The sequence below is a fragment of the Streptomyces sp. NPDC052043 genome (assembly GCF_044548235.1).
GTDB lineage: Bacteria > Actinomycetota > Actinomycetes > Streptomycetales > Streptomycetaceae > Streptomyces.
In genome coordinates, this window is sequence record NZ_JBIUBT010000001.1 from 894,850 (window position 1) to 1,006,762 (window position 111,913).

The 111,913-nt window shown below is 72.5% G+C and carries 105 protein-coding genes and 1 riboswitch; of the genes, 53 read left to right on the plus strand and 52 right to left on the minus strand.

Annotated elements, in window-relative coordinates; all coding sequences use genetic code 11:
- Positions 1-401 precede the first annotated feature (401 nt).
- The 4 genes from ACIHCX_RS04255 (at position 402) to ACIHCX_RS04270 (ending at position 3,021) form a co-directional block, all read left to right on the plus strand.
- Positions 402-884, plus strand: coding sequence for a phage holin family protein (locus ACIHCX_RS04255; RefSeq protein WP_400026612.1), 483 nt, complete (start codon positions 402-404; stop codon positions 882-884).
- Positions 881-1,360: a DUF3618 domain-containing protein gene (locus ACIHCX_RS04260; RefSeq protein ID WP_400026364.1), complete on the plus strand. Its 480-nt coding sequence runs from the start codon at positions 881-883 to the stop codon at positions 1,358-1,360. Before ACIHCX_RS04255 ends, ACIHCX_RS04260 begins: the two co-directional genes overlap by 4 nt.
- 218 nt (positions 1,361-1,578) lie before the next feature.
- Positions 1,579-2,211 (plus strand): ArsR/SmtB family transcription factor, encoded by a 633-nt coding sequence (locus tag ACIHCX_RS04265; protein ID WP_400026365.1) that lies wholly within the window; start codon positions 1,579-1,581, stop codon positions 2,209-2,211.
- Between the two features lie 78 nt (positions 2,212-2,289).
- Complete coding sequence (locus ACIHCX_RS04270; RefSeq protein ID WP_400026367.1) at positions 2,290-3,021, plus strand: SRPBCC domain-containing protein; 732 nt, start codon at positions 2,290-2,292, stop codon at positions 3,019-3,021.
- Between the two features lie 12 nt (positions 3,022-3,033).
- On the opposite strand, the gene ACIHCX_RS04275 is transcribed toward ACIHCX_RS04270, so the two are convergent.
- Positions 3,034-4,863, minus strand: a complete 1,830-nt coding sequence (locus ACIHCX_RS04275; RefSeq protein WP_400026369.1) for an endonuclease/exonuclease/phosphatase family protein — start codon at positions 4,861-4,863, stop codon at positions 3,034-3,036.
- Positions 4,864-5,167: 304 nt separating this feature from the next.
- Between ACIHCX_RS04275 and ACIHCX_RS04280 the strand changes: the two genes are divergently transcribed.
- On the plus strand, positions 5,168-6,595 hold the full coding sequence (locus tag ACIHCX_RS04280) for a hypothetical protein (RefSeq protein ID WP_400026371.1): 1,428 nt from the start codon (positions 5,168-5,170) through the stop codon (positions 6,593-6,595).
- Between the two features lie 333 nt (positions 6,596-6,928).
- Here ACIHCX_RS04280 and ACIHCX_RS04285 read toward each other — a convergent pair whose 3' ends face one another.
- The 8 genes from ACIHCX_RS04285 to ACIHCX_RS04320 form a co-directional block, all read right to left on the minus strand.
- Entirely contained in the window at positions 6,929-7,513 is a 585-nt protein-coding gene (locus ACIHCX_RS04285) for a TerD family protein (protein ID WP_400026373.1), read from the minus strand.
- A 47-nt stretch (positions 7,514-7,560) separates the two neighbouring features.
- Positions 7,561-8,787, minus strand: coding sequence for a TerD family protein (locus ACIHCX_RS04290; protein ID WP_400026613.1), 1,227 nt, complete (start codon positions 8,785-8,787; stop codon positions 7,561-7,563).
- 98 nt (positions 8,788-8,885) lie between these two features.
- Complete coding sequence (locus tag ACIHCX_RS04295; protein ID WP_400026375.1) at positions 8,886-9,875, minus strand: zinc-dependent alcohol dehydrogenase family protein; 990 nt, start codon at positions 9,873-9,875, stop codon at positions 8,886-8,888.
- On the minus strand, positions 9,872-10,735 hold the full coding sequence (locus ACIHCX_RS04300) for a carbohydrate ABC transporter permease (protein ID WP_400026377.1): 864 nt from the start codon (positions 10,733-10,735) through the stop codon (positions 9,872-9,874). Before ACIHCX_RS04300 ends, ACIHCX_RS04295 begins: the two co-directional genes overlap by 4 nt.
- Positions 10,735-11,679, minus strand: coding sequence for a carbohydrate ABC transporter permease (locus tag ACIHCX_RS04305; RefSeq protein ID WP_400026379.1), 945 nt, complete (start codon positions 11,677-11,679; stop codon positions 10,735-10,737). Before ACIHCX_RS04305 ends, ACIHCX_RS04300 begins: the two co-directional genes overlap by 1 nt.
- A complete protein-coding gene (locus ACIHCX_RS04310; protein WP_400026381.1) occupies positions 11,676-13,043 on the minus strand; it encodes an ABC transporter substrate-binding protein in 1,368 nt (455 codons plus the stop codon). Before ACIHCX_RS04310 ends, ACIHCX_RS04305 begins: the two co-directional genes overlap by 4 nt.
- A 114-nt stretch (positions 13,044-13,157) precedes the next feature.
- The gene (locus tag ACIHCX_RS04315) at positions 13,158-13,928 is read right to left on the minus strand and encodes a DeoR/GlpR family DNA-binding transcription regulator (protein WP_400026382.1); all 771 of its coding nucleotides are present in this window, start codon (positions 13,926-13,928) and stop codon (positions 13,158-13,160) included.
- 269 nt (positions 13,929-14,197) lie between these two features.
- Complete coding sequence (locus ACIHCX_RS04320; protein WP_400026383.1) at positions 14,198-15,007, minus strand: NAD-dependent epimerase/dehydratase family protein; 810 nt, start codon at positions 15,005-15,007, stop codon at positions 14,198-14,200.
- 254 nt (positions 15,008-15,261) lie between these two features.
- Here ACIHCX_RS04320 and ACIHCX_RS04325 point away from each other — a divergent pair, with 254 nt between their 5' ends.
- On the plus strand, positions 15,262-16,425 hold the full coding sequence (locus tag ACIHCX_RS04325) for a hypothetical protein (protein WP_400026385.1): 1,164 nt from the start codon (positions 15,262-15,264) through the stop codon (positions 16,423-16,425).
- Here ACIHCX_RS04325 and ACIHCX_RS04330 read toward each other — a convergent pair.
- On the minus strand, positions 16,362-17,594 hold the full coding sequence (locus tag ACIHCX_RS04330; protein WP_400026387.1) for an MFS transporter: 1,233 nt from the start codon (positions 17,592-17,594) through the stop codon (positions 16,362-16,364). The two genes, ACIHCX_RS04325 and ACIHCX_RS04330, sit on opposite strands and share 64 nt — an antisense overlap.
- A 482-nt stretch (positions 17,595-18,076) precedes the next feature.
- Between ACIHCX_RS04330 and ACIHCX_RS04335 the strand changes: the two genes are divergently transcribed.
- From ACIHCX_RS04335 to ACIHCX_RS04380, 10 genes are all read left to right on the plus strand, one after another.
- Positions 18,077-18,745 carry a GntR family transcriptional regulator gene (locus tag ACIHCX_RS04335; RefSeq protein ID WP_400026389.1) on the plus strand — a complete coding sequence of 223 codons (669 nt, stop codon included), beginning with the start codon at positions 18,077-18,079 and terminating at the stop codon, positions 18,743-18,745.
- Positions 18,742-19,650 carry a dihydrodipicolinate synthase family protein gene (locus ACIHCX_RS04340; protein WP_400026391.1) on the plus strand — a complete coding sequence of 303 codons (909 nt, stop codon included), beginning with the start codon at positions 18,742-18,744 and terminating at the stop codon, positions 19,648-19,650. Before ACIHCX_RS04335 ends, ACIHCX_RS04340 begins: the two co-directional genes overlap by 4 nt.
- Positions 19,647-21,386: an L-arabinonate dehydratase gene (araD, locus tag ACIHCX_RS04345; protein WP_400026392.1), complete on the plus strand. Its 1,740-nt coding sequence runs from the start codon at positions 19,647-19,649 to the stop codon at positions 21,384-21,386. The genes ACIHCX_RS04340 and araD overlap by 4 nt, the downstream gene beginning before the upstream one ends.
- Before the next feature lie 124 nt (positions 21,387-21,510).
- Positions 21,511-22,443 carry a carbohydrate ABC transporter permease gene (locus tag ACIHCX_RS04350; protein WP_400026394.1) on the plus strand — a complete coding sequence of 311 codons (933 nt, stop codon included), beginning with the start codon at positions 21,511-21,513 and terminating at the stop codon, positions 22,441-22,443.
- Positions 22,440-23,324 carry a carbohydrate ABC transporter permease gene (locus ACIHCX_RS04355; RefSeq protein ID WP_400026396.1) on the plus strand — a complete coding sequence of 295 codons (885 nt, stop codon included), beginning with the start codon at positions 22,440-22,442 and terminating at the stop codon, positions 23,322-23,324. The genes ACIHCX_RS04350 and ACIHCX_RS04355 overlap by 4 nt, the downstream gene beginning before the upstream one ends.
- The gene (locus tag ACIHCX_RS04360) at positions 23,321-24,478 is read left to right on the plus strand and encodes a Gfo/Idh/MocA family protein (RefSeq protein ID WP_400026397.1); all 1,158 of its coding nucleotides are present in this window, start codon (positions 23,321-23,323) and stop codon (positions 24,476-24,478) included. The genes ACIHCX_RS04355 and ACIHCX_RS04360 overlap by 4 nt, the downstream gene beginning before the upstream one ends.
- Entirely contained in the window at positions 24,475-25,314 is an 840-nt protein-coding gene (locus ACIHCX_RS04365) for a PmoA family protein (protein WP_400026399.1), read from the plus strand. Before ACIHCX_RS04360 ends, ACIHCX_RS04365 begins: the two co-directional genes overlap by 4 nt.
- A gap of 190 nt (positions 25,315-25,504) precedes the next feature.
- Positions 25,505-26,845, plus strand: coding sequence for an ABC transporter substrate-binding protein (locus ACIHCX_RS04370; protein WP_400026402.1), 1,341 nt, complete (start codon positions 25,505-25,507; stop codon positions 26,843-26,845).
- 137 nt (positions 26,846-26,982) lie between these two features.
- Complete coding sequence (locus ACIHCX_RS04375) at positions 26,983-28,302, plus strand: polysaccharide lyase family 1 protein (protein ID WP_400026404.1); 1,320 nt, start codon at positions 26,983-26,985, stop codon at positions 28,300-28,302.
- Between the two features lie 230 nt (positions 28,303-28,532).
- Positions 28,533-29,330: an HAD family acid phosphatase gene (locus tag ACIHCX_RS04380; protein WP_400026406.1), complete on the plus strand. Its 798-nt coding sequence runs from the start codon at positions 28,533-28,535 to the stop codon at positions 29,328-29,330.
- A 107-nt stretch (positions 29,331-29,437) separates the two neighbouring features.
- Here the strand turns inward: ACIHCX_RS04380 and ACIHCX_RS04385 are convergent, their stop codons facing one another.
- Complete coding sequence (locus tag ACIHCX_RS04385; protein ID WP_400026407.1) at positions 29,438-29,908, minus strand: GNAT family N-acetyltransferase; 471 nt, start codon at positions 29,906-29,908, stop codon at positions 29,438-29,440.
- Between the two features lie 3 nt (positions 29,909-29,911).
- Complete coding sequence (locus ACIHCX_RS04390) at positions 29,912-30,685, minus strand: IclR family transcriptional regulator (RefSeq protein ID WP_400026408.1); 774 nt, start codon at positions 30,683-30,685, stop codon at positions 29,912-29,914.
- Positions 30,686-30,851: 166 nt separating this feature from the next.
- Here ACIHCX_RS04390 and ACIHCX_RS04395 point away from each other — a divergent pair, with 166 nt between their 5' ends.
- From ACIHCX_RS04395 to ACIHCX_RS04410, 4 genes are all read left to right on the plus strand, one after another.
- The gene (locus tag ACIHCX_RS04395) at positions 30,852-32,378 is read left to right on the plus strand and encodes an aldehyde dehydrogenase (NADP(+)) (protein ID WP_400026410.1); all 1,527 of its coding nucleotides are present in this window, start codon (positions 30,852-30,854) and stop codon (positions 32,376-32,378) included.
- Positions 32,379-32,428: 50 nt separating this feature from the next.
- Positions 32,429-32,935 (plus strand): GNAT family N-acetyltransferase, encoded by a 507-nt coding sequence (locus ACIHCX_RS04400; protein WP_400026411.1) that lies wholly within the window; start codon positions 32,429-32,431, stop codon positions 32,933-32,935.
- 79 nt (positions 32,936-33,014) lie between these two features.
- On the plus strand, positions 33,015-33,737 hold the full coding sequence (locus tag ACIHCX_RS04405; protein ID WP_400026413.1) for a DsbA family oxidoreductase: 723 nt from the start codon (positions 33,015-33,017) through the stop codon (positions 33,735-33,737).
- Positions 33,738-33,844: 107 nt separating this feature from the next.
- Entirely contained in the window at positions 33,845-34,894 is a 1,050-nt protein-coding gene (locus tag ACIHCX_RS04410; RefSeq protein ID WP_400026415.1) for an aminotransferase class V-fold PLP-dependent enzyme, read from the plus strand.
- A gap of 145 nt (positions 34,895-35,039) precedes the next feature.
- Here ACIHCX_RS04410 and thpD read toward each other — a convergent pair whose 3' ends face one another.
- The 5 genes from thpD to ACIHCX_RS04435 all read right to left on the minus strand — a co-directional run bounded on the left by thpD (position 35,040) and on the right by ACIHCX_RS04435 (position 39,905).
- A complete protein-coding gene (thpD, locus tag ACIHCX_RS04415) occupies positions 35,040-35,927 on the minus strand; it encodes an ectoine hydroxylase (protein ID WP_400026416.1) in 888 nt (295 codons plus the stop codon).
- 7 nt (positions 35,928-35,934) lie between these two features.
- Positions 35,935-36,339, minus strand: a complete 405-nt coding sequence (locus ACIHCX_RS04420; RefSeq protein ID WP_225074089.1) for an ectoine synthase — start codon at positions 36,337-36,339, stop codon at positions 35,935-35,937.
- A gap of 74 nt (positions 36,340-36,413) precedes the next feature.
- Complete coding sequence (ectB, locus tag ACIHCX_RS04425; protein WP_400026418.1) at positions 36,414-37,685, minus strand: diaminobutyrate--2-oxoglutarate transaminase; 1,272 nt, start codon at positions 37,683-37,685, stop codon at positions 36,414-36,416.
- A gap of 123 nt (positions 37,686-37,808) precedes the next feature.
- Positions 37,809-38,348 carry a diaminobutyrate acetyltransferase gene (ectA, locus tag ACIHCX_RS04430; protein ID WP_400026420.1) on the minus strand — a complete coding sequence of 180 codons (540 nt, stop codon included), beginning with the start codon at positions 38,346-38,348 and terminating at the stop codon, positions 37,809-37,811.
- A gap of 453 nt (positions 38,349-38,801) precedes the next feature.
- The gene (locus tag ACIHCX_RS04435) at positions 38,802-39,905 is read right to left on the minus strand and encodes a pyridoxal-phosphate-dependent aminotransferase family protein (RefSeq protein ID WP_400026422.1); all 1,104 of its coding nucleotides are present in this window, start codon (positions 39,903-39,905) and stop codon (positions 38,802-38,804) included.
- Positions 39,906-40,052: 147 nt separating this feature from the next.
- On the opposite strand from ACIHCX_RS04435, the gene ACIHCX_RS04440 reads away from it, so the two are divergent.
- Positions 40,053-41,150 (plus strand): amidohydrolase family protein, encoded by a 1,098-nt coding sequence (locus ACIHCX_RS04440; protein ID WP_400026424.1) that lies wholly within the window; start codon positions 40,053-40,055, stop codon positions 41,148-41,150.
- Positions 41,151-41,328: 178 nt separating this feature from the next.
- Here ACIHCX_RS04440 and ACIHCX_RS04445 read toward each other — a convergent pair whose 3' ends face one another.
- Positions 41,329-42,246: an MBL fold metallo-hydrolase gene (locus tag ACIHCX_RS04445; protein WP_400026425.1), complete on the minus strand. Its 918-nt coding sequence runs from the start codon at positions 42,244-42,246 to the stop codon at positions 41,329-41,331.
- Positions 42,247-42,347: 101 nt separating this feature from the next.
- Between ACIHCX_RS04445 and ACIHCX_RS04450 the strand changes: the two genes are divergently transcribed.
- Both ACIHCX_RS04450 and ACIHCX_RS04455 read left to right on the plus strand, forming a co-directional pair.
- Positions 42,348-43,283, plus strand: a complete 936-nt coding sequence (locus ACIHCX_RS04450) for an AraC family transcriptional regulator (RefSeq protein ID WP_400026427.1) — start codon at positions 42,348-42,350, stop codon at positions 43,281-43,283.
- 165 nt (positions 43,284-43,448) lie between these two features.
- Positions 43,449-44,432 (plus strand): SCO1860 family LAETG-anchored protein, encoded by a 984-nt coding sequence (locus tag ACIHCX_RS04455; RefSeq protein ID WP_400026429.1) that lies wholly within the window; start codon positions 43,449-43,451, stop codon positions 44,430-44,432.
- Between the two features lie 63 nt (positions 44,433-44,495).
- Here the strand turns inward: ACIHCX_RS04455 and cobC are convergent, their stop codons facing one another.
- Genes cobC through cobM form a run of 6 tightly spaced genes read right to left on the minus strand, consistent with a single transcriptional unit; the run spans position 44,496 to position 50,849 of the window.
- Positions 44,496-45,578, minus strand: a complete 1,083-nt coding sequence (gene cobC, locus ACIHCX_RS04460) for an Rv2231c family pyridoxal phosphate-dependent protein CobC (protein WP_400026431.1) — start codon at positions 45,576-45,578, stop codon at positions 44,496-44,498.
- Positions 45,568-46,500: a sirohydrochlorin chelatase gene (locus ACIHCX_RS04465; RefSeq protein ID WP_400026432.1), complete on the minus strand. Its 933-nt coding sequence runs from the start codon at positions 46,498-46,500 to the stop codon at positions 45,568-45,570. Before ACIHCX_RS04465 ends, cobC begins: the two co-directional genes overlap by 11 nt.
- The gene (locus ACIHCX_RS04470; RefSeq protein WP_400026433.1) at positions 46,497-47,093 is read right to left on the minus strand and encodes a precorrin-8X methylmutase; all 597 of its coding nucleotides are present in this window, start codon (positions 47,091-47,093) and stop codon (positions 46,497-46,499) included. The genes ACIHCX_RS04465 and ACIHCX_RS04470 overlap by 4 nt, the downstream gene beginning before the upstream one ends.
- Positions 47,090-48,793: a precorrin-3B C(17)-methyltransferase gene (gene cobJ, locus ACIHCX_RS04475; protein WP_400026435.1), complete on the minus strand. Its 1,704-nt coding sequence runs from the start codon at positions 48,791-48,793 to the stop codon at positions 47,090-47,092. The genes ACIHCX_RS04470 and cobJ overlap by 4 nt, the downstream gene beginning before the upstream one ends.
- Positions 48,790-50,034 carry a precorrin-6y C5,15-methyltransferase (decarboxylating) subunit CbiE gene (gene cbiE / locus ACIHCX_RS04480; RefSeq protein ID WP_400026436.1) on the minus strand — a complete coding sequence of 415 codons (1,245 nt, stop codon included), beginning with the start codon at positions 50,032-50,034 and terminating at the stop codon, positions 48,790-48,792. The genes cobJ and cbiE overlap by 4 nt, the downstream gene beginning before the upstream one ends.
- Positions 50,031-50,849: a precorrin-4 C(11)-methyltransferase gene (gene cobM / locus ACIHCX_RS04485; protein ID WP_400026438.1), complete on the minus strand. Its 819-nt coding sequence runs from the start codon at positions 50,847-50,849 to the stop codon at positions 50,031-50,033. Before cobM ends, cbiE begins: the two co-directional genes overlap by 4 nt.
- Before the next feature lie 95 nt (positions 50,850-50,944).
- Here cobM and ACIHCX_RS04490 point away from each other — a divergent pair, with 95 nt between their 5' ends.
- Entirely contained in the window at positions 50,945-51,676 is a 732-nt protein-coding gene (locus ACIHCX_RS04490) for a ZIP family metal transporter (protein ID WP_400026440.1), read from the plus strand.
- Positions 51,677-51,702: 26 nt separating this feature from the next.
- On the opposite strand, the gene cobI is transcribed toward ACIHCX_RS04490, so the two are convergent.
- The 9 genes from cobI to ACIHCX_RS04535 all read right to left on the minus strand — a co-directional run bounded on the left by cobI (position 51,703) and on the right by ACIHCX_RS04535 (position 64,518).
- On the minus strand, positions 51,703-52,452 hold the full coding sequence (cobI, locus tag ACIHCX_RS04495; protein ID WP_400026441.1) for a precorrin-2 C(20)-methyltransferase: 750 nt from the start codon (positions 52,450-52,452) through the stop codon (positions 51,703-51,705).
- Entirely contained in the window at positions 52,449-53,828 is a 1,380-nt protein-coding gene (locus ACIHCX_RS04500; protein ID WP_400026442.1) for a cobyrinate a,c-diamide synthase, read from the minus strand. Before ACIHCX_RS04500 ends, cobI begins: the two co-directional genes overlap by 4 nt.
- Positions 53,828-54,427 (minus strand): cob(I)yrinic acid a,c-diamide adenosyltransferase, encoded by a 600-nt coding sequence (gene cobO, locus ACIHCX_RS04505; RefSeq protein ID WP_400026443.1) that lies wholly within the window; start codon positions 54,425-54,427, stop codon positions 53,828-53,830. Before cobO ends, ACIHCX_RS04500 begins: the two co-directional genes overlap by 1 nt.
- On the minus strand, positions 54,427-56,439 hold the full coding sequence (locus tag ACIHCX_RS04510; RefSeq protein ID WP_400026444.1) for a putative cobaltochelatase: 2,013 nt from the start codon (positions 56,437-56,439) through the stop codon (positions 54,427-54,429). Before ACIHCX_RS04510 ends, cobO begins: the two co-directional genes overlap by 1 nt.
- Positions 56,436-60,089 carry a cobaltochelatase subunit CobN gene (cobN, locus tag ACIHCX_RS04515; RefSeq protein ID WP_400026446.1) on the minus strand — a complete coding sequence of 1,218 codons (3,654 nt, stop codon included), beginning with the start codon at positions 60,087-60,089 and terminating at the stop codon, positions 56,436-56,438. Before cobN ends, ACIHCX_RS04510 begins: the two co-directional genes overlap by 4 nt.
- On the minus strand, positions 60,086-61,594 hold the full coding sequence (locus tag ACIHCX_RS04520; protein ID WP_400026447.1) for a cobyric acid synthase: 1,509 nt from the start codon (positions 61,592-61,594) through the stop codon (positions 60,086-60,088). The genes cobN and ACIHCX_RS04520 overlap by 4 nt, the downstream gene beginning before the upstream one ends.
- A complete protein-coding gene (locus tag ACIHCX_RS04525; RefSeq protein ID WP_400026448.1) occupies positions 61,591-62,532 on the minus strand; it encodes a cobalamin biosynthesis protein in 942 nt (313 codons plus the stop codon). The genes ACIHCX_RS04520 and ACIHCX_RS04525 overlap by 4 nt, the downstream gene beginning before the upstream one ends.
- A 101-nt stretch (positions 62,533-62,633) precedes the next feature.
- Positions 62,634-62,778, minus strand: a riboswitch (cobalamin riboswitch).
- Positions 62,779-62,981: 203 nt separating this feature from the next.
- Positions 62,982-63,206: a hypothetical protein gene (locus tag ACIHCX_RS04530; RefSeq protein WP_400026449.1), complete on the minus strand. Its 225-nt coding sequence runs from the start codon at positions 63,204-63,206 to the stop codon at positions 62,982-62,984.
- Between the two features lie 31 nt (positions 63,207-63,237).
- Positions 63,238-64,518, minus strand: a complete 1,281-nt coding sequence (locus ACIHCX_RS04535; protein ID WP_400026451.1) for an anion permease — start codon at positions 64,516-64,518, stop codon at positions 63,238-63,240.
- Positions 64,519-64,672: 154 nt separating this feature from the next.
- Here ACIHCX_RS04535 and ACIHCX_RS04540 point away from each other — a divergent pair, with 154 nt between their 5' ends.
- The 3 genes from ACIHCX_RS04540 to ACIHCX_RS04550 all read left to right on the plus strand — a co-directional run bounded on the left by ACIHCX_RS04540 (position 64,673) and on the right by ACIHCX_RS04550 (position 68,611).
- Positions 64,673-65,404: a class II aldolase/adducin family protein gene (locus ACIHCX_RS04540; protein ID WP_400026452.1), complete on the plus strand. Its 732-nt coding sequence runs from the start codon at positions 64,673-64,675 to the stop codon at positions 65,402-65,404.
- A 141-nt stretch (positions 65,405-65,545) separates the two neighbouring features.
- Positions 65,546-66,673, plus strand: a complete 1,128-nt coding sequence (locus ACIHCX_RS04545; protein WP_400026454.1) for an alpha/beta hydrolase — start codon at positions 65,546-65,548, stop codon at positions 66,671-66,673.
- A 342-nt stretch (positions 66,674-67,015) separates the two neighbouring features.
- Positions 67,016-68,611, plus strand: coding sequence for a hypothetical protein (locus ACIHCX_RS04550; protein ID WP_400026456.1), 1,596 nt, complete (start codon positions 67,016-67,018; stop codon positions 68,609-68,611).
- A gap of 10 nt (positions 68,612-68,621) precedes the next feature.
- Here the strand turns inward: ACIHCX_RS04550 and ACIHCX_RS04555 are convergent, their stop codons facing one another.
- Positions 68,622-69,035: a VOC family protein gene (locus ACIHCX_RS04555; RefSeq protein WP_400026457.1), complete on the minus strand. Its 414-nt coding sequence runs from the start codon at positions 69,033-69,035 to the stop codon at positions 68,622-68,624.
- A 212-nt stretch (positions 69,036-69,247) separates the two neighbouring features.
- On the opposite strand from ACIHCX_RS04555, the gene ACIHCX_RS04560 reads away from it, so the two are divergent.
- The 8 genes from ACIHCX_RS04560 (at position 69,248) to amaP (ending at position 74,841) form a co-directional block, all read left to right on the plus strand.
- Positions 69,248-70,846 carry an ABC-F family ATP-binding cassette domain-containing protein gene (locus ACIHCX_RS04560; protein WP_400026460.1) on the plus strand — a complete coding sequence of 533 codons (1,599 nt, stop codon included), beginning with the start codon at positions 69,248-69,250 and terminating at the stop codon, positions 70,844-70,846.
- 335 nt (positions 70,847-71,181) lie between these two features.
- Positions 71,182-71,403, plus strand: coding sequence for a helix-turn-helix domain-containing protein (locus tag ACIHCX_RS04565; protein WP_400026461.1), 222 nt, complete (start codon positions 71,182-71,184; stop codon positions 71,401-71,403).
- Between the two features lie 131 nt (positions 71,404-71,534).
- Positions 71,535-72,338, plus strand: a complete 804-nt coding sequence (locus tag ACIHCX_RS04570) for an enoyl-CoA hydratase/isomerase family protein (protein WP_400026463.1) — start codon at positions 71,535-71,537, stop codon at positions 72,336-72,338.
- Between the two features lie 79 nt (positions 72,339-72,417).
- Positions 72,418-72,918: an Asp23/Gls24 family envelope stress response protein gene (locus ACIHCX_RS04575; protein WP_400026465.1), complete on the plus strand. Its 501-nt coding sequence runs from the start codon at positions 72,418-72,420 to the stop codon at positions 72,916-72,918.
- 105 nt (positions 72,919-73,023) lie between these two features.
- Positions 73,024-73,209, plus strand: coding sequence for a hypothetical protein (locus tag ACIHCX_RS04580; RefSeq protein WP_400026466.1), 186 nt, complete (start codon positions 73,024-73,026; stop codon positions 73,207-73,209).
- A 48-nt stretch (positions 73,210-73,257) separates the two neighbouring features.
- Positions 73,258-73,590 carry a hypothetical protein gene (locus tag ACIHCX_RS04585; protein WP_400026615.1) on the plus strand — a complete coding sequence of 111 codons (333 nt, stop codon included), beginning with the start codon at positions 73,258-73,260 and terminating at the stop codon, positions 73,588-73,590.
- A complete protein-coding gene (locus ACIHCX_RS04590) occupies positions 73,587-74,258 on the plus strand; it encodes a DUF6286 domain-containing protein (RefSeq protein WP_400026468.1) in 672 nt (223 codons plus the stop codon). Before ACIHCX_RS04585 ends, ACIHCX_RS04590 begins: the two co-directional genes overlap by 4 nt.
- A gap of 4 nt (positions 74,259-74,262) precedes the next feature.
- A complete protein-coding gene (gene amaP, locus ACIHCX_RS04595) occupies positions 74,263-74,841 on the plus strand; it encodes an alkaline shock response membrane anchor protein AmaP (protein WP_400026470.1) in 579 nt (192 codons plus the stop codon).
- A gap of 37 nt (positions 74,842-74,878) precedes the next feature.
- On the opposite strand, the gene ACIHCX_RS04600 is transcribed toward amaP, so the two are convergent.
- The 4 genes from ACIHCX_RS04600 to ACIHCX_RS04615 all read right to left on the minus strand — a co-directional run bounded on the left by ACIHCX_RS04600 (position 74,879) and on the right by ACIHCX_RS04615 (position 77,833).
- Entirely contained in the window at positions 74,879-75,634 is a 756-nt protein-coding gene (locus tag ACIHCX_RS04600) for an SDR family oxidoreductase (RefSeq protein WP_400026472.1), read from the minus strand.
- Between the two features lie 59 nt (positions 75,635-75,693).
- A complete protein-coding gene (locus ACIHCX_RS04605; protein WP_400026473.1) occupies positions 75,694-76,485 on the minus strand; it encodes an SURF1 family protein in 792 nt (263 codons plus the stop codon).
- 49 nt (positions 76,486-76,534) lie between these two features.
- Entirely contained in the window at positions 76,535-76,768 is a 234-nt protein-coding gene (locus ACIHCX_RS04610) for a hypothetical protein (RefSeq protein WP_400026475.1), read from the minus strand.
- Positions 76,769-76,846: 78 nt separating this feature from the next.
- Positions 76,847-77,833, minus strand: coding sequence for a DEDDh family exonuclease (locus ACIHCX_RS04615; RefSeq protein ID WP_400026476.1), 987 nt, complete (start codon positions 77,831-77,833; stop codon positions 76,847-76,849).
- A gap of 153 nt (positions 77,834-77,986) precedes the next feature.
- Between ACIHCX_RS04615 and ACIHCX_RS04620 the strand changes: the two genes are divergently transcribed.
- The gene (locus ACIHCX_RS04620; RefSeq protein WP_400026477.1) at positions 77,987-78,697 is read left to right on the plus strand and encodes a VIT family protein; all 711 of its coding nucleotides are present in this window, start codon (positions 77,987-77,989) and stop codon (positions 78,695-78,697) included.
- A 34-nt stretch (positions 78,698-78,731) separates the two neighbouring features.
- Here ACIHCX_RS04620 and ACIHCX_RS04625 read toward each other — a convergent pair whose 3' ends face one another.
- The 4 genes from ACIHCX_RS04625 to ACIHCX_RS04640 form a co-directional block, all read right to left on the minus strand.
- Positions 78,732-79,739 (minus strand): copper resistance D family protein, encoded by a 1,008-nt coding sequence (locus ACIHCX_RS04625; protein ID WP_400026479.1) that lies wholly within the window; start codon positions 79,737-79,739, stop codon positions 78,732-78,734.
- A 136-nt stretch (positions 79,740-79,875) separates the two neighbouring features.
- Positions 79,876-81,255: a CoA transferase gene (locus tag ACIHCX_RS04630; RefSeq protein WP_400026480.1), complete on the minus strand. Its 1,380-nt coding sequence runs from the start codon at positions 81,253-81,255 to the stop codon at positions 79,876-79,878.
- 37 nt (positions 81,256-81,292) lie between these two features.
- Positions 81,293-82,828, minus strand: a complete 1,536-nt coding sequence (locus tag ACIHCX_RS04635; protein ID WP_400026481.1) for a S8 family peptidase — start codon at positions 82,826-82,828, stop codon at positions 81,293-81,295.
- A gap of 94 nt (positions 82,829-82,922) precedes the next feature.
- Positions 82,923-83,363: a hypothetical protein gene (locus tag ACIHCX_RS04640; protein WP_400026483.1), complete on the minus strand. Its 441-nt coding sequence runs from the start codon at positions 83,361-83,363 to the stop codon at positions 82,923-82,925.
- A 257-nt stretch (positions 83,364-83,620) separates the two neighbouring features.
- Between ACIHCX_RS04640 and ACIHCX_RS04645 the strand changes: the two genes are divergently transcribed.
- The 3 genes from ACIHCX_RS04645 to moaA all read left to right on the plus strand — a co-directional run bounded on the left by ACIHCX_RS04645 (position 83,621) and on the right by moaA (position 86,783).
- Positions 83,621-83,977 carry a DUF485 domain-containing protein gene (locus tag ACIHCX_RS04645; RefSeq protein ID WP_400026484.1) on the plus strand — a complete coding sequence of 119 codons (357 nt, stop codon included), beginning with the start codon at positions 83,621-83,623 and terminating at the stop codon, positions 83,975-83,977.
- On the plus strand, positions 83,974-85,605 hold the full coding sequence (locus tag ACIHCX_RS04650) for a cation acetate symporter (RefSeq protein WP_400026486.1): 1,632 nt from the start codon (positions 83,974-83,976) through the stop codon (positions 85,603-85,605). The genes ACIHCX_RS04645 and ACIHCX_RS04650 overlap by 4 nt, the downstream gene beginning before the upstream one ends.
- A 188-nt stretch (positions 85,606-85,793) precedes the next feature.
- On the plus strand, positions 85,794-86,783 hold the full coding sequence (gene moaA / locus ACIHCX_RS04655; RefSeq protein WP_400026488.1) for a GTP 3',8-cyclase MoaA: 990 nt from the start codon (positions 85,794-85,796) through the stop codon (positions 86,781-86,783).
- Here the strand turns inward: moaA and ACIHCX_RS04660 are convergent.
- Both ACIHCX_RS04660 and ACIHCX_RS04665 read right to left on the minus strand, forming a co-directional pair.
- Positions 86,780-87,013, minus strand: coding sequence for a hypothetical protein (locus tag ACIHCX_RS04660; RefSeq protein WP_400026490.1), 234 nt, complete (start codon positions 87,011-87,013; stop codon positions 86,780-86,782). The genes moaA and ACIHCX_RS04660 overlap by 4 nt on opposite strands.
- 211 nt (positions 87,014-87,224) lie before the next feature.
- The gene (locus ACIHCX_RS04665) at positions 87,225-87,623 is read right to left on the minus strand and encodes a DUF3099 domain-containing protein (protein WP_400026492.1); all 399 of its coding nucleotides are present in this window, start codon (positions 87,621-87,623) and stop codon (positions 87,225-87,227) included.
- Positions 87,624-87,851: 228 nt separating this feature from the next.
- On the opposite strand from ACIHCX_RS04665, the gene ACIHCX_RS04670 reads away from it, so the two are divergent.
- Positions 87,852-88,142: a GlsB/YeaQ/YmgE family stress response membrane protein gene (locus tag ACIHCX_RS04670; protein WP_400026494.1), complete on the plus strand. Its 291-nt coding sequence runs from the start codon at positions 87,852-87,854 to the stop codon at positions 88,140-88,142.
- Positions 88,143-88,231: 89 nt separating this feature from the next.
- On the opposite strand, the gene tyrS is transcribed toward ACIHCX_RS04670, so the two are convergent.
- The 3 genes from tyrS to ACIHCX_RS04685 form a co-directional block, all read right to left on the minus strand.
- Positions 88,232-89,500 carry a tyrosine--tRNA ligase gene (gene tyrS, locus ACIHCX_RS04675; RefSeq protein WP_400026496.1) on the minus strand — a complete coding sequence of 423 codons (1,269 nt, stop codon included), beginning with the start codon at positions 89,498-89,500 and terminating at the stop codon, positions 88,232-88,234.
- 73 nt (positions 89,501-89,573) lie between these two features.
- Entirely contained in the window at positions 89,574-90,977 is a 1,404-nt protein-coding gene (locus ACIHCX_RS04680) for a metallopeptidase TldD-related protein (protein ID WP_400026498.1), read from the minus strand.
- Positions 90,974-92,530 carry a TldD/PmbA family protein gene (locus ACIHCX_RS04685; RefSeq protein ID WP_400026500.1) on the minus strand — a complete coding sequence of 519 codons (1,557 nt, stop codon included), beginning with the start codon at positions 92,528-92,530 and terminating at the stop codon, positions 90,974-90,976. The genes ACIHCX_RS04680 and ACIHCX_RS04685 overlap by 4 nt, the downstream gene beginning before the upstream one ends.
- Positions 92,531-92,897: 367 nt before the next feature.
- Here ACIHCX_RS04685 and ACIHCX_RS04690 point away from each other — a divergent pair, with 367 nt between their 5' ends.
- From ACIHCX_RS04690 to fabI, 6 genes are all read left to right on the plus strand, one after another.
- Positions 92,898-93,284 carry a GntR family transcriptional regulator gene (locus tag ACIHCX_RS04690; RefSeq protein WP_400026616.1) on the plus strand — a complete coding sequence of 129 codons (387 nt, stop codon included), beginning with the start codon at positions 92,898-92,900 and terminating at the stop codon, positions 93,282-93,284.
- The gene (locus ACIHCX_RS04695) at positions 93,281-94,162 is read left to right on the plus strand and encodes an ABC transporter ATP-binding protein (protein ID WP_400026501.1); all 882 of its coding nucleotides are present in this window, start codon (positions 93,281-93,283) and stop codon (positions 94,160-94,162) included. Before ACIHCX_RS04690 ends, ACIHCX_RS04695 begins: the two co-directional genes overlap by 4 nt.
- The gene (locus tag ACIHCX_RS04700; protein WP_400026502.1) at positions 94,159-95,184 is read left to right on the plus strand and encodes an ABC transporter permease; all 1,026 of its coding nucleotides are present in this window, start codon (positions 94,159-94,161) and stop codon (positions 95,182-95,184) included. Before ACIHCX_RS04695 ends, ACIHCX_RS04700 begins: the two co-directional genes overlap by 4 nt.
- A 35-nt stretch (positions 95,185-95,219) precedes the next feature.
- On the plus strand, positions 95,220-96,356 hold the full coding sequence (locus ACIHCX_RS04705) for an SEC-C domain-containing protein (RefSeq protein WP_400026504.1): 1,137 nt from the start codon (positions 95,220-95,222) through the stop codon (positions 96,354-96,356).
- 223 nt (positions 96,357-96,579) lie between these two features.
- Positions 96,580-97,299 (plus strand): 3-oxoacyl-[acyl-carrier-protein] reductase, encoded by a 720-nt coding sequence (fabG, locus tag ACIHCX_RS04710; protein ID WP_400026506.1) that lies wholly within the window; start codon positions 96,580-96,582, stop codon positions 97,297-97,299.
- A 5-nt stretch (positions 97,300-97,304) separates the two neighbouring features.
- Complete coding sequence (gene fabI / locus ACIHCX_RS04715) at positions 97,305-98,072, plus strand: enoyl-ACP reductase FabI (RefSeq protein ID WP_400026508.1); 768 nt, start codon at positions 97,305-97,307, stop codon at positions 98,070-98,072.
- A gap of 136 nt (positions 98,073-98,208) precedes the next feature.
- On the opposite strand, the gene ACIHCX_RS04720 is transcribed toward fabI, so the two are convergent.
- On the minus strand, positions 98,209-98,901 hold the full coding sequence (locus tag ACIHCX_RS04720) for a FadR/GntR family transcriptional regulator (RefSeq protein WP_400026509.1): 693 nt from the start codon (positions 98,899-98,901) through the stop codon (positions 98,209-98,211).
- Between the two features lie 82 nt (positions 98,902-98,983).
- Between ACIHCX_RS04720 and ACIHCX_RS04725 the strand changes: the two genes are divergently transcribed.
- The 4 genes from ACIHCX_RS04725 (at position 98,984) to ACIHCX_RS04740 (ending at position 101,566) form a co-directional block, all read left to right on the plus strand.
- Positions 98,984-100,336, plus strand: coding sequence for a CynX/NimT family MFS transporter (locus ACIHCX_RS04725; protein WP_400026511.1), 1,353 nt, complete (start codon positions 98,984-98,986; stop codon positions 100,334-100,336).
- A gap of 49 nt (positions 100,337-100,385) precedes the next feature.
- Entirely contained in the window at positions 100,386-100,505 is a 120-nt protein-coding gene (locus ACIHCX_RS04730; protein WP_400026512.1) for an SGM_5486 family transporter-associated protein, read from the plus strand.
- Positions 100,506-100,716: 211 nt separating this feature from the next.
- Positions 100,717-100,926 (plus strand): hypothetical protein, encoded by a 210-nt coding sequence (locus ACIHCX_RS04735; RefSeq protein ID WP_400026514.1) that lies wholly within the window; start codon positions 100,717-100,719, stop codon positions 100,924-100,926.
- A gap of 121 nt (positions 100,927-101,047) precedes the next feature.
- The gene (locus ACIHCX_RS04740; RefSeq protein WP_400026515.1) at positions 101,048-101,566 is read left to right on the plus strand and encodes a SixA phosphatase family protein; all 519 of its coding nucleotides are present in this window, start codon (positions 101,048-101,050) and stop codon (positions 101,564-101,566) included.
- A gap of 37 nt (positions 101,567-101,603) precedes the next feature.
- Here the strand turns inward: ACIHCX_RS04740 and serB are convergent, their stop codons facing one another.
- Both serB and ACIHCX_RS04750 read right to left on the minus strand, forming a co-directional pair.
- Positions 101,604-102,812, minus strand: coding sequence for a phosphoserine phosphatase SerB (gene serB / locus ACIHCX_RS04745; RefSeq protein WP_400026517.1), 1,209 nt, complete (start codon positions 102,810-102,812; stop codon positions 101,604-101,606).
- Positions 102,813-102,920: 108 nt separating this feature from the next.
- A complete protein-coding gene (locus ACIHCX_RS04750) occupies positions 102,921-104,978 on the minus strand; it encodes a streptophobe family protein (protein ID WP_400026519.1) in 2,058 nt (685 codons plus the stop codon).
- Positions 104,979-105,219: 241 nt separating this feature from the next.
- On the opposite strand from ACIHCX_RS04750, the gene ACIHCX_RS04755 reads away from it, so the two are divergent.
- Positions 105,220-107,745 (plus strand): FHA domain-containing protein, encoded by a 2,526-nt coding sequence (locus ACIHCX_RS04755; RefSeq protein WP_400026521.1) that lies wholly within the window; start codon positions 105,220-105,222, stop codon positions 107,743-107,745.
- 83 nt (positions 107,746-107,828) lie between these two features.
- On the opposite strand, the gene ACIHCX_RS04760 is transcribed toward ACIHCX_RS04755, so the two are convergent.
- Positions 107,829-108,548: a transglycosylase SLT domain-containing protein gene (locus ACIHCX_RS04760; RefSeq protein ID WP_400026523.1), complete on the minus strand. Its 720-nt coding sequence runs from the start codon at positions 108,546-108,548 to the stop codon at positions 107,829-107,831.
- 484 nt (positions 108,549-109,032) lie between these two features.
- Between ACIHCX_RS04760 and ACIHCX_RS04765 the strand changes: the two genes are divergently transcribed.
- Together ACIHCX_RS04765 and ACIHCX_RS04770 are read left to right on the plus strand one after the other, a co-directional pair.
- Positions 109,033-110,178: a GAF domain-containing sensor histidine kinase gene (locus ACIHCX_RS04765; protein ID WP_400026525.1), complete on the plus strand. Its 1,146-nt coding sequence runs from the start codon at positions 109,033-109,035 to the stop codon at positions 110,176-110,178.
- Positions 110,171-110,812, plus strand: a complete 642-nt coding sequence (locus tag ACIHCX_RS04770) for a response regulator (protein WP_400026527.1) — start codon at positions 110,171-110,173, stop codon at positions 110,810-110,812. The genes ACIHCX_RS04765 and ACIHCX_RS04770 overlap by 8 nt, the downstream gene beginning before the upstream one ends.
- Before the next feature lie 252 nt (positions 110,813-111,064).
- On the opposite strand, the gene ACIHCX_RS04775 is transcribed toward ACIHCX_RS04770, so the two are convergent.
- Positions 111,065-111,853, minus strand: coding sequence for a hypothetical protein (locus tag ACIHCX_RS04775; protein WP_400026529.1), 789 nt, complete (start codon positions 111,851-111,853; stop codon positions 111,065-111,067).
- Positions 111,854-111,913: the final 60 nt, after the last annotated feature.

Consider the following 111,913-nt stretch of genomic DNA (forward strand, 5'->3'; position numbering starts at 1 on the left):
TTGGGGGGCCCACTGGGGGGTTTCGCGGGCCCGGGGGGGGGCGGGGGGGGCGCGGGGGGGGGGGGGGGGGGGGGGGGGGGGGGGGGGGGGCCCCCGGCCCGCCCCCCCCCCCCCACGACGTTCGCCGCCCCCGGCCCGTCCAGCGGGCCCGAAGGGCTGGGAGTTCCCGAACTCGTCGCGGAGGCCGCTCTGTTGCAGGCGCGCCTGGACTGGTTGCAGACCCAGTTGGCCCGGCTCGGCGAGCGCGGGTCCGGTGGCCCTGGCCAGGGATAGGCGCAGGTGTCCCTGGGTACCCGGGTGGTCCGGACCGAGAGGAGGCGGACACCGTGACCGGGACGATCGATGTGAGGCCTACGCGCGACAAGCGCCGCCCAGCGCGAGACCGCTCGGCGGGCGACCGCATGGTGGATGAACGTTCACCTGTCGAACCTTCGGTGGCTGAGCGGTTCCCCGCCGAACCTTCTGTGGAGGAACGTCCGCAGGTCGAACCTTCGGTGGGTGAGCATTCGGTGGGCGAACTCGTCCATCGGGCCACCGAACAGCTTTCTCAGCTCGTACGGCAGGAACTGACCCTGGCCAAAATGGAGCTGACCGAGAAGGGGCGCCGCATGGGGCGCGGCGGCGAAATGCTCGGCGCGGCGGGAGCCCTCGGCTATGTCGGGCTGATCGTGCTCGCCGGCGCGGCCGCCGCCGCCCTCGCGCTGGTGCTGCCCGTGTGGGCCTCGGCGCTCATCATTGCGGGCTTGCTGTTCGTGATCGCGGGCGTGCTGGCCCTGGTCGGCCGCGCCCAGCTGCGCCGCGGCGCACGGCCCGTGCCGGAGGAGATGATCGGCAGTGTCAGGGCCGACGTCGAGGCGATCAAGGAAAGGGCGCACCACCGATGACGGACAGGACACAGGGTGGCGGCGGCTTCACCCCGCCCGCCGGGGCGAAGGGCCCCGATGAACTGAGGTATCAGATCGAGCAGACCAGGAGTCAGCTGGGCGACACGGTCCAGGAACTGGCCGCCAAGGCGGATGTCAAGGGTCGTGCGAGGGCCCGCGCGGCCGACCTGAAGGACAAGGCGGGCGCCATGACGGTCCAGCTGCGCAGCTCCGCGACGCAGGCCGGGCATGCCGTCCAGGAGAGGGCCACCCGAACCGGCCACCAGGCCCAGGAGAGGGCGAGCCGGGCCGGGCAGACGCTCCAGGAGCGGGCCCCGGTGAGCAACGCGGTCCAGGTGTACCGCCGCAATCCGCGCCCGTTGGTGCTCTCGCTCGTGGCAGGGTCGGCGCTGGTGGCGGCCGGGCTGCTGATCCGGCGCGGCCGGCAGGCGCGACAGGCGAGGCAGGCGCGGCGCTGGTGGCAGTCGGAGTGCTGATCCGGAGCGGCCGCCACCGCTGAGGTCGTCCGCTCCGGGAGTCGAGCATCGGGGCCACCGGGGCCCGGGGCCACCGGCTCATCCGAGGCCGCCCACACCCGAGAGGTGGGGGCGGCCTTTTCCTGCGCCGGTCCCGTGCCGACTGCGTCGGGGTGGCCGACCCGCCGAAAACTCGCCTCGTCTGGACAAAAAAAGTTTTCGGTGGAAGGGTGGGGCCCATGCTGGACGTCACCGTGATCGAGGACCCCGAGGCCGCAGCCGTCTCCCTGGACCCCACCAGGGCCAGGCTGCTCGCCGAACTGGCGGCCGGCCCGGCCTCCGCCGCCATGCTGGCCGGCACGGTCGGCCTGCCCCGGCAGAAGGTGAACTACCACCTCAAGACGCTGGAGCGGCACGGACTCGTCGAGCTGGCCGGTGAGCGCCGCAAGGGCAACGTCACCGAGCGGCTGATGCGCGCGACCGCCGCGTCGTACGTCATCTCCCCGCTGGCCCTGGCCTCCGTGCAGCCCGACCCGGACCGCTTCCGCGACCAGCTCTCCGCGCGCTGGCTGCTCGCCCTCGGCGCCCGGCTGGTGCGCGACGTCGGCTCGCTGATCACCGGCGCGGCCAGGGCCCGCAAGCGGCTGGCGACCTACGCGCTGGACGGCGAGGTCCGCTTCGCCTCGGCCGCCGACCGGGCCGCGTTCGTCGAGGAGCTGACGGCCGGCGTCACCGCCCTGGTCCGCAAGTACGACGCCCCGGACGCCGAGGGCGGACGCGACCACCGGATCGTCGTCGCCCTCCATCCCACGCTCAAGGAGCAGGCCACGTCCGCCGTGGAAGCGCCCGCCGTGGAGCCTGGCGCCCGCTAACCCCCCGACCGTCACCGAGCCCGACCGTCATTGAGTCCGACCGTCACCGAGTCCGACCGTCACCGAGCAGGAGCCGTCATGTCCAAGGAATTCGAGATCGTCCGTGAGTTTGAGGTCGACGCCACCCCGCAGGAGGTGTGGGAGGCGATCACGACCGGTACCGGTGGATATCTGTGGCCGATGGAGCCGCCGGAGCCCCGGGTGGGCGGCGCCGGACCCTTCGGGTCCACGGTCACCGCCTGGGACCCGCCGCACCGCTACACCAACCGCAGCGAGAACACGGGCATGCCGACCCAGTCGCTCAACCAGCTCGACCACACCGTCGAACCGCGCGACGGCGGCCGCCGCGCTTGGGTCCGGTACGTGCACAGCGGCATCTTCACCGACGACTGGGACAACCAGTACGACGGCGCGAACCGGCACACCGACTTCTATCTGCACACCCTGCGCGAGTACCTGACGCACTTCGCGCCGCGCCCGGCGGCCTTCGCGACCCTGGCCGGGCCGGAGGCGTCCACCGCCCCCGACGCCTTCACGGCCGTGGGCCGGGCCCTCGGGCTCACCGACGACACGGCCACGGGTGCGCGGGTGTCCGTCCGCGGGCCCCGGACGTTCGAGGCGGTACTCGACTACCGCAACCCGTACTTCATCGGGCTGCGCACCGACGGCGCCCTCGTTCGCCTCTTCGGCCGCAACCACTGGGGCGCCCCGGTCGGTGTCAGCGTCCACGACTTCGCGCCGGACGCCGACGCCAAGGCGACCGAAGCCGCCTGGCAGGGCTGGCTGAACGGGGTGTTCAGCCAGCCCTGAGCCACTACCCGGTTACGGGTGCAGACGGATCAGCTGCGGGTCGTGGTCGCTGATCTGGTCGTGGAACTCCGAGTTGATGTGCACGCTCTCGTACTCGAAGTTGCCGCCGCGCTTGAGCGCCGGGCTGATCAGGATCTGGTCCAGAACCTGCTCGTTGCCGTTGTAGTTGTAGGTGTAACGCTCGTTCTTGGGCAGCGACTTGATCGCCGACCACAGCTCGCCGTCGCCCTCGAGGATCTTCGCGGTGTCGGAGAACTCGAAGTCGTTCATGTCGCCGAGCGTGACGACGTCCGCGTTCTTGTCGATCTTCAGGATGTCCTTGACGAAGGTGTTCACCTCGGCGGCCTGAAGGTGGCGCTGGACCTCGGAGCTGCGCGGCGCGGGCTGGTACTGCGAGGTCAGGTCGAAGTCGCCGCCCTTGGAGGCGAAGTGGTTGGCGATCACGAAGACCGTCCGGCCACGGAAGGAGAACTCGCCGGCCAGCGGCTTGCGGCTGGTCTTCCACGCGGCGCTGGTCGGGTTGATCCGGCCCGGGGAAACCGTCAGGGCCGGCTTGTTGCCGTTCACCTTGGTGACACCGACGGCGGTGGTGGAGTCGCCGCCCGCGCGGTCGGTGAAGGAGACCCGCTCGGGGTTGAACAGGAACACCTGGCGGATGTTGCCGCCGGGCTCGCCGCCGTCCTGGTTGTTGACCGGGTTGATCGAGCGCCAGTCGTACTTCGGGCCGCCGGCCGCGACGATCGCGTCGGTCAGCTTCTTCATCGTCACGGACGCGTCGACCGTGCCGTCGTCGACGGCACCGTTGTTGTCCTGGATCTCCTCCAGGGACACGATGTCGGGCGACTGGAGGTTGTGCACGATCGCGGCGGCGTGCTCGTCGAAGGTGTTGTCGGACGGGTCGAGGTTCTCGACGTTGTAGGTGGCCACCGAGAGCTCGCCGGGCGTCTGCTTCTTGGCCGTCGCACGCTGCAGGCCACCGCTCTTGAGCGTGCCGAGCTCGTTGGCGACGATCGTGTAACCGCCGAACTGGTTGTAGTCCAGCGGGCCGGTGGTGGTGCCGGCGAGGGTGTCACCGACGTTCGCCTGGGGGAAGTCGGCGGCGTCGCCCAGCGTCTGGATCTGCACGCGGCCGGTGTTCGGGGTGTCGTAGGAGCCGTAGACCGTGCCGCCGTGGGGGCTGGGGTTCTCGCCCGGCTTCACCGTGACCCACATCTCGGCGTAGGCGTTGGAGGGGCCGACCACACGGGCGTCGGAGACCTGGACCCGCATGCCCTCCAGGGACTTGTAGTAGTCCAGGGCGTACTTCGACGGCTGCAGGGGCAGAGCGTTGATCGAGTTCTTCGCGGCGGGGTCGCCGGCCGGGGCGTACGCGGCCGGCACCGACTTCGCGTCGATCACTACCGGCGCCGGGAGCTTGTTGCCGCTGGACACGACCTTGACCGTCGGCTTGGTGATCTCGGTCACCGTCTGGTAGCCGGAGGCGGCGCCGCCCGGAGCGTACTGGGAGACCGTGCCGGAGACGGTGACGGAGTCGCCGACGGCGACCGTCGGGGTGGAGCTGGTGAAGACGAAGAGGCCCTCGCTGGTGGCCGGGTCGTTGTCCGGGTTCGGGTCCTGCAGCCAGAAGCCCTTGGAGGAACCGTAGGCGCGCACGGCGGTGACGATTCCGGGCACGTCCGTGACCTGCTGGTTGGCGTACTGCGATATCCGGGTCGTGCCCTGGATGTCGTGAATGTGCACGGTGTCGGCGTGCGCGGGGGAGGTGAGGACGATCGCGGAGGTCGCAGAGGCGACGACGGCGACGGACAGCGCGACGAGGCGCGTGCGGGACTTGCTGGGCAAGGGGGGATCCCTCCGGGGGTGTTGCGGATCGCCGGGACGAACGCCGGCGTGGAGCGCGGGTCGCGCGTGTGGACAGCGGTCGGCGGGCAGCGGTGTCGGCTGCCCGCCGCTTGTCTACGCGCGTAAAATCTGCTGTGGGATCACATCCGATGTCAAGGTCTCTGTCGTGTACGTCGGCTGACGGGAAAATGAACAGCACGGCATCGGTGGAAATCCGTCTAGGCTGGGCGGCAAGTCGTCAGGCTTCATGCCATGCGGGTGTCCGACCCACTGGGCAGCCAGGTGCGCTAGGAGAAACCAGCCGATGTCAGACAGGTCCTCGTTCCCGCCGGTGCGGCTCGCCTCCGAACCGGAGTTGGCCCGCGACGCGCTCGCCACACCCCTGCTGTCCCGCGCCGCGCGGCTCGCGCGCTGGGCCGGAGCCGGGACGCGGGTCGACGCCGACGGCGGGCTGGCGGAGGAGCAGCTGCCCGCCGCGGCCGAGGTGCTCGGCCTGAGCGGGGACGACGCGGCGGCCGGGGTGAGCGAGGCCTGGCGGGTCGCCCTGGACACCGGGCTCGTCCGGATCGAGGACGAGGACGAGGGCGCCGTCGCGCCCGGCCCCGACCTGGATCTGCTGACCGGCGGCTCGCCGCGCGACGTGCTCACGGTGTGGTCGAACGCCCTCGAGACCGTGCTGGCCGACGCGAGCGTGCCCGATCTGGACGCGCTGGTCGAAGCGGTGGGCCGGGGCGGCGCGGTCGACCTCTCCGGACTGGACTGGGATCCCGAGGCGGAGGGGGAGTTCCTCGACGGGGTGCTCGCCAACCTCTACCGGCTGACGGCCGACGCGGACGGGGCCGGCGGCGGTCCGGTGCCGCTCCCCGTGCTCGCCGCCTCCATGATCGTGCCCAGCGACATGGGGGAGCCCACCAACGACATACTGGAGCAGGTCTCCGAGGCGATGATGCGGCTGGACGACCAGTTCCGGCTGCTGGAGCCGACGGGCCTGGTCGTGTACCGGCCGGTGGACGAGGAGTTGATGGCGGAGGCCGAGAGCGAGCCGTCGACGCCGGTCGAGGAGGTGGACGTCGCCCGCTACGGCATGGTGCGGCTGACCCCGCTCGGACTGCACGGGCTGCGGACCCGGCTGCTGGAGGCCGGCTGCCGGGCGCCGGTGATCGGCGAGTTCGCGGACAAGGGGGCCGACGCGCTGCTCGACGGCACCGCCGGGTTTCCCCCCGCGGCCACGCACGCGGAGACCGAGCAGTGGCTGGCGAGCCGCGAACCGCTGTCCGCCGCCCGGGAACTGCTCGCCGCGGCGCGCGGCGCGGACGCGGGCGCGCCGCTGCGGCGGCTGCGCTGCCAGCAGGCCCTGTCCCTGGTCGGCGCCGAGGCCGAACCGGCGCTGCGGGAGGTGCTCGACGACGCCGAACTGGGCGGTCTTGCCCGGGTCTGGCTGACCGAGCGCGGCCTGGCCGACGTGCCGGCGCCGTCCCAGGCGATGATCTTCTGGCTGACCATCGACACGGTGGCCGCGCAACTGGCGGCCGAGGGCGACTCCGAGGAACTGCACGCCCTCGTCGAGGGGCTCGCCGAGCAGCACAGCGGCTTCTTCGCGGCGGCCTGGCGGGTGGACCATCCGCAGACGGCGGACGTGCTGGAGGCGATGGGCCGGCTGCACCCGGACAAGAAGACCGCCAAGGAAGCCCGCAAGGCGGCGTTCAAGGCCCGCTCCGCGCACGGCGGTTGAGACGCGGTTCCGTGCACGGGCTGCGCTGGGCGGCGCCGGAGGCGGGCGAACACGGCGCGCGCCCGGCGGCGCTCCGCGGGGCGGAGCGCACGGCCAGGCGGCCGACGGGCGCCGGTCAGCGCAGGGCCGACTGCGGCCTGGGGCCACTGGTCATGGATCGGCCGTGATCCGTGACCGCTGGTCTTGGGCCGACCGTGACCTGCGACCTCCGGTCATGGAGCGGCTGTGGCCTGTGATGACCGGTCGTGGTCCGTGACGGTCGGTCATGGGGCGGTTGTCCGAGGGCCGCGGCGCCGTGCGGGCCGCGGCCGTTCGGGAAGGTGCCGTGTCTCGTCATTTGCTGACGGCGAAGCGCATCAGGGCGTGCTCGTCGCCCTGCTTGATCTTCCCCGTCTCGTTGATCACCTCGAGCTTCCAGGAGCCGCCGACCCGCATGGCCTTGGCCAGGGCGCAGCCGTTGTCCTGGGTGAGCAGGCTCGGCCAGATGTCGGCGACCTGCTGCGAGGTGCCCCCGGTCGCGTCGTAGACCTTGAAGCTGATGTTGCGCGCCTTCTGGAAGGAGCTTCCCTTCTTGAACGCCGCGGCGATGAACACGATCGAGGTGATGTTCTGCGGTATCCGGGCGAACTCGACCGTCACCGTCTCGTCGTCGCCGTCGCCCCGGCCGGTCTGGTTGTCGCCGCTGTGCAGCAGCGAGCCGTTGCCCATGGGGTCCAGCGAGTCCAGGCCCGCCAGGCGTACCGGGTCGGCGCCCTGCATGGCGATGGCGATCAGGTCGAGGTCGGTGCCCATCTTGCGGCGGAGCATGCCCATGACCCCGCCGGAGGTGCCCCCGGTGGGGTCCCAGGACACACCGATGGACATGTGGGTCACACCGTCCAGGTCCGCCGGGCCGTCTTCTTTCGTCAGCGTGATCATGTGTGGTTCGTCCTCCGGTGAAATGACTTCGACAGGCGAATTCTGTCCTACAGCGCCTCGGCCGCGGGCTTCACCATGTTCCGTACGGTGCGGGCCTTGACGAAGTCGCCCAGGGCCGTCATCTCCCATTCGCCGGTGAACTGCCGGACGAGTTTGGCCATCATCACCCCGGTCTGCGGCTCGGCGTGGGTGAGGTCGAAGCGGACCAGCTCCTCCTCGGTGGTGGCGTCCACCAGACGGCAGTAGGCCTTGGCGACCTCGGTGAACTTCTGGCCCGAGAAGGAGTTCACGGTGAACACCAGACCGGTCACCTCCTTGGACAGACGCCCGAGGTCGACCACGATCACCTCGTCGTCGCCCGCGCCCTCGCCCGTGAGGTTGTCGCCGGAGTGCTTCACGGCGCCGTTCAGGATGGTGAGCTTGCCGAAGTAGCAGCTGTCGATGTGGTTGCGCTGCGGGCCGTAGGCGATGACGGAGGCGTCCAGGTCGATGTCGGCGCCGTGGTACGCCGGTTCCCAGCCGAGGCCCATCTTGACCCGGGCGAGCAGCGGGCGGCCGCCCTTGACCAGGGACACGGTCTGGTTCTTCTGGAGGCTGACCCGGCCCTTGTCCAGGTTGACCTTCCCGGTGCCGGGAGCGGGCACGGCGGCCGGCGGGACCGGAGGCGGCGGAGGAGCGGAGGTCGGGAACTGCGCGGCGGGCGCCGTGGGCGGCGGGGGCGGCGGGGTGAGCGGCCGCGGCGGGACGACCGGCTGCGGCGGGGCCGCCGGGGCGGGGGCCGGTTCCTCCACCGTCACGCCGAAGTCGGTGGCGATGCCCGCGAGTCCGTCGGCGTATCCCTGGCCGACGGCCCGCGCCTTCCACTGGCCGCCGCGCAGATAGATCTCCACGATCACCAGTGCCGTCTCGGCGCCGAGCCGCGGCGGGGTGAACGTGGCCAGCACCGAGCCGTCGTCCGCGTCGCGGACGGTGGCCGTGGGCTCGATGCCCTGGAAGGTCTGCCCGGCGGCGTCCGGGCTGGCGGTGACCACGATCTTCTCGATGCCCGGCGGCACCGCGGCGGTGTCCACGGTGATCGCGTCGGGCGCGCTGCCGCCGCCCGAACGGTAGGTGACGCCCGGCCCGGACGGCTGGTTGTAGAAGATGAAGTCGTCGTCCGAGCGCACCTTGCCGTCGGCGGTGAGCAGCAGGCCCGATACGTCCAGCCGCACCGGAGCGGCGACGTCCACCGTCACACGCGCGGCGGCCAGAGGGATGTTCGAGCCGGGGGTCATAGCTGTCATGTGGGAGGTAACGACCGAGGGCGCTTTGCCGTTCCCTTACCCGGCGAACGGGGGAACGCCCTCTCCGGCCCCGGGCCGGCCGGTCCTCGCTACGGCACGACCACGATCTTCCGACCGACCCCGGACGCGAACTGGTCCAGCGCTTGGGGGTACTCGTCGAGAGGCAGACGGTCGCTGATGAAGACATCGGGATCCAGCACCCCGTTGGCGAACAACTCGGCCGCCCGCTCGTAGCTGTGGAGTACGGCCATGGAACCGGTGATGGTCAGTTCCTGGTTGTAGATCCGGTACGGGTCGATCATCACCCGGGTCGCGTAGTCGGCCACCCCGAACTGGAGGAACGTGCCCGCCTTGGTCACCCGGTCCAGGCCGTCCTGGATCGCGGCCGCGTTGCCGGTCGCGTCGACCACCACGTCCCAGCCCTGCGGCCGGTCCAGCTCGTCCGCGTTCGCCGCGGACGCCGACACGCCCAGCTGCCGGGCCGTCTCCAGACGGGCCGGGTTCACGTCGACCACGTCCACGCTGGCCGCGCCGGTCCGCTTGGCCAGCTCCAGCATCATCAGGCCCATGGTCCCGGAGCCGTAGATCAGCACGTGCGCGCCCAGGCGGGAGCGCAGCACGTCGTAGCCGCGGACGGCGCACGACAGCGGCTCGATCAGGGCCGCGTCCTCGGTGCGGACGTGTTCGGGCAGTTTGACGCAGTTGGCGACCGGGGCCACGGCGTACTGGGCGGCGCCGCCCGCGGTGGTCACGCCGATCGCGGCCCACCGCTCGCACAGGTTGTTGTGCCCGTCGCGGCAGTAGCGGCACTCGTAGCAGTACAGCGACGGGTCGACCGCCACCCGGTCGCCGACCGACACCTCCGTGACCTGCGTGCCGACCGCGGCCACCTCGCCGGCGAACTCGTGCCCGGGCACGATCGGCAGCTTGGGCGCGAACTCGCCCTGGAGGATGTGCAGATCGGTGCCGCACAGCCCGCAGGCCGCCACCTCGACGACCACCTCGCGCGGTCCCGGCGTCGGGTCGGGGACCTCGGTGACGACGGCGCGGCCCACGGACTCGATGACGGCGGCCTTCATTTGACGGCTCCCAACGACAGGCCCTGGACCAGTTTGTCCTGGGCGGCGAACCCCGCGGCGAGTACCGGCAGGGAGATGACGAGCGACGCGGCGCACACCTTGGCCAGGAACAGGCCCTGGCTGGTGATGAAGGTGGTGAGGAAGACGGGGGCGGTCTCGGCGACCACACCCGTGAGGACCCGCGCGAACATCAGCTCGTTCCAGCTGAAGATGAAGCAGATCAGGGCGGTCGCCGCGATGCCGGGCAGGGCGATCGGGGCGACCACGCGGCCCAGCACGGTCGGTAGTCGGGCGCCGTCGATCTGGGCTGCCTCGATGATCGCGACCGGGACCTCGGACAGGAAGGACTGCATCATCCAGACCGCGATCGGCAGGTTCATGGCCGTGTAGAGGATGACCAGTGCCCAGATGTTGTCGAGCAGGCCGGTGTTCTTCGCGAACAGGTAGATCGGCAGCAGGCCGGCCACCAGGGGCAGCATCTTGGTGGACAGGAAGAAGAACAGGACGTCGGTCCACTTCTTCACCGGCCGGATGGACAGCGCGTACGCGGCGGGCAGCGCGAGGAGGAGGGTCAGCAGGGTGGAGACCAGCGAGGCGGTCATGGAGTTGATCAGCGCGGGCCAGGGACTGGCCCCGCCGGTCAGCCCGAAGAACTGCCGGTAGCCGTCCAGCGTCAGCGCGGCGGCCACCGACGGCGGGTTGGTCGCCGCGTCCGCCTCGGAGTGGAAGGACGTCAGGACCATCCAGAGCAGGGGCAGCACGAACACGAGTCCGGCCAGCCAGGCGACGACGCCCAGGGCCGCCCCCCGGAACCGGCCGCGCGGGTTGCCGTACCGCGGGGTGGTGGCGACGGTGGCCATCAGCGGGACACCTCCTCACGGAACAGCGACGACACCACGCGCAGCGCGAAGGTCGCCAGGATGATCGAGCCGATCACGACGACGACGCCGGCCGCGGAGGCGAGCCCGTTCTCGTGCGCCTGGTAGAAGGTCTGGTAGATCGTGTACGGCAGGTTCGCGGTGCCCAGGCCGCCGGAGGTGATGGTGAACACCGCGTCGAAGTTCTGCACGATGTAGATCGAGCCGAGCAGCACGCCGAGTTCGAGGTAGCGGCGCAGATGCGGCAGGGTGATGTGCACGAAGATCTGCCAGTTGCTCGCACCGTCCATCCTGGCCGCCTCGAGCAGTTGTGAGTCGCGGCTCTGCAGCCCGGCCAGCAGGATCAGCATCATGAACGGGGTCCACTGCCAGATCAGCGCGGCCTCCACCGCCATCAGCGGCATGTCGGAGATCCAGTCCGGCTGGACCGCCCCGTTCCCGCCGACGGCGTGCAGGATGCCGTTGAACAGCCCGTACTCCGGGTTGAACAGCAGGTGCTTCCACATCAGCGCGGCGGCGATCGGCACCAGCAGGAACGGCGCGATGAGCATGGTGCGCACGGCGGCCCGGCCGCGGAAGCGACGGTCGAGGAGCAGCGCGAGCAGCAGGCCGAGCAGCAGGCTGACCAGCACCACGGTGACGGTCAGCAGGATGGTCGTCCACACCGAACTGCGCAGCTCGGGGTCGCTCAGCACCTTGCCGTAGTTGGCGAATCCGGCGAAGCGGCGCCGGTCGGGGTAGAGCGCGTTCCAGTCGAGGAACGAGATCACCAGGGTGGCCACGAAGGGCAGCTGGGTGACGACGATCATGAAGACCAGCGCCGGCAGCAGGGGAGCCCGGGTGACCCAGGCGCGCATGCGGTTCGGGCGCCGGGCCGCCGGCCGTCCGGGGACGGCGGCGGCGCGGGCCGGTGACGTCAGGGTCATGATCCCTCGTACTTCGCGGCGACTGCCTCGGCGAGCTTCTGGGACTTCGTCAGAGCGCTGTCCACCGACTGGCGTCCGGCGATGGCGGAGCTGATCTCCTGGGAGACCTTGGTGCCCAGGTCGGTGAACTCGGGGATGCCGACGAACTGGATGCCGGGCGCGGGCCGGGGCTGCACGCCCGGGTCCTCGGGCTTGGCGTTCGCGATGGCGTCCCGGGTGACGTCCGCGAACGCGGCGGCCTCCTTGCGGTACTGCGGGATGTCGTAGGTCGAGGCGCGCTTGCCGGCCGGGACGTTGGACCAGCCGGCGTTCTCGCCGGCGAGCTTCTCGTAGTCCTTGCCGGAGGCCCAGGAGATGAACTTCCAGGCGTTCTCGGAGTTCTTGGACGCCTTCTGGATGCCCCACGCCCAGGTGTAGAGCCAGCCGGAGCCGTCGGTCTTCTCGACCGGGGCGGGGGCGTAGCCGATCTTGCCCTTGACCGGGGAGCCGTCGGCCTCCAGGGAGCCGGCTCCGGCGGTGGCGTCGTACCACATGGCCGTCTTGCCCTGGGTCATGTTGTTCAGGCACTCGGCGTAGCCGGACTGGGCGGCACCGGCCTCGCCGTGCTTGCGGACCAGGTCGACGTAGAACTGGGTGGCCTCCTTGAACTCCTTGGAGTCCAGCCGGGCCTTCCAGTCCTTGTCGAACCAGGTGCCGCCGTAGGTGTTGACCACCGTGGTCAGCGGCGCGATGACCTCGCCCCAGCCGGGCAGGCCGCGCAGGCAGATGCCCTTCATGCCGGGCGTCGAGCCGTCGATCTTGGCGGCCAGCTCGGCGACCTGCTTCCAGGTGGGCTTCTCCGGCATGGAGAGCCCCTCCTTCTCCAGGACGTCCTTGCGGTACATCAGGAAGGAGGACTCGCCGTAGAACGGCTCGCCGTACAGCTTGCCGTCGTCCGCGGTGAGCGCCTTGGTCATGGGCGGGAGGATGTCGCCCTGGTCGAAGGCGGTGTCCTTCTTGACGTGGTCGTCCAGGGGGTGCAGCCACCCGTTCTTGGCGTAGATCGGGATCTCGTAGTTGCTCAGGGTGGCGACGTCGTACTGCCCGGCCTGGTTGGCGAAGTCCTGACTGATCTTGTCGCGGACGTCGTTCTCCGGCAGGACGGTGAAGTTCACCTTGATGCCGGTGTCCTTGGTGAAGTGGGCGGCGGTCAGCTTCTGCAGCTCCACCATCTGCGGATTGTTCACCATCAGGACGTTGACGGAGCTGCCGCCGGCGGATCCGGATCCGCCGGCGCCCGAGCAGGCGGCGAGCGGAGCGATCAGCGTCCCTACCGCCGCCACGGCGAAGAGGGTCCGTGGCGAGCGTCGGCTCTGGGTTCGCATGGGTACTCCAGGAGATGTTGACACTGAGGGGGACTTGTGGGGGGACGAGGACGCCTCGCGGGGCGGGTGGGGGGTGAGGCTGTGCGGGGTACGGGGTACGGGGCGGCTCGGCGGTCAGACCCGGATGACCTGCGGCCCGAGCAGGGAGTAGCGGTGTGCCTCGGTTGCCGGGAGCAGCGTGCTCGTCACGATCGCCTCCAGCGCACCGACTTCGGCGAACCGGCAGAAGCTGACCGCCCCGAACTTGGTGTGGACGCCCGCGAACACCACCCGGCGCGCGGCCCTGACCGCCTGTGCCTTCACCTCGCTGACCGCCGGGTCGGGTGTGGTCAGACCGTGTTCGCGGGAGATGCCGTTGGCGCCGATGAACGCCAGGTCGATGACGAAACCGGACAGCATTCTCGTCGTCCAGTGGTCCACGGTGGCGAGGGTGCCGGAGCGGACCCGGCCGCCGAGCAGCAGCACGGAGATGGTGCCGGTCTCGGCGAGCGCGCCCGCGACCGGCAGGGAGGCGGTGACCACGGTCAGCGCGCGGTCCCGGGGCAGGGCCTCGGCGATGAGCTGCGGGGTGAAGCCCTCGTCGACGAAGACCGTTTCGGCGTCCCCGAGCAGTTCGGCGGCGGCGGTCGCCACCCGGCGCTTCTCGGGTACGTGGCTGGTGGCGCGGAAGGCCAGGGTGGTCTCGAAGCCGGCGCTCTCCACGGGGTAGGCGCCTCCGTGGGTGCGGCGCACCAGACCGTGGTCCTCCAGGGACCGCAGGTCCCGCCGTACGGTCTCCTTGGCCACGCCCAGGTCGGTGGCGAGCGCGGTGACGTCGACCGATCCGGACGCACGCGCCAACCGCACGATCTCGCGCTGGCGTTCCTCGGCCGTCCCGTGGCTCATGGGTCGACCACCCGCTTCCTGGTTTCGATGCCCGTTCGGGCCCGGTGTGGCCCTTGCCGGATGTTCTACAGCGGGTGCGCGGTTCTGACCAGGCTTGTTTTGAGTTTGCTCCTGCCCGTTTGCGCCCGTTCGGCTCGGGTAGTGCCCGCCTCGGACCTGCATGGGGGCGTCCCGCGGCGTGGGAACGGGCAGCGCGGATGCCCGAAAACGAGGGCGGGCGGGCCCGTTCGGTGCCCGCCCGTCCTCGACTGCGTCGATTTCCCGCCGCGTCAGTAAGGCCAGATGGGCGGGTCCGTCACGAACGGGCCGCCGATGTAGACATGGGCCTTGTTGTCCGGGTCGGGCTCGCCCTGCTCGGCGATCAGCTTCTCGGCGTACCGCTCGGAGTCGTCCTGCGGCTCGTAGCCGAGCGCCCGCGCGCCGGACAGGTCCAGCCACAGGCGGGTGTTGGCGGAGACGCCGTGCACGACGGTGTGGCCCACGTGCTCGGCGGTCAGGGCCGCGTGGAGGAGGCGGGCGCAGTCGGCGGGGCTCATCCAGAGGGAGAGCATCCGCACACTGGTCGGCTCGGGGAAGCAGGAGCCGATGCGCACCGAGACGGTCTCCAGGCCGTGCCTGTCCCAGTACAACTGGGCGAGGTCCTCGCCGAAGGACTTGGACAGGCCGTAGAAGGTGTCCGGGCGGCGCGGGGTCTCGACCGGCAGGGGCGGTTCGCCGGGGCCGGGGTGCGGGGTGTGGCCCACCACGTGGTTGGAGGAGGCGAAGACGATCCGCCGCACGCCCTCCTCGCGGGCCGCCTCGTACAGGTGGTAGGTCCCCTCGATGTTGGCCTTGAGGATCTTCTCGAAGGGGGCTTCCAGGGAGATGCCCGCGAGGTGGATGATCGCGTCGACGCCCCGGACGGCCTCGCGCAGGGCGTCCCGGTCGGAGAGGTCCGCGACGATCGCGTCCGGCTCGCCCTCGATGGGCCGCATGTCCAGCAGGCGCAGCGCGTAGCCGAGGTCGGGCAGCAGGCCCCGCATCAGGGTGCCGAGCCCGCCGGCGGCGCCGGTGAGCAGAACGGTGCGGGGAGCGGGCATCCTCGGACTCCTTGAGGGTCGTTCCTGTGTATGGACACGATTCACATGGATGGACACGCTATGAACTTGCGCCGTACCCCGTCAAGTGTGTCGCGCACACGCGAAATCCGCTCCCGTGTTGCCGGTTTGCGCGCTTGACCTGCCCGAATGAGGGCTCCTAACGTGATCGCGTTCATGAGCATGGACATGGCTCAGAAACGTGCACTCGCCCGGCTGATCGAGCGTGGCCGCGCGCTGCTCGACGAGGAGGAAGCGTGAAGACCTCGGCCTTCGTCTACCCCTGGGACGTCAACGGCGACCCCGAGGCGCCCGGCCGCCTCGCCGCCCTCGGAGTGGAGCAGGTGACGCTCGCCGCCGCCTACCACTCCACGCGCGCGCTGACGCCCCGCCACCCGCGCCACCGGGTGGTCACCGCCGAGCACGCCGCGGTGCTGTATCCGGTGGACGACCGCTGGGAGGGCCGGACGCTGCGTCCGTATCCGGCGGGCGACTGGGCGCCCGGCGACGCGTACGGCGAGGCGGCGGCGGCCCTGGCCGAGGCCGGTCTCGAGGTGCACAGCTGGGTGGTCCTCGCGCACAACTCCCGCCTGGGCGCCGAGCATCCGGACACCTCCGTCGTCAACGCCCACGGCGACCGCTACCCGTGGGCGCCGTGCGTCGCCCGGCCCGCCACGCGCGCGTACCTGACCGAGCTGGCCGCCGAGGCCGCCGTCCGCCCCGGGGCGCGCGGCACCGAGCTGGAGTCCCTCGGCTGGTACGGGCTCGCCCATCTGCACGCCCACGACAAGACCGCCGGGGTGGGCCCGGGGGACGCCGGGCAGTACCTGATGTCCCTGTGCTTCTGCCCGGACTGCCGCGCCGGTTACGGCGAACAGGGTCTGGACCCCGACGAGCTGGCGCACGCCGTACGGTCCGCCCTGGAACCGGTGTGGCAGGGGGCGCCCGCCGGTGAGGGCTGGGCCGGTGTGGTCGACCTGCTCGGCGAGACCAGGGCGGACGCCACGCGCGCCTGGCGCGAGGGGACCGCCCGCACCCTTCAGGAGGCGGCGGTCGCGGCGGTCCGCGCGGCGGCCCCCGACGGATTCCAGGTCCTGCTGCACGCCGACCCGGTGTCCTACCACTGCGGTGCCAACGCCGGGGTCGACCCCGCCCACATCCTGTCCGTCGCGGACGGCGTGGTGGTGCCCTGCACGGGCGGTTCCGGCCTGCTGGCCCCGTTCGCCGAACAGGGCCGTCCGGACGCCGTCCTGGCCGCCAACTTCACGATCGTCTCCGGCATGGGCGGCAGCCCGGGCACCCTCGCCGAGGACGCCGCCCGCGCGCGGGACCTCGGAGCGAGTGAACTTCGGCTGTATCACGCGGGGTTGGCCTCGGACGGCGACCTGGCGGCGGTGCGGTCGGCGGTGCGGGGCCTGTGAAGCAGCAGCAGTGACGTGGCCAGCAGCCCCGCGGCCAGGAGCGTCAGGAGCACCGGCAGGGAGGCGACGCCGACCAGAGCGGCACCCGCGGCCAGGCCGACCACGTTGGGGACGAAGACCAGCGTGTTCGCGGTGGCGGCCGTCCGGCCGAGCAGTTCCGCCGGTGTCTCCCGCTGGACGGCGGTGAACGCGGCGATCAGTACGCACGGCAGTCCGGCGCCGTTCGCCACGCTGCTGACCAGGGCCACCGGGTCGGACGGGATCGCGCGCAGGGCTACGCCGGCCGCCGTGAGGGCGATGCCGAAGGCCGCGAAACGGCGGCTGCCCAGGCGGCGCAGGGCGGTGCCCGAGGCGAGACCGATCGCCACCGAACCGGCGCCCTGGACGGCGTACAGCACCCCGGCGTACGCGGGCGCGTGGCCGAGGCGGTCGACGACGGCGTAGAGCAGCGCGCCGGCCACGCCGGTGAACAGCATCGTGGCGCCGCCGGCCAGCACCAGGGGCCGCAGCCGCGGGTGGGACCACAGATGGCGGGCGCCCTCGGCGGTCTGCGCGCGCCAGGAGTTCTCGGGCCGGCGGGGCTTGTCCTCCCGGACCCGCAGCCTCGCGTACAGACCGGCGGCGAGGAGGAACGTGGCCGCGTCGAGCAGGGCCACGCACCGGCCGCCGTACGCCGCGTACAGGCCCGCGCCCGCCAGTGGGGCCAGCAGCTTCATGCCCTCGTTGGCCGTCATCCGCAGCCCGTTGAAGTCGCCGAGCAGCTTCGCGTCGACGGCGGTGGCGACGACCGCCGACTGCGCCGCGTCCTCCACGACGCCGGTGGCGCCGTAGAGGAACAGCACCCCGTACAGCACCCAGACGCGGGCGGGGGCGTCGACGGTGAGGAGGATCGGCAGCAGCGCCGCCAAGAACAGGTTCGTGCCGATCAGCACCGGCCTCCGGCGGGCGCGGTCGGCGAGCGTGCCGAGCGCCGGGCCGGCCAGGGTCGGCGCCCACATCGCCAGCAGGCACAGCGCGGCCAGCCTGTCCGAGCCGGTGAGGTCCTTGACCCACACACCCGAGGCCAGCCACAGCGCCGACGTGCCGAAACCGGAGACCACCACAGCGGCCAGACACACCCCCGCCGCGCGGTCGCGCAGCACCCGGAGCAGGGTCCATTCAGTCGTCATACCGCTCGATCGTCGCCCTAAGACCCCGCCCCCGGGATCCGGCAGGTGCCGTAGAACCCGGCGTGCCCGGGCGGGACTCCACCGGCAGCCGTCGGTCATGTCACCGGGGGGCGACGGGGTGGTGGTGACAGGGGTTGAGCTTCCCGGAGTTGCGGCGGCACACAAGTCCGGCCGCCGAGCACCCGGCCGCCACACCCGGCGCCGTCGCGCACCGACGCTCCCGCCGACGGTGCTCGCGCCCGACCGCGTCGCGAAGGCGAACGCCCGGCACGCGCCACCGCGCTGCGTCCGCCCGTGCAACCGCCCGCCCCGCACCCGCCGTTGCCGGCGCGATTCTCCTGTGCCGGAAGCATTGACGAAACCTCGGGCCCCTCTTACCTTCATCGCGTCGTACTTCGTACGTCATATATGAGACGCGATACGCGAGACCAGAAACTCGCGATCCGAGCCGTGATGTGATCGACGAGATCCGAGAGGCGCGCATGACCTCTGTGCCCACGCCGATCCCCTCCCGCACGCAGGTCGTGCTGGAAGGGATCAAACACCGCATCCTCACGGGGCGGCTGACGCCCGGTCAGGCCCTGGTCGAGACCGAACTCGCCGCACAGTTCGGGGTGTCCAAGACCCCGGTGCGCGAGGCACTGAAGACCCTGGCCGGCACCGGACTGGTCGTGATGAACCAGTACAAGGGCGTCACGGTGCGCGAGGTGGACGCGGACATGGCACGCGAGGTCTACGACGTACGGCTGCTCCTCGAGCCGGAGGCGCTGCGGCGTTCGGTGTGCCACGGCGCCTCCCTGGACGCCGCCCGCGACGCGCTGAAGCGGGCCGACGAGGCCGCGGACACCGCCGAACGCTCCCTCGCCAACCGCGAGTTCCACCGCGCCCTCTACCTGCCCTGCGGCAACCCGCTGCTCGGCCGGATGCTCGACGAGGTCCGCGACCAGGCCGCCCTCGTCTCCGCCGTCGCCTGGTCCGCCGACCCCTCCTGGGAACGGGAGGCCACCGAGCACCAGGAGATCCTGCGGCTCGCGCTGGAGGGCGACGCCGACGGCGCGGCCCGCACCCTCCACGCCCACATCGCGTCGTTCGTGCAACGGGCCTTCCCCACAGCGGAGCCGAAGGCCCAGGGAGAGGACGGTCAGGCATGACAACGGCGTTCGAGACCCAGCGGGCGGCTCTGGCCGACGTGGTGGCGATCCCGGTGACCCCGTTCACCGAGGACGGCGGCGTCGACGGCACCACCTACCGGGCCCTGCTGCGCCGCCTGCTCGACGGCGGCATCACGACGCTGACGCCCAACGGCAACACCGGCGAGTTCTACGCCCTCACCCCCGAGGAGCGGCAGCGGGTCACCGAGACGACCGTCGAGGAGGCCGGGGGGCGGGCGGCCATCCTGGTCGGCGTCGGCCACGACGTGCCCACCGCGGTCGCCTCCGCCCGGCAGGCCCACGCGCTGGGCGCGCAGATGGTCATGGTCCACCAGCCCGTGCACCCCTACGTCTCCCAGGGCGGCTGGGTCGACTACCACCGCGCGATCGCCGAGGCCGTGCCCGAGCTCGGCGTCGTCCCCTACATCCGCAACGCCCAGCTGCCCGGCGCCCGTCTGGCCGAACTCGCCGACGCCTGCCCGAACGTCGTCGGTGTCAAGTACGCCGTCCCGGACGCCAGCCGCTTCGGCGCCTTCGCCCGGGACGCGGGCCTGGACAGGTTCGTGTGGGTGGCCGGCCTCGCCGAGCCCTACGCCCCCTCCTACTTCTCCGCCGGCGCCACCGGTTTCACCTCCGGCCTGGTCAACGTCGCCCCGGCCGTCTCGCTGAGCATGCTGCGGGCGCTCAGGGCCGGCGACTACCCCGCCGCCATGAAGGTCTGGGAGCGGATCCGCCGCTTCGAGGAGCTGCGCGCGGCCAACGGGTCCGCGAACAACGTCACCGTCGTCAAGGAGGCCCTCGCCGCGCTCGGCCTGTGCCGCCGGGACGTGCGCCCGCCGAGCAAGCCGCTGCCGGAGAACGAGCGCGCCGAGGTCGCCGCCATCGCCGCCGGGTGGTCGATATGAACGCCCGGCCGAGCGAGAGGCGCCCGGAGGACCTGCGCAGCCACCAGTGGTACGGCACCGACGGCCTGCGCTCCTTCAGCCACCGCGCCCGCACCCGCCAGCTCGGCTACCTGCCCGAGGAGCACCTGGGCAAGCCGGTCGTCGCGATCCTCAACACCTGGTCCGACATCAACCCCTGCCACGTCCACCTGCGCGACCGCGCCCAGGCGGTCAAGCGCGGGGTGTGGCAGGCGGGCGGCTTCCCGCTGGAGTTCCCGGTCTCCACGCTCAGCGAGACCTTCCAGAAGCCGACCCCGATGCTCTACCGCAACATGCTCGCCATGGAGACCGAGGAACTGCTGCGCTCCTACCCGGTGGACGGCGCGGTCCTGATGGGCGGCTGCGACAAGTCCACCCCCGCCCTCCTGATGGGCGCCGCGAGCGTCGACCTGCCCACCGTCTTCGTGCCCGCCGGGCCCATGCTGCCCGGCCACTGGCGCAGCGAGGTGCTCGGCTCCGGCACCGACATGTGGAAGTACTGGGACGACAAGCGGGCCGGCCTCATCGGCGACTGCGAGATGGCCGAGCTGGAGAGCGGCCTGGCCCGCTCGCCCGGCCACTGCATGACCATGGGCACGGCCTCCACACTGACCGCCGCCGCCGAGGCCCTCGGGGTGACCGTGCCCGGCGCCTCCAGCATCCCGGCCGTGGACTCCGGTCACGACCGGATGGCCGCCAAGGCGGGCATGACCGTCGTCGAACTGGTCCACAGGGACCGGAAGCTGAGCGAGATCCTCACCCGCGAGGCGTTCGAGGACGCGGTCACCACCGTCCTCGGCCTCGGCGGCTCCACCAACGCGGTGATCCACCTGATCGCCATGGCGGGCCGCGCGGGCGTCACGCTCACCCTCGACGACTTCGACCGCATCGCCCGCACCGTCCCGGTCCTCGCCAACGTCCGCCCCGGCGGCCAGAAGTACCTCATGGAGGACTTCCACTTCGCCGGCGGCCTGCCCGGCTTCCTCTCCCGCATCCCCGACCTGCTCCACCTGGACCGGCCGACGGTGTCGCACGACACCCTGCGCGAGCAGATCGCCGGCGTGCAGGTCCACCACGACGACGTGATCCGGCCCCGCGACAACCCGGTCGCGGACGAGGGCGGCGTGGCGGTGCTGCGCGGCAACCTCTGCCCGGACGGCGCCGTCATCAAGCACATCGCCGCCGAACCGCACCTGCTCGAGCACACCGGACCCGCCGTCGTCTTCGACGACTACCGGACCATGCAGCGCACCATCAACGACCCCGCGCTCGGCATCACCGCCGACAGCGTGCTCGTACTGCGCGGCTCCGGACCCAAGGGCGGACCCGGCATGCCCGAGTACGGCATGCTGCCGATCCCCGACCACCTGCTCAAGCAGGGCGTGCGGGACATGGTCCGGATCTCCGACGCCCGGATGAGCGGCACGAGTTACGGCGCGTGCGTGCTGCACGTCGCCCCCGAGAGCCACGTCGGCGGACCGCTGGCGCTGGTGCGCACGGGCGATGCGATCACCCTCGACGTCGAGGCCCGCACCCTGCGACTCCACGTGGACGACGAGGAGTTGGAGCGCCGCAGGACCGAGTGGACGCCGCCGCCCGCACGCTACGAGCGCGGCTACGGCGCCCTGTACTCCGAGCAGATCACCCAGGCCGACACCGGCTGCGACTTCGAGTTCCTGGCCCGGCCGGGGAAGGTGCCGGACCCGTACGCCGGGTAGCCGGCCCGGCGCGCCGGCACCGAACCGCCCCACCCCCACCCCTGTGCCGAAGTGCCTCACCCACGTGTAGATAGCAAGCGCTTCCTATGGACTGCCGCACTGCCCCACTCCGAGGAGAACAGTCATGGCCCAAGCCGCAGCCGTGGCGAAACCGCCCGCGCCACCCCGGCGGCGCCGTGCCTCCGCCACGCCGCGCAGGCTTCCGTACCTGCTGATCGCCCCGGCCGCCCTGCTCATGCTGGGCTTCATCGCCTACCCGGTGCTCAGCGTCTTCTACTACAGCCTGCAGAACTACAACCCCACCAAGCCGTGGCGGAACGGATACGCGGGCTTCGACAACTTCGTCCACGCCTTCACCCAGGACCCCCAGTTCTGGGACACGCTGCTCTTCAGCGCCAAGTGGGTCGTCGTCGAGGTCGGGCTGCAACTGCTCTTCGGACTCGCCCTCGCCCTGATCGTCAACCAGACCTTCGTGGGCCGCGGGCTCGGCCGGGCGCTGGTGTTCTCTCCGTGGGCCGTCTCCGGCGTGCTCACCTCCGCGATCTGGGTGCTGCTCTACAACTCCCAGACCGGCATCACCCGCTACCTCGCCGACATGGGCCTCGGCTCCTACGGCACCAGCTGGCTGTCGGACACCTCCACGGTGTTCCCGGCGGCGGTGGTCGCCGACCTGTGGCGCGGGGTGCCGTTCTTCGCCATCCTCATCCTCGCCGACCTCCAGTCCGTCTCGAGGGACCTGTACGAGGCCGCCGAGGTCGACGGGGCGGGCCGGCTCCAGCAGTTCTGGCACATCACCCTGCCCCATCTGAAGGACGCCATCGTCCTGTCCACGCTGCTGCGCGCGGTGTGGGAGTTCAACAACGTCGACCTGCTCTACACCCTCACCGGCGGCGGGCCGGCCGGCGAGACGACCACCCTGCCGCTCTACATCGCCAACACCAGCGTGGACGCCCACAACTTCGGCTACGCGTCCGCCCTGACCACGGTGGCGTTCGTCATCCTGCTCTTCTGCTCGATCGTCTATCTGCGGCTGAGCAAGTTCGGAGGTGAGAAGTGATCACCGAGATCGCGCCCGCGCCCGAGCGCGCGGAATCCGAGTCCGCCCGGCCGCCCGGCGGGCGCCGCGCCTGGGACGAGGTCCCGCGCTGGCACATCTACCTGCCGCTGTCCGTGTACCTGCTCTTCACGCTGGTCCCCTTCTACTGGATCCTGCTGTTCGCGCTGCGCCCGGCCGGCTCCACCTCGCTCGTGCCCTGGCCGATGACCTTCGACCACTTCGAGAAGGTGTGGACCGAGCGGAGCTTCGGCCTCTACTTCCAGAACAGCGTCCTCGTCGGTGTCGCGACCCTGGTCCTGACCACGGTCGTCGCCCTGGCCGGCGGCTACGCGCTCGCCCGGTTCGACTTCCGGCTCAAGCGCGGCTTCATGCTGGCCCTGCTCTGCTCCCAGTTCGTGCCCGGCGCGCTGCTGCTCGTCCCGCTCTTCCAGATCTTCGCCGAGCTGTCGATGATCAACTCGCTGGGCAGCGTCGTCATCGCCGAGACCGTCTTCCAGCTGCCGCTGTCGATGATCCTGATCAGCGGCTTCATCAAGAACGTGCCGCCGTCCCTGGAGGAGGCCGCCTGGGTGGACGGCTGCAACCGCTTCTCCGCCTTCCGGATCGTTGTCCTGCCGCTGCTGCGGCCCGGGCTGATCGCCGTCGGCTCCTTCGCCTTCGTGCACGCCTGGAACCACTTCCTGTTCGCCCTGATGTTCCTCTCCGACCAGAGCAAGCAGACCATCCCGGTCGGTCTCAACACCCTGATGAGCGCGGACAGCGTCGACCTGGGCGCGCTGGCCGCGGGCGGCATCGTCGCCGCCGTACCCGTGGTGATCGTGTTCGCCTTCATCCAGAAGTGGCTCATCACCGGCTTCAGCGCGGGGGCGGTGAAGGGATGACGGACCCCACCACGCCGCTGCCGGTCGTGCTCGCCGGCGCCCGCGGTCACGGCCGCTGGCACCTGGACAACATCCGCCGCCTCCAGGACCAGGGCCTCGTACGGCTCGTGGGGATCTGCGAGCTGACCCCGCTGGCCGAGGACGAGATCCCCGACGGTCTCGGCGCACCGGCGCAGTCCGCCGACTTCGGCGCCCTGCTGGACGCCACCGGCGCGCGGATCGCGGTGGTCTGCACGCCCATCCCGACCCACACCGACCTGGCGCTCACCGCCGCCGGGCGGGGCGTGCACCTCCTGCTGGAGAAGCCGCCCGCCCCCTCCTACGCGGAGTTCCGCCGCATGGCCGACGGGGTCGCCGCGGCCGGTGTGGCCTGCCAGATCGGCTTCCAGGCGCTGGGCTCGCACGCGCTGCCCGCGATCCGGGAACTGGTCGCGAAGGGCGCGATCGGGACGGTCACCGGGGTCGGCGCGGCGGGTGCCTGGGCGCGTGACGAGGCCTACTACCGGCGGGCGCCCTGGGCGGGCAGGCGCCGCCTGGACGGCGTCGACGTCGTCGACGGGGTGCTCACCAACCCCCTCGCGCACGCCGTGTCCACCGCGCTCGCCCTGCTCGGCGCCACCCGCGCCGAGGACGTCACCGGCATCGAGACCGAGCTGTGGCGGGCCAACGCCATCGAGGCCGACGACACCTCCTGCGTCCGGGTCACCACCCCGCACGGGCGGGCCGCCGTCGCGGCGACCCTGTGCGCCGAGCGCCCCGACGACCCGTACGTGATGGTGCACGGCGACAGCGGCCGGATCACCTTCTGGTACAAGCAGGACCGGGTGCTGCTGCAACGGGCCGGCCACGGCCCGGAGGAGTTCGAGTACGGCCGCACCGACCTGCTGGAGAACCTGGTCGACCACCTGACCACCGGGGCCGGACTGCTGGTCCCGCCCGCCTCGACGGGCGCCTTCATGCGGGTCGTCGAGGCGATCCGCACGGCCCCCGACCCCGGCGAGCTGCCGGCCGGCTCCTGGCGGCGGCTGGCCGACGAGGGCCGCCGGGTCGTGCCCGGCGTCGACGGGCTCGTCGCGGCCGCCGCCGACACCCTCTCCCTGTACTCCGAGCTGGACGCCGACTGGGCGTCACCGAAGGAGGTGACCGCGGGATGACGGACTCCCCGGTCCTGCGCGTGGCGGGCCGCCCGGTCGCGCGCTACGTGACCCGGCCCGAGCTGCCCGACCGGCTCTCCCCGCGCCCGTATCTGCACCCCGTCACCACCCTGGCCGGCACGGCGGTCACCGAACTCGGCCCCGCCGACCACCCGCACCACCTCGGCGTCGGTGTCGCCGTTCCCGACGTGGACGGGCGCAACTTCTGGGGCGGGCGCACCTTCGTGCGCGACCGGGGGCCGACCGAGCTGGACAACCACGGCGCCCAGCGGCACACCGGCTTCCCCCGGCACGAGGCCGACCGGTTCGAGGAGGAGCTGCGCTGGGTCGCCGCGGGCCGCGAACTGCTGCGCGAGCGCCGCACCGTCGCGGCCACCGGACTCACCGCCACCGCCTGGGCCCTGGACTTCACCTTCGCCCTCACCAACGCCACCGCGCGGACACTGTCGATCGGCAGCCCCGCCACCAACGGCCGCCCCGGCGCGGCCTACGGCGGCTTCTTCTGGCGGGCCCGCAAGGAGGAGCGGCCCCCGCTCGTCCTCACCGCCGACCGGGACGGCGAGGCGCGGGCCCACGGCATCCGCGCCGACTGGCTGGCGCTCGTCGGCGGCACCTGGACGCTGGTGTTCGCCGGAGCCACCGGCGCCACCCGCGAGGACGCCTGGTTCGTGCGGGCCGCGGAGTACCCGGGGGTGGGCTCGTCGCTGGCGGCCGAGCGGCCGCTGGCGATCGAACCGGGCGGGACCGTCCTGCGCCGCATCGTCACCGTCGTCGCCGACGGCCGGCTCGGCCGGGACGAGGCCGGGGAGCTGGCCCGCAAGGCGGCCCCGTCATGAGGCACCGCTCATGACGGACCGAGGGCACCGCTCATGACGAAGCCGCCCACCCCCACCGTGCCGTAACCCACCCCGCCGCCGCGCCGGACGGGAGTCGCCGTGGCACGCCCCTTCTGCAAGCGCTTACTGGAAAGTTCCCCACGCTCCAGTCCTCACCTCCGAGTTGGATCCAGAAGAAGAGAGTCGATCAATGAAGATCAACATCCGTAGAAGCAGGCGTGCCGCCGTGGCCGTCGTCCTGGGTTCCGCGCTCGCGCTGACCGCCACCGCGTGCGGTGACGACGGCAGCGGCTCCGGGAAGAGCAAGGGTTCCGAGGGCTCCGGCAAGGGCGAGATCACCTTCTGGGACAACAACGGCGGTGTGCGCACCGACGTCTGGAAGCAGATCATCGCGGACTTCGAGAAGAAGTACCCGGACATCAAGGTCAACTACGTCGGCATCCCGGCCGCGAGCGCCCAGTCCAAGTTCGACACCGCCATCCAGGGCGGCGGACTGCCGGACGTCGGCGGCGTGGGCACCGCGATGCTCGCCGAGATCGCCGCCCAGGGCGCCCTCGAGCCGCTGGACGACCGGCTGGCGAAGAGCGAGCTGAACGGCAAGCTCAGCGAGAACGTGCTCGGCGTCAGCAAGGCGGCGGGCGGCGGCGACACCCTGTACCAGGTGCCGACCTCGGTGAACAACGGCACCCTGTGGTACCGCACCGACCTGTTCGAGAAGGCCGGCCTGGACGCGCCGACCACCTGGGGCAAGTTCTACGAGGCCGCGGACAAGCTCACGAACAAGGGCAAGAACGCGTTCGGCTTCACCATCCGGGGCGGCGAGGGCTCCATCGCGCCCGCCCTGGACGCGGTGTACGGGCAGACCGGCATCACCTCGTTCTGGAACGGCGACAAGACCACCGTCAACGACCCGAAGAACGTGGCGGCGCTGGAGAAGTACGTCGCGCTGTACAAGAAGGACACCCCGTCCGCCGACGTCAACAACGACTTCACCAAGATGGTCGCCCAGTGGGACAGCGGCACCATCGGCATGCTGAGCCACAACCTGGGCTCGTACCAGGACCACCTGAAGGCGCTGGGCAAGGACAAGTTCCGCGGCATCCCGAACCCCACGCTGGACGACGGCACCCGGGTGCAGGTGTCCAACCCGGTCGACGGTCTCGGCCTGTTCAAGGCGAGCAAGAACAAGGCGGCCGCCTGGAAGTTCATGGAGTTCGCCGCCTCGGCCGCGGAGAACTCCAAGTTCAACGAGTCCGCCGGGCAGGTGCCCTCCAACGTCGACGCCGCCCAGGACGACTGGATCCAGCAGGCCGAGCCGACGAAGCTGGCGGCCGAGGCGCTGAACGGGGCCGACACGAAGATCGTGCAGCTGCCGTACTACCTGCCCGACTGGAACACCATCTCCAAGGCCGACAACGAGGCGAACTTCCAGAAGGTGCTGCTCGGCAGGATGAGCGCCAAGCAGTTCCTGGACACGCTGGCCGACCAGCTGAACACCGCGCAGGCCGAGTGGAAGCAGAACCAGGGCTGACGCCGGTCGACGAAGGCGGACGGTCCCGGGGCCCCAGGTCGCCTGTCCGGGCCGCGGACCGTCCGTGGCCGGGCGCGGGGTTCCCCGCGACCGCGCCCATCCCTGCTCACCTCCCCGTTGAAAGGAAGACCCGCACCGTGCGTATCCAGAAGTGTCATGAGCGTGTCATCGCGGCCGCCGTCGGCTGCACCGCCCTGGTGCTCGCCGTCACCGGCACCGCCGCCGCGACCCCCGGGCCCCACACCCCCGACACCGCCCGCCAGGTGCTCGCCGCCCAGGACGGCTGGGGCTCCTACGGCACCGGTACCACCGGCGGCGCGAACGCCGACGCCGCGCATGTCCACACCGTCACCACCTGGGACGACTTCAAGGCCGCGCTCGCCGCCGGCGGCAGCGCGCCGAAGATCATCAAGGTCAAGGGCACGATCGACGCCGACGGCCCGAGCTGCTCCGCCTTCGAGGTGCCCGGCTACGACTTCGACACCTACCTGGAGACCTACGCGCCCGAGACCTGGGGCCGCGACCGGAACCTGGACGGCGAGCCGGACGACAGCCCCGAGGGCCTGCGCCGCGCCTCCGCCGCCCTCCAGGACAAGTACATCAAGGCGAACATCCCCGCCAACACCACCATCGTCGGCGTCGGCAAGGACGCGGGCTTCAAGGGCGCCAGCCTCCAGATCAAGAACGTGGACAACGTCGTCGTCCGCAACCTCACCCTGGAGAGCCCGCTGGACTGCTTCCCGCAGTGGGACCCCACCGACACCGCCGACGGCAACTGGAACTCCGAGTACGACAGCGCGGTGATCACCGGCTCCACGCATGTGTGGATGGACCACAACACCTTCACCGACGGCGAGCACCCCAACAGCACCCTGCCGTACTACTACGGCCGGATCTTCGAGCAGCACGACGGTGAGCTGGACATCGTCAAGGGCGCCGACTACGTGACGGTCTCCTGGAACGTCTTCGAGGACCACGACAAGACCATCCTCATCGGCAACAGCGACAGCGCGTCCACCGCCGAGATCGACCGCGGCCACCTGAAGGTGACCCTGCACCACAACCTGTTCAGGAACCTCGTCGAGCGGGCCCCGCGCGTCCGCTTCGGGCAGGTGGACTCCTACAACAACCACTACGTGGCCAACGCCGGCTACGGCTACAGCCTCGGTGTCGGTATGGAGTCCCAACTCGTCGCCGAGCACAACGCGTTCACACTGGCGCGCGGGGTCGACGCGGGCCTGATCCTCAAGAAGTGGAAGGAGTCGCCGGTCAGCGAGTCCCACAACTACGTCAACGGCAAGCTCACCGACCTGATCGCCGTGCACAACGCCCAGGTCCCCGACGAGACCCTTCAGCGAGGCGGGGACTGGACCCCGTCCCTGCGCACCCGGATCGACAACCCGAAGGCACTGCCGGGGATCGTCGACCACCAGGCGGGCGCAGGCCGTCTGCACTGACGACCCCTCGGCACGGGCCGGGGCGCACCACCGCCCCGGCCCGTCGGCCCACCCGCCTCGCCGCGCCCCGTGGACTCCCCGCTCCCGGGGGACGGCCACGTGACGTGGAGGTGGACACCATGGCGCGGCGATGACAGCTTCGGATGGCGCAAGTGAACAGTGAACGGCGAGAGATATCAATCGGGCAACAGACCTCGCAAACCGGGGATTGACGCGCGTAGAAAGCTCTCATGCGCAAATCACTCCGCATTGCGGCCGTTGCCGCCGCATGTGCCCTCACCGGTTCCGTCTTCTACGGCGCCAGCATGGCCACCGCCGACCCGTCCAAGGACAAGGCCACCCCGGAGCCCTACAACATCGGGCTCCTGGTCAGCGACATCGACGCCTACTACGGCACCAAGCCGGACAGCAACGGTGTCTACCAGGCCTCTTCGGACAGCCCCTACGCCAAGGACCTGGCGAGCATCGACACCCAGGTCAAGAAGGCGATCGACAAGGCCGCCAAGCAGACCGGCAAGAAGAACCAGCCGAAGCCTGCGATCATGTTCGACATCGACGACACCCTGCTTCTCAGCCTGGACTACGAGAAGCGTTACAACTACACCTACAACTCGGCCAGCTGGAACGACTACGTGATGCGGGCCGACCGCCCGGCCGTTCCCGGCACCCCCGACCTCGTGCAGTACGCCAAGCAGAAGGGCGTCGAGGTCTTCTACAACTCGGGCCTGAACGAGGCGCAGCGCTCCGCCGCCGTGGAGAACCTGAAGAAGGTCGGCGCCGACGTGAACCTCGACTCCGCCCACATGTTCCTCAAGGACGCGGCCAACCCGCCGTCGTACCTGAAGGACTGCGCCACCCCGGGCACCTGGACCTGCACCACCGTCCAGTACAAGGGCGGCACCCGCAAGCACATCGAGGACCTCGGGTACAACATCATCGCCAACATCGGCGACCAGTACTCGGACCTCGACGGCGGCCACGCCGATCAGACGTTCAAGCTGCCCAACCCGACGTACTTCGTCGGCTAGTCACCCGCCCGTACCCCGCCCGAACCACGAGCCGGGCGGGGCACGGACCGGCTCCCGAGTACGGCGGCACGCGGCGCCCGGCAGGCCGCGCCGCGACTCCCGCGGGGTCAGCCCCGCAGCGTCAGCACCACCTCGTCGATCTCCTCGCCCCGCGCCTCGGCGAACCCCCGGGCCCGCGCGGACTCCTGGAAGCCGCACTTGGCGAGCACCCACAGCGAGCCGGCGTTGTCCGCCGCCGCCCGCGCGTACAGCGGGCGTTCCGGGACCTCGGCCAGCAGCGCGCGCAGCGCCGCCGTGGCCACACCCCGGCCCCAGTAGGCGCGGTCCACCCAATAGGTGACCTCGCGTTCGCCCGGCTCGCCGTAGACCGCGGCACTGCCCACCACGTCACCGTCCAGCAGGACGGCGCGCAGCACGACGGACGAGGCGCGCATCCGGCGCCAGTGCGCCGCGAACGCCTCGTGGTCGGCCGGGTCCTTCGGCGTGAAGGCCGCCATCCGCAGCGCCTCCGGGTCGTTCAGCTGCCGGAAGAACACCGGCAGATCGCTGTCGTGGACCTCGCGGAGCACGACCTCCATGTGTCACAGCCTCCTGGTGGCGAGCGTCAGTCGGTCTCGGGCGTCGAGGAGAGCATCCTTCACCATCTGCTCGTGCGCCGGCGTCAGGCGCGCCACCGGGACCGAGCAGCTCACCGCGTCCCGGGCCGGGGTGCGGTACGGGATCGCCACACCGAAGCAGCGCAGGCCCACCGTGTTCTCCTCGCGGTCGACGGCGTACCCCCGCTCGCGGATCTGGTGCAGTTCCTCGATGAGCAGTTCGCGGTCGGTGATGGTGTGCTCGGTCAGCGCGGGCAGCGTCTCGGGGAGCATCGTGCGCACCTGCTCGTCCGGGTACGTGCTCAGCAGCGCCTTGCCCAGCGAGGTGGAGTGGGCGGGCAGGCGGCGGCCGACCCGGGTGAAGGGGCGCAGGTAGTGCTGCGACTGGCGGGTGGCCAGGTAGACGACGTTCGTGCCGTCCAGCCGGGCGAGGTGGATCGTCTCGGTGGTGTCGTCGGACAGTCGGTCCAGCGTGGGACGGGCCGCCGCGATCACCTCGTCGCCGTCGATGTAGGAGGTGCCGACGAGCAGCGCCCGCACCCCGATGCCGTAGCGCGTGCCGGTGGCGTCGGTCTCCACCCAGCCCAGTTCGACGAGCGTGCGAAGCAGCATGTACAGGCTGGACTTGGGGTAGCCGACGGCCTCCTGGACCGCGGCCAGCGAGTGCATACCCGGCCTGCCGGCGAAGAACTCGAGCAACTCCACAGTCCGTACGGCGGACTTGACCTGCGCCCCGCCGCCCGCGTCGCCTGCCGACATCGCCCTGGACCCCTTCGTTCGACGAGAAGCTGGAGATATAGTCTCCGACAGTGTATTCATCATCAGAGACAGCGTTCAGTATATAGAACGCCCTGGTGGTGACCCGAATGCGGCCGACCGTAGGGACCGGCCGCATACTGCGGCAAGACATGTGGAGGGATCCGCGGTGGCAGCACCAGTCTGGAGTGTCGACCCCCGTACCGGGAAGCAGCGGGAACAGGTCGCGGTGGAGGCCACGACACAGGAGGTGGACGCCGTCGTGCGGGCCGCGCACGAGGCGCGCGGGGCACTCGCCGACCGCGCCGTCCGCGCGGCCTTCCTGCGCTCCGCCGCCGACCGGCTCGAAGGGGCCCGGGACCGGCTCGTCGAGGCCGCCGACGCCGAGACCGCGCTCGGACCGGTCCGGCTCACCGGCGAACTGGCCCGCACCTGCTACCAGTTGCGGGCCTTCGCGGACATCGTCGACGAGGGCGCCTTCCTCGACGTGATCATCAACCACCCCGACCCGACCGCGGCCCCGCCGATCCCGGACCTGCGCCGCTACAAGGTGCCGCTCGGGGTCGTCGCCGTCTACTCCGCCTCCAACTTCCCCTTCGCCTTCTCGGTCGCGGGCGGCGACACCGCGAGCGCGCTCGCCGCGGGCTGCCCCGTCGTCGTCAAGGCCCACCCCGACCACCCCGCCCTGTCCGAACTGGTCGCCAGGGTGCTGCGCGGGGCGGCCGCCCACCACGGCGTCCCGGAGGCCGTGATCGGTCTCCTCCACGGCTTCGAGGCGGGCGTCGAACTCGTCGGGCACCCGCTGGTCGCGGCCGCCGGCTTCACCGGTTCCGTGCGCGGCGGCCGTGCCCTGTTCGACGCGGCGGCCGCGCGGCCGGCGCCGATCCCGTTCCACGGCGAACTGGGCTCGCTCAACCCGGTCCTCGTGACCGAGGCGGCGGCCACCGAGCGGGCCGAGGACATCGGGGCCGGGCTCGCCGGGTCGATGACGATGGGCGTCGGGCAGTTCTGCGTGAAGCCCGGACTGGTCCTCGTGCCGTCCGGAGCCGCCGGCGACGGCCTGGTCAAGTCGCTCACCGACGCCGTCAGCGACACCGACCCGGGCGTCCTGCTCGACCACCGGATGCGCGACAACTTCCTCACCGGCATCGCCGAACGCTCCGCACTGCCCGGCGTCGAGTCGCCGGTCACCCCGGGCGCGGGCGGCGCGCACACGGTCAGCGCCGGCTTCCTGACCGTCCCGGCCGGGAAGCTCGCCGAGCAGGGCGAGCACGACCTGCTCCTGGAGGAGTGCTTCGGACCGGTCACCGTGGTGGCCCGCTACGCGGACGAGACCGAGGTCGAGGCCGTCCTCGCCCGGCTGCCCGGCAACCTCAGCGCGACCGTGCACCTGTCCGCCGAGGAGGCGGCCGGCGAGGGACGCGGCGCCGAACTGCTCGCCCGGCTCACCCCGCTCGCCGGACGCGTGCTCGTCAACGCCTGGCCGACCGGTGTCGCGGTGGCCCCCGCCCAGCACCACGGCGGCCCCTACCCCGCGACGACCTCGACGTCCACCTCCGTGGGCGGTACGGCGATCGAGCGGTGGATGCGCCCGGTGGCGTACCAGAACGCCCCGGAGGCGCTGCTGCCGCCGGAGTTGCGCGACGACAACCCGCTCGGGCTGCCGCGCCGCTTCGACGGCCGACTGGAGCGCTGACCCCGCACCCGTACGGAACCGGATCACCGGGCCTCCGCGTCCTGCCTCGTATGATCAAGGACAACGAGCGCGGACGCCTGGTGATCCGCACGGCCGTGCCCGCCGAGGCGGAGGCCGTCGCCGGCCTGATGGTCCGGGCGCGGTCCACCTACTACCCGGACGGCCTGCCGGACGCCGACGCCGACTGGACCGCCAGATGGCGCCAGGCCATCGAGCACCCCGACGGCCACGTGCTGTGCGTCGTCGACCAGGGCCGCATCGTCGGTATCGCCTCGTTCCGCACACCGCCGGACGGTCCCGCGGACACGGTCATGCTGTTCCAGTTCCACGTCGACCCCGACCGCTGGCTTTCGGGCATCGGCACGGCTCTGCACGCGGCCTGCGTCGAGCAGTGGCGCGCCGACGGCAGACGGAGCGCCGTCCTCGAGGTGCACACCGACAACGAGCGGGCGCAGCGCTTCTACGCCCGGCTGGGCTGGGTCCCGGATCCGCGGCGGCCGACCGACGAGGACGCGCACCATGTGTGGCTGCGCCATGCGGTGACGACCGGGGAATGAAACCCCCTGCTTGAACGTTCACGGACCCGGCGGAGGACGTCCACCTCCGCTTCCGTACGAGCGGGAGAGAGCCGAGAGTATGCGCGTCGAGATCTGGTCGGACATCGCCTGTCCCTGGTGCTACGTCGGGAAGGCGCGCTTCGAGAAGGCGCTCGCCGCCTTCCCCCACCGGGAGCGGGTCGAGGTGGTGCACCGGTCGTTCGAGCTGGATCCGGGGCGGGCCAAGGACGACGTCCAGCCGGTGATCACCATGCTCACCAAGAAGTACGGGATGAGCGAGGCGCAGGCGCACGACGGCGAGGAGAACCTGGGACGGCAGGCCGCCGCCGAGGGGCTCGCCTACCGCACTCGGGGCCGGGACCACGGCAGCACCTTCGACATGCACCGCCTGCTGCACCTCGCCAAGGAGCACGGCCGGCAGAGCGAGCTGCTGGACGCCCTGTACCGGGCGAACTTCGCCGAGGAGCGGTCCGTCTACACCGAGGGCGACGAGCGCCTGGTGGAACTGGCCGTCGCCGCCGGACTCGACGCCGACGCCGCCCGCAAGGTCCTCGCCGACCCCGACGCCTACGCCGCCGAGGTCCGCGCCGACGAGCGGGAGGCCGCGCAACTCGGCGCCTCCGGGGTGCCGTTCTTCGTGCTCGACCGGAAGTACGGCGTCTCCGGCGCCCAGCCCGCCGAGGTCTTCACCCAGGCCCTCACCCAGGCATGGGGCGAGCGCTCGCCGCTCACCCTCCTCCAGGGCGGCGAGGCGGACGGGGACGCCTGCGGCCCGGACGGATGCGCGGTGCCGAACAGCTGAGCGGCGGCGGCAAGGCGCAGGTCAGCGCGAACGCATAAGGGAACCTTGGGAGTGTCCCGCAGGAATTCGCAATGGACTGCGCCCACGGCGGGCCGCACAGTGGTCCCATGGACACCTTCGAGACCCTCGTCCGCACCGAGTTCGCCCCGAAGACCACCTACCTCAACACCGCGAGCACCGGCCTGCCGCCCGCCCGTACGGTCGAGGCCCTGCGCACCGCGGTGGCGGCGGCCGCCGACGGGCAGCCGACCGACATGTTCGCCGACGTCGAGGCCGCCCGCGCCTCCTTCGCCCGGCTGACGGGAGTCCCGGACCGCCGTGTGGCGGCCGGCGCCTCGGTCGCCGTCTACACCGGGCTGATCGCCGACGCACTGCCCGAGGGCGCCGAAGTCCTCACCGCCGAGGGCGACTTCAGCTCCCTGGTGAACCCCTTCCACGTCCGCCGCGACCTGAAGGTGCGCAGCGTCCCGCTGGAGCGGGTCGCCGAGGCCGTACGGCCCGGCACGGCGCTGGTCGCGGTGAGCGCCGCGCAGTCGGCCGACGGCCGGATCGCCGACCTGCCCGCGATCCGCGCGGCCGCGCGGGAGCACGGCGCGCGCACCTACGTCGACGCCTCCCAGGCCGCCGGCTGGCTGGACCTCGACGCGGACGCCCACGACTACGTCTCCGCGGTCGCCTTCAAGTGGCTCCTGTGCCCGCGGGGCGTGGCCTTCCTGGTCGTCCCCGACGACCTCGGCGGCCTCAGCCCCCTGTTCGCCGGCTGGGTGGCGGGGGAGCGGCCCTGGGACAGCTGCTATGGCCCCGTCGAGGAACTCGCCCACTCCGCACGGCGGTTCGACGAGAGTCCCGCGCTCTTCTCCTACGCCGGCGCCCGCCGCTCCCTCGAACTCGTCGAGGAACTCGGCGTGTCCGCCGTACGCGCCCACGACCTCGCCCTCGCCGACCGCTTCCGGGCCGGACTGCGCTCCGTCGGCCACGAACCGGTCCCGGCACCCGGCTCCCCGATCGTCTCCGTGCCCGGACTCGGCGTTCATCAGGGCGAGTTGAGTGCCAAGGGCATCGAGGTCTCCCAGCGCGCCGGCAATCTGCGGGCCGCCTTCCACCTCTACAACACGCCCGCCGACGTCGACCGCCTGCTGGACGCACTGGCCGGCTGAGGCCGTGACCCGGACGCGGGCCGGGGCCTCCCGTCCCACACGAGGAGGCCCCGGCCCGCATCACCCCGGGTCACCGCACCGGAGTGAAGTCCCGAGCCCCGATGCTGTGTCTTCCGGGGGCCGACCCCCGGACCCCCGGCCGGGCTCACCGCACCGGAGTGAAGTCCCGAGCCCCGATGAACTCCGGACGCCGTACCGGTGCCGCGAACGGCTCCACCGCCGTGTTCTCCACGCTGTTGAACACGATGAACACGTTGCTGCGCGGGAACGGCGTGATGTTGTCGCCGGAGCCGTGCATGGCGTTGCAGTCGAACCAGGTCGCCGAGCCGGGCCTGCCCGTGAACAGCTTGATGCCGTACTGCCCGGCCAGAGCGGTCAGCGCCTCGTCGGACGGGGTGCCCGCGTCCTGCATCTGAAGCGACTTCTTGTAGTTGTCCGTCGGCGTGGCCCCCGCACAGCCGAGGAACGTGCGGTGCGACCCCGGCATGATCATGAGGCCGCCGTTGGTGTCGTGGTTCTCGGTCAGCGCGATCGAGACGGACACCGCCCGCATGTTCGACAGACCGTCCTCGGCGTGCCAGGTCTCGAAGTCCGAGTGCCAGTAGAAGCCGCTGGCCCCGAAGCCCGGCTTCACGTTGATCCGCGACTGGTGGACGTACACGTCCGAGCCGAGGATCTGCCGGGCCCGCCCGACGACGCGCTCGTCGCGCACCAGCCCGGCGAACACCTCGCTGATCCGGTGCACCTCGAAGACCGAGCGGATCTCCTTCGACTTCGGCTCCACGATGGAGCGTTCGTCGGCCCGGATCGCCGGATCGCCCACCAGCCGCTCCAGCTCCCGCCGGTAGACGGCGACCTCGTCCTCGGCGATCAGCTGGTCGACGGCGAGGAAGCCGTCGCGCTCGAACGACTCGAGGCCGGCGGAGCCGATCGGTCCCGGTGTGTCGGGGGAGCCCCAGAGGACCGGGTCCTGGCGGGGAGTGGTCACTTCGGTGGCGCCGCGGGTGGGATACAGGTCGGTGACGTCGGTCATGGGGTGTTCACACCTCCTCGGGCTCGGTGAGCAGGGGGTAGACGCCGTTCTCGTCGTGGTCCTCCCGCCCGGTGACGGGCGGGTTGAACACGCAGATGCAGCGGAAGTCCTCCTTGACGCGGAGCGTGTGCCGCTCGTGGCCGTCGAGGAGGTACATGGTCCCGGGCGTGATCGTGTAGGTCTTCCCGGTCTCACGGTCGGTCAGCTCGGCCTCGCCCTCGACGCAGACGACGGCCTCGATGTGGTTCGCGTACCACATCGACGTCTCCGTACCCGCGTACAGGATCGTCTCGTGCACGGAGAAGCCGACCTTCTCCTTGGCGAGGACGATGCGCTTGCTCTCCCAGGTGCCGGACGCGGCCTTCACGTGCCGGTCGGTGCCTTCGATGTCCTTGAACGAACGGACGATCACGGTGGTGCGTTCCTCCTTGTGTCGTTGGCCCTGTGCCGTTGGCTTGATGGCTCGGCGGTCAGGTGGTCAGGTGGTCAGGCGGTCTCGCGGACCGCGCGGGCGAGGACGCTCATGCCCTCGTCCAGCTCCTCGGGGGTGATGGTCAGGGCGGGCAGCAGCTTGACGACCTCGCCCTGCGGGCCGGACGTCTCCACCAGCAGCCCGAGGTCGAAGGCGCGCCGCGCGATCCGCCCGGCCCGTTCCGGGTCGTGGAACTCCATGCCCCACACCAGGCCCCGGCCCCGGTACTCCCTGACGTCGGCGAGGTTCTCCTCGGTGATCGAGATCAGCCACTGCTCCAGCAGCTCACCGCGGGCGCGGGTCTGCTTCTCCATCGCCGAGCCGTCCGTCCAGTAGGCCTCCAGGGCGGCCGTGGCCGTGACGAACGCCGGGTTGTTGCCGCGGAAGGTGCCGTTGTGCTCGCCCGGCTCCCACACGTCGAGCTCCGGCCGGAACAGGCACAGCGACATCGGCAGGCCGTAGCCGCTGATGGACTTCGAGACGGTGACGATGTCGGGCACGATCCCGGCCTCCTCGAAGGAGAAGAAGGCCCCGGTGCGCCCGCACCCCATCTGGATGTCGTCGACGATCAGCAGCATGTCCTGCCGCTCGCACAGCGCCTTGAGCGCGCGCAGCCACTCGGGCCGGGCGACGTTGATGCCGCCCTCGCCCTGCACGGTCTCGACGATCACGGCGGCCGGCTTGTCGAAACCGGAGCCCTGGTCCTCCAGCAGCCGCTCGAACCACAGGAAGTCCGGGACCTGGCCGTCGAAGTAGTTGTCGAACGGCATGGGCGTGCCGTGCACGAGCGGGATACCGGCGCCGGCCCGCTTGAAGGCGTTCCCGGTGACGGCCAGGGAGCCCAGCGACATGCCGTGGAAGGCGTTGGTGAACGACACGATCGCCTCGCGCCCCTTGACCTTGCGAGCCAGCTTCAGCGCCGACTCCACGGCGTTGGTGCCGGTCGGGCCCGGGAACATCACCTTGTACGGCAGGTCGCGGGGGCGCAGGACCAGGTTCTGGAAGGTCTGGAGGAACGTGCGCTTGGCGGTGGTCGACATGTCGAGCCCGTGGGTGACCCCGTCGCGCTCCAGGTAGTCGATCAACGCCCGTTTCAGGACGGGGTTGTTGTGGCCGTAGTTGAGCGAGCCCGCGCCCGCGAAGAAGTCGAGGTACTCGTGGCCGTCCTCGTCGTACATGCGGCTGCCGCGCGCCTGGTCGAAGACGGTCGGCCAGCCGCGGCAGTAACTGCGCACCTCGGACTCCAGGGTCTCGAAGACGCTCAGGTCCGGCTGGGTGATGGTCACGACGAATCGCTCCTCGGTGTGGGGAGTGAGAGGGAGGCGGGGAAAGGTGGCTGGGACCGGGGGCCACAAGGGCCGAGGGCCGCAGGGGCTGGGGAGGGCGCGGTCGGCGCGCGCTCGGCGTGGTCAGAAGGAGAGCGGGCCGATCCGGTGGAGGACCTCCGGGTCGTGCGGTCCGTCCGGGAACTGCTCGGCCCCGAACAGGACCTCGCGCTCGACCGTGGCGCCGTGCCGGGCGGCGTAGGAGGCGAAGAGCCGCTCGGAGGCGGTGTTGCCCGGGGTGATCGTGGTCTCCACGGCGGTGAGCCCGCGCTCGGCGGCGACCCGGGCGGTGAGTGCGTCGAGCAGCCGGGCGGCCAGGCCCCGGCCGCGGTGACCGGCGTCCACGGCCACCTGCCAGACGAGCAGCGTGTGCGGACGGTCGGGCCGCACGTATCCGGTGACGAAGCCGACCGGCTCGCCGTCGGCGCCGCGCGCCACCGCCGACGTGGCGGCGAAGTCGCGGCACCAGAGGAGATAGCTGTACGAGGAGTTCACATCCAGCGTCCCGGATTCCTTCGCGAGTCGCCAGAGTGCGGCGCCGTCGGCGGGGGAGGGGCGCTCGATGCGGGGCGCCTCCGGCAATTCTGTGCGGGGGGAATGCAGGTCTGCTTGGGCGGCAGTCATGTGGAATGAACTTACCGAGCAGAATTCAAAAATGCATCGCCCTGGAGCCTTACGTGAACTGTGCACATGTGTTATCGCGCGGGCGCGTGATCGCGCGAGAGGGTGACGATATGGGTGGGTTTGTCCGTGAAATACCGCGCAAAAAGGGCGCGTTCGTGGACCGCATCACAGTCACGTAACGCTCCTGGCGGGTCTCCGAATTGCACCGCCGAGCGTGGGTGAAATCTCTGCGTTTAGGCCCGGAGAAACGGGGCAGAAGAATATGGGTAGCCGCCTGGAATTTAATTACCGAATTATCTCGCCAGGAAACCCCGTCAGCCCCGTCAACTCCGTCGATCCGATTCCGAAGAATGCGGGCCCACCGTTGTGCCGGGCGCGGTCCGCAATGATGCCGCCATCATGTCCACGAACACCTCGGCATTCCGGCCACCGGCCGGTCCGCAGCCCGACTGCCTACCGCTGCCAGGCCTCCGTGACCGCCTGCCGGGCGGCCGCGACGTCCACGGTCGCGCCGTGGCCGGTGAGGGCGACGCCCAGGGCCGTCAGGGCGGCCTCGACCACGTCCTGGGCGGCGTCCGCCCCGTAGTGGTTGACGCGGATCATCTCCTTGGCGAGCTGGCCGCCACCCGCCGCCAGCGGGAGTGCGGGGTCGCTCTCCAGGGCGCGGGCCACCAGGTCGGAGGCGTCGACGTCCGACGGGGTCCGCAGCGTGGTGGCGACCGGGGCCGCCTCCGAGGCCTTGTGCACGTACGGCTCCAGGCCCCCGCCCAGGGCCAGTGCACCGGCGCGGGTCGCCGCGGCGGCGCGGCGGTGGCGGTCCATCACCGCGTCCGGGCCGACCGCCTCGATGCGCTCCAGGCAGGCCTCGAGCGCCAGCATCTCCAACTGCGCGGGCGCGTGCAGCAGCGCCTTGCGGCCGCCGTCGATCCAGCGCTCCTTCCAGTCCAGCAGGGACAGGTAGGAGCGGCGCGGCGCCTGCGGGTTCGCCACCATCCGGGCCCAGGCGCGCTCGCTGACCGACACCGCCGACACCCCGGCCGGGCCGCCCATCGCCTTCTGCGCCCCGATCACGCACAGGTCGACACCCCACGCGTCCGGCAGCACCGGCTCCGCGCCGACGGACGCCACGGCGTCCAGGTAGAACAGGGCGCCCCGCTCCCGTACGACCTCGCCGATCTCCGCGACCGGATTGGTGTTGCCGGTCGCCGCCTCCGCGTGCACCAACGACACGAAGTCGATCTCCGGGTGCTCGGCGAAAGCGTCCCTGACCTGGTCCGCCGTGACCGCCGTGTGGTACGGCACGGACAGGTCGTACACCGTCGCGCCGCAGTCCCGCAGCCAGGTGCCGAAGGTCTGCCCGTACGGCCCCGTGATCACGTTCAGCGCGGTCGTGCCGGGACCGGCCGTCCCCCTGATCGCGCCCTCCAGGGGCAGCAGGGCCTCGCCCTGCGTGATCACGACGTCCTGCTCGGTGGCCAGCAGCCGCGCCACCCGGTCCTCGATCGAGGCGAAGCGGTCGGCGCTCAGTGGAGTGAGGTCCAGGAAGGGGTTCGTCACGGCGGTGCTCTCTTCGTACGGGCGAGGGTGAACGCGTCGAGCGTAGTCGGCGGTTCTGCCCCGCTTTCACCCGGCGACCTGGGGCCTTTCCCCGGCGACCCGGGGCCGGGGGTCCGCGGCGGGCACCGGCTCACTAAGGTGCGGTGCATGAGCGATGACGCGGTGCTGCACGTGAAGGGGCGGGTGCTCGTCGGACCGGACGAGGACCAGGTCCGGGACGAGCTGTGGGTGGTCGGCGGCCGGATCTCCTACGACCGCCCCGCCGGCGCCACCGACGCGACGACCGTCGAGGGCTGGGTGCTGCCCGGTCTGGTCGACGCGCACTGCCACGTCGGCCTCGACGAGCACGGACCGGTGCCCGACGACGTCTCGGAGAAGCAGGCGCTCACCGACCGGGACGCCGGCACGCTCCTCCTGCGGGACGCGGGCTCGCCCTCGGACACCCGCTGGATCGACGAGCGCGAGGACCTGCCGAAGATCATCCGTGCGGGCCGCCACATCGCCCGCACCCGCCGCTACATCCGCAACTACGCCTGGGAGATCGAACCGGAGGACCTGGTCGCCTACGTCGCCCAGGAGGCCCGGCGCGGCGACGGCTGGGTCAAGCTGGTCGGCGACTGGATCGACCGTGACCTCGGCGACCTGTCGGCCTGCTGGCCGCGCGAGGCGCTCGAGGCGGCGATGGCGGAGGCCCACCGTCTGGGCGCGCGCGTGACGGCCCACTGCTTCGCGGAGGACTCCCTGCGCGACCTGGTCGAGGCGGGCATCGACTGCATCGAGCACGCCACGGGCCTGACCGAGGACCTGATCCCGCTGTTCGCCGAACGCGGCGTCGCGATCGTCCCCACCCTCGTCAACATCGCCACCTTCCCCGGCCTCGCCGCCGGCGGCGAGGCCAGGTACCCCCGCTGGTCGGCCCACATGCGCCGCCTGCACGAACGCCGCTACGACACCGTCCGCGCCGCCTACGACGCCGGCATCCCGGTCTTCGTCGGCACCGACGCCGGCGGCTCCCTGCCCCACGGCCTGGCGGCGGCCGAGGTCGCCGAACTGGTCAAGGCCGGCATCCCGCCCCTCGAGGCCCTCTCCGCGACCACCTGGGCCGCCCGCACCTGGCTGGGCCGCCCCGGCCTGGACGAGGGCGCCCCCGCCGACCTCGTGGTCTACGACGAGGACCCGCGCGCGGACGTAGGCGTGCTGGCGGCACCGCGACGGGTGGTCCTGAACGGCAGGGTGGCCGGCTGAGGGGCGTGCGCGGACGGCACGTACAGCAGACGAGCGCTGCGAACGGTGCCTTTGAGTGTCCCCGGGGCGCACCCGGTCTCAGGGGCGGGGAACAAGGGTCGGTCAGCGTGCCGTCCGAGACCGTCAGGACGTTCGCCATGTGGCGTCCGCGCTCGCCCAGGCTCGTCCTCCTTGCCGGCTACCGCGTCTGATACGCCGCCCACCGCCCGAGTGTGAACCCGCTTCCCGCGCGTCGGACCTCCATGGCTCCCGCGCCGCCGAAGTGCGCAGGGATGACCAACTCCCTCGCTTCGGCCGCCCGCTCGAGTATCCGGCGGCGGCTGGCCGCCGCCCGTACCGGGTCCAGGCACAGGCAGCTGCTGCACGCGGGGGCGAGGATCTGTACCGGGCTGTGCATCAGGTCGCCGACGAAGACCGCCCGTTCGCCCCCGGATTCGAGCCGCAGGACGGACGAGCCGGGCGTGTGGCCCGGGGCCGACTCCAGGGTGAGGCGGGCGTCGATGCGGTGCGTGCCGTCCCACAGCACGGCCTGTCCGGCCTGGTGGAGGGGAGCGATGCTGTCCTCGTAGATCAGCCGGTCGTCCTCGCGCAGCCCGTTCCCGTACGCGTTGGACGGACCGAAGTGGAAGTCGTCGGCGGCGGGCAGCAGATACTGGGCGTTGGGGAACGTCGGCACCCACTCTCCCGCAGGCCCCATGGTGTTCCAGCCGACGTGATCGGCGTGGAGGTGTGTGTTGACCACGACGCCCACATCCTCCGGACGGATACCGGCCCCCAGGGTCAGCCGGTCGAGGAAGTCGCTCTGCCAGTGGTGGAACATCGGCGAGCCCGGGCGCTCACGGCCGTCACCCAGCCCCGGATCCACCACGATCGTCCGGCCGCCGCTGCGCAGGACCCACGTCTGCAACGCGACCACCACCTGATCGCTGTCCGAACTCCAGTGGTCCGGGGCGAGCCAGTCCTCGTTCTCCTTCCACAACTGCGCCGACGAGTCCGGGACCAGTGTGCGGGCCGGCGCGTACGCCCCCTGCCACTCCACGAGGCGGATGATCTCGACATCTCCCAGCATCATGCTCTGCGCGTTCTCACTGTCCATGTCGTTGACCCTAGGAAGCACGGCTGATGCTCTCAATGCCTCCAGGGCTCATCTGAATACGCGTTCGTCTCAGTCCGTCCGTCCATGGATACTCTGGCCCGATGGACATCGTGAGCGACGCGATAGCGGCCGTGCGCATCGGCCGGTCCTCCTCCAACCGCATGGAGATCAGCGGGAGATGGTGCACCCGACTCGCCCCGTACGACGGTGCGGGCTTCCACGTCGTACTGAAGGGCGGATGCCGGCTGCTGCCTGACGGCGGCGGCCCCGCGCTCCTGCTCGGCACCGGTGACGCGGTGCTGCTGCCGCACGGTGCGGGACATGTGCTCGCCGACCGCCACACCGACATCGACGCCACCGCGCTGGAACGAGCCGTACCGTTCGAACGCCGACAGGAGGCAAGTCCCCCCGACTCCCCGGCAGCGGGCACCGGTGAGGTGCAGATGCTGTGCGGAAAGTACCGGCTCGACCGCACCCGGATGCATCCGCTCATGGCGGAACTGCCCACGGTCGTGCACCTCCCGCACCAAGTCGGCAGCCACCCCGCGCTCCGGTCCGCCATCGACCTGCTGGGAAGGGAACTGGGCGAGCGGCAGCCCGGAGCCTGCATCGCGGTCCCCAGCCTGCTCGACCTGCTCCTCGTGTACATGATCCGCGCGTGGATGGCCGAGGACACGACCGGAACCTGGCCAACCGTCCTGGGCGACCCCGTGGCCGCCGCCGCCCTCAGGGCCCTGCACGCCGACCCGGCCGCCGCGTGGACCAACGACCGCCTCGCCGCAGAGGTCGGCGTGTCCCGCCCCACTCTGGCGCGGCGCTTCACGCACTTGGTCGGCCGCCCTCCAATGGGCTATCTCACCTGGTGGCGCCTGACCCTCGCCGCCACCCTCCTCCGCGACACCCACGACCCCCTGGCCGCGATCGCCCGCCGAGTCGGCTACGGCACCCCCTACGCCCTCTCCCACGCCTTCAACCGCGAGTTCGGCACCACGCCGGGACGCTACCGGGTGGCCTGCTCCGGAGGCAGCTCCGTCTGACGACCGCGTCACGGGAGTGGCTGGGGGGAACACCCGTGCACGGAGAATCGAATGAATGCACGGAAACGTTCCGAACGAGTGAAGTCACGCTGGATCGCTGACCGTTCACCCTCAGTACGTAATTCTTACCGGGTCCCAAGCATTCCTTTCTGGGGGTCCCACACCTTGAACGGCAACAACTTCCGTATGTCCGCCCGCCGTTGCGCCACCGCAGCCGCGGCCACCGTCCTGGCCGCCGGGCCGGTGACGCTGGTCGGCGCGGGATCCGCGCACGCGACCGGTGGGCAGGAAGGTCACGCGAGTGCCTCCGTCCTGCGCACCGGGCTGGACGTGTCCCTGCTCAACAAGACGGTGAACGTCCCGCTCGCCGTCTCCCTCAACGAGGTCGAGGCACCGCGGAGCGCGCAGCAGACCGCGCTGACCGCCAAGCTCGACGGCGTCGACGGCGGGAAGCCCTTCAGCGTGATCCGTGCGGACGTGGCGAAGACCGACGCCACCGTCTCCGCGGACAAGGCGGAGGGCCTGGTCCAGCTGGCCCACGCCCGCATCCACGTCCCCGGCCTGCCCCTGCTGTCCCTGATCGAGGTCGACCAGGTCACGTCCAAGGCGACCTGCGAGGCCGGCGAGTCCCCGGTCGCGAGCAGCAACGTCCTGGGCTCCGTGACGGTACTCGGCAAGAGGGTCAGGCTCAGCGCCGGCGGCACGACCGACGTCCGTGTCCCCGGGGTCGGCGAGGTCCGCCTGGACCTGTCGAAGCGGGAGACGACCTCCCGCACCGCCGCGGCGACGGCCCTGGAACTCAAGGTCTCCGTCAACCCGCTCAAGCTCAACGTGGCCGAGGTGGAGGGCACCGTCACCCTCGCCAAGGCGACGTGCGAGTCCCCGGCGGCGCCGGAGAAGGAGGCGGCCCCGCCCGCCGACCAGGGCGGCGACGACAAGCCGCAGGGCGCCGAGGACAAGTCCGGGAGCGACGACGTGAAGCCCCGGGCCGCCGCCGATGTGAAGCCGCAGACCGTCCCGGAGAAGAAGAACGTCGACCTGGCGGAGACGGGCGGCAGCTCCGTCACGCCGTACCTGGCGGCGGGCTCCGCCGTCCTGCTGGCGGCGGGAGGAGGCGCGCTGGCGGTGGCACGGCGGCGCCGCGGCTGACGGCCGGGACCGCGCGGCCCCGCCGGGAAGTCCCGGACCAGCGGGACTTCCCGGCGCGGTGAGTCAGGGGACGGTGTACGGCTTCGTCAGCGTCGAGCCCAGGGCGCGGACGAATCCGTCCACCGTCCCCCCGTCCCGTACCGCGAGCCGCAGCCAGTCCTCGCCCAGCCCGGGGAACGTGTCCCCGCGCCGCACCGCGTATCCCAGGGCGCGCAGCCGTCGTCGTACGTCCGCCGCCCCCGGCATGCGCGCCAGCACGAAGGGGCCCTCGGCCGGTCGCACCACCCGCACCCCGTGCTCCGCGAAGGAGGCCAGGCCCGCCACCAGGTGGGCCCGGTCCGTGGCGATGCGGCGGGCCGCGTCCTCCGCCTCCGCCAGCGCCCGCGGCTCCACGCACGCGACCGCCGCCGCGAGCGCGGGTGTGGACACGGGCCACAGCGGCTGGGCCCGCTCCAACTCGGCGATCAGCTCGGGTGACGCCAGCGCGTAGCCGATCCGCAGCCCCGCGAGACCCCATGTCTTGGTCAGGCTGCGCAGCACCACCAGGCCGGGCACGTCCGTCCGCCCCGCCAGTGCCTCCCGCTCGCCCGGCACCGCGTCCATGAAGGCCTCGTCGACCACCAGCACCCGCCCCGGGCGGGCCAGTTCGGTGAGCACAGAGGCCGGGTGCAGTACCGACGTCGGGTTGGTCGGGTTGCCGACCACCACCAGATCCGCGTCCTCGGGGACGGCCGCCGGATCGAGCCGGAAGCCGTCCTCCGCCCGCAGCAGCACCCGCTCGACCGTGTGCCCCGCGTCCCGCAGCGCCGCCTCCGGCTCGGTGAACTGCGGGTGCACGACGACCGGCCGCCGTACCTTCAACGCCCGCGCCAGCAGCACGAACGCCTCCGCGGCCCCCGCCGTCAGCAGCACCCGCTCCACCGGCAGCCCGTGCCGCGCCGCCACCGCCGCCCGCGCGGCCCGCCCGTCCGGGTAGGCGGCGAGACCGGTCAGCGACGCGGCGATCCGCTCCCGCAGCCACACCGGCGGCGTGTCCGCCCGTACGTTCACGGCCAGGTCGACCAGGGCCGCCCCGTCGTCGCGCACCTCGGCGTCCCCGTGGTGCCGCAGATCGTGCCCGGCCGGCACCGCGTCCTCAGTGCGCATGGGTGTGGGAGTGCCCTCCGTGATGCCCTCCATGGTGGTGATGCCCGTGCCCGTGCCCGTCGTCGTCCGGGTGGAAGTGCGGCTGCTGCGGCAGTCCCACCTTGTCCTCGAAGCCCGGCAGCGCGATCCGGTACACGCACGAGTCGCAGTTCATCCGCAGATCACCCTTCACCGCCTCCTCGTACCGCTCCATCACCAGGTCCAGCAATTCCGGCTCCGGCCCGATGACGTCCGCCGAGCGCACGTCGGCCTCCGGGTGCGCGGCGGCCCAGTCCGCCGTCTGCCGCCGTACCCGGTCCGGCAGGATGCCCGTGAACAGGAAGTAGGGGAGGACCACGATCCGCCGCGCCCCCAGCCGCACGCACCGGTCCAGCCCGCTCGGCACGTCCGGTGCCGCCAGCGACACGAAGGCCGTCTCCACGCCCGCGTATCCGCGCCCCTCCCACAGCAGCCGCGCCGCCTTGTGCACCTCGGCGTTGGCGTCCGGGTCGGTCGAGCCGCGCCCCACCAGCAGCACCGTCACCTCGGAGCGGTCCCAGGAGGGGTCGACCGCCTCGTCCAACCGTCGCTCCAGCACGCTCAGCAGTGAGGGGTGCGGGCCCAGCGGCCGTCCGTAGGTGTACGAGATCCCCGGGTGCCGTTCCTTCTCGCGGGCCAGCGCCGCCGGGATGTCGCCCTTGGCGTGCCCGGCGGACACCAGCATCAGCGGTACGGCGGCGAACCGCCGCACGCCCCGCTCGACCAGCTCGGCGACGGCCTCGCCCAGCGGCGGCGGGGACAGCTCGATGAAGCCGCCCGCGACGGGCAGCTCGGGGTGGCGGCGCCCCAACTCCCGGACGAAGGCACGGAACGCCTCGGCTCCGGCGTCGTCCCGGGTGCCGTGACCGGCGATGAGCAGGGCGGGCGGCGTCGGCGTGGTCACAGGGTCTCCTCGGATGAAGCGGGGTGGTACGGGTGGTACAGCAGGGCATTGAGCGCGGCCGCGGCGACCGCCGAACCGCCCTTCTCGGACACGTTGCTCACGGCGGGCAGCCCGCTCTCGCGCAACGCGGCCTTGGACTCGGCCGCGCCGACGAAGCCGACGGGCAGGCCGATGACGAGCGCGGGGGAGGCGTCCAACTTCAGCAGCTCCTCCAGGGCGGTCGGCGCGCAGCCGATCACCCAGAGCGCGCCGGGGCCGACGTCCTCGTAGGCCAGCCGGACGGCGTGCGCGGAACGGGTCATCCCGGGTCCCGACCTGGCGTCCTTGAGCCGGCAGACGGTCTCGCGCCGGGTGATCCCGGCGGCCACCATCTCCACGTCCACGACCACGGGCGCGCCCGCGTGCAGCGCCGCGTGGGCCGTCACCAGCTCGCGCTCGTCCAGGACGAGGTCCGAGGCGTACTCCAGGTCGGCGGAGGAGTGGACGACCCGCTCCACCACCGCCCGGGTCAGCGGCGCGAAGCGCGAGGTGTCCAGGCGGGCGCGCAGCCGCCGGAAGGACTCCTGCTCGATCGGGTGGACCACACGGTTCACCGGTTCTCCTCCTGTGAGTGGCCCTGCCAGCGGTAGCCGCGCGGCGTGACCATGCGCCCCGCGATCTCACGGGTCGCGGTGTTGCCCACGGTCACGACCGTCATCATGTCGACCGTCGCCGGGTCCAGAGCGGCCAGCGTGGTGACCCGGCTGGACTCGCCGGGCCGCGAGGCGTTGCGTACGACACCGACCGGCGTCGTCGGCTCCCGGTGCCCGGCGAGGATCGCCAGCGCCTTCGGCAGCTGCCAGTCCCGGCCCCGGGAACGGGGGTTGTAGAACGTCACGACGAGATCCGCCTCGGCCGCCGCCCGCACCCGCCGCTCGATGACCTCCCACGGCGTGTGCAGGTCGGAGAGGCTGATCGACACATGGTCGTGCCCGAGCGGCGCACCGAGGATCGCACCGGCCGCGAGCGCCGCCGTGACTCCCGGAACCCCGACCACGTCGATGTCGTCGGACGCCTCGGCGAGCGCGGGGGAGGCCATGGCGTACACCCCGGCGTCGCCGCTGCCGATCAGCGCGACGGCGTGCCCGCGCCGGGCCTCGGCGACCGCCGTGCGCGCCCGCTCCTCCTCCGCGCCCAGACCGGACTGGAGGATCCGGGTGCCGGGCCGCAGCAGGTCGCGGATCTGGTCGACGTACTGGTCGAGCCCCACGAGGACGGAGGCGCGCCGCAACTCCGCCTGCGCGCGCGGCGTGAGCAGGTCCCGGGCGCCAGGCCCGAGCCCGACGACCGCGAGCCGCCCGCGCCCCGGCCGCCGCACGACCGCGCAGGTGGCCATCGCGGGAGCCCCGTCGGCGCGCTCCGACTTCCGCTTGGGCACGAGGAGTTCACCGCCGCGCACGAGCGCGGCGGCCTCCGCGACCGACGGGGTGCCGACGGCGGCGAGCGGTGCCCGCGACGGGTTGGGCACGTCGACGGCCGCCAACTCCTCGGCGGAGTGGGTCACCAGGGGCACGCCGAGCCGCCGGGCCGCCTCGACGAGTCCTGGCTCCTCGGCCTTGGCGTCGACCGTGGCCAGTTCGGCGAGCGACGCCGGGGACAGGCCGGCGTCCCGCAACGCGCCCTCGACGAGGCCCAGTACCTCCTCGACGGGTGCGCCGCGGGACGCGCCGACGCCCACCACCAGGGTCGGCGGGCGCAGGACGACCTCCCGCTCGGCGGAGGCGGCGGCACGGTCGGTGATCCGGATCGTGTACGCGCCCTCGGCGGCGACCGGCAGCGGCGGCAGCGGCCAGCGCACCTGCGCGTCCAGCGCGACCGGCTCCCCGTCGAGCAGCGCCCGCGAGACCCCGGCGACATCGCCCTCCACCGGAAGCCCGAGCGTGTCCAGGCCGGGCAGCCCCACGGCGTCCGTCGCGGTCGTCACGACCGGCTCCGCGTCCAGCACCGCGCCCACCGCGCGGGCCAGTTCGTTGGCCCCGCCGGCGTGCCCGCCCACCAGGGACACCGCGAACCGGCCGCCCTCGTCGACGCACACCACACCCGGGTCGGAGGCCTTCTCGCCCAGCAGCGGCGCGATCAGCCGTACGACCGCCCCCGTCGCCAGGAAGCACACCAGTTGCCCGCACTCGGCGAAGGCGGCCCGCACGGCGTCCCCGACGGGCCCTTCGTACACCCGGGTACGGTCCGGCCAGGCCGCGGCCAGCCGGTCCCGGGCGGTCGCACCCGCCGCCGTGGCGGAAATGAGGCCGATCACTCAGGGACTCCTTCACACAGCGCCGGGGGCCGCGTGCCCCACAGCAGGAAAACAGGGTTGGTGGCCGCGAGCCGGGTCACGTCGCCCGGCAGCGGCGCGAGCCGCGAGGACTGGAGCAGCACGCCGTCGCAGGTGAGCCCGGCGGCGGTCAGCGCCTCGCGTACGGCAGGCACCCGGTCGAGCGCCGCCACGGTGACCACGACGGTCCGCCGGGCCCGCCGCGCGCACGTGGTCACCACGGCGGGCAGCGCGCGCCCGCCGCCGCCGACGAACACCGCGTCGGGGTCGGCGAGCCCGTCCAGCGCCTGTGGCGCGGTCCCGTGCACCACCGCCACGTCCACGGCGTGCGCCGCCGCGTTGGCGCGGATCCGCCCCACACCGTCGGCGGTCCTCTCCACGGCGGTGACGGCGGCGCCCAGCCGGGCGCACTCCACGGCGACCGACCCTGAGCCCGCGCCCACGTCCCAGACCAGGTCGCCGAGGCGCGGCCCGAGCCGGGCCAGCGCCAGGGCGCGCACCTCGAACTTGGTGATCATCGAGTCGCGGTGGGCGAACTCGCTCTCCTCCAGGGCCCATCGGGACGGGCCGGCCGGTGGCCCCGCGACCGTGCGCAACGGCCCGGGCGCCCGCGTGCCGGCCAGGCACAGCACCACGTTCACCGCCGTGCCCCAGTCGCGGGCCGCGGCCTCGGCGGGGGTGAGCCGTTCCACGCGCTCGCCCGCCGGATCGCCCAGCGCGGTGGCGACGACCAGGACCCGCTCGTCGCCGCAGCTGCCGGCCAGCGCGGCCCCCAGCTCGGCGGGCCCGGCCCCCGGCCCGGTCAGCACGGCGACCTTCCCACGCGCCCGGCACACGTTCACCGCCGTCCGCAGATCCCGCCCGTGCGCGCTGACCACCACCGCGTCGTCCCAGGGCAGCCCGATCCGCGCGAAGGCGGCGGCGACGGAGGAGACACCGGGGCGGACGTCGAGCAGCCCGGGCCCGAACCGCTCGGCGAGCGCCCGTACGATCCCGAAGAAACCGGGGTCCCCGGAGGCCAGCACGAGCACGGGCCGCTCCTCGGCGACGTGCTCCGCGATGGTGTCGAGCGCGGGCGCCAGCGGACCGAGGACGACCCGCTCGGCGTCCTCCGGCAGGCGTACGGCGTCCAGATGCCGCCGCGCGCCCACGACGAGCCCGGTGCCGGGCGGCACCCGGGTGCCGGACGCCGCCCCGGTGCCCGTACCGACGACCGTGATCACGTGCTCGCACCCCGCGCGCGCAGGGCCTTGCGGGCCTCGGGGTCGGCCTTGCGGTGGCCGTGGAAGTGACCGGGGTGGTACAGGTGCGAGCGGGTGCCGCGGGCGTCGAGGGCCGGGCCGATCAGGAACAGCGTGTGCTTCCAGAGCTTGTGCTCCTTGACCGTCTCCTCCAGCGTGCCGATCGTGCAGGTGACGATCAGCTCCTCCGGCCAGGTCGCCTGGTAGGCAACGACGACCGGCGTGGACGTCGGGTAGCCGCCCTCCAGCAGCTCCCGCACCAGCTGGCCGCTGCGGGCCGCCGACAGGAACACCGCCATGGTGGTGCCGTGCCGGGCGAACTCGCGCACCTCCTCGCCGGGCGGCATCGGCGTCTTCCCGCCACCGAGCCGGGTCAGCACGACCGACTGCGCGACCTCCGGGATCGTCAGCTCCCGCCGGGCCAGCGCGGCGACGGCCGAGAAGGACGAGACGCCGGGCACGACCTCCGTCGCGATGCCGATGTCCGCGCACCGGTCGAGCTGCTCCTGCGTGCCGCCCCACAGCGCCGGGTCGCCGGAGTGGACACGGGCCACTTTCAGCCCCTGCGCGTGCGCCCGCTCGTACACGGCGACGACGTCCTCCAGGGACAGGGCAGCCGAGTCCAGGATCTCCGCGTCCTCGCGCGCGTGCTGGAGCACCTCGGCCTGCACCAGGCTGGCTGCCCAGATCACCACGTCGGCCTCGGCGATCGCGCGGGCTGCGCGGAACGTCAGCAGGTCGGCGGCGCCGGGGCCGGCACCGACGAAGGTCACCTTGCCGGTCGGGGCATCGGCCATGGGTTCGGGTCCTCTCGTGCGAAATGTCCTGGTATGCAGTGATGTGGTAGTGGCCGGATGTGCGCGATCGGGGCCCGATCGGATAGCAAGGGCACATGGCGGTCTTCGTCGCGCTCGGCGCGTTCCTGATGACGCTGGCCGGCGGCTGGACGGCACAGCGGGTGACCGACCGTCGCCACCTGGTCCTGGGACTGGCGGGCGGCCTGATGCTGGGCGTGGTCGGCCTGGACCTGCTGCCCGAGGCGCTGCGCGCGGCCGACCGGGAGGTGTTCGGCGTACCGGCGGCCCTGCTGCTGTTCGTGGCCGGGTTCCTGCTGGCCCACCTGGTGGAGCGTCTGCTGGCCGCGCGGCAGGCCGCGCACGGCGGCGACGAGCGGCACAACCACCGCGCCCCCGAGGTGGGCCTGACGGCGGCGGCCGCCATGGTCGGTCACAGCGCCATGGACGGCGTCGCCATAGGGGCCGCCTTCCAGGTGAACAACGGCATGGGCACCGCGGTCGCGCTCGCCGTCATCGCCCACGACTTCGCCGACGGCTTCAACACGTTCACCCTCACCAGCCTGTACGGCAACGCGCGCCGCAAGGCCGTCGCCATGCTCGTCGCGGACGCCCTGGCCCCCATGGTGGGCGCCGCCGCGACCACGCTCGTCAGCATTCCGGAGTGGTTCCTCGGCGGCTATCTCGGCCTCTTCGGCGGGGCACTGCTCTACCTCGCCGCGGCCGAGATCCTCCCCGAGGCCCACCACGAGCACCCCGCCCGCTCGACCCTGCTGTGCACGGTCGCGGGCGTGGCCTTCATCTGGGTGGTGGTCGGCCTGGCGGCCTGACCGGTCCCTGCGAGCGCGGGTACGGCTCACAGCTTGCCGCCCCGCCCGTCCTCGCGCCGCGCGGGCGCGATGAGCGTCGACAGGTACGGCAGCGGACCCCCGTCGAGCTCCGACGCCGGCCGGATCGACTCCTCCGGCAGCCCCAGCGCCGACCCCCACACCGCGTCGTCGAGCCGCCCGCTGTCCCGCAGCGCCTCGGCCACCTCACGCGCCTGCCGCCCGAACTTGTACGCCACGACGGTTCCGGGCCCGCTCAGCGCCTCCTTGAGCACGGCGGCCCCCGCGGTGACCGGCACCAGGGTCAGCGGCTCGGTGCCCTCGGTCAGCACGGCCCCCGAACGCGCCGCCAGGTCCTGCATCGCGGTGATCCCGGGCACCGTCTCCACCACGGTCCCCGGCACCAGGGCGGCGACGGTCTGCGCGAGATACGTGAAGGTCGAGTAGACGTTGGGATCGCCGATGGTGGCGAAGGCGACCGTGCCGCGGTCCTCGAGCAGCCCGGCGACCCGCTGCCCGGCCGCGTCCCACGCGGCCTCCCGCCGCGCCCGGTCCGACCGCTCGTTCAGCGCGAACACCACCCGGACGACCTTCTCCGAGGGCACGTAGTGCAGCACGGTCGCCTCGGCACGCCCCCGCTCCCCGCCGTCCGTTCCGTCGGACGCGCCCATGACGGGCACCACGACGACGTCCGCGGCACGCAGGGCGTTGACGCCCTTGACGGTCACCAGCTCCGGATCGCCGGGACCCACGCCGACTCCGATCAGCCTGCTGCTCATGACGTCCGGCACCTCTCGACGAACCGACGGGCGACACCGGGCGCGGCGGCCCAGTGCGTGTGCAGATAACTCGCGTGCACGTTGCTCTGTACGAAGCCTTCGACCCGCCGCTCGGGGACGCGCACGCCCCAGGCGGGTGCCGCCGCCCCCGTCCCCGAGCCGGGTTCGACGACGGTCCGGTGGAACTCGTGCCCCCGCATCCGCTCCCCGGCCCCGGCGAGCACGCTGTCGCTCACGGCCACGGCGTCCCGGTAGCCGAGCGTGAGCCGCCCGGTCATCCGCGCCGAGGCGTCCAGCACCCCGCACATCGGCTGCCCGTCCAGCTCCCGGCACAGATACAGCAGCCCCGCGCACTCGGCGGCGACGGGAGCACCACCGAGCGCGAGCCCGGCGACGGCCCCGCGCAACGGCTCGTTGGCGGACAGCTCCGTCGCGTACACCTCGGGAAAGCCGCCCCCGACGACCAGCCCGCGGGTCCCCTCGGGCAGCCGCTCGTCCCGCAGCGGGTCGAAGGACACCACCTCGGCCCCGGCGGCGCCGAGCAACTCGGCGTGCTCGGCGTAGGAGAAGGTGAAGGCGGACCCGCCGGCGACGGCGACCCTCGGCCTCTCCCGGGGCTCCTCACCGCCCGGGGAGGGCAGCGCCTCGGCCGCGTCCCAGGCCGCGCACGACAACGCCCCCGCGCCGCGCGCCAGCGCGACCAGCGCCTCCAGATCGCACCCACCGGCGACCTGCGCCGCCATCGCCGCCACCGCGTCCACGGCCGCCGCCCGCCGCTCGGCGACCGGCACCAGACCGAGATGGCGGGACGGCGTGTCCACCTGCTCGACCCGGCGCAGAACCCCCAGCACGGGCACCCCGACCGAGTCCAGCGCCTCGCGCAGCAGCGCCTCGTGCCGGTCGGAGGCCACCTTGTTGAGGATCACGCCCCCGACCCGTACCTCGGGGTCCCAGGTCACGAACCCGTGCACCAGCGCCGCCACCGACCGGGACTGCGCCGACGCGTCGACGACCAGCACCACCGGCGCCCGCAGCAGCTTCGCCACCTGCGCGGTGGACGCCAGCTCACCCTCCCCGGCGGCCCCGTCGTACAGCCCCATCACGCCCTCGACGACGGCGATGTCGCACCCGCGCGCACCGTGCAGGAACAGCGGCCCGATCAGCTCGGGCCCGCACAGGTACGCGTCCAGGTTGCGCCCCACCCGCCCGGTGGCGAGCGCGTGATACCCGGGGTCGATGTAGTCCGGGCCGACCTTGTGCGGGGACACGGCAAGCCCCCGCCCGGTCAGCGCGGCCATCAGCCCCGTGGCGACGGTGGTCTTGCCGCTGCCGGAGGCCGGCGCGGCAACGACCAGCCGGGGCACGGACGAGGACATCACCACTCGATGCCCCTCTGCCCCTTCTGCCCGACGTCCATCGGATGCTTGACCTTGGACATGTCGGTGACGAGGTCGGCGAGGTCGACCAGTTCCTGCGGCGCGTTCCGCCCGGTGATCACGACATGCTGGGTACCCGGCCGGTTCCGCAGTACGTCCACGACCTCGGCGGTGTCCACCCAGCCCCAGTGCATCGGGTACGCGAACTCGTCGAGCACGTACAGCCGGTACGTCTCGGCGGCCAGGTCCCGCTTGACCTGCTCCCAGCCCTCGCGTGCCTTCTGCTCGTTGTCCATCTGCGCGTCGCGCTGCACCCAGGACCAGCCCTCGCCCATCTTGTGCCAGTCGACGCTCCCGCCCTCGCCGGAGTCGCCGAGCACCCGCAGCGCGCGCTCCTCGCCGACCCGCCACTTCGCCGACTTGACGAACTGGAACACCCCGATCGGCCAGCCCTGGTTCCAGGCGCGCAGCGCCAGACCGAAGGCGGCGGTGGACTTGCCCTTGCCGACGCCGGTGTGCACGACGACCAGCGGCCGGTTGCGCCGCTGACGCGTCGTCAGCCCGTCGTCCGGTACGGCACTCGGCTGTCCCTGCGGCATTACGCTGCCCTCCTCGACGTTCCCTGGACGTCCCTGACGAGACCGGCGATGCTGTCCGCGCGCAGCTCGTCCAACGTCACGGCCGTGCCGTCCAGCTCACGCGCGAGCTGTCCGGCGAGCCCGAGCCGTACCGGCCCCGACTCGCAGTCCACGACCACGGACGCGGTCCCCTCGGCCGCGAACAGCCGCGCCGCACGCCCAGCGAGGGCGACCGGTTCGGGACCGCCGGTGGCCCGTCCGTCGGTCACCACCACGACCAGGGCCCGCCGCGCGGGATCCCGCAGCCGCTCGATCCGCAGTACCTCGTGCGCCTTGAGCAGCCCGGCCGCCAGCGGAGTGCGCCCGCCCGTGGGCAGCGACTCCAGCCGGGCCGCGGCGGCGTCGACGGACGAGGTCGGCGGGAGCGCGACCTGCGCTTCCTTGCCGCGGAAGGTCACCAGGCCCACCTTGTCGCGCCGCTGGTAGGCGTCGAGGAGCAGGGACAGCACGGCACCCTTCACGGCGCTCATGCGCTGCCGGGCGGCCATGGACCCGGAGGCGTCGACCACGAACAGGACGAGGTTCCCCTCGCGCCCCTCGCGGGCCGCCTGCCGCAGATCGTCCCGACGGACGACCAGCCCCGGCCCGGACCGTCCACGCGCCAACTGGTGCGGGGCGGCGGCCTGCACGGTGGCCGCCAAGTGCAGCTTGGTCAGGGCGCCTTGGGGCCGCCGGGCCCCGATCGTGCGCCCGTGCTCGGTCCGCGCCCGCGAACGTCGGCCGGCGGCACCCTCGCCGAGGCCGGGCACGCTCAGCACCTTGGTACGGAACGGCTCGGAGGCGCGTACGGCGGACTGCTCGCCGGCACCGGCGCCGGAGGGCTGCGGCTCGCCGCCGCCGTCGCCGGCCTCGGGCTGTGCGGCGGTGTCACCGTCCTGCGGGCCGCCGTCGTCATCGGGGGCGGGCTGCCCGCCGCCACCGCCGGGTCCGTCGGGACCGGGGTCGGGATCGTCGTCCTCCGAGCCCCCGAACTCCTGGAGGGTCTCGTCGAGCTTGTCCTCGTCCAGGCCCGGCGCGTCGAAGGGGTTGCGGCGCCTGCGGTGCGGGAGGGCCAGCAGCGCGGCCTGCCGGACGTCCTCGGCGAGCACGTCGGTCCGCCCGGCCCAGGCGGCCAGCGCGGTCGCCGTACGCGCCATGACGATGTCGGCGCGCATGCCGTCGACCTCGAAGGCCGCACAGGTCGCGGCGATCTGCCGCAGCGCGCCATCGCCCAGCCGGACCTGCGGCAGCAGCTCCCGCGCGGCCACGATCCGCTGCCGTACGGCGGCCTCCTCGTCGGCCCAGCGCGTGGCGAAGGCGGCGGGATCGTCGTCGTGGGCGAGTCGCCTGCGCACGACCTCCACCCGCTCGTCGGGCTCCCGCGAGGCCGCGACCTCGACGGTGAGCCCGAACCGGTCGAGGAGCTGCGGCCGCAGCTCGCCCTCCTCGGGGTTCATGGTCCCGACGAGCAGGAACCGGGCGGTGTGCCGTACGGAAACACCCTCGCGCTCGACGTAGGAGGCGCCCATGGCGGCGGCGTCGAGCAAGAGGTCCACGAGGTGGTCGTGCAGCAGGTTGACCTCGTCGACGTAGAGGATCCCGCGGTGCGCGTCGGCGAGCAGCCCCGGCTCGAAGGCTTTCACGCCCTCGGCGAGCGCCCGCTCGATGTCGAGCGCGCCCACGAGCCGGTCCTCCGAGGCGCCGACGGGGAGTTCGACCATCCGCGCCGGCCGCTCGGCACCGGCCCCCGGCTCGTGCGGCCCGTCCGGGCAGGCGGGGTCGGGCGCGGCGGGGTCACAGGAGAAACGGCACCCGGGGACGACGTCCACCTGGGGCAGCAGCGCGGAAAGGGCACGCACGGCGGTGCTCTTGGCCGTGCCCTTCTCGCCGCGCACGAGTACGCCGCCCACCTGGGGCGACACCGCGTTCAGCAGCAGCGCGAGCCGCAGGTCGTCCTGTCCGACGACAGCCGTGAACGGAAACGGGGTGGTCACTTGTCCTCGCCCTCCAAGTCGCCCTCCAGCTCCAGGTAGGTGGCCCGAAGCCGTTCCAGCGTGTCCGCGTCCGGCTCCGCCCACAGCCCGCGGTCCGCTGCCTCCAGCAGGCGTTCCGTGATGCCCCGCAGGGCCCACGGGTTGGACTTCCGCATGAACTCCTGGTTCTCCGGCGAGAACACGTACTCGGACGCCAACTTCTCGTACATCCAGTCGTCGACCACGCCCGCCGTGGCGTCGTACCCGAAGAGGTAGTCGACGGTCGCCGCCATCTCGAAGGCGCCCTTGTAGCCGTGCCGGCGCATGGCCGCCATCCAGCGGGGGTTGACCACCCGGGCACGGAAGACACGGTGCGTCTCCTCGCCCAGCGTCCGCGTCTTCACCTGGTCCGGCACGGCGGAGTCCCCGACGTACGCCTCCGGGCTCGCCCCCGTCAGGTGCCGCACCATGGCGACCATGCCGCCGTGGTACTGGAAGTAGTCGTCCGCGTCGACGAGGTCGTGCTCCCTCGTGTCGACGTTCTTCGCCGCCACCGCGATCCGCCGGAACGCCGTCTCCATGTCCCCGCGCGCCGCCCGCCCGTCGAGCCCGCGCCCGTAGGCGTAGCCGCCCCAGACCGCGTACACCTCGGCGAGGTCGGCGTCACTGCGCCAGTTGCGCGCGTCGATCAGCGGCAGCAGACCCGCGCCGTACGCGCCCGGCTTGGAGCCGAAGATGCGGGCCGTGGCGCGGCGCCGGTCGCCGTGTTCGGCGGTGTCCTCGTCGGCGTGCGCCTTGACGAAGTTCCGGTCGGCGGGCTCCTCCAGCTCGGCCACCGCCCGTACCGCGTCGTCGATCAGGCCGACCACGTGCGGGAACGCGTCCCGGAAGAAGCCCGAGATGCGGACCGTCACGTCGATGCGCGGCCGGCCCAGCTCCTCCAGGGAGACCACCTCGAAGCCGGTCACCCGGCGCGAGGCGTCGTCCCACACCGGGCGGCAGCCCAGCAGTGCCAGGATCTCGGCGATGTCGTCACCCTGCGTGCGCATCGCGGACGTGCCCCAGACCGTCAGGCCGACCGACTTCGGGTACGCGCCCGTGTCCTGCAGATAGCGGGCCACCAGCGAGTCCGCCAGCGACTGGCCGACCTCCCAACTCAGCCGCGACGGGATCGCCTTGGGGTCGACCGAGTAGAAGTTGCGCCCGGTCGGCAGCACGTTGACCAGGCCCCGGGTCGGCGAGCCCGACGGACCGGCGGGGACGTAACCGCCGTCCAGCGCCCGCAGGATGTGCCCGATCTCGTCCGTCGTACGCGCCAGCCGCGGCACGACCTCGGTGCAGGCGAACTCCAGCACTGCCGTGGCGTCCGGGAGTTCGGTGCCCAGCACCTCCCGTACGAGCGCGGGACCCGCGTCGGCCGCCCAGCCGCGCTCCTCCATGCCCTCGGTGATCCGCCGGCACAGCTGCTCCAGCAGGTCGATGGCGTCCGCCGCCGTGCGCGAGGGGCCGTCCACCAGGTCCGTCAGCTCCACCGGCACCTTCACCGCGGCGCCCGGCTCGGCCAGCAACTCCTTCTCCACCAGACCGAAGTGCTCCGCGAGACAGGCCCGCAGCCCCGGCAGCGCGTTCGCCTGCCCGCCCCACACCTGGGAGGCGCGCAGCACGGCCAGCACCAGGTTCACCCGCGGCTCGCCGACCGGTCCGCCGCCGAGGATGTGCAGACCGTCCCTGATCTGCACGTCCTTGATCTCGCAGAGATAGCCGTCGATGTGCATGACGAACTCGTCGAAGTCGCCGTCGTCCGGCTGCTCGTCCACATGGAGGTCGTGGTGCAGTTCGGCGGCCTTGACCAGGGTCCAGATCTGGGCGCGCACGGCGGGCGCCTTGACCGGGTCCAGGTCGGAGACGAGCGCGTACTCGTCGAGGAGCTGCTCCAGCTTGGCCAGGTCGCCGTAGGTGTCGGCGCGCGCCATCGGCGGGACGAGGTGGTCGACGACCGTGGCGTGCCCGCGCCGCTTGGCCTGGGTGCCCTCACCGGGGTCGTTGACGATGAAGGGGTAGATCAGCGGCAGGTCGCCGAGGACCGCGTCCGGGGCGCACCCCCCGCTCAGCCCCAGGCCCTTGCCCGGCAGCCACTCCATCGTGCCGTGCTTGCCCATGTGGACGACGGCGTCGGCGCCGAAGGAGTTCTCCAGCCAGCGGTAGGCCGCCATGTAGTGGTGGGACGGCGGCATGTCGGGGTCGTGGTAGATCGCGATCGGGTTCTCGCCGAAGCCGCGCGGCGGCTGGATCATCACCACGACGTTCCCGAACTGGAGGGAGGCGAGGACGATCTCGTCGCCGTCGACATACAGGCTGCCCGGCGGTTCGCCCCAGGCCTCCAGCATGGCGCTGCGCAGCTCGGGGTCCAGGGTGTCGAACCACGCCCGGTAGTCCGCGAGCGGCACCCGTGCGGGCGCGGCGGCCAGCTGGTCCTCGGTCAGCCACTCGACGTCGTGGCCGCCGGCCTCGATGAGCCGGTGGATCAACTCGTCGCCGTTGTCCGGGTATTCCGTGAGGGAGTACCCGGCGTCCCGGAGCGCGTCGAGCACCCGCACCGCCGAGGCGGGGGTGTCGAGGCCGACGGCGTTGCCGACCCGGGAGTGCTTGGTCGGATAGGCGGTGAAGACCAGGCCGAGCTTCTTCTCGGCGTTCGGCTTGTGCCCGAGCCGTGCGTGCCGTACGGCGATCCCGGCGACCCGGGCGGCCCGCTCGGGGTCGGCCGCGTACACCGGCACGTCGTCCGGTCCCTGCTCCTTGAAGGAGAACGGGACGGTGATCAGCCGCCCGTCGAACTCCGGGATGGCGACCTGCATGGCCGCGTCCATGGGGGAGAGGGCGGCGTCGGACGCGTCCCAGGCAGCCCGGGACGAGGTGAGGCAGAGCCCCTGCAGCACGGGGATGTTCAGGTCCGCGAGCGCCCCGATGTCCCAGGCCTCCTCGTCACCGCCCGCCGACGCCTGCGAGGCGTGCGTGCCGCCGGCCGCGAGGACGGTGGCGACCAGGGCGTCGGCGCGTCCGAGGATCTCGTACAGCCCGGCGTCCGCACCGCGCAGCGAACCGCAGAAGATAGGAAGGGCGTTGGCGTCGTGCGCCTCCATCGCGTCGCACAGGGTGTCCACGAACGCCGTGTTGCCGCTGAGTTCGTGGGCGCGGTAGAAGAGCACGCCGACGGTCGGGCGGCCTTCCACGAAGGCGCGTTCGCCGTGGACGCCGTACTCCGGCATCCGCTGCGGCTCCTCGAAGCCCTCACCGGTCAGCAGCACCGTGTCGGACAGGAACCGGGCGAGTTCCGCGAGGTTCTCCGGGCCGCCCTCGACGAGGTACTTCAGCGCCTCCGCCACGACTCCGGCCGGCACCGACGACTCCGCCATCAGCTCGGCGTCCGGTACGGCCTCGCCGCCCAGCAGCACCGTCGGGACGCCGGAGGCCTTCAGCGCGGCGAGCCCGTCCTCCCAGGCCCGCTTGCCGCCGAGCAGCCGTACGACGGCGAGGTCCGCGCCGTCGAGCAGCCGGGGAAGTTCCTCGCCGACGTCCACGCGGGTCGGGTTGCCGATCCGGTAGGAGGCCGCCGAGGCTCGGGCGGCGAGCAGATCGGTGTCGGCGGTCGACAACAACAACACTGTGCTCATGCGGGCGCTCCCGGTGGAATGAAAGGCAGTCCTTGCGGCGCGCCCGACTCGATGAGTCGCCACAGCGCGTCCGTGTCCGCGTGCTGTTCGATCAGGTCGCCGAGCCGGTCGAGCTGCTCCTCGCGCAGCGCGGCGAACGAGGTGTCGGGCGCCGGCACGAAACGCCGGCCGGCGGCGGCCGCCACCTCGCGCAGGAAGGCCCGGCGGAAGCCGTCCGACTCCAGGGAGCCGTGCCAGTGGGTGCCCCAGACGGCGCCGACCCGGCACCCGTCCAAGAAGGGACTTCCGCCGGTGACTTCGGCGACCCCGTGGTGGATCTCGTACCCCTCGACCCGTTCGCCGAGGGCTTCGCCCTCCGGCCGGGTGAGGGTCTTCTCGCGGGCGAACCTGACCCGTACGGGCAGCAGTCCGAGGCCGTCCACGTGTCCGGCTCGCGACTCGACGTCGTCCTCGATGTGCTCGCCGAGAAGCTGGAAACCGCCGCAGATGCCGAGCACGGGCCGCCCGTCCGCCGCCCTTCTCGCGAGGGCCCGCGCAAGCCCCCGCTCCCGCAGCCACTCCAGTGTCCTGACCGTGCCCCGCGTGCCGGGTACGACGACGAGGTCGGCGTCGGTCAGTTCCTCGGGACGGTCCACGAACCGCACGACGACGCCTGGTTCGGCGGCGAGCGCGTCGACGTCGGTGAAGTTGGACATCAGCGGCACGGCGCAGACGGCGACCCGCAGCACGTCCTCGCCGACCGGCGGCGCCACGGTGGACTCCCGCACCGCGCCCCGCAGCGAGACGCGCAGTCCGTCCTCCTCGTCGATGCCGAGCCCGTGCCGGAACGGCAGCACGCCGTACGTACGCCGTCCCGTGAGCCCGTGCAGCATGTCGAGGCCGGGTTCGAGCAGCGAGACGTCCCCGCGGAACTTGTTGACGAGGAACCCGGCGACCAGTTCCTGGTCCTGACGAGACAGCAGCGCGAGCGTGCCGAAGAAGGAGGCGAAGACGCCGCCGCGGTCGATGTCGCCGACGACGAGCACGGGCAGCCGCCCGCCGCGCGCGATCCCCATGTTGACGATGTCGGTGCGGCGCAGGTTGATCTCCGCCGGGCTGCCCGCCCCCTCGCAGATCACCGCGTCGTACGTGCTCCGCAGCTCGGCGAGGCAGTCGAGGACGGTGCCGAGGAGCCGCTGCTGCCGCCCGCCGTGGTAGCCGCGGGCGCTCATCTCACCCACCGGCCTGCCGAGCAGCACCACCTGACTGCTCTGCTCGCCGCCCGGCTTGAGCAGCACCGGGTTCATCAGCGCGGTCGGCTCGACGCGGCACGCCTGGGCCTGCATGGCCTGCGCCCGCCCGATCTCGGCGCCCTCGCGGGTGACGAAGGAGTTGAGGGACATGTTCTGCGCCTTGAACGGGGCGACCTTCACGCCCTGGCGCACCAGCCACCGGCAGATCCCGGCCGTGACGACGCTCTTCCCGGCGTCGGAGGTGGTGCCGGCGACGAGCAGACCGCCGCTCATGACGTCCGTCCTCTCTTCAGCAGCCGTACGCCCGCGCACACGCCGAGCGCGAGCCAGCCCACGCGGCGGGAGAGCCGTACCGCGCGCTCGATGTCACCCGGCCGGACGGCGCGTCCGGGGCCGTTGAGCACCGGGCGGTGCTCCACGCGCCCGGCGTACGAGAGCGTGCCGCCAAGGCGCACGCCGAGCGCCCCCGCGAACGAGGCTTCCACCGGGCCGGCGTTGGGGCTCGGATGCTTGCCGGCGTCGGCGCGCCAGGCGCGTACGGCACCGCGCGGGTCGTCGCCCGCGACGGCGGCCAGGGCGGCGGTGAGCCGCGCCCCCGGCCATCCGGCGAGGTCGTCGAGCCGGGCCGAGGCCCAGCCGTAGCGGCGGTAGCGGGGGGACTTGTGCCCGACCATGGCGTCCAGGGTGTTGACCGCGCGGAAGCCGAGGAGCCCCGGCACACCGGCGGCGGCTCCCCACACCAGCGCGCCCACCACCGCGTCGGAGGTGTTCTCGGCGACGGACTCGACCACGGCGCGGGCGATGCCGTCGGCGTCCAGTGCCTGAGGGTCGCGCCCGCACAGATGCGGCAGCCGCGCCCGGGCGCCCTCGATGTCACCGGTCTCCAGCGCGCGTCCGATCACCCGCGCCTCCCGGGCGAGGGAGGTCCCGCCGACGACGGCCCAGGTGGCGGCGGCGGTCAGCGCGACGGACGCGGTACGGGAAGGACGCAGGGCAGACGCGGCCAGCGCGGCCGACGACACGACGCCCCCCACGCACACGGCGGTGTGCAGGGCGCCCCAGCCGCGGTGGTCCCGCCACAGCGCGCGTTCCACGGCACCCGCGGCCCGTCCGAACACGGCGACGGGGTGCCCGCGGCGCGGATCGCCGAGGAGCAGGTCACCGAGGAGGCCGGCGGCGGCGCCGTACGCGAAGTCGCGATCGGCACCCATCGGGTCAGCCGGTCGTGCGGTCGGTCAGTGAGTCGCTGGTGAACCTCGGTCGGCAGCCGCGCATGGCGATACATGTCCTCACTCAGGGTGTCCACGCCCTGGTTCGACGAGACCGGCGGTGAGAGTTCCTGACTCCCGGGGATGTTCTTCCCCGGTCACAGTGGCGGGACCGCGCCGGATTCGCACCGGGCTTCCTCTCCTGCCGCCGTATGTGGCTCCGGCAGTCCACCACGCACCGCGAACACCCGTCAACCTGCCGTTGACCTGCGCAGGGGTACTGAGATGAGGCCCACACCCCGGGGCGGGCCGGACGGGAAAACCCGCCCTTCCCGGGCCGTCGCGGGGACGGTCCGGCAAGAGCGGGTGACGTGGTGACGTGTGGGTCGGGCGGGACCCGTCACGCGGATCCGACCCGGTCGCCAGGGTCCCGGCCGCGCCGGGCAGTACGGCTACGCCATGATCAGGTGGATCCCGTAGGCCACCGCGGCGGCGCACGCGGCGAAGCAGGCGTAGGCGCCGGTGACCGCGAGGACCCCGCTGCCGTCGCCCTGGGCGACGGCCCGCTCGCGGCGGGAGAGACCGGCGATGCCGAGGGTGAACAGGGCCACGAGGCCCACCGTGACGCCGAGGCTGACGCCGAAGACGGAGCCGAGGGCCGCCCAGTCGATCTTCATGGTGTTCTCTTCCTTCTGCCTGGACGCGAGCTCAGACGGCGGCGGCCGGCGGGGGCGCGACGGACGCGGGGTCGGTGGCGGGCGCGGAGGGCTGGGCGGGGATCGTGGCCGTGAGCGTGTCGGTCACCGGGGAGGCCGGCGGCGGGATGACGGCGGCGATGGCCTGGGTGACCACGCCGGCCGGCTCCTCGGTGTCGGCGTCGGTGCCGGTGTTGTTGACGTTGGTGTGGTCGACGACCTCACGGCGGGAGATCTTCCAGATCGCGGCGCTGGAGGCCACCAGGAACACGGCGACGAGGCAGGTGCCCCAGGCGCCGAGCCGGGTCACGGCCTCCGCGCCGGCCCCGACCAGGGCCGCGGCGGGCAGGGTGAGCGCCCAGGCGACGGCCATGCGGGTCGCGGTGGACCAGCGGACCACGCCGCCCTTGCGGCCCAGGCCCGCGCCCATCACCGAACCCGAGACGACGTGCGTGGTGGACAGGGAGAAGCCGAGGTGGGAGGAGGCCAGGATGGCGGTGGCCGCGCTGGTCTGGGCGGCGAAGCCCTGCTGCGGCTGGAGGTCGGTCAGGCCCTTGCCCATGGTGCGGATGATGCGCCAGCCGCCGATGTAGGTGCCGAGCGCGATGGCCAGACCCGCGGAGAGGATGACCCAGGTGGGAGGGTTCGAGCCGGGGGCGAGGGCGCCGCCGGCGACCAGGGCGAGGGTGATGACGCCCATCGTCTTCTGCGCGTCGTTGGTGCCGTGGGCCAGCGAGACCAGGCCCGCGGAGGCGATCTGCCCCGCGCGGTGGCCCTTCTCGGCCGCCCTGCCGTGCGAATGCGACTTGCTGCCGATGCCGTACGACAGCCGGGTCGCGACCAGCGCGGCCAGACCCGCGACGACCGGGGCGACGACCGCCGGGATGAGGACCTTGGTGAGCAGGACACCGCCGTGCACGGCGCTGAAGCCGGCCGAGGCGATGGTGGCGCCGATCAGACCGCCCATGAGGGCGTGCGAGGAGCTGGAGGGGAGTCCGACCAGCCAGGTCAGCAGATTCCAGAGGATCGCGCCCACCAGGGCGGCGAAGATGACTTCGGGACGGATGCCGCTCTCGTCGACGAGACCCTTGGAGATCGTGTTGGCGACCTCCACGGAGAGGAAGGCGCCCACCAGGTTCAGCGCGGCGGACATGGCCACCGCGACCTTGGGCTTGAGCGCGCCGGTGGAGATGGTCGTGGCCATCGCGTTGGCGGTGTCGTGGAAACCGTTCGTGAAATCAAACGCGAGTGCGGTGATCACCACCATCGCGAGGATCAGCGAGAAGCTTTCCATTTACCCAGGCAATCGTTCGAGCGTCATTGGCGCGTTGAACGTAGGTAACCCGGGTGAACGGAAGATGAACTGAGGCGGTCATCGCGGTGTTCCTTCCCGCGTTCCGGCGGACAGGAACGGCCGCTCGCGGGAGGCGTCCTGGCAGGATCGGCGCATGACCGAACAGCGGCGGGACCGAGCGGACGCACAAGGCGAGCGGGCCAAGGCGCGAGGGGCCGGGGCGGACGTGTCCGGGGACACGGCGCGCGCCTGGCGGGAACTGGTCGCGGCGGCCCGCCGCACGGTGTCGGACGGGCTGGTCGTCGGCACCTCGGGCAACGTGTCCGTACGCGTCGGCGACATCGTCCTGGTCACCCCCTCGGGCGTCCCCTACGACCGGCTCACGGACGACGACGTCACCGGCGTCGACCTGGACGGCAGACAGGTGCTCGGCACCCTGGTGCCGACCAGCGAACTGCCCATGCACCTCGCCGTCTACCGCGGCACCGACGCGGGCGCCGTCGTCCACACCCACGCCGTGCACGCGACCGCCGTCTCGACGCTCGTCACCGAGCTGCCGCTGATCCACTACATGGCCGGCGCGCTCGGCGGCCCCGTCCGGGTCGCCCCGTACGCGACGTACCGCACCGAGGAACTGGCCGGGAACGTGCTGCGCGCCCTCGCCGGCCGCACCGGCTGCCTGCTCGCCAACCACGGCACCCTCACCCACGGCGCCGGCCTCGACCAGGCCTACGACCGCACGGCCCAGCTGGAGTGGATGTGCCGTGTGTGGCTGGCGGCGTCCAGCGTCCCCGGCCTGACACCGGCCCTGTTGACGCCGGAGCAACTGGCGCAGGCGGGGGAGCGGCTGCGGGCGTACGGACAGCAGGGGCAGGGGCAGGGGTAGAGAGGGGGAGGGAGCCGGGGCAGAGATCGGGAAGGGCTGCGGCGAGGAATGAACGCCGCTCTTCATGGAACCCGCGCGGACATGTCACCCCGACCCTCCGTCCCACTGGCCGGTGACCGGGTGCGCCAGGACACTGGAGCCGTGCCCACTGCCAAAGCGACGGCCGCGGCCGTCACCGCAGCCCTGGCGGCCGGCGCGGCGAGCGTCGCCGCGGGCCGGCTCGCCAGCGACGCCGCGCTCAAGGCGCCCCCGGGCCGGCCCCTGCCCACCGAACCCCGGCTCACCGTGCACGGCACGGCCGCCGGCCGGATCAGCCTCACCCGGGACCTCGCCTCCCTGCGCCCGGGCACCTACGGGCTGGCGGGCGACGGCTCCCACGCGGTGGTGGGCCCCGTGCTGCCCACCGCCCCGCACCGGCCCGACACTGTCGTACGCCGACTGGAACGCGTCACCCACGGCGTCCTGCAACGCGGCGACAAGGTGTGGCTCACCCCGAACCTGCACGTCGGCAACCCGCGCAGCGCCCTCGGTATCGAGCACGCCGACGTCGACGTCCCCGGCGAACTCGGTCCTCTGCCTGCCTGGTTCGTGCCCGGGGTGCGCGAGACCTGGGTGATCGCGGTGCACGGCCTCGGCAGTACCCGCGAACTCCCCATGAACATCCTGGGGTTCCTGCACCGCCGGCACTTCCCGGTACTGGCCCTCGCCTACCGCGGCGACCTCGGCGCGCCCCGCCCGCCGGACGGCCTGAACCACCTCGGCGAGACCGAGTGGCGGGACCTGGACGCGGCGATCCGCTACGCCATGCGGTACGGGGCCGAGCGGATCGTGCTGCACGGCTGGTCCACCGGCGCCACGATGGCGCTGCGCGCCGCCACCCGCTCGGCGGTGCGCGAGCGGATCTCCGGACTCGTGCTGGACTCCCCGGTGCTCAACTGGGAGGTGACGCTGCGGGCCCTGGCCCGGGCGCGGCACACCCCGGGCCCGCTGCTGCCGCTCGCCGTGCGCGCCGCGCAGGGGCGCACCGGTCTGTACGGCGACCGCCTGGCCGAGGCGACGGACCCGGAGGGGCTCACCGTACCGACGCTGATCTTCCACGGCCCGGGCGACCGGGTGGCCCCCTGGCAGCTCTCCCGCCGCCTCGCCGAGCGCCGCCCCAACCTGGTCGCGCTGCACATGGTGCCGAGCGCTCCGCACGGCGCGATGTGGAACGCCGACCCCGAGGGGTACGAGGAGGCCCTGCGGCGCTTCCTGACACCGCTGATGTGAGGCGGCGGCACGGTTCCGTTTCGCCCCGCTTCCCCCGCCCCGGGACCGGCGGCGGGACAGGTCTCCGGGACCCTTTCGAAACCGGCCGGACGGCGCCCGGCAGGGGTCCTCTTGGTCCTCCCTTGGCCTTCTCGATCGCCTGCCGTGACATTCCGTTTGGGTTTTCGGACCGTCAACCGGAAGACTGCACCCGTGACGTCCCGTATCCCGCGCGACTCCAGGCTTCGCATCGTCCGCCCACGACCCCTGGCCGCCGCCCCCCGAGCCGTGAACCAGCGGCAATCGCGCCGCCCCGCCCCGCGCCCCCCGGAGGGCACCCCGGCACCCGCGGAGCTGGCCAGAATGGCGCGCTCCCTTCTGGCCGGCGCGGCCCGCGTCGCCCGCTGGGCGGACGCCGCCCTCGGGCCGGGCCGCCAGGGGCCGACGGCCGACGACAAGGCCACCCTCTCCGACGCGACCGCCGAACGGGCGGCTGCCGATCTGGGCCTGACCGCCGCACAGGTCCGTGCCGACTGGGACACCGCCCGGCTCGCCGGCCTCATCGAGGTGCACGGCGACGACGTCCGTCCCGGCTGGCGGCTGCGCGCCTGGGACCGCGACGACAGCGCCGTCCTGCGCGGCTGGGTGGCCTTCTTCGACGCCTGGTCGCTCGCCTGCCCGGAATCGGAGAGCCAGGAGGCGGCCGCCGTCGCCGAGGTCGTCTCGGCCATGCCGCAGGTCCTGTCCTTCCTCCAGCTCTCCGCCGGCCCCGTCCCCGTCGAGCAGCTCCTCGACCTCCTCCGCCAGCGCGTCACCGAGCTGCGCACCGACCGCTGCGAGGTCCCCTACGACCCCGCGGGCACGGCGGCCCCGGCCCCGAACGACACCACCACCTCCGCGCCCCCGGCCGCGCAGCCCGCCCCCGAGCCCGCCGCAAGGCTGGGTGCCGTCTCCGGTCCGGAGGCCTCTCTTCAGGTGGTCCCCGCCGCCGGGACCGCCGCGACCACCACCGTCTCCGTATCTGACAGTGCCGCCTCCGAACGTGCCCCGGCCTGGTCGGCACCGGACGGTGCTGCCGTCGCTCTCGTGTCCGGGGCGGAGACCGAGGCGCTGGGTGGACCGGCCACGGCCGGCTCCGGGCCCGAGGGCCTGGGCGCCCCGGCGCCCGGCGGTGCCGCTGCCGCCGTTCGCGAGGCGGGGAGTGCCGTGGCGCCCCTCGCCGCCCCCGTCGAGGACACCGCGCTGGCGCCCCTCCTCGACTGGGCGCTGCGGGCCCTCGCCGCGGTGGGCGCGCTGACCGACGGGGACGGGCAGGCCACCCTCACCCCGCTCGGCAGCTGGGCGGTGTGGGTGAAGCTGGAGCAGATCTGCGTGGCCGCGCAGAGCCCCGCCGGGAACATCGAGCAGTCGGCCGAGGACATGCTCCGCGGCTGCGCGCAGCTGCGGCCCAACGCGGCCCGGGCCGAGTACCGCGCCTGGCTCGCCGCCCGGCCCGTCGGCAGCGCCGTCACCGAGCTGCTCGCCGGCGCCCGGGGCGAGGACGCGCTGCTGCGCGGGCTCGCCTTCGAGGCGCTGCGGGTCGTCGGCGCGCCCGCCGAGCCCGACGTACGGGCCGTGCTCGACGAGCCGGCGCTCAGGCCGTACGCCCTGCTGTGGCTCGCCGAGCACGACGGTGTCGACGCGGAGGACGCCCACGAGGTGCTCACCCGCGAGGAGGCCACGTGGCTGTGGGTCGACACCGCCGCCGCGGTCACCGACCACGGCGAGGCCTCGATGCTCGTACGGCACCTGGAGGCCGCGGTGCAGCCCACCGTCCCGATGCTGCTCGACGAGGTGCGCACCGTGGGCCACCCCCGCACCGTGCAGGTGCTGGTCGCGCTCGCCGCCGCGCACCCCGACCCGGCGCTGGCCAAGGCCGTCCGCCGGGCGGCCTTCCAGGTGCATACCGGGGGCAACTGACGCCCCGGGGTCAGCCCTCGACGCGGGGGGCGTACGTGCCGAAGCTCCAGATGTTGCCCTCGACGTCCCGGGCCATGTAGTCCCGGGAGCCGTAGTCCTGGTCCGTCGGGGGCATCAGGATCTCCGCGCCGTGGTCCGCCGCGCGCCGGTGGTGGGCGTCCACGTCGTCCACCACCACGTACACCCCCGTGGGGCCCGCGCCGCGCATCGCCTCGTCGAAGCGGCCGCCGCGGCCCTTCGAACCCAGCATCACCGCGCCGTTGCCCTGCACCAGCTCGGCGTGGTGCACGAGGCCGTCCTCCCCCTCGTACACCGCGAGTTCCGTGAAACCGAAGGCCTGCGTCAGCTGTTTGACGGCCGCCTTGGCGTCCGCGTACAGCAGCGTCGGGTAGATGCTCGGGCGTTCGCCGGCCGTGTTCGCCATGCCGATCACTTCCCTGTGAGTCGGTTCGCACCGACAAGTCCGGTGCGCCGCCCAGTCTGGCACCGGCCACTGACAACGCCCCGGCGCAAACACCCGGAAAAGTGCTTGCCCGCCCCCGTTAGACTGTCCCCCATGGCCATTCTCCTCGTGCATTAGACGGCGGGTCCGTCTCAGCCACCCACCCGCCACCACACCTGCCCTGGAGTCTGTCCGTGATCTCCGCTTCCGGCATCGAGCTGCGCGCCGGTGCCCGCGTCCTCATCGAGTCCGCCACCTTCCGCGTCGCCAAGGGCGACCGCATCGGCCTGGTCGGCCGCAACGGCGCGGGCAAGACCACCCTCACCAAGGTCCTGGCCGGCGAGGGTATCCCCGCCGCCGGCACCGTCACCCGCTCCGGCGAGGTCGGCTACCTCCCGCAGGACCCGCGCACCGGCGACCTCGACGTACTCGCCCGGGACCGCGTCCTGTCCGCGCGCGGCCTGGACGTGCTGATCCGCAAGATGCGCGAGAACGAGCAGCGCATCGCCAGCGGCAAGGGCTCCACCCGCGAGAAGGCGCTCAAGCAGTACGAGCGCCAGGAGACCGAGTTCCTCACCAAGGGCGGGTACGCCGCCGAGGCCGAGGCCGCCACCATCGCCGCCGCGCTCAACCTGCCCGACCGGGTGCTCGGCCAGCCCCTGCACACCCTCTCCGGCGGTCAGCGCCGCCGCATCGAGCTGGCCCGGATCCTGTTCTCCGACGCCGACACCCTGCTCCTCGACGAGCCCACCAACCACCTCGACGCCGACTCGATCATCTGGCTGCGCGACTACCTGAAGACCTACCGCGGCGGCTTCATCGTCATCTCCCACGACGTCGACCTGGTCGAGACGGTCGTCAACAAGGTGTTCTACCTGGACGCCAACCGCGCCCAGATCGACGTCTACAACATGGGCTGGAAGCTGTACCAGCAGCAGCGCGAGGCCGACGAGAAGCGCCGCAAGCGCGAGCGGGCCAACGCCGAGAAGAAGGCCGCCGCGCTCAACGCGCAGGCCGACAAGATGCGCGCCAAGGCCACCAAGACGGTCGCCGCGCAGAACATGGCCCGCCGCGCGGACAAGCTGCTCAGTGGCCTGGAAGCGGTCCGCCAGTCCGACAAGGTGGCCAAGCTCCGCTTCCCGGAGCCGGCGGCCTGCGGCAGGACGCCACTGACCGCCGAGGGCCTGTCGAAGTCGTACGGCTCCCTGGAGATCTTCACCGACGTCGACCTGGCCATCGACAAGGGCTCGCGAGTCGTCATCCTGGGCCTCAACGGCGCGGGCAAGACCACGTTGCTGCGCCTGCTGGGCGGGGTGGAGCAGCCCGACACCGGCCGGGTCGTCGACGGCCACGGGCTCAAGCTCGGCTACTACGCCCAGGAGCACGAGACCCTGGACGCGGACCGCACGGTGCTGGAGAACATGCGCTCGGCCGCTCCCGACATGGACCTGGTCGAGGTCCGCAAGGTGCTGGGCTCGTTCCTGTTCTCCGGCGACGACGTCGACAAGCCGGCCGGGGTCCTCTCCGGCGGCGAGAAGACCCGCCTGGCGCTGGCGACCCTGGTCGTCTCCGCCGCCAACGTCCTGCTGCTCGACGAGCCCACCAACAACCTCGACCCGGCCAGCCGCGAGGAGATCCTCGGCGCGCTGCGCACCTACAAGGGCGCCGTCGTCCTCGTCACGCACGACGAGGGGGCGGTCGAGGCGCTGCAACCGGAGCGGATCATTCTGCTGCCCGACGGTGTCGAGGACCTGTGGGGCGCCGACTACGCGGACCTCGTCGCCCTCGCTTGACCGAACAGGCGATCAACGGCGTATGGATCATTCGGCCCATCGGTGATCCACCATCTGCGTGAGATCTCCTCGTATCGAGGTGTGTCCTCCGTCGATTTCGCGGCCGAGCCCTTATGTGCCAAGGGCTCGGCCGCCGTGCGTCGCTGACCAGGTACTTCGTGGAAGAACCCGATCGGCGGTACGGACGCCGAAGCGCGGAAGAACGGATTCCGCTTGTGGGGATGCCTTCCTGTCGTCACGGGCGGGTCTCACGGACCTTGCCGAATGGGTGGCCATCGGGCCCCGGAGGGGTGATCATGAGGGGACCAGAGCGCACTTCCCATGAGGAGGCACGGGTGGCCGAGACTCTGAAGAAGGGCAGCCGGGTGACCGGCGCCGCGCGCGACAAGCTCGCGGCAGACCTGAAGAAGAAGTACGACGCCGGTGCGAGCATTCGGGCGTTGGCCGAGGAGACCGGCCGCTCGTATGGCTTCGTTCACCGGATGCTCAGCGAGTCGGGTGTCGCGCTCCGTGGGCGTGGCGGGGCGACGCGGGGCAAAAAGGCCTCGTCGGCCTGAAACCGCGGGCGGCCCATCGGCTTTCGATGGTGACCACCCGGTCGGTTCTCTGTTCGGCCGGGTGGTTACTGTGCAGTCACTTACGATGTCCGCAGGGCATCCACGATGACCGCACCCGTCGGAGGCGCACCATGGCTTCGCCCGAGCACGACCTCGATCCGGTACTCGACAAGGACGGCGTACGGCTCACCGTCGACGACGCGGTCGCCACGGTGACGCTGACCAACCCGGCCAAGCGCAACGCGCAGAGCCCGGCTCTGTGGCGGGCGCTCACCGAGGCCGGGCGGCTGCTGCCGGGCTCCGTCCGCGTCGTGCTGCTGCGCGGTGAGGGCAAGTCCTTCTCCGCGGGGCTCGACCGGCAGGCGTTCACGCCGGAGGGCTTCGACGGTGAGCCGTCGTTCATCGACCTCGCGCGTGGCTCCGACGCCGAGCTGGACGCGACCATCGCCGAGTACCAGGAGGCGTTCACCTGGTGGCGGCGCAACGACATCGTGTCCGTCGCCGCGGTCCAGGGGCACGCCATCGGGGCGGGTTTCCAGCTGGCACTGGCCTGTGATCTGCGCGTCGTCGCGGACGACGTGCAGTTCGCCATGCGCGAGACCAGCCTCGGGCTGGTGCCGGACCTCACCGGCACGCATCCGCTGGTGGGGCTGGTCGGCTACGCCCGCGCGCTGGAGATCTGCCTCACCGGCCGGTACGTGGGTGCCGCCGAGGCGGTGAGCACCGGGCTGGCGAACGTCGCCGTGCCCGCGGACCAGCTCGACGCGACGGCACGGGACCTGGCCGTGGCGCTCCTGGCCGCGCCCCGCGACGCCGTGGTCGAGACCAAGGCGCTGCTGCGCGGTGCACGGGAACGGTCGTACGCGGAGCAGCGCACCGCCGAACGCGAGGCGCAGGCCCGGCGTCTGCGGGATCTCGCCGGCGCCGGCGACTGACGGCCGCGCCGCGTCGGGCGCGGGATCGCGCCGGTCCGCCTACCGTGGTGCGGGACGACGACCGAGAGGACGTACGGCGATGACCACGGAGCAGGACGGGACGAGCACTCCGAGGACTCCCGAGGGCGAGCGGGAGGTGCCGGAGACCAGCGCGACCCGCAGGGCCCAGGCGACCCGGCGCGGTCTGGGAGACCCCGCCACCCGGGGGCGGACCACCATCGCCGACGGGGTCGTGGAGAAGATCGCCGGGATGGCCGCGCGCGACGTGATCGGCGTGAGCGCCATGGGCAGCGGCTTCTCCCGGACCTTCGGGGCCGTGCGGGACCGCGTCCCGGGCGGCGCCAAGTCCGTGACCCGCGGGGTGAAGGCCGAGGTCGGCGAGGTGCAGACCGCGCTCGATCTGGAGATCGTCGTCGACTACGGCGTGTCCATCACCGAGGTGGCGCGGGCGGTCCGGGAGAACGTGATCGCGTCGGTGGAGCGGATGACCGGTCTCGAGGTCGTCGAGGTCAACATCGCCGTCACCGACGTGCAACTGCCGGAGGAGGCGGAGGAGGAGCTCGAGCCGCGCATCCAGTGACGCACCGGCCACCACGCCGGCGAAGAGCCGATGACGGCGGAGGACCGATGACAAGGGGCGAGCGGAAGACGACCCGGCGACGGCCGAGGAGTTGAGGAGCGCGCAATGAGCATGGCCGTGGCCGGCATGATCGCCGGTATGGCGCTGGGCTTCGCCGGGTACTTCGGCGGATTCGGCGCCTTTCTGCTGGTGGCGGCTCTGGGCGCCGTCGGCTTCGTCGTCGGCCGGTTCCTGGAGGGGGACCTGGAGCTCGGCGACTTCTTCCGCCCCCGTGACCAGCGTCGGAGGTGACCCGCGGTGAACGGTGGGAACGGCCGGCCGGGCACCACCCCGGTCGACATGCCGCCCGGCGAGCGCGGCGCGACGACGATCGCCGACCGCGTCGTCGCCAAGATCGCCGAGCGGGCGGCCCGCGAGGCCCTCGGCGTCCTGCCGCCGGACGCCGAGCCACCGCAGGCCACGGTCGTGGTGCACCACGACGTCGCCCGCGTCCGGATCGTCCTCGACCTCGCCTACCCGAGCGACGTCGGCGCGTGCTGCCGCACGGTGCGCCGGCACGTGGTCGAGCGGGTGGGCGCGTTGACGGGAATGCAGGTGCCGGAGGTCGCGGTCCGGGTGGAACGGCTGCACCTGGAACCCGCGTACGGCGCGGCACAGGGGAGGACGCGATGAGCGAGCCCCAGGGCATCGAGGACACCACGCAGCGCCTGCCGGTCATCGGGAAGGACGACGCCCCCGGGTGGCCCGCCGCCCCGGACCCCGACGGCTCCCCGCCCGTCCTGGACGGCGCGGACGGCCGCGACGGCCGTTTCTGGTCGGTGCGCCGGGTGCCCGCGGGCACCGTCGCGCTACTGCTCCTGATCGTCGCGGGCGCCTTCCTGTACGACATCGCGGCCGTGCGCGCCCACCGCCCCGGACTGCGCTGGCGCCGTGAGCTGGCCCGGCAACTGGCCGAGCGGCCGCTGGACGACACCTGGGTGCTCGTCGGCGCGGCCGTCACCGCGGTCCTCGGACTGTGGCTGATCGTGCTGGCGGCCACTCCGGGGCTGCGCCGCCTGCTGCCCATGCGGCGCACCCACCCCGACGTACGGGCCGGGCTGCACCGGGACGCCGCCGCGCTGGTGCTGCGCGACCGGGCCATGGAGATCGCCGGTGTGCGGTCGGTACGCGTACGGCTGCGCCGCCGCAGGGCCGACGTCCGGGCGGTCTCCCACTTCCGTGCGCTGGAGGAGGTGCGCGCCGACCTGGAGACCGTGCTCACCGAAGCGGTCGAGGGGCTGGGCCTGGCCCGGCCGCCCGCCCTGTCGGTGCACGTCGCACGGCTCGGACGGAAGGGGTGAGGACGTGCTCGGGATCGTCAACCGGGTGCTGACCGGACTCGTCGGTCTTGTGCTGCTGGTGGTGGGCGGATCGGTGCTCGCCGTGGGGCTGGGCGTACGGCCGCCCTCGTGGTGGATCCACGGCGGCCCGCACGACGTCCTGCTGAGCACCGCCGAGCGGACGCGGTGGCGGGAGGCAGACCGGTGGTGGCCCGCCGTTATCGCCGCGCTTGCCGCCTTGGTGCTGCTGGCCCTGTGGTGGCTGGTCGCGGTGGTGCGCCGGCGGCGGCTCGCCGAGGTGGTCGTCGACACCGGCGACGGCGGGGTGGCCCTGCTGCGGGGCCGGGCCCTGGAGGGCGTCCTGGCCGCGGACGCCGAGCAGCCGGACGGCGTCGCCCGCGCCCAGGTCCGCCTGACCGGCCGCCGCGCCGCCCCCAGGACCCACGTGCGGCTCCTCCTGGAACCGCACGTGGACCCGGGAGTGGCCCTGGACCACCTCACCGGCCGGGCCCTCGTCCACGCCCGGGACTCCGCCAACCTCGCGGCGCTTCCGGCGGAGGTGAGGCTGAAGGCGGTCGGGCACGGTGTGGAAAGGGTGAGCTGACCCGCCCCGAGGCCCCGGCGTCCCGGCCGAGCCGGACTCAGAAACCGTGCCGGGCCCCGCCGTCCACCGGCAGCATCACACCGCTGATGTAGGACGCCGCGGGCGACAGCAGGAACGCGGCCGCCCGGCCGAACTCCTGCGGCGCCCCGTACCGCCGCAGCGGCACCCGCGACTCGGCGGCCGCCCGTGTCGCCTTCGGATCCGCGGACAGCGCGTCCAGTTCGCGCACGCGGTCCGTGTCGATGCGGCCCGGCAGCACGCCCACGACCCGGATGCCCCGCGGGCCCAGCTCGTCGGCGAGGGACTTGGCGAACCCGGCCAGACCGGGCCGCAGCGCGTTGGAGATGGTCAGCCCCGGAATCGGCTCGTACACGGACCCGGACAGCACGAACCCGACGACCCCGCCGGGCTCCAGCTCGGCCGCCGCCGCGCGGGCGAGCCGCACCGCGCCGAGGAACACCGACTCGAACGCGGCCTGCCACTGCGCGTCGGTGTTGTCGGCGACGAAACCGGCCGGCGGCCCGCCGCCGCTCACCAGCACGCCGTGGAAGCCGCCGAAGTGCTCCCGCGCCGCCGCGATCAGCCGCGCAGGCGCCTCGACGTCCGCGTTGTCCACGGCCACCCCGACGGCGTTCGGCCCCAGCTCGGCCGCCGCCTCGGCGACCCGCTTGCCGTCCCGCCCGGTGACGACCACCTTCGCGCCGTCGGCGACGAGCTCGCGCGCGGTGGCGTTGCCCAGTCCGCGGGTGGAGCCGGTGACGACGTACACCCGGTCCTTCAGTCCAAGATCCATGGCCCCCATCCTGCCCGGTTCCGGTCGAAGCACCAGAGTCCGAGGCCGGCGGACCGGCGCTACACCGCGGCGGGTGCCGCCTCCGGCGCCGCTTCCTTCGCCGCCGCCTGCGCGCGCTCACGCGCCTCGCGGCGCAGCAGCACCACCCAGCCGACGGGGACGCCCGCGGTGAACAGCCACCACTGGATGGCGTACGCCAGGTGCGGGCCGATGTCGCCGTGGTCCGGGTCGGGCAGCAGCTGGGGGCTGCCGCCCCGGGGCGCGGGCGAGGTCATCTGGATGTAGCCGCCGAGGACCTGCTTCCCGAGCCGCTCGGCCTGCTGCGTGCTGCTGATCAGCATCACCTGGCGGTCGGGCAGGCCCTTGACGTCCTTGATGCCGCTCGCCGCGGTCGTCTCGTCGGGCATCAGCCGGCCGGTGACGGTGATCTCCCCGCGCGGGGGCGCCGGGATGGTCGGGAACGCCGTCTGCGAGGCGTCCGCGGGGACCCAGCCCCGGTTGACCAGGAGGACCTTGCCGTCGTCGAGGAAGAAGGGGGTCAGCACGTGGTAGCCGACATCGCCGTCGGCGTTGGTGCGGCGGCGCACGACCTCCTCGTCCGCGGTGTCGAAGTGCCCCCGGGCGGTGATCCTGCGGTAGAGGTCGTCCTGGGGCACCGTCGCGCCGGGCGAGGTCAGCGACTCGGCCGGGACGGGCCGCGCGGCCAGTGAGTCGGCGATCACCTTGTTCAGCGCGACCTTGTGCTCATGGCGGTGCAACTGCCAGAAACCCAGCCGGATCATCGTCGGGATCAGCGCGATCGCGACGACGGTGAGGATCACCCACTGGCGGGTCAACAGGAAGCGGTACACCCCACGACGGTACATCCGCGGGCGTGGGGTGTTTTCGGCAGGGGTGTCCTCAAACGCGGTCGACGATTCCGATCCTCCCCTCGGCGCGGGCGCAGTGCGCGCCGCAGTACCAGTGGCCCTCGACCTCGACACCCTGGCCGATGATCTGGACACGACAGTGCTCGCAGATCGGTGCCATGCGGTGGATCGCGCAGGCGAAGCAGTCGAAGACGTGCACCGATCCCTGGGCGTGCACCTCGAAGGTCATTCCGTAGTCATTGCCGCATACTTCACATCTCGCCATGCGCCACAGGGTGAGCCGTGGCCCCGGCGCGTGCGAGCGGACCGTGGGCGAGTCGCCCGGCAATCACCCGTACGCCCGTCAGCGGGTCTCCGCCGGTTCCACGTCCCTGAGCAACTGCCCGAACGCCGCCTCGTCCACCACCGGAGTGCCGTACTGGCGCGCCTTGACCACCTTCGACGTACCCGAGTCCGGGTCGTTGGTCACCAGCAGGCTGGTCAGCCGGGACAGGCTGGTGGCCACGTGCAGTCCGGCCTCGACGGCCCGGTCCTCCAGCAGCTCGCGCTCGGTGGAGGTGTCGCCGGAGAAGGCCACCCGCATGCCCTGCCTGAGGCGCTTGCCCTCCTCGTAGCGGCCCGGGTTGGGGTACGGGCAGGCGGGCCGCTTGCGCGAGGGGCGCCAACTGCTCGCGCGGTAGCCTCCGTAGCCGCCGGACTGCTGCCGGGGCAACGGCCGGTCCGACCACTCCGTCAGCGGCCGGCACTCCAGCAGCGGCAGCCGCATCCCGCCCGCCGCCGCGGCCCGCAGGCTCGGACGGAACGCCTCGGCGAGCACGCGCGCGTCGTCCAGCGCGTGGTGCGCCCGCTGCTGTACGACGCCGAAGTGGGCCGCCAGCGACTCCAGCTTGTGGTTGGGCAGGGGCAGGTCCAGCTCCTTGGCCAGCGCGATGGTGCACAGCCGCTGGCGCACCGGCGCCTCACGCTTCGCGCGCGCGTACTCCCGCGCGATCATCTGCCAGTCGAACACCGCGTTGTGCGCGACGAGCACCCGGTCCGCCAGCCGCACGGCGAACTCCTCCGCGATGTCCGCGAACAGCGGCGCGCCCTGAAGGGTCTCGCTCGTCAGCCCGTGGATCCACACCGGCCCCGGGTCCCGCTCGGGGTTGACCAGCGTGTACCAGTGGTCCTCGACCTCGCCGCGCGCGTCCAGCCGGTAGACCGCCGCGGAGATGATGCGGTCGTCCCGGGCCAGGCCGGTGGTCTCCACGTCAACGACCGCGTATCCGTTCGGATACGCGGCCGGCCACGGTGTGGGGGACAACCCTGCGAGCGTGCGGTCTTCGAGCATGGTCACTGAGGATACGGGCCACGACCGACAGCCCCGCCCACCGGTCGCCGCGGGAGGCCGGTGAACGGCTTCCCGGAAAGCCGCGGGTGGGCCTCACGGGACATCAGGAACCGTGCGGGGACAGGACGGACGAAGCGTGCGATCCTCCGTCCTGTGACGGAACCAAGGCATGACGAGCCGCACGGCGGCGCGCTCGGCTCGCGGCTCAACTGGCTGCGGGCGGCCGTCCTCGGCGCCAACGACGGCATCGTGTCCACCGCGGGGCTCGTCGTCGGCGTGGCCGGTGCGACGGACTCCCGTTCGGCACTGCTGACCGCCGGTCTGGCCGGTCTGCTCGCCGGGTCGATGTCGATGGCGGCGGGGGAGTACGTGTCGGTGTCGACCCAGCGGGACTCGGAGATGGCCGCGCTGGCCGTGGAGAGACGGGAGCTGCGCGAGGAGCCCGAGGCGGAGCTGCGGGAGCTGACGGAGCTGCTCCAGGCGCGCGGACTCTCGCGCGAGGTGGCCAGGGAGGCGGCGGAGCAGCTCACCGAGCGGGACGCGCTGCGGGCGCACGCGAGCGTGGAGCTCGGCATCAACCCCGACGAGCTGACCAACCCGTGGCACGCGGCGGGGGCGAGCTTCCTGGCGTTCACGGTGGGCGCGCTGCTCCCGCTGCTGGCGATCGTGCTGCCACCGGCGGCCTGGCGGCTGGGCGTCACCGTGGTGTCCGTCCTGGCCGCCCTCGTCCTCACCGGCTGGAGCAGCGCCCGCCTGGGCGCGGCCGGTCCGGGCCGGGCGGTCCTGCGGAACGTGGCCGGCGGGGCGCTGGCCATGGCGGTGACCTACGTGGCGGGAACCCTGCTGGGCGCGGTGGGGGTCTGACGCGGCCTTCGCCCACCGGGGCGGCCGCGTCCGCTCACCAGCGGATCGGCAGCGGCAGCGCCGTCAGCAGTCCCGACACCGCGACGACCGCGCCGAGGACGGCGACCTCGGCCCGTGCGGGGGCGCACGCGGTCAGCGGGTCGGGTGCCCGCCGCAGCCGGATCCGGGCCCACAGGGCGAGCAGGGCGACGCCGGCCACCAGGACCACCTTGGCGAGCAGGGTGCGGCCGTAGGCCGTCGCCGTCAGCTGGTGCAGCACGGTGTCCGCCGGCATCCGGCGCAGCGTGCTGCACACACCCGTCGCGGTCACGCCGGCGAGCGCGACGGCCGCCACGCGCGCGTAGCGGCCCAGCAGGGCGGCACCCGTGGCCGCCCCGCGCCACAGCCGCAGGGTGCGCAGCACGTGCAGCAGGCCGCCCACCCACAGCGCGGCGCAGACCAGGTGCACGACGGTCAGCGCGGAGCCGGCCAGCGGGGTGCTCTCGGTCCCGGGATGCGCGCGCAGCGCCTCGGCCACGACCACCGCGGCGAGCGGCCACCGCTGCGTCGCCGGGCGCCGGGTGAGCGCGCACAGGCCGGCGACGAGGAACGCGTTGACCTCCAGCAGGGCCAGTACCCCGTCCCGGGTCCGGTGGAGGCCGCCCACGTCGATCTCGTCCGGGCTGTGCGGCACCAGGTTGCCGGCGGCCACCACGGAGGCGAGGCCCAGGGCGGCGAGGAAACCGGCGGCGGCCGCGTAGAGGGCCCGGCTGCGCGGGCGTTCGGCCGGGCTCCCGGGTACGCGGTCGGCCAGCCGGTTCACGAACAGCTCGCCGACGGGGAGGCAGAGGGCCGCGAACAGCACCGTCCGCAGCACGGCTGTCGCTCCGACGCCGGGGGCCGCCGCTTCTCCGGTGCCGTGCAGGGCGGCGGACGGACCGAGCAGCGGTATGAGTGCGGCGAGCGCCACCAGGACGAGGACGGCGACGGCCCGGACCGTCGCGCCGCGCCGCCCCGTGCCCCGCGCGTCCCCCGTCCCGGCGGCCGGTCGTATGAGCGTCACCCAATGATCGTCGCCAGCCGCCTCGAACGGGGCAAGCGCGCGCGGCCAAGTGGGGGAACCCGGTTCCGCCCACGCCCCCCGGACGGCTTGGCGCGCCCCGCCCCGGGCAACCCCGCATGCCCTCTTCTCGGCGCGGTCAGGTCCAGCGGGGTGTGTCCGTGCCCCAGGGGCTCGGTGGTCGGGACCAGGCGGGCGGGGCGTCGGTGAAGGTGACGGCCGGGAGGGCGTGGCGCAGGTGGCCGATCCGGCTGGTCGTCCTGCCGAGCCAGGGATCGGGGCCGTCGTACGCGGAGCCCTCGATCACGTGCGCGCCGGTGGTCGGCCCGACGTCCGCCCGTGTCAGCCAGGACGCCGTGCGGGCCAGGGCCAGCCGTAGGAGCCGGGTGCCGCCCTCCCGTGTCTGCTCGGTGAGGGCGCGCAGCACCGCCGCCGCCAGCAGATAGCCCGTGCCGTGGTCCAGGGCCTGTGCGGGCAGGGCGCCGGGCTGCTCCGGGGACCCCTCGGTCGCGGCGATGCCGGTGGCGACCTGGACGAGGCTGTCGAAGCCCCGGCGTCCGCCCCACGGCCCGTACGCGCCCCACGCCGACAGCTGCGCCACGACCAGGCCGGGCCGCCGTTCGGCCAGCGCGTCGGGGGAGAGCCCGAACCGGTCCAGGGCGCCCGGCCGGTACCCGGTGACCACGACGTCCGCCTCGGCGAGCAACTCCTCGAAGGCGGCCCGGTCGGTCGCGAGGTCCAGCGCCGCCGACCGCTTCCCGAAACCGGTGTCCGCGTGCAGCCCCGCCTCTTCGGGGCGGTCCGGCGCGTCCACGCGCAGGACGTCCGCGCCCAGCAGGGCGAGCGTGCGGGTGGCGACGGGACCCGCGAGCACCCGGGTCAGGTCCAGGACGCGCAGCCCGGCGGCGGGCAGCAGGGGGGCACCCGCGACGGGCGGCAGTACGCGCGCGTGGGTCTCGTCCAGCCGCTCCCGCTCGACCAGCGGCCGCGCGGCCACCGCGACGCTCTGCTCGTGCGCGGCCCACTCCTCGGGGGTGCGCAGTGCGACGGCGAGGCCGCCGGCCGCGTACACGGCCTCCTCGACGTCGGTCGCGGACCGTTCGGCGAGCGCGGAGGCGACCCGGTCGACGTCGTCCGGCACGTCCAGCGCGCAGAGCAACCGCTCCCGGTGATGCGGGTAGTTGGCGTGGGTGCGCACCCAGCCGTCCGCCGTGCGCCAGAACCGCGACAGCGGTGCGAAGGAGACCGGCGCCCGCCCGTCCACCAGGAGGTGCCGCTCACTGAGGAACGCCGTGGCCACGGCCCCGTCGTCGACCCGCACGGCCGGCACCTCGGCGAGTCCCGCCCGCCGGGCACCGAGTTCGGCGGCGGCCAGGGCACTGGCACCCACGCACGCGCGTGCCAGTGCCCGTACGGGAAGGCGCGCCCGGAGCGCGCCTTCCCGCTGCACCGTGGTGACCCGCGACAGGAGGGCGGGATCGCCGCCCAGCGCGGACCACGCGAAGGAAAGATCGGTCATGACCGCACTATGCGGTACTGACCGGGATCCCCCGTGTCTACTTGGTCACAGCGTTGAGGGCGTTGACGACGCCCTCGCCGTAGAAGGCGTTCTTGCCCTTGCCGCCCTTGCACACGGCGTCGATCTTGCCGTCGCCGTTGATGTCGTACGGGGTCGTGCACTCCTTCTTGTCGGCACCCTGGGCCAGCAGCGCCTTCACCTGGTTCGGCGTGGCGTTCGGGTGCGTCGACTTGATGAGCGCGGCGACGGCGGCGGCGTGCGGCGAGGCCATCGACGTGCCGGCCATGTAGCCGTACTGGTTGCCCGGCAGCGTGCCGAGGATCAGGCCGCTGGTGGCGGGGGCGTCGGGCGTCTGGTAGACGGTCGAGTCGCCGCCCGGCGCGGCAACGTCGATCATGCCCTGGCCGTAGTTGGAGAACGACGACTTGATGCCCTTGGCGCCGATGGAGGAGACCGTGACGGTGCCCGGCAGCATCGCCGGGATGTCCAGGCACTTCTTCGGGTCGATCACCCGGTCGCCGGGGGTGGAGTCGTTCGGGCTGCCCGGGTCGAGGATGGTCTTCCCGGCGAGGTCCCAGTTGTCGTTGCCGGCGGCCGCGACGTTGACGGTGCCCTTGCTCTCCGCGTACTTGGTGGCCCGCGACACGGCCTCGACCAGAGCCTTCTGGTCGGGGTCGTCGGCGCAGTTGAAGTTCCACGGGTCGGTGTAGTAGCTGTTGTTGGTGATGTCCACGCCGTGCTCGGCGGCCCAGACGAAGCCGCACACCACGGCCTCGGTGTAGAACCAGCCCTCCGGCGTCGACACCTTGATGCCGGACACCTTCACGCCCGGGGCGACACCGACCATGCCGACGCCGTTCTTCGCGGCGGCGATCTCACCGGCGACGTGGGTGCCGTGCGGGCTCTCGCCCGCGTTCGGCCGCCAGGCGCCGTCCGCCGTGTTCGGCTTGCCCGCCACGCAGTTCACCGACGCGGCCCGGTTGAAGTTGGCGGCGAGGTCCGGGTGGGTGTCGTCCACACCGGTGTCGATCACGCCGACCGTGACCTTGGAGCTGCCCAGCGTGATCTCGTGCGCCTTGTCGGCCTTGATCATCGGCAGGTCCCACTGCAGGTACTCCAGCGGCTCCTGGCCGTCGGTGGCGGCCGCGGCCGCGGCCTTCACCTCGGAGTCGGAGAGCACCTGCGGCGACCACATCTCGGTGGTCGACTGCGGGGACAGCGGAGCGGTCCGGGTGGCGCCGGCCGACTCGACGCCCTTGTCCTTGCGTATCTCCTTGGCGAAGTCGGCGTTCGCCGAGTGGACGACGATGACGCCGATCTGGTCGTAGGCGATGACGACGGAGCCGCCGGCCTTGCCGATCGCCTTCTGCACGGCCGAGGAGCTGTGGCCGGGACGGACGTTGACGACGTAGCTCAGCGCGTCGCCGTCGGCGGCGGCGGAGATGCTCTGCGCGGCGGCCACCTGCTGGCCGGCCTCGGTGGCGGACGCCACGTTCGGCAGGAACGCGAGAGCGGAGGCGACGGCCATGCCGAGCGGGATGGTGACGGTACGCCGGTTGAGGCGAACGCTCATGTGAACTCCAGTGTTTCGAACCATTGCGGTGCGGCATGCGACAGGCATGCGGAGTGCGTGGGGGGCGTTTGGGGGAAGTGACGGGCCGTGCCGGTCACTTGACCGCGCGGAGCGCGTTGACGACGCCGGAGCCGTGGAACCCGTCGCGGTTGTTGGCGCCCTTGCAGGACGAGTCGGCGACGCCGTCGCCGTCCGGGGCGTGGGGCTCGGCCGGGCATCCCGGGTTGTCCGCCTGGGCCTTGAGGAGGGCCGGCACCTGGGCGGGCCTGGCGTTCGGACGGGTCGACTTCGGCAGCGCGGCGACACCGGCGACGTACGACCTGAGGGTCCGCGCCCCGGTGGCGCTGACCGTCATCGCGCCCTCGTTCCTGGTGTTGACGACGTGGGCCATGGCCGCCGCGTCCTTCGCCTGCTCCGCCGTGGCCGCCCGGGGCGCCGCCGACGCGGCCGGGGGCGGGAAGCCGAGGGACGCGGTCAGCGAGGGCGTGACCGGTACGGCGAGGGCGAGGCGGCGTCTGGAACGCAGATGAGCCATGGGGTCTCCACATCATCCGGGCGCAGGCCTGCCCGACTGCAGGTGGCAGCCCAGGCAGGTACATGACGGGTGGTGCAGGCTGAAACTATCCCGCCACATCCCTCACCAGCAATGACTTGGCAATGACTTGTTCAGGCCGGTTGCGAAACAACGAACAGGACTTGAACCGGGCGCCGCGTGGCTCCGTGGACCTTGGGCGGGGAACCCGAGCACGATCGGGCCCCTGCCCACCACATCCGACACGCGAGGAGACCGAAGTGGCCACCGAGACACCGCCACCGTCGAAAACCCAGGCCCCACTCCCGACCACCGAGGAGTTCGTCGCGGTGCGGGACAGCGCGGAGTTCGGTGAACTGCGCCGCTCCTACCGATCCTTCGCCTTCCCGCTGACCGTCGCCTTCATCGCCTGGTACCTGCTGTACGTGCTGCTCTCGAACTACGCCGGCGGCTTCATGGGCACCAAGCTGTTCGGCAACATCAACGTCGCACTCGTCCTGGGCCTCGCCCAGTTCCTCACCACGTTCCTCATCGCCTGGTGGTACGCGCGGCACGCCGCCGCCAAGCTCGACCCCAAGGCCGAGGCCATCAAGTCCCGGATGGAGGGCGCCGCATGAGCCCCGCGATCGCACCCACGCTCACCCTCGCGGCCGGTGAGGCCACCCGGCACCGGCCGCTGATCATCACCCTGTTCGCGGTGTTCGTCCTGGCGACCCTCGTCATCACCGTCTGGGCCGGCCGGCAGACCAAGGACGCCGCCGACTTCTACGCCGGCGGACGGCAGTTCACCGGATTCCAGAACGGCCTCGCCGTCTCCGGCGACTACATGTCCGCCGCGTCCTTCCTCGGCATCGCCGGCGCCATCGCGCTGTTCGGCTACGACGGCTTCCTGTACTCCATCGGCTTCCTCGTCGCCTGGCTGGTCGCCCTGCTCCTGGTCGCCGAGCCCCTGCGCAACTCCGGCCGCTACACCATGGGCGACGTGCTGGCCTACCGGATGCGCCAGCGGCCGGTCCGCACCGCGGCCGGCGCCTCCACCATCGTCGTGTCGATCTTCTACCTGCTGGCCCAGATGGCCGGCGCCGGCGTCCTGGTCTCCCTGCTGCTCGGCATCACCAGTGACGGCGGCAAGATCGGCATTGTCGCGCTGGTCGGCCTGCTGATGATCGTCTACGTCACCATCGGCGGCATGAAGGGCACCACCTGGGTGCAGATGGTCAAGGCCGTGCTGCTCATGGCCGGCGCCCTGCTGCTCACCTTCCTGGTTCTGCTGAAGTTCAACTTCAACATCTCCGACCTGCTCGGCAAGGCCGCCTCCACCAGCGGCAAGGGCTCCGCCTTCCTGGAGCCCGGACTGAAGTACGGCGCCACCGGCACCACCAAGCTGGACTTCCTCTCGCTCGGCATCGCCCTGGTCCTCGGCACCGCCGGCCTGCCGCACATCCTGATCCGCTTCTACACGGTCCCCACGGCCAAGGCCGCCCGTAAGTCCGTGATCTGGGCGATCGGCCTGATCGGCGCCTTTTACCTGATGACCCTCGCGCTCGGCTTCGGCGCCGCCGCGCTCATCAAGCCCGACGAGATCATCGCCTCCAACAAGGCGGGCAACACCGCGGCACCGCTGCTCGCCCTGCATCTCGGCGGGGTCGACTCCAACTGGGGCGCCATCCTGCTGGCCTCCATCTCCGCGGTCGCCTTCGCCACGATCCTCGCCGTCGTCGCCGGCCTCACCCTGGCCTCGTCCTCCTCCTTCGCCCACGACATCTACGCCAACGTCATCAAGAAGGGCACCGCCTCCGAGAAGCAGGAGGTGAGGGCGGCGCGCTGGGCGACCGTCGGCATCGGCGCGGTCTCGATCGTCCTGGGCGCCCTCGCCCGCGACCTGAACGTCGCGGGACTGGTCGCGCTCGCCTTCGCCGTCGCCGCCTCCGCCAACCTGCCCACGATCCTCTACAGCCTGTTCTGGAAGCGGTTCACCACCTCCGGCGCCCTGTGGTCGATCTACGGCGGCCTGGTCAGCGCGGTCGGCCTGGTGCTGTTCTCGCCGGTGGTGTCGGGCAAGCCGACGTCGATGTTCCCCGACGTCGACTTCCACTGGTTCCCGCTGGAGAACCCGGGTCTCATCTCGATCCCGGTCGGCTTCCTGCTCGGCGTCGTGGGCACTCTCCTGTCCAAGGAGACCCCGGACGACGGCAAGTACGCCGAACTGGAGGTGCGCTCCATGACGGGCACCGGAGCGCACTGAGCGCCCACCCGTCCAAGGCGGCCGCGTCGCGGGGATCGTAGATCCCTACGACGCGGCCGTGCCGCATCTCGTGACTTCCGGCGCTGTCGTTGTCAGTGGTGTCACGTAGGCTCGCAGATGACGAGAACTTCGAGTGGTACGCCACATGGATCACGCGACTGGATCACGCGACGAGGGAGGGGGCCCACGTGCTCATCGACACCTACGGCCGGGTGGCCACCGACCTGAGGGTCTCGCTGACCGACCGGTGCAACCTGCGCTGTACGTACTGCATGCCGGAAGAGGGCCTGCAGTGGCTGGCCAAGCCGACCCTGCTGACCGACGACGAGATCGTCCGCCTGATCGACATCGCCGTCGGCTCCCTCGGCATCACGGAGGTCCGCTTCACCGGCGGCGAACCCCTGCTGCGCCCCGGCCTGGTCGGCGTCGTCGAGCGGGTCGCGGCCCTGGCGCCCCGCCCCCGGACGTCCCTCACCACCAACGGCATCGGACTGAGCCGCACCGCGACCGCCCTGAAGGCCGCCGGCCTGGACCGGGTCAACGTCTCCCTGGACACCCTGCGCCCGGACGTCTTCAAGGCCCTCACCCGCCGGGACCGGCACCACGACGTCATCGCGGGTCTCGAAGCCGCCCACGCGGCCGGCCTGACCCCGGTGAAGGTCAACACCGTCCTGATGCGCGACCTGAACGCGGACGAGGCCCCGGACCTGCTGGCCTGGGCGGTGGAGCACGGCTACGAACTCCGGTTCATCGAGCAGATGCCCCTGGACGCCCAGCACGGCTGGAAGCGCGAGGGGATGGTGACCGCGGCCGAGATCCTGGACTCGCTGGGCACCCGCTTCGAACTGACCCCCGAAGGCGCCGGTGAGCGCGGCTCGGCTCCGGCCGAGCGCTGGATCGTGGACGGCGGCCCGCACCGCGTCGGCGTCATCGCCTCCGTCACCCGCCCGTTCTGCGCGGCCTGCGACCGCACCCGGCTCACGGCCGACGGACAGATCCGCACCTGCCTGTTCGCCACCGAGGAGACCGACCTGCGCGCCGCCCTGCGCTCCGGAGCCCCCGACGAGGAGATCGCCCGCATCTGGCGGGTGGCGATGTGGGGCAAGAAGGCGGGAGCGGGCCTGGACGACCCGTCGTTCGTCCAGCCGGACCGTCCGATGTCCGCGATCGGCGGTTAGGCGCTGCCCTCCGCGTCGGCTCCCGGCGTTTCCCACTCGCCGAAGGGGACCACGTCCTTCAGAAGGCCCCGCACGCCGAGGAACTGCGACAGGTGCTCCCGGTGCTCCTCGCACGCCAGCCACGTCTTGCGGCGCTCGGGCGTGTGGATCTTCGGGTTGTTCCAGGCCAGCACCCACACGGCGGCCGCACGGCAGCCCTTGGCGGAGCAGATCGGGGTTTCGTCAGTCACGGGTTCGTCTCACAGCCACGGCACACAAGGCGACGCCGAGCAGCCACGGGGGGAGCTGCCCGGCGTCGGTCTGTCGCTCCGACGGGGGATGCGGAGCGCGTAGGCAGTATGTCACGGGTCACCTGCCGCCCGGCACCGGAACAACATGATTGATCTGAGCTTTTGCTGAGCCTCCCGGGAGGCCCGTGTCCGGCCCTCGTGACGGGCCAGGTCAAGCATGGTCACGCGGCTCGCGCGCCGCACCCGCCGCGGGGTCGCCCGGGGTGTCCTCCGGGGCGGACTGCGCGAAACCGTCGTCGGTCCGTGGCGGTGTGATCATCGGCTTCGTCGGCATGGTGACGAAGGTCGACGGCAGCTTGGGAGCGCCCTCCCGCCCGGCGTTCGCGATGACCACGGCGACGTAGGGCAGCACCGCCCCGAGCACCAGTGCCACGATCGCCACGTAGCGCTCGACGTTCCACAGCGCCACCGCGAGGATCACCGACGCCGTGCGGATCGACATCGAGATGACGTACCGGCGCTGCCGGCCGCGCACGTCCTCCTGGAGGCCCGTCCGGGCTCCCGTGATCCGGAACACCTGGGCGTTGCCGTCGCCGTGCTGTTTCCGCATCACCTGTCCACCATTCGTCCGTATCGGACAACTCCCCGCACGCCCTCCACGGTACGCCGCGTTCCCGGCGCCCACGAGGGCGGGGCCGCCCTCTGCCTGCGCGAACGGCCCGGGCCGCGCCCCGCGGTGCACCCGCGGCTTCCGGTCGGCCGCACCCGACGTGCGACGCACGGGGACCACCCCGACACTGGGCGTAATGCTCACGTCGAGCCGGACGAGGAGGCAGCCATGGGCTGGTTGTGGGCGATCATCGTGGGTTTCGTGCTGGGGGTCATCGCGAAGGTGATCATCCCGGGCAAGCAGCACAGCCCGATCTGGCTCACCACGATCTTCGGCATGCTCGGCGCGATCGTCGGCAACGCGGTCGCCCGCGCCGCCGGTGTCGCCTCGACCCGAGGTATCGACTGGAGCCGGCACTTCTTCCAGCTCGTGGCCGCGATCATCATCGTCTTCGTCGGCGACATGGCGTACATGGCCCTGTGGGGCAACAAGAAACGGCAGGACGCCCAGCAGGCGTAGCACGGACACACGGGCCGAAGGCAACCGAAGGGGCGGTCCACCGGAACCCCCGGTGGACCGCCCCTTCGCACGTGCCTCCGTGCCCCGGCTCAGCCGCGCGTGACCTCGACCGCCGCCAGGTTCTTCTTGCCCCGGCGCAGCACCAGCCAGCGGCCGTGCAGCAGGTCCGCCTCGGCGGGGACCGCGTCCTCGGCGGTGACCTTGACGTTGTTCACGTAGGCGCCGCCCTCCTTCACCGTGCGGCGCGCGGCCGACTTGCTGGGCACCAGGCCGACCTCGGCGAACAGGTCGACCACCGGGCCGAGCTCGGTCACCTCGGCGTGCGGCACCTCCGACAGCGCCGCGGCCAGGGTCCGCTCGTCCAGCCCGGTCAGCTCGCCCTGGCCGAACAGCGCCTTGGACGCGGCGATCACGGCGGCCGTCTGGTCGGCGCCGTGCACCAGCGTCGTCAGCTCCTCGGCCAGCGCGCGCTGCGCGGCCCGGGCCTGCGGACGCTCCTCGGTCTGCCGCTCCAGCTCCTCCAGCTCCTCGCGGGACTTGAAGGACAGGACGCGCAGGTAGCGGGAGATGTCCCGGTCGTCCACGTTCAGCCAGAACTGGTAGAACGCGTACGGCGTCGTCATCTCCGCGTCGAGCCAGACCGCGCCGCCCTCGGTCTTGCCGATCTTGGTGCCGTCCGCCTTGGTCATCAGCGGCGTCCCGAGCGCGTGCACCGCCGCGTCCGGCTCGAGCCGGTGGATCAGGTCGAGGCCCGCCGTGAGGTTGCCCCACTGGTCGCTGCCGCCCTGCTGGAGCGTGCAGCCGTACCTCCGGTAGAGCTGGAGGAAGTCCATGCCCTGGAGGATCTGGTAGCTGAACTCGGTGTAGCTGATGCCCTGGTCGGACTCCAGCCGGCGGGCGACGGAGTCCTTCGTCAGCATCTTGTTGACCCGGAAGTGCTTGCCGATGTCCCGCAGGAACTCGATCGCGGACAGGCCCTGGGTCCAGTCGAGGTTGTTCACCATGACGGCGGCGTTCTCGCCCTCGAAGGACAGGAACGGCTCGATCTGGCCACGCAGCCGGTCCACCCAGCCGGCCACCGTCTCCGGGTCGTTCAGCGTGCGCTCGGCGGTCGGCCGGGGGTCGCCGATCAGGCCCGTGGCGCCGCCGACCAGCGCCAGCGGCCGGTGCCCGGCCTGCTGGAGCCGCCGCACGGTGAGCACCTGCACCAGGTGCCCCACGTGCAGGGACGGCGCCGTCGGGTCGAAGCCGCAATAGAACGTGACGGGACCGTCCGCGAGCGCCTTGCGCAAAGCGTCCTCGTCGGTGGACAGGGCGAACAGCCCCCGCCACTTCAGCTCGTCGACGATGTCCGTCACGGTTCTCGTGTCTCCTAGGTGAAGCGATGGTGCTCAGTGGTCTTCGGCGGTCGGGTGACAGCCGACTACGAGGTTATACGCCCTGGCTCACAGAGCTCATGTTGAATTCCGGGACGCGCAGCGCCGGCATCGCGGCCCGGGTGAAGTAGTCACTCCACTCCCTGGGCAGCGTCTTCTCGGTCCGCCCGGCCTCCGTCGCCCTTCCCAGCAGGTCCACCGGCGACTCGTTGAACCGGAAGTTGTTGACCTCGCCGGTCACCTCGCCGTTCTCCACGAGGTACACGCCGTCCCGGGTCAGGCCCGTGAGCAGCAGCGTCGCGGGGTCCACCTCGCGGATGTACCACAGGCAGGTGAGCAGCAGCCCGCGCTCGGTGCCGGCGACCATCTCCTCCAGGGAGCGGTTGCCGCCCCCGTCCAGGATGAGGTTCCCGGCCGACGGGGCGAGGGGCAGCCCGGTCAGGCCCGCGCTGTGCCGGGACGTCTGCAGGTGCCGCAATTCGCCCGCGGAGATCCACTCGGTGGCGGGCGTGGGCAGTCCGTTGTCGAACACGGACTGGTCACCGTGGCCGGCTCCGGAGTAGTGCGCGACCACGAACGGCGCGCACTCCAGACCGGGCTCGTTCGGATCGCTGCGCAGCGTCAGCGGAAGCTCGGTCAGCCTCTCGCCGACGCGGGTGCCGCCGCCCGGCTTCGAGAACACCGTGCGCCCCTCGGCGGCGTCCCGGCCCGAGGACGACCAGATCTGGTAGATCAGCAGATCGGCGACCGCCGTCGGCGGCAGCAGCGTCTCGTACCGCCCGGCGGGCAGCTCGATCCGGCGCTCCGCCCAGCCGAGCCGTACGGCCAGCTCCGCGTCCAGCGCCGCCGGGTCGACGTCCTTGAAGTCCCGCGTGGACCGCCCGGCCCACGCCGAGCGGGTGCGGTCCGGGGACTTGGCGTTCAGCTCCAGCGTCCCGGCCGGCTGGTCGTGGCGCAGCCGCAGGCCCGTCGACGTGCCCAGGTAGGTCGACACCATCTCGTGGTTGGCGAAGCCGTACAGTTCGCGGCCACCGGCACGCGCGCGGGCGAACGACTCGCCGAGCGCCGGCGCGAAGTCCGCGAACACCGCCGAGGAGGTGTCGGCGGGCGCGTCGGTGAAGTCGGGGGACTGCGGTACGTCCGCGACCAGCGGCTGGGCGTCCTCGGCGGGCCCCGCCCCGCGCGCGGCGGCCTCCGCGGCCCGCACCAGCGGCTCGAGATCGTCCTCGGTGACGGCCGCCCGCGACACCACGCCCGAGGCGGTGCCTTCCCGGCCGTCGACGGTCGCGATCACGGTGAGGGTGCGTCCGCGGGTGACACCGTTCGTGGTCAGCGCGTTGCCCGCCCAGCGCAGATTGGCGGTGGACTGCTCGTCGGCGATCACGACGCACCCGTCGGCCCGGGACAGTGCGAGGGCGCGCTCGACGATCTCGTGCGGCTTGCTGGTACGCGGGCTCATCGACCGGCCTCCTGCGTGGTGTTCAGAATGTTGACGCCCTTGAAGAGGGCCGACGGGCAGCCGTGGGAGACCGCCGCGATCTGGCCCGGCTGGGCCTTGCCGCAGTTGAAGGCGCCGCCCAGGACATACGTCTGCGGGCCGCCCACGGCCGCCATGGAGCCCCAGAACTGAGGAGTGATCCCCTGGTAGGCGAAGTCCCGCACCTGTCCGTCGAGCCGGCCGTTGCGGATCCGGTAGGCCCGCTGACCCGTGAACTGGAAGTTGTAGCGCTGCATGTCGATCGACCAGGACCGGTCCCCTACGACGTAGATCCCCCGGTCGACGCTCCCGATGAGGTCCTCGGTCGACATCCCGGCCGGGTCCGGCTGGAGCGACACGTTCGCCATGCGCTGCACGGGCACATGGCCGGGGGAGTCGGCGAAGGCGCACCCGTTGGACCGCTCGAACCCGGTCAGCCTCGCGATCCTGCGGTCCAGCTGGTAGCCGACCAGTGTCCCGTCCTTGACCAGGTCCCAGGACTGGCTCTCCACGCCTTCGTCGTCGTAGCCGACGGTGGCCAGGCCGTGCTCGGCGGTGCGGTCGCCGGTGACGTTCATCAGCTCGGAGCCGTACGTCAGCTTGCCCAACTGGTCGAAGGTGGCGAAGGAGGTGCCCGCGTAGGCGGCCTCGTACCCGAGGGCCCGGTCCAGCTCGGTGGCGTGACCGATGGACTCGTGGATGGTCAGCCACAGGTTGGAGGGGTCGACGACCAGGTCGTACAGGCCCGCCTCGACGCTCGGCGCGCGCATCTTCTCGGCGAGCAGCCCGGGGATCTGCTCCAGCTCGCCGTCCCAGTCCCAGCCGGTGCCGGTGAGGTACTCCCAGCCGCGCCCGACGGGCGGGGCCAGGGTGCGCATCGAGTCGAACTCGCCGCTGGAGCCGTCCACCGAGACGGCGGTCAGCTGCGGATGCAGCCGCACCCGCTGCTGCGTGGTCACGGTCCCGGCCGTGTCGGCGTAGAACTTGTTCTCGTGCACCGTCAGCAGCGAGGCGTCGACATGGTCGACCCCGTCGGCGGCGAGCAGTCGCGCGCTCCACTCGGCGAGCAGCGCGGACTTCTCCTCGTCCGGCACGGAGAAGGGATCGATCTCGTAGGAGGAGACCCAGGTCTTCTCGGCGTGCACCGGCTCATCGGCGAGCTCCACCCTCCCCCACTGCCTGAACGGCGTGGGAGGTGCCCCCACGTCCGACCCCGCCGCCTTGATCACCTGCGCGGACAGCTTGGCCATCGCCACGGCCTGCGAGGCGACCTTGGCGGCGGCGTCCGGCGTCAGGTCGACCCCGGAGGCGAAGCCCCACGTCCCGCCGTGCACGACCCGCACCGCGTATCCGAGGTCGGTGGTGTCAGCCGACCCGGAGGGCTTGCCGTCGCGCAGCCGCCAGGCGGCACTGCGCACCCGCTCGAACCGGAAGTCCGCGTGCTCGGCCCCCAGCGACCGCGCGCGGGCGAGCGCGGCGTCGGCGAGAGGGCGTAGGGGCAGGGCGAGGAACGACTGATCTACTTCATGGGGCACGGATGGGATCCCTTCAAGGTGAACTCCGGGTACGACGTGTACTCAGCTTTTGAACCAGGACAGTTCGGTGGTCATGGCGCTCCTCGCATCTGTTCCAGCAGCTTCACGCCGGCCCCGCAATCCAGGGCCCGGGAACGCAGCTTGCCATAGCGCTGGAGCAGTACGCCTCCGCTCAACCCGCCCAACCCGGCAAGCGCCACGCGGAGTTACCCACCCAGTCGCGCCTCGCCTGGCCGTGCACCGGCTCGACGTGTGGGGCGTGCTGTCATTTCCGGCATAACCGGAGGCAGCGGGCGGCCGGGTTGACGGTCACCCCTCTCCTGCACCACCCTTTCACTAGTTAACTAGTGAAAGGGTGGTGCAGCGCGTGGTCGAGTACCGCATCGACCGGCACAGCGGCGTCGCGACGTACGTGCAGATCGTCCAGCAGACCAAGCAGGCCCTGCGCCTCGGGCTGCTGCGCCCCGGCGACCGGCTGCCGACCGCCCGAGAGGTGGTCGAGGCCACCGCCATCAATCCCAACACCGTCCTCAAGGCCTACCGCGAACTGGAGCGGGAGGGCCTGGTCGAGGCGCGGCGCGGGCTCGGCACCTTCGTCCGCAAGGCACTGGGCGCCGCACCGGCCGACTCCCCGCTCCGCGCAGAGCTGGAGGAGTGGGCCCGGCGCGCCCACGAGGCCGGACTCGAACGGGACGACGTGGCCGCGCTTTTCACCGCCGTACTCGACAAGCAATTCCTGGGAGATCCGTCATGAGTAGCGACACGGCCCTGCGGGCCGACGCTCTGGGGAAACGGTTCGGCCGCCGTGCGGGCTGGGCCCTGCGGGACTGCTCGTTCCGGCTGCCGACCGGGCGCGTGTGCGCCGTCGTCGGGCCGAACGGCGCGGGCAAGTCCACCCTGCTGACCCTGGCCGCCGCCCTGACGGCGCCCACCGAGGGCGCGCTGACCGTCCTCGGCACCACCCCGGCCGAGGCCCGCCCCCGGGTCGGTTACGTCGCCCAGGACAAGCCGCTCTACCCCCAGCTCACCATCGCGGACATCCTGCGCATGGGCGCCGGGCTCAACCCGGAACGCTGGGACGCGGCCGTCGCCGAACGGGTCGTCGCGGGCGGCGACCTGGATCCCGGCGCCCGGATCCGCACCCTGTCCGGCGGTCAGCGCACCCGGGTCGCGCTCGCCCTCGCCCTCGGCAAGCGGCCCGACCTGCTGCTCCTGGACGAGCCGATGGCCGACCTGGACCCGCTGGCCCGGCACGAGCTGATGGGCACGCTGATGGGACAGGCCGCCCAGTACGGCACCACCATCGTGATGTCCTCGCACGTCGTCGCCGAGCTGGCGGACTCCTGCGACCACCTGCTGCTGGTCGGCGGCGGCCGGGTCCGGCTGGCCGGTGAGATCGACGAACTGCTGGCCGCCCATCTGCGGATCTCCGGCGCCGCCGCGGACGCCGACCTCGGCCCGCACACCGTGGTCGAGTCCCGGATCACCGGCCGCCAGCTCACCGCGCTGATCCGCCCCGCCGGACCGCTCGCCACCGGCTGGCGCGCCACCGCGCCCTCCCTGGAGGAACTGGTCCTCGCCCATCTGCGCAGCCCCGGCGCACCGACCCTGACCGAGGAGCGTGCCGCGTGACCGCCGCGACCCCGACCGCCGACCGGCCCCGACTGACCCGCTGGCTGCTGCGGCTGCACCGCCCGGCGCTCTGCGTCTGGGCCGGCCTGGCGCTCGCCCTGGCCGCCCTGCTGCTCGCGCTGGCAGGCCCGCTCGCGGACGCGGCGGCCGAGGGCTGGCGCCAGTACAACGCCTGCGCCATGTCCCCGCGGTGCAGCTACGGCCAGGACGCGATCCTGCGCTACAAGGACTACTACAACTACGCCACCATCGCGCTGAACCTGCTGCCCTTCGCGGTGGCCGCCTGGGCGGGCGCCGCGCTGACCGGCAAGGAGCTGGAGTCCGGCACCGCCCGGCTGGCCTGGACCCAGGCCACCTCCCCGGCCCGCTGGCTGGCGGTGCGGCTGGCCGTCCCGGCACTCGTCGTCGCCCTCTGCACCGGGCTGCTGGGGTGGCTGCACCACCGCGCCTGGGCCGCGAGCCAGGGCCGGATCGACAGCGCCAAGGAGTGGTACGACCGCTTCACCTTCCACGCCAACGGGCCGACCCTCGCCGCACTCGCCCTCTGCGGGCTCGCGGCCGGTGCCCTGGCCGGACTGCTCCTGCGCCGGGCGCTGCCCGCGCTGATCGTGGGCGTGCTGGTCACGGGGGGTGTGCGGGCACTGGCGGAGCTGGCGCTGCCCCATCTGTGGCCCGCGGTCACCCGCACCAGCGCCGTGGACAGGTTCGCGCCCGGCGCCGGTCTGGAGGTCGAGCAGGGCATGGTGACCCGGGACGGTGCCCATGTGCCGATGCCGTCGTGCAACACCCCTGCGGAGTGCGACGCGGCGTACCGGGACTTCACCGGCCGCTACAACATCTTCCACCCGCTTTCCCACTTCTGGCCCCTCCAGCTCACCACCACCGCGCTGGTCCTGGCCGTCGCCGGGCTGCTGGCTGCGGGCTGCTTCCTGGCACTGCGCCGGGTGACGGGCCCCCTGTGGCCCGGGCGCACCGCGAAGGCTCCGACGGGCACGGCGAAGGCCCTGAAGGCCGCCGTCTGACGCCTCTCCCGGCCGGGGCGCACTACGGTGGAGCCATGTCCAGCAAGCGGCGTGGTGGCCGGGCGTGGACGAACCGGTCCCTCGTGGCGGGCGCGGTCCCGCCCGAGGCCACCGGTACGCAGGCGGCGCGGGAGTACGAGCGGCTGGCGGAGCGGCGTCCCGAGGACCGTGAGGAGCTTCTGCTGGAGGCGGCCGACGCCTGGAGCGAAGCGGACGAGCACGGCCGTGCGGTCACCGTCTACGAGCGACTGCTGGAGCCGGGGAACGGGGCCTGCTCGGAACCGGACCTGGTGGACGCCTTCCGGATCGGTTCGCTGTGGGACGCGGGCCGGGAGACGGACGCCCGCGCCGCGGCAGCCGCGTTCCGTGCGCGCCACCCCCGGCACCCGGCCGCCTGGAACGTCGTCGCCGAGGCCTTCGAGGGCGTGGACCAGCCGGCGGCGGCCGCCGAGTGGTTCACGGCGGGCCTCACCCATGCGCTGGGCGCGGGCACCCCGGTGACGGCGGACGCCGTGGAGGAGGCCCCGTACGGCTTCGACGTGGAGACCCTGGTCATCGGGCGCCACCGGGTGCGGCGCCTGCTGGGGTTCCCGCACGACGACTGGGACGACGCGGCCGACCAGCTGCACGAGCGGCGTGAGTCGGCCTGGCTGGGCCGGGCACGCCCGCTCGACGAGGTCCATGATCCCGTCCACCTCAGGCGGCTCAAGCAGGGCGGCGCCGAGGCACTGCACGCCGAGGTCGCCGCCCTGACGGACACCTCGCCCGTGGACCGTACGGACCGGACCGCGCCCGTGGCCCCGCACCGGACCTGTGTCCTTTTCTGGCCGCCGGAGGAGTTCGCGCGGCTGCGCTCACGCAGCCCGGAAGCCGCCGGGGAGTACGGCGACGACCACGCCGACCACACCCGGCAGGTCGAGCGGACCCTCGGGGAGCTGTCCGAGCGCGGGGTCCCGCACCTGGCGGTCGGCCATGCCACGGTGTCCGGACTCGAGGCCCTCGCGGAGCGGATCGACGGAACCCCCGACACCTCGGACACCCGCTCCGCGTACGCGGACGAACTCGCCCGCACCGGCCACGTCACCGACTGGCCGCCCCCGCGCAACGGCCCCTGCTGGTGCGGCTCGATGCGCAAGTACAAGAAGTGCTGCGGAAACCCGGCTCTCACCTGAGGCGCGGAAGGCCCGCCGAGGCGGGGGACGAGGACGAGCGGCACCCGTTGCCCCGGGGTGCGGCGTTCCTCGCGGAAGGCAGGCCGTCTGTAGGAACCCAACAGGAGCCAGGTGGCGCCACTGTCGGTGCCCGAATGCCCGCCGACCTGGTCGGACCGATAGGTTTTCGGTGAAGGCACCTGCCTCGGCAGGGGTTCCAGTCCGCTATCGAAAGGGTGATCCGTTGAGCCGCTCGGTTCTCGTCACCGGAGGCAACCGGGGCATCGGCCTCGCCATCGCCCGTGCGTTCGCCGACGCCGGAGACAAGGTCGCCATCACGTACCGCTCGGGGGAGCCGCCGGCCGCCCTCAAGGAAATGGGCTGCCTCGCCGTCAGGTGCGACATCACCGACCCCGAGCAGGTGGAGCAGGCCTACAAGGAGGTCGAGGCCGAGCACGGCCCCGTCGAGGTCCTCGTCGCCAACGCCGGCGTCACCCGGGATCAGCTCCTGATGCGCATGTCCGAGGAGGACTTCACCTCGGTCCTGGAGACCAACCTCACCGGCACCTTCCGTGTCGTCAAGCGGGCCAACCGCGGCATGCTGCGCGCCAAGAAGGGCCGCGTCGTCCTGATCTCCTCGGTGGTCGGTCTGCTCGGCTCGGCGGGGCAGGCCAACTACGCCGCCTCCAAGGCCGGCCTGGTCGGCTTCGCGCGGTCCCTCGCCCGTGAGCTGGGCTCGCGCAACATCACCTTCAACGTCGTCGCCCCCGGCTTCGTGGACACCGACATGACCCGGGCGCTCTCCGACGAGCAGCGCGAGAACATCATGGGGCAGGTGCCGCTCGGCCGGTACGCGCAGCCCGAGGAGATCGCCGCCGCGGTGCGGTTCCTCGCCTCCGACGACGCCTCGTACATCACTGGAGCCGTCATCCCCGTTGACGGCGGACTGGGAATGGGTCACTGATCACCATGAGCGGAATTCTCGAGGGCAAGCGCGTCCTGATCACGGGTGTGCTCACGGAGGCCTCCATCGCCTTCCACACGGCCAAGCTGGCCCAGGAGCAGGGCGCCGAGGTCATCCTCACCGCCTTCCCGCGGCCGACGCTGACCGAGCGCATCGCCAAGAAGCTGCCCAAGCCCACCAAGGTCATCGAGCTGGACGTCACCAACGACGAGCACCTCGGGCGCCTGGCCGACGTCGTCGGCGAGGAGCTGGGCGGCCTGGACGGCGTCGTCCACTCCATCGGCTTCGCGCCGCAGGACGCGCTCGGCGGCAACTTCCTCAACACGCCGTTCGAGTCCGTGGCCACCGCCATGCACGTCTCGGCGTTCTCGCTGAAGTCGCTGACCATGGCCTGCCTGCCGCTGATGCAGAACGGCGGCTCGGTCGTCGGCCTCACCTTCGACGCGCAGTACGCCTGGCCGCAGTACGACTGGATGGGCCCGGCCAAGGCCGCCCTGGAGGCCACCAGCCGCTACATGGCGCGCGACCTGGGCAAGCAGAACGTCCGCTGCAACCTCATCTCGGCGGGCCCGCTCGGCTCCATGGCCGCCAAGTCCATCCCCGGCTTCAGCGAGCTGGCCTCCGTCTGGGACACCCGTGCTCCGCTGGAGTGGGACCTCAAGGACCCCGAGCCGGCCGGCCGCGGTGTGGTCGCGCTGCTCAGCGACTGGTTCCCGAAGACGACCGGCGAGATCGTCCACGTGGACGGCGGTCTGCACGCCATCGGCGCGTGACGCTGCCGCTGGGGCCTGGCCGGGTCCCAGCGACGTCCGAGGGCCCGCACCCCGAGGGGGTGCGGGCCCTCCGCGTTCCCGCGCGGGCCGTTCGGACGACCGGCCGCCGCGGGAAGGAAGGCGCGCTCGGTCCGGGTCACTCACCCGCGGGCGAGGTGAACCGGCCCGGACGGCACATCAGCGGATAGGTCGCCGCCGCGGCGGCGGCCGCCTCGCGGTCGCCCGCTCGGATCGCGTCGAGCAGCCGGGCGTGGTCCATGTACGTGTCCGGCGTCAGCTCCGCGCCGATGTCCGCGCGCAGCCAGTCCCGCAGCACCTCGCCCAGATCCGCGTACATCGCGGTCATGACGTCGTTGTGGGCGGCGGCCACCACCGCCAGATGAAAGGTGGCGTCCGCGGTCACGAACGCCTCCGTGTCACCGGACTCCCAGGCCTCCTCGCGGCGCAGCCACTGCGCGTGGAGCTGCTTGAGGTCCTTCTCGGTGCGCCGCTCCGCGGCCAGCCCCGCCGCGGTCGACTCCAGCGTGGAGCGCAGCTCGGCGATGTGCTGCGGATCGGCGTCGGCGAACCTGCGGTGCATCACGCCCGCCAGCTCGCTGGTCGCCACGACGTACGTGCCCGAACCCTGGCGGATGTCCAGCAGGCCGTTGTGGGCCAGCGCCCGGACCGCCTCGCGGACGGTGTTGCGGGCGACACCGAGCTGCTCCACCAGCTCCGGTTCTGTCGGGATGCGGGAACCGACCGGCCACTCGCCCGTGGCGATCTGGCCACGCAGCGCGGCGATGATCTGTTCGGACAGCGCCGACCGGCGCGGCTGGCTCAGAGACATGGCACACCTTCGGACACGTGACCCGGGGGCGGACCCCCGAGCCGTCGACAACCAATCATCCCATCATTCTATGATGGTGCTCATGCCACGCGAGGAAACGACCCGAACGACGACCCCGACCACCGAACGCACCCCGGCCGCGACGACCGGGTCCCCGTCCGTCCCGGAACCGGAACCGCATGGCCTGCGGGCGTCCGGCGCCGCGCGCGCGTGGACCACGCGCCTGGTCGTCGTCGGCCTCGTGCTGTCCGCGCTGAACCTCCGCCCCGCCATCACCAGCCTCGGCGCGCTCCTGGAGGAGGTCCGCCAGGGTCTCGGCATGAGCGGCAGCGTGGCCGGTCTGCTCACCTCCGTGCCGCCGCTCTGCTTCGCCGCCTTCGGCGTCATGGCCCCCCGGCTGGCCCGCCGCTTCGGACCGGCCGCGGTGGTGTGCTCGGGCATGCTCGCCATCGCCGCCGGACTGGTGATACGCCCCTACGCGGGCAGCACGGCCGCGTTCCTCGCCGCCAGCGCGCTGGCCCTCATGGGCATCGCCGTCAGCAACATCCTGATGCCGGTCATCGTCAAGCGCTGGTTCCCCGACCAGGTCGGCACCATGACCGGTCTGTACTCGATGGCCCTCGCCCTCGGCACCTCGGCCGCCGCCGCGGTGACCGTGCCGCTGACCGGGGCGCTCGGCGGCAACTGGCGGTCCGGACTGTCGGTGTGGGCCCTGCTCGCCGCGGTGGCGGTGCTGCCGTGGCTGCCGCTGGTACGGGACCGGGGCGCCCGGTCCGCCGCGCGGACGACGGCCCGTACCGGATCCGTGTCCGAGGCGCCGGCCCACGCGCGGGAGGCGCAGGCGCCGCCGCTGCGCATCGCCCGCAGCCGTACCGCCTGGGCGCTGGCCGTCTTCTTCGGGCTCCAGGCGACCGCCGCCTACATCACCATGGGCTGGATGGCCCAGATCTTCCGGGACGCGGGCGTGCCCGCCGGCAAGGCCGGGCTGCTCCTCGCCGTGACGATGGCGATGGGGGTGCCGCTGGCCTTCGTCATCCCGCGCCTGGCCACCCGGCTGCCCCACCAGGGCCCGATCGTGCTGGTGCTCGGGGTCTGTGGCCTGGCCGGCTACACCGGTCTCTACCTCGCGCCCGCCGCCGGCTCCTGGGCCTGGGCCCTGCTCCTCGGGATCGCCAACTGCGCCTTCCCGCTCGCGCTCACGATGGTCGGCATGCGGGCCAGGACCGGTCAGGGCGTGGCCCAGCTGTCCGCGTTCGCCCAGAGCACCGGCTATCTGATCTCCATCCCGGGCCCGCTCCTGGTGGGCGTGCTGTACCAGAGCAGCGGCGGCTGGGGGCTGCCCATCGCGCTCATGGCCGGCCTGATGGTGCCGCAGATGGTGGTGGGATACGTGGCGGGCCGCAACCGCACGGTGGAGGACGAGGCGACGCGCTGAGGCGGACCCGGAGGCCGCGTTCCGGACGAAGGGTGCGAGACTGGGGCGCATGCAGCCTGTGCTCGACCCGAACCCCAAGAACGGCCAGCGGAAGATGCTGCTCGTCCTCGGCGCGTTCTTCGCCATCTTCGTGATCATCGCCATCGTCGCGACCCTCGCGGCGCCGTGACCCCCGCGGCGCACGTGCGTCCCGTGACGCCCGCGCGTCCGTGAGCCCGGTCCTCAGGGTCGATGGTGGGGTTAACCCCCCATCCCCTAGGGGGCGCGGGTCAGGGGGAAGTGGGTGGATCACCGGATGGGCCGGGGCGCGCCGGTTCCGTAGCTTCGAGATGTGACCGCGAAAGGCGGTCCGCGGACCTCGGAGACCAGCGGAGGCGATCATGTCGGCCCCTACGCACACCCGGCCCCGCCCGGCGACCACGGGCGCCGGCGTCGACCCCCGGCTGCCGTGGTGGGCCCTGGCGCTGCCCGTGCTGGCCTTCGTCGTGCTGCTCCTCCTCATCCGCAACCCGGCGGACGCGCAGGCGGCCACCGGCGACCCCGCGATCACCCAACTGCTCCGGCACGCCCGGGAACTGCTCGCCCTCTGACGGCCCCGGGCAGGCGCCGGGACGCCGTCCCCGGACCCGGCCGCGTGCCCTCCGCCCCGGCCAAGAAGTCGCATGTCAACTCCCTGCGCCCCATGGCCTGTTTCATGCGAAGCTGGGACGCATGAGCGTCGCAGAACCCCGCAGGATTGTCCTCTTCCGGCATGCGAAAGCCGACTGGCCGCAGGTGACCGACCACGAACGACCACTCGCCGAGCGGGGCCGTACGGACGCCGCAGTCGCCGGCCGCAGGCTGGCCGACACCGGTGTTCCCTTCGACCTGGCCCTGTGCTCGACCGCGACCCGAACCCGCGAGACCTGGAAGCTCGCCGTCCACGAGTTGCCGCATCGGCCGAAGACCGTCTACGAGGAGCGGGTCTACGACGCCTCGCCCGGCGAGCTGATCACCGTGCTGAACGAGACGCCGGACGATGTGCGGAACCTGGTCCTCATCGGCCACAACCCGGGTATCCAGGGACTGGCCGAGGTGCTGTCCGGCTCGGCCGAGGAGGACGCCCGCGAGCGGATGAGCCGCCGTGGGTTCCCGGCCGCCGCGTTCGCCGTGGTGTCCTTCGACGGCTCCTGGAAGGCCCTGGAGCCGGGCGTGGCCACCCTGCTCGACTACTGGGCGCCGTCGGAGTAGCCCGACGGCGATGCGGGAGGCGGCCGGCGCAGGCCGCTCAGCCCTCCTCGTGCGCGTCCGCCGCCTCGACCTCTTCGCGGGTGACCCCGAGCAGGTACAGGACCGTGTCGAGGAACGGCACGTTCACGGCCGTGTGCGCCGCCTCCCGCACCACCGGCTTGGCGTTGAAGGCGACCCCGAGGCCGGCCGCGTTGAGCATGTCCAGGTCGTTCGCGCCGTCACCGATCGCGACCGTCTGCGACAGCGGAACGCCCGCCTCGGCGGCGAACCGGCGCAGCAGCCGCGCCTTGCCCGCCCGGTCGACGATCTCGCCGGTGACCCGGCCGGTCAGCTTCCCGTCGACGATCTCCAGGGTGTTGGCCTGCGCGAAGTCCAGCCCGAGCCGCTCCTTCAGATCGTCCGTGACCTGGGTGAATCCACCCGAGACGACACCGACCTGGTAACCGAGCCGCTTGAGCGTGCGGATCAGGGTGCGCGCGCCCGGCGTCAGGCGCACCTCGCTGCGCACCTTGTCCACCACGGAGGCGTCCAGCCCCTCCAGCAGGGCCACGCGCGCGTGCAGCGACTGCTCGAAGTCCAGCTCGCCGCGCATCGCCGCCGCCGTCACCTCGGCGACCTTGTCCTCGCAGCCGGCGTGGCCGGCGAACAGTTCGATCACCTCGTCCTGGATGAGCGTGGAGTCCACGTCCATGACGACCAGGCGCTGGGCCCGCCGGTGCAGGCCCGCCCCGACGACCGCGACATCGACACCGAGTGCCGCGGCCTCTGTCGCCAGCGCGGTGCGCAGCGGCTCCGTCTCCACGCCGGACACCGCGAACTCCACCGCCGTCACCGGGTACTTGGCCAGCCGGAAGATCCGGTCGATGTTGCCGCCGACGCGGGTGATCCGCGCGGCGATCCGGGCGGTCGCCTCGGCGGTGAGCGGGTGGCCGAGAACGGTGACCAGCGAGCGGCCGAGGCCGCGCGGCCGGTTGTCGCCGCGGCCGGAGATGATCTCCGCCTGCATCTTCATCGACTCGGCCCAGCTGTGCACGGTGGCCCGCAGATCGCCCTCCAGCGCGGCGGGCGGCTGGGTGACGAGCGCGCACAGCACGATCCGGCCACGGGTGACGACCTGCTCGATGTCGACCACGTCGACGGAGTAGGCGGCGAGGGTGTCGAAGAGGCCGGCCGTGATGCCCGGCCTGTCCTTCCCGAAGATCTTGACGAGAAGAGTGGGATCGGCAGAGGTCTGCGAAGCGCTCATGGTGTTTCCACCGTATCCGGCACCCAGTGCCCGCTGCCCCTCAGGTCCGCCTGACGGACAGCGAACAACAGGTGTCCGCCGGATGGCGACCTCGATACCGCCCGGGGCTCACGTCTCCGGAGACCGGGGCGGCGTCGGCGGCCTCGGTGGCGGCGGAGGCGCCGTACCGTCGCCCGGCGCTCCCGGCGCTCCCGGCGCTCCCGGCGCTCCCGGCGCTCCCGGCGCTCCCGGCGCTCCCGGCGCTCCCGGCGGCCGAGGGGGCCGAGTGGGCCGAGGGGGTGGTCCCGGGGGAGGAAGGGGCTGCACAGGGCCGACCACCGTGGGCGCCTCGTACACGTCGCCACCCGAAGTCCCCGATCGCCCCGGCCCACCGCTGCCCGGTCCGCCCGCCCTGCCCGGCTCGGTGGGCTCCGCCCAGCCGGGCTGCCGTCGGCCGTCGGAGGGACGGCCGTCCGCCGGAGTGGCGTGCTGTGGGTCTCGCGATCCGCCCGGAGCTGCCGGCCGGGTCCGCCGACCGCCGGGTCCGCCCGGCTCGGTGGACTCCGCCCCGCCGGACTTCCCCCGGCCGTCCGGAGGGCGGGCGTCCTGCGGATTCCGCAGCTCGTCCGGCAGGCGCAGGTAGGGGTTGGTGTGCGGGTTCGGGGGGCGGTGCGGCGTCTTCGGCGCGTAGGGGCTTCCCGGCGCGTGGGCCGCAACCTCTGAGGCGTCCCCTGCCACGACGGCCCTGTCACCTCGTGCCAAGGGCGCCGCACGACGGCCGGCGGCTCCGGTCGCGCTCGCCAGCAGGGCGCCGGCGGCGCCCGCGCCGGCCCCCCACACGGCGCCGAGCAGCAGCGCCGTGCCCAGATGCCCGCGCAGCTCCACACCGGCGCCGAACGCGTCGAAGCCGAGTACGGACAAGGACGCGTCCACCGACACCTCGGTCAGCCACGCGAGCAGCGGCAGCGCCAGCGCGGTGGTGATGCCCAGCCGCAGCGCGCACCGCCCCGCGAAGCCGAGAACGCCCCGGCGCGGGGCCGCCTCCACCCGAGCCTCCACCGGTGCCTCCACCGGCGCCCCCACGGGTGTCCGCACCGCCGTCAGCACCCCCGCCAGCAGCATCACCAGCGCCGCCGCGACGCCCAGCAACCACACCCGGCCGTCCAGGTCGGCCAGCCGGGACAGCGTGACCGGCTGGTCGGAGTGCGCGGTCAGCAGCCTGTCCAGCGGGTCCGGCAGAAGCCCGGTCAGTCCGCCGGTCGCCCTGCCGTCCCAGGGGACGAAGAGGCCGATCGGGAGGCCGAGCCACACCCCGTTGGGGGCGCCGAGCAGCGCCGCACCCGCGATACGCCGGGGATGGTCGTCGCCGACCGCCGCGTACGCGGCCGCCGCGAGCCCCGCCGCCACGGCGACGACCAGCACCGTGACGAGCGCCGACACGGCCGGCCGCACCACCCGGTGCACGGCGTCCCAGCCGCGCGGCAGCGGCGTGCGGCGCGAGGCGAGCAGCGCGATCAGCAGGACCCCGGCCGACCAGCCGAGTCCGCCCAGCAGGGTCGGCGCCGTGTCGACCGTGAAACCGACCGCCGCCTTGGCGTCGACGAGCCCGCCGACGCGGTCGGGCAGGAGCCCGCCGATGTCCCCCAGATCACCGAGCCCGGGAATGCTCACGCCGCCGGATCCCGCGCCGCCCGGCAGCCTGCCGAGCCCGAGCGAGCGCCCGTCGATCGTGACGACGTCGTGCCCCGCCCAGGCCAGCCCGCCCAGCACCGCCACGAACAGCGCCACCACCGCGGCCGCCCGGGCCAGGAGTTCGGCCGGGGCGATCACAACTCCCGCCGTGCGCAAGGACCGTAGGAAGACCCACGACAGCAGCAGCGCCCCGACCAGGCTCACTCCCAGTGGCGTGATCTGGAGGGCGGTGTGCGCCTCGGCGCCCTTCAGACCGAACGCGGACACGTCGCCGGACGGCGTGACCGAACCACCCGCCCCGAGTGCCACCACCGCCGCGGTCATCGTTCCGAGCGAACCCGCCGCGTCGGCCCGCAGCAGATGCAGCCCGAGCGCGGCCGTACCCGCCATGCCGATCAACGCCCAGCTCACGGAGGCGATCGCCGACAGCAGCACGTCGAGCCAGGGCAGGCGGGCATCGCGCCTCGCGGTCCCGACACCCGTGGCAGCGCTCATGGCAGACCCCCCGATCCGCGGCGCGGCCCGGCCGCCGCGCATGTCCCCTCGCCTGAAATACCACTCTGCGGCCGGGTTTCAACCCCGTCGGCGAAAAAGCAGTCGAAGCGGACGTACACACTCTTCACAAGGCCCGGCTTTCGGTCAGCGGGCTGAGCCTGGAATAGTTCCCCACGATGTTCGACATCCCTAGACTCCCCGCGACGGGGGCAATTCGGGGGACAACTCAGTGGGGCTTGGAGTGCCGGAACTCGTACTGGAAACCAATGGACGAACCTGGACGCTCGACCCGTCCAGGTCCTACACCCTGGGACGTGATCCGCAGGGGGACATCGTGTTCGACGACGCCAGGGTCTCCTGGCGTCACGCCACGGTCAGCTTCAACGGCAGCAGTTGGGTCATCGAGGACCACGGCAGCACCAACGGCACGTTCGCGCAGGGCCGGCGGATCCACCAGCTGGAGCTCGGTCCCGGCGCGGCCGTCCATCTCGGCAACGCGACCGACGGGCCGGTGCTGAGCCTTCTGGGCGCCGCGGCCCCGGCGGCGACGCCGCAGGCCCAGCCCCAGCAGCAGCCGTACGCGGCCCAGGGCGCGAACCCCGGCTGGGCGCAGCAGCCGGCACCGCAGCAGCAGCCCCCGCAGGCCGACTGGCAGAAACCGCAGCAGCCGCAGCAGACGCCGTCGATCCCGCAGCAGCAGGGCCCCGGCAGCGGCGCGGGGGCGCCACCGGTCTACGGCGACCGCAGCCCGACGACGTTCCACCAGTTCTCGCTCGGCCGCGTGATGCGCATCGGCCGTGCCCTGGAGAACGACCTGGTCGTCTCCGACCTCCAGGTCTCCCGCAACCACGCGGAGTTCCACGCCACGCCCGACGGCCGTTTCGAGATCAGGGATCTCGGCTCGCACAACGGCACGTACGTCAACGGCCACCCGGTTCCCAAGGGCGGCTCGGTGCAGCTCGGCCCGACCGACATCGTCGGCGTCGGCCACTCGACGTTCCGGATCGTCGGCGACCGGCTGGAGGAGTTCGTCGACACCGGTGAGGTGTCCTTCTCCGCCCGCCACCTGACCGTGACGGTCGACGGCGGCAAGCAGATCCTGCGGGACGTCTCCTTCGGCCTCCCGGAGAAGTCGCTGGTCGGAGTCATCGGCCCGTCCGGTTCCGGCAAGTCGACGCTGCTGAACGCGCTCACCGGCTACCGGCCTGCCAACCAGGGCGAGGTCCTCTACGACCACCGGAACCTCTACAAGCAGTTCGCCGAGCTGCGCCGGCGCATCGGCCTGGTCCCGCAGGACGACATCCTGCACAAGGAGCTGGCCGTCAAGAAGGCTCTGACGTACGCGGCCAAGCTGCGCTTCCCGGCCGACACCACGGCGGCCGAACGCGAGGCCCGCATAGACGAGGTGCTGCGCGAGCTGAAGCTGGACGTCCACAAGGACAAGAAGGTCACCTCCCTCTCGGGCGGCCAGCGCAAGCGCGTCTCGGTGGCCCTGGAGCTGCTCACCAAGCCGTCGCTGATCTTCCTGGACGAGCCGACCTCCGGTCTCGACCCGGGCATGGACCGCGACGTCATGCAGCTGCTGCGGGGACTGGCCGACGACGGCCGCACGGTCCTCGTCGTCACCCACTCGGTGGCCGAACTGGCCCTGTGCGACAAGCTCCTGGTGATGGCGCCGGGCGGCGCCGTGGCCTACTTCGGCCCGCCGGAGGAGGCGCTGAACTTCTTCGGCTACGACACCTGGGCCGATGTGTTCTCCGCCTTCGAGAACTACCGCGACTACGACTGGGCGGGCCGCTGGAAGGGCTCGCAGCACTACCAGATGTACGCCGCGGACGTCGACGCCGTCGAGCCGCAGTCCGTACACGCGCCTGTGCCGCAGGCCATCAAGCCGCCCAAGCCGCAGGGCTGGGGCTCGCAGCTGATGACCCTGATCCGCCGCTACGTGTCGGTGATCGCCTCCGACAAGGGCTTCCTGGCGCTGTCGGTGATTCTGCCGGCGGTGATCGGCGCGGTCAGCCTGCTCATCGACCACAACCGCGGTCTGCTGGTCAATGAGCAGGTCAACCCGAGGACGGGGCTGCACATCCCGAACGGCACGGCGACCACCGTGCTGTTGATCATCGCGGTCGGTGCCTGCTTCGCGGGCGCCGCGAACTCCGTCCGCGAGCTGATCAAGGAACGGGTCATCTACGAGCGGGAACGCGCCACCGGCCTGTCCCGTTCGGCGTATCTGATGTCCAAGGTCGTCGTGCTCGGCGTGGTCACCATGCTGCAGGGCCTGATGGTCGGCCTGATCGGCTTCTCCAGCCGTGAGATCCCCGACCAGGGCCTGATCCTGGGCAGCGCGACGCTGTTCGAGCTGTGCCTGCCGATCATGGCGCTCGGCTTCGCCTCGATGATGTTCGGCCTGGTCATCTCCTCGCTGGTGAAGACCGCCGAGAAGACCATGCCGCTGCTGGTGATGTTCGCCATCGTCCAGGTCGTGTTCACCGGCTGCCTGTTCACGCTGAACGGCACCATCGGCGTCAACGAGTTCTCGTACCTGATGCCGTCGCGCTGGGCGGTGGCCGCCGCCGGTACCACGCTGGACTTCAACAACATCGCCCCGAACACCGACGACCCGACCAGCACCGACCCGCTGTGGGACCACACGGCCTCCGCCTGGGGCCTCGACATGGTCGCGCTGATCGCGCTCGGTGTCGTGTGCGGCTTCCTGGTGGCGCGCTTCCTGCGCCGCCACGAGCCGGAGGTCATGCGCAAGTAACCGCGCCGCGCCACCGCCGAAGGGCGGCACCCCGCAGTGGGGTGCCGCCCTTCGGCATGCCGGCCACAGAGGCCGCGCCGGCCTCAGTACGCGCTGTTGACGTGGTCGATGGAACCGTACCGGTGCGCCGCGTAGTTGGCGGCGGCGGTGATGTTGGCGACCGGGTCGTAGATGTTCTTGGACGTGCCGGGCACGTGGTACGCGTTGAAGGTCGGGGGGATGACCTGGAGCAGGCCCTTGGACGGGATGCCGTTGCGGGCGTTGATGTCCCAGTTGTTGATGGCGTTCGGGTTGCCCGAGGACTCCCGCATGATGTTGCGGTGCAGGCCGTTGTAGGAACCGGGGATGTTGTGCTGCTTCATGACGGCGAGCGCCTGCCGGATCCAGCCGTCCAGGTTGTTGCCGTAGCTGGTGTGCGCGGCGACCGTCTGCATGTGCAGGCGGTGGGCGGACCGGTTCGCGGCCTGCTTGGCCGCGTGGGCGGCCTCGGCCCGCTGGGCCGCCTTGGCCTTGTGCAGGGCGGCGGTCACGGCCTGCTGCTTCACGACGGCCTGCCGCTTGGCCGCGATGGCCTGGACCTTCACGCTGTCGCCCGCGAGCTGGTCGGTGACGCTGGCCTTGACGCCCTTGATCGGCTGGGCGCCGAGCTGTACCGGGGCGGCTGCGACGCTGCTCGTCGGTTCGGCATGGCTGGGCGCGGCCGAGAAGGCCACGGCGGCCGCACCGAGGACGGAGACGCCGGCGATGGCGATCCTGCGGGGCTGGGCCAGGGCACGACTGTGACGACGGAAGTTTGCGGGCATGGCGAAATAGACCTCTTCGAGTAGCTCGGAGGTCGCTCTCCGGACTGCGGGAGGGGGTCCGTCCCACACAAACGCCGCGATCGGAAAACCCGCGGCGTTGAGCGACGAGAGCAATTCTTAGCTGCCGCAAAATCTGCTGGCAAAGGTGTGACGTACGAAGCCGGATAGTGGAGCGGAACGGACAAAACGGGACAGACTGGATCGTCTTTCCCGTTCGAAGTGGGCACCTGTGTCTCCTATGTCCGTTCGTACGTGACCTGCGTCCTATGGGTGCCCTCACATCGGGAGGGGGGTTTTCTCACCCTTGGTTGCCGCCGCAACGCTCTGGGTGAGTGGGTCGTCCGGCCGGAGCGGTGATCGTCGCCGCCCCCGACCGGGCCCGCGACTCACCCCGGACCGGGTCGCCGGACCTAGGTCCAGCGACCGGGGCGCGGCCGTCACAGGGCCGATCCGGGCCGCCACACCCCGCCGGTACCGTGAGGACATGAGTCAAGGCCCCAGGTCCGGCCTCGCCGCGGTGAGTTCCGCGCTGCTGGCCATGAGCAGGCACCTCGAGGTGCGCGACGTCCTGAAGACGATCGTCGCCTCGGCCCGCGAACTGCTCGACGCGCAGTACGCCGCCCTCGGCGTACCGGACGACCACGGCGGCTTCGCCCAGTTCGTGGTCGACGGGGTCAGCGAGGAGCAGTGGCGGGCCATCGGCCCGCTCCCGCGCCAGCACGGCATCCTCGCCGCGATGCTGCGCGAGGCCCGGGCCGAGCGCCTCGCGGACCTGCGCGAGGACCCGCGCTTCGAGGGCTGGCCCGCCGCCCACCCGGAGATGTCCGACTTCATCGGCCTGCCGATCCGCGACGGCGACGAGGTCATCGGCGCACTGTTCCTGGCGAACAAGAACTGCGAGAGACCCCAGGGCGGCTGCGGCTTCACCGAGGAGGACGAGGAACTGCTCGCCATCCTCGCCCAGCACGCCGCGATCGCCCTCACCAACGCCCGCCTCTACGAACGCAGCCGCGAGCTGACCATCGCCGAGGAGCGCTCGCGCCTGGCCCATGAACTGCACGACGCGGTCAGCCAGAAACTGTTCTCCCTGCGCCTGACCGCCCAGGCCGCCACCGCCCTCGTCGACCGCGACCCGGCACGCGCGAAGGGCGAGCTGCAGCAGGTGGCCGCGCTCGCCGCCGAGGCAGTCGACGAACTGCGCGCCGCCGTCGTGGAGCTGCGCCCCGCCGCCCTCGACGAGGACGGCCTGGTCGCCACCCTCCGCAACCAGATCCAGGTCCTCGACCGCGCCCACAGCGCGCGCGTCACCTTCACCACCCGCGGTATCCGCGCCCTGCCGGCCGCGCAGGAGGAGGCCATGCTGCGCGTCGCCCAGGAAGCCCTGCACAACGCGCTGCGGCACGCGTGGGCGGACCACGTCGACGTCGCCCTGGACCGCCGCGGCTGCGGTGCCGTCCTGCGGATCACCGACGACGGCGCCGGCTTCGACCCGAAGGCGGTGCGCCGCGCGGGCCGCCACCTCGGCCTGGTCTCCATGCGGGACCGGGCGAGCGGGGTCGGCGGACGGCTGACGGTGGAGTCGGCGCCCGGCAAGGGCACCGCGATCGAGATGGAGGTCCCCGGTGGCTGACGCAATCAAGGTGCTGCTCGTCGACGACCACCAGGTGGTCCGCCGCGGCCTGCGCACCTTCCTGGAGGTGCAGGACGACATCGAGGTCGTCGGCGAGGCCGCGGACGGCGCCGAGGGCGTCGCCCGCGCCGAGGAACTGAGGCCCGACGTCGTCCTCATGGACGTCAAGATGCCCGTCATGGACGGTGTCGAGGCGCTGCGCCGGCTCCGCGAACTCGACAACCCCGCGCGCGTGCTGATCGTCACCAGCTTCACCGAGCAGCGCACGGTGGTCCCGGCCCTGCGCGCGGGCGCCGCCGGATACGTCTACAAGGACGTGGACCCCGACGCGCTCGCCGGCGCCATCCGCTCGGTGCACGCCGGGCACATCCTCCTCCAGCCGGAGGTCGCGGGCGCCCTGCTGTCCCAGGAGGAGAGCAGCTCGGGCCAGGGCCGGGGAACGTCACTGACGGAGCGGGAGCGTGAGGTGCTCGGCCTGATAGCGGACGGCCGCTCGAACCGCGAGATCGCCCGGGCCCTGGTGCTCTCCGAGAAGACCGTCAAGACCCATGTGTCGAACATCCTGATGAAGCTCGACCTGGCGGACCGCACCCAGGCCGCGCTGTGGGCGGTACGCCACGGCCTGAGCGGCTGACCGGGCCTGCCCGGGCTCGTGTCCGCGCTCGCCCGGGCTCGTCGGGGGCAGTGCGGAGGGCGGTCCGGAGAGCAGCCCGGAGGGTCCTACTCCGGACTGAGGTTCATACCGTCGTGGGAATGTCCCCCGGATGGCGCAACCTCCGTGCGGGCCGCCCGTTCTCCAGTGCGTGCCGCGACCGGCGGCCTCCCGGCTCCCCCCGGGAGGCCGCCGGTGGCTCCACGGGCAGCCCGACGCCTCTCACGCCGTCCGTCACCGCGCCCCTTTCTCCCGCTCCTCCAGCACCGAGTTGTACGCCGCCACTTGCGCCCGCCGAGCCGTCCGCTCCACCGGCCGCAGCGCGGCCCCCCGCGCCGCCATCTCGGACGCGCTCACCGCGCCCCCGTGCCCGTTCTCGTACGCCAGCGAGATCAGCAACCCCACCCGCCGCGCCAGCTCCAGCACCCGCACCGCCCGCGCCGGATACCCCGGCGCCAGAACCTCCGGGCCCCGCTCGGCCCGCGCCCGGTACACGTCGATCGCCGCCTCGGCCACCGGCCCCGAACCGGCCACGTCCAGCCGCGACAGCACCGAGGTCGCCTCCCGCAGCGCCTCCGCCAGCTCCCGCTCGGCCTCGCCCAGCGACGGCACATCGGCCGGCGGCGCCTCCCGCACGGGCAGCACGTGCCACAGCACCTCCGCGTGCACATCGCCCTGGGGCCCGGCCTCGTGCACCTCGGGCACCAACCCGAAGGCGGCCCCGTGACAGAGCACCGCCTCCCCGGCCTCCAGCGCCCGCGCGTTGAACTCCGGCGGCCCGCTCAGCCCCAGCGGATGCCCCGGCGCGGGCAGCGCCACCAGCAGCGCGCCCACCCCGATCCCGCGCAGCCGCCCCAGCGCCAGCGTGAGCCCCACCGGCCCCGGCTCCCCGGGCAGCCCCACCACCCGGTGGACCGCGTCGTCCCCGACGATGGCGAGCACGGCGTCGTCCGGCGAGACAAGTCCGGACAAGAGGGAGTTTCCCCAAGCGGCGAGGCGTCCAGAGCGCGGTTCCGTGAGCATGCTCCCACCCTAAGGACCGGACCGATGGAACGGGCCGTCCGGCTCGTGGCGTAGATTCGG

Excerpts from the sequence above, each read along its gene's own strand:
- ACIHCX_RS04360 (WP_400026397.1), top strand. The coding sequence starts at position 23,321 with ATGACGGACCCCACCACGCCGCTGCCGGTCGTGCTCGCCGGCGCCCGC.
- ACIHCX_RS04400 (WP_400026411.1), top strand. The coding sequence starts at position 32,429 with ATGATCAAGGACAACGAGCGCGGACGCCTGGTGATCCGCACGGCCGTG.
- ACIHCX_RS04340 (WP_400026391.1), top strand. The coding sequence starts at position 18,742 with ATGACAACGGCGTTCGAGACCCAGCGGGCGGCTCTGGCCGACGTGGTG.
- ACIHCX_RS04295 (WP_400026375.1), bottom strand. The coding sequence starts at position 9,875 with ATGAAGGCCGCCGTCATCGAGTCCGTGGGCCGCGCCGTCGTCACCGAG.
- araD (WP_400026392.1), top strand. The coding sequence starts at position 19,647 with ATGAACGCCCGGCCGAGCGAGAGGCGCCCGGAGGACCTGCGCAGCCAC.
- cobM (WP_400026438.1), bottom strand. The coding sequence starts at position 50,849 with ATGGCCGATGCCCCGACCGGCAAGGTGACCTTCGTCGGTGCCGGCCCC.
- ACIHCX_RS04525 (WP_400026448.1), bottom strand. The coding sequence starts at position 62,532 with ATGGGTGCCGATCGCGACTTCGCGTACGGCGCCGCCGCCGGCCTCCTC.
- cobC (WP_400026431.1), bottom strand. The coding sequence starts at position 45,578 with ATGCGCACTGAGGACGCGGTGCCGGCCGGGCACGATCTGCGGCACCAC.
- ACIHCX_RS04535 (WP_400026451.1), bottom strand. The coding sequence starts at position 64,518 with ATGGAAAGCTTCTCGCTGATCCTCGCGATGGTGGTGATCACCGCACTC.
- ACIHCX_RS04440 (WP_400026424.1), top strand. The coding sequence starts at position 40,053 with ATGAGCGATGACGCGGTGCTGCACGTGAAGGGGCGGGTGCTCGTCGGA.
- ACIHCX_RS04630 (WP_400026480.1), bottom strand. The coding sequence starts at position 81,255 with ATGACCGATCTTTCCTTCGCGTGGTCCGCGCTGGGCGGCGATCCCGCC.
- ACIHCX_RS04750 (WP_400026519.1), bottom strand. The coding sequence starts at position 104,978 with ATGAGCGCTGCCACGGGTGTCGGGACCGCGAGGCGCGATGCCCGCCTG.
- ACIHCX_RS04575 (WP_400026465.1), top strand. The coding sequence starts at position 72,418 with ATGACCACGGAGCAGGACGGGACGAGCACTCCGAGGACTCCCGAGGGC.
- ACIHCX_RS04310 (WP_400026381.1), bottom strand. The coding sequence starts at position 13,043 with ATGCGAACCCAGAGCCGACGCTCGCCACGGACCCTCTTCGCCGTGGCG.
- ACIHCX_RS04500 (WP_400026442.1), bottom strand. The coding sequence starts at position 53,828 with ATGTCCTCGTCCGTGCCCCGGCTGGTCGTTGCCGCGCCGGCCTCCGGC.
- ectA (WP_400026420.1), bottom strand. The coding sequence starts at position 38,348 with ATGACTGCCGCCCAAGCAGACCTGCATTCCCCCCGCACAGAATTGCCG.
- ACIHCX_RS04285 (WP_400026373.1), bottom strand. The coding sequence starts at position 7,513 with ATGATCACGCTGACGAAAGAAGACGGCCCGGCGGACCTGGACGGTGTG.
- ACIHCX_RS04720 (WP_400026509.1), bottom strand. The coding sequence starts at position 98,901 with ATGTCTCTGAGCCAGCCGCGCCGGTCGGCGCTGTCCGAACAGATCATC.
- ACIHCX_RS04530 (WP_400026449.1), bottom strand. The coding sequence starts at position 63,206 with ATGAAGATCGACTGGGCGGCCCTCGGCTCCGTCTTCGGCGTCAGCCTC.
- ACIHCX_RS04520 (WP_400026447.1), bottom strand. The coding sequence starts at position 61,594 with ATGAGCGGCGGTCTGCTCGTCGCCGGCACCACCTCCGACGCCGGGAAG.
- ACIHCX_RS04270 (WP_400026367.1), top strand. The coding sequence starts at position 2,290 with ATGTCCAAGGAATTCGAGATCGTCCGTGAGTTTGAGGTCGACGCCACC.
- ACIHCX_RS04590 (WP_400026468.1), top strand. The coding sequence starts at position 73,587 with ATGAGCGAGCCCCAGGGCATCGAGGACACCACGCAGCGCCTGCCGGTC.
- ACIHCX_RS04540 (WP_400026452.1), top strand. The coding sequence starts at position 64,673 with ATGACCGAACAGCGGCGGGACCGAGCGGACGCACAAGGCGAGCGGGCC.
- ACIHCX_RS04315 (WP_400026382.1), bottom strand. The coding sequence starts at position 13,928 with ATGAGCCACGGGACGGCCGAGGAACGCCAGCGCGAGATCGTGCGGTTG.
- ACIHCX_RS04265 (WP_400026365.1), top strand. The coding sequence starts at position 1,579 with ATGCTGGACGTCACCGTGATCGAGGACCCCGAGGCCGCAGCCGTCTCC.
- ACIHCX_RS04555 (WP_400026457.1), bottom strand. The coding sequence starts at position 69,035 with ATGGCGAACACGGCCGGCGAACGCCCGAGCATCTACCCGACGCTGCTG.
- ACIHCX_RS04445 (WP_400026425.1), bottom strand. The coding sequence starts at position 42,246 with ATGGACAGTGAGAACGCGCAGAGCATGATGCTGGGAGATGTCGAGATC.
- ACIHCX_RS04390 (WP_400026408.1), bottom strand. The coding sequence starts at position 30,685 with ATGTCGGCAGGCGACGCGGGCGGCGGGGCGCAGGTCAAGTCCGCCGTA.
- ACIHCX_RS04385 (WP_400026407.1), bottom strand. The coding sequence starts at position 29,908 with ATGGAGGTCGTGCTCCGCGAGGTCCACGACAGCGATCTGCCGGTGTTC.
- ACIHCX_RS04290 (WP_400026613.1), bottom strand. The coding sequence starts at position 8,787 with ATGACCCCCGGCTCGAACATCCCTCTGGCCGCCGCGCGTGTGACGGTG.
- ACIHCX_RS04725 (WP_400026511.1), top strand. The coding sequence starts at position 98,984 with ATGCCACGCGAGGAAACGACCCGAACGACGACCCCGACCACCGAACGC.
- ACIHCX_RS04580 (WP_400026466.1), top strand. The coding sequence starts at position 73,024 with ATGAGCATGGCCGTGGCCGGCATGATCGCCGGTATGGCGCTGGGCTTC.
- cobI (WP_400026441.1), bottom strand. The coding sequence starts at position 52,452 with ATGAGCAGCAGGCTGATCGGAGTCGGCGTGGGTCCCGGCGATCCGGAG.
- cobO (WP_400026443.1), bottom strand. The coding sequence starts at position 54,427 with ATGCCGCAGGGACAGCCGAGTGCCGTACCGGACGACGGGCTGACGACG.
- serB (WP_400026517.1), bottom strand. The coding sequence starts at position 102,812 with ATGAGCGCTTCGCAGACCTCTGCCGATCCCACTCTTCTCGTCAAGATC.
- ACIHCX_RS04650 (WP_400026486.1), top strand. The coding sequence starts at position 83,974 with ATGAGCCCCGCGATCGCACCCACGCTCACCCTCGCGGCCGGTGAGGCC.
- cobN (WP_400026446.1), bottom strand. The coding sequence starts at position 60,089 with ATGAGCACAGTGTTGTTGTTGTCGACCGCCGACACCGATCTGCTCGCC.
- ACIHCX_RS04705 (WP_400026504.1), top strand. The coding sequence starts at position 95,220 with ATGTCCAGCAAGCGGCGTGGTGGCCGGGCGTGGACGAACCGGTCCCTC.
- ACIHCX_RS04680 (WP_400026498.1), bottom strand. The coding sequence starts at position 90,977 with ATGAGCCCGCGTACCAGCAAGCCGCACGAGATCGTCGAGCGCGCCCTC.
- ACIHCX_RS04600 (WP_400026472.1), bottom strand. The coding sequence starts at position 75,634 with ATGGATCTTGGACTGAAGGACCGGGTGTACGTCGTCACCGGCTCCACC.
- ACIHCX_RS04740 (WP_400026515.1), top strand. The coding sequence starts at position 101,048 with ATGAGCGTCGCAGAACCCCGCAGGATTGTCCTCTTCCGGCATGCGAAA.
- ACIHCX_RS04695 (WP_400026501.1), top strand. The coding sequence starts at position 93,281 with ATGAGTAGCGACACGGCCCTGCGGGCCGACGCTCTGGGGAAACGGTTC.
- ACIHCX_RS04570 (WP_400026463.1), top strand. The coding sequence starts at position 71,535 with ATGGCTTCGCCCGAGCACGACCTCGATCCGGTACTCGACAAGGACGGC.
- ACIHCX_RS04370 (WP_400026402.1), top strand. The coding sequence starts at position 25,505 with ATGAAGATCAACATCCGTAGAAGCAGGCGTGCCGCCGTGGCCGTCGTC.
- ACIHCX_RS04410 (WP_400026415.1), top strand. The coding sequence starts at position 33,845 with ATGGACACCTTCGAGACCCTCGTCCGCACCGAGTTCGCCCCGAAGACC.
- ACIHCX_RS04615 (WP_400026476.1), bottom strand. The coding sequence starts at position 77,833 with ATGCTCGAAGACCGCACGCTCGCAGGGTTGTCCCCCACACCGTGGCCG.
- ACIHCX_RS04380 (WP_400026406.1), top strand. The coding sequence starts at position 28,533 with ATGCGCAAATCACTCCGCATTGCGGCCGTTGCCGCCGCATGTGCCCTC.
- ACIHCX_RS04450 (WP_400026427.1), top strand. The coding sequence starts at position 42,348 with ATGGACATCGTGAGCGACGCGATAGCGGCCGTGCGCATCGGCCGGTCC.
- ACIHCX_RS04260 (WP_400026364.1), top strand. The coding sequence starts at position 881 with ATGACGGACAGGACACAGGGTGGCGGCGGCTTCACCCCGCCCGCCGGG.
- ACIHCX_RS04365 (WP_400026399.1), top strand. The coding sequence starts at position 24,475 with ATGACGGACTCCCCGGTCCTGCGCGTGGCGGGCCGCCCGGTCGCGCGC.
- ACIHCX_RS04775 (WP_400026529.1), bottom strand. The coding sequence starts at position 111,853 with ATGCTCACGGAACCGCGCTCTGGACGCCTCGCCGCTTGGGGAAACTCC.
- ACIHCX_RS04665 (WP_400026492.1), bottom strand. The coding sequence starts at position 87,623 with ATGCGGAAACAGCACGGCGACGGCAACGCCCAGGTGTTCCGGATCACG.
- ACIHCX_RS04635 (WP_400026481.1), bottom strand. The coding sequence starts at position 82,828 with ATGAGCGTTCGCCTCAACCGGCGTACCGTCACCATCCCGCTCGGCATG.
- ACIHCX_RS04350 (WP_400026394.1), top strand. The coding sequence starts at position 21,511 with ATGGCCCAAGCCGCAGCCGTGGCGAAACCGCCCGCGCCACCCCGGCGG.
- ACIHCX_RS04550 (WP_400026456.1), top strand. The coding sequence starts at position 67,016 with ATGGCGCGCTCCCTTCTGGCCGGCGCGGCCCGCGTCGCCCGCTGGGCG.
- ACIHCX_RS04300 (WP_400026377.1), bottom strand. The coding sequence starts at position 10,735 with ATGGCCACCGTCGCCACCACCCCGCGGTACGGCAACCCGCGCGGCCGG.
- ACIHCX_RS04405 (WP_400026413.1), top strand. The coding sequence starts at position 33,015 with ATGCGCGTCGAGATCTGGTCGGACATCGCCTGTCCCTGGTGCTACGTC.
- ACIHCX_RS04670 (WP_400026494.1), top strand. The coding sequence starts at position 87,852 with ATGGGCTGGTTGTGGGCGATCATCGTGGGTTTCGTGCTGGGGGTCATC.
- thpD (WP_400026416.1), bottom strand. The coding sequence starts at position 35,927 with ATGACCGACGTCACCGACCTGTATCCCACCCGCGGCGCCACCGAAGTG.
- ACIHCX_RS04255 (WP_400026612.1), top strand. The coding sequence starts at position 402 with ATGGTGGATGAACGTTCACCTGTCGAACCTTCGGTGGCTGAGCGGTTC.
- ACIHCX_RS04765 (WP_400026525.1), top strand. The coding sequence starts at position 109,033 with ATGAGTCAAGGCCCCAGGTCCGGCCTCGCCGCGGTGAGTTCCGCGCTG.
- ACIHCX_RS04760 (WP_400026523.1), bottom strand. The coding sequence starts at position 108,548 with ATGCCCGCAAACTTCCGTCGTCACAGTCGTGCCCTGGCCCAGCCCCGC.
- ACIHCX_RS04735 (WP_400026514.1), top strand. The coding sequence starts at position 100,717 with ATGTCGGCCCCTACGCACACCCGGCCCCGCCCGGCGACCACGGGCGCC.
- ACIHCX_RS04640 (WP_400026483.1), bottom strand. The coding sequence starts at position 83,363 with ATGGCTCATCTGCGTTCCAGACGCCGCCTCGCCCTCGCCGTACCGGTC.
- ACIHCX_RS04585 (WP_400026615.1), top strand. The coding sequence starts at position 73,258 with ATGCCGCCCGGCGAGCGCGGCGCGACGACGATCGCCGACCGCGTCGTC.
- ACIHCX_RS04335 (WP_400026389.1), top strand. The coding sequence starts at position 18,077 with ATGACCTCTGTGCCCACGCCGATCCCCTCCCGCACGCAGGTCGTGCTG.
- fabI (WP_400026508.1), top strand. The coding sequence starts at position 97,305 with ATGAGCGGAATTCTCGAGGGCAAGCGCGTCCTGATCACGGGTGTGCTC.
- ACIHCX_RS04730 (WP_400026512.1), top strand. The coding sequence starts at position 100,386 with ATGCAGCCTGTGCTCGACCCGAACCCCAAGAACGGCCAGCGGAAGATG.
- ACIHCX_RS04610 (WP_400026475.1), bottom strand. The coding sequence starts at position 76,768 with ATGGCGAGATGTGAAGTATGCGGCAATGACTACGGAATGACCTTCGAG.
- ACIHCX_RS04330 (WP_400026387.1), bottom strand. The coding sequence starts at position 17,594 with ATGACGACTGAATGGACCCTGCTCCGGGTGCTGCGCGACCGCGCGGCG.
- ACIHCX_RS04305 (WP_400026379.1), bottom strand. The coding sequence starts at position 11,679 with ATGACCCTGACGTCACCGGCCCGCGCCGCCGCCGTCCCCGGACGGCCG.
- ACIHCX_RS04280 (WP_400026371.1), top strand. The coding sequence starts at position 5,168 with ATGTCAGACAGGTCCTCGTTCCCGCCGGTGCGGCTCGCCTCCGAACCG.
- ACIHCX_RS04490 (WP_400026440.1), top strand. The coding sequence starts at position 50,945 with ATGGCGGTCTTCGTCGCGCTCGGCGCGTTCCTGATGACGCTGGCCGGC.
- ACIHCX_RS04320 (WP_400026383.1), bottom strand. The coding sequence starts at position 15,007 with ATGCCCGCTCCCCGCACCGTTCTGCTCACCGGCGCCGCCGGCGGGCTC.